This window comes from Janthinobacterium sp. HH104 (assembly GCF_001758715.1).
Lineage (GTDB): Bacteria > Pseudomonadota > Gammaproteobacteria > Burkholderiales > Burkholderiaceae_D > Janthinobacterium > Janthinobacterium aestuarii.
In genome coordinates, this window is the sequence record NZ_LRIB01000027.1 from 1 (window position 1) to 113,430 (window position 113,430).

The window sequence follows — 113,430 nt, forward strand, 5'->3', positions numbered from 1 at the left end:
AAAAACGCCGGCACCGTCCGGCGTTTTTTCGTAGGTCGGCTTAGCCCGCAGGGCGTAAGCCGACAGGCGCCGCCACGAAGATTGTCAGATTACGCTGCGCTAATCTGACCTACGCAGCTAAAACTGACATATATATAGAGGCAATCCGGGTGGCAGCGCCCCGCCACCCGTAACACCCCAAAAAACGCCGGCACCGTCCGGCGTTTTTTCGTAAGTCGGCTTAGCCCGCAGGACGTAAGCCGACAGGCGCCGCCACGAAGATGGTCAGATTACGCTGCGCTAATCTGACCTACGCAGCTAAAACTGACATATATATAGAGGCAATCCGGGTGGCAGCGCCCCGCCACCCGTAACACCCCAAAAAACGCCGGCACCGTCCGGCGTTTTTTCGTAGGTCGGCTTAGCCCGCAGGGCGTAAGCCGACAGGCGCCGCCACGAAGATTGCCAGATTACGCTGCGCTAATCTGACCTACGCAGCTAAAACCCGGCCCGGCCCGGCTCACTGTATCGACAGTTGCCGCCCACCCGTGCCTTCCTTCTTCGGCAAGTCCAGCAGCAGCACGCCATTTTCATAGCGGGCCTGCGCGCCGGCCTCGTCCACCTCGTGCGGCAGCACGAAACTGCGGTACTGCTGGCCGTACTCGCGTTCGCTGCGCACGGTCTTGCCGCCGCCGTCGCGCGTCACTCGCTCATCCTTGAGTTCGGCGCTGATGGAGACGCGGTTGCCGTCGATGGAGACTTTGATATCGTCCTTGTTGACGCCGGGAATGTCCGCCTGTACCTGATAGGCTTGTTCGGTTTCGGAAATGTCGACACGCATGCGTGCCGAACCGCCATCGCGCAAGCGCAAGGCGGGTGCGAAAAAGTCGTGCATGAATTCTTCCATGTCGCTGAACGGGTCGAAACGTGCCAGCGGGTTTTGCGGATCGCGACGGATCAGTTGATTAGCCATGATGTCCTCCTGCATGGGCTGGTTTGCACACGGCGGCCGTCCGCTTGGACGTCGCCACCTCCTGCATCTTAGGATGTCAACAACCAATCTCTTTGATCTGCCTCAATCGTGGCCAGCTTGATTTTTCCTCTACCTTCATCTGTGCGCTGCCCCGCATTGCACTACCTTGCGCCTGCGAAAAATGCCCCAAGGCTGTTATGCTAGCGCACGCTATGCTTGACCACCAGAAATCTTGCATTTCAATTAAAATTGATTTTTTCGCGACAGCCTTACACGGACATGATGAATACCAAGACCCCGATCGACTCCTTCAGCTTTCGCCGCATCCTCGCCCGCAATGTAACCTTGCCGCTGGTTATCGGGGTCGTCACGGCTCTCGTGTTCGTCGCCCTGATCGCCTACCTGCTCTCGGCCCTGCGCTCGGTCGAGCATTCCGAACGGGTGATCGGCAACGCGAATGAAGTCATGAAATTGTCGGTCGACCTGGAAACGGGCATGCGCGGCTATCTGCTGACGGGCGATGAAACTTTCCTGGCGCCGTATAAATCGGGCAAGGCCAAGATCGCCGTGGAAATGACCACCCTGCTGGACCTGGTATCCGACAGCCCCATCCAGGTGGACAGGCTGCGCCGCATCCGTGCGCTGCAAGGCCAGTGGCTCGATTACGCTGAAGGCGTGATCGCACAGCGCCGCAACAACCAGGAATTCCTTGCGCGCGTGCGCCAGGGCGAAGGCAAGCTGGAATTTGACGAAATCCGCCGCGAATTCCTCGCCTTCCTGTCCATGGAACAGCGGCTGCGCCAGGAACGGGCCGATACGGCCGAAAGCCGCACCATGCTGGCCGTGGTCGTGTTCCTCATCCTCAGCCTGGGATTGTCGGGCTTGCTCGCCTACCTGGGACGGCGCGAACTGCTGCGCCTTTCCGATATCTACAACGATGCGCTCGAGCAGCGCGGCAAGGACAACGACGTGCTGCAGGAGCAAGCGTGGCTGCGCACGGGGCAGACGGAACTGGCGGCCCACACGAGCGGCCAGTTGGGCTTGCCGCAACTGGGACGGCACGTGCTCGATTTCCTCGCCCACCGCCTCGACGTGGCCATCGCCACCCTGTACGTCGTCGACGAGGATGGCAGCCTGCGCCGCACGGCCGTGTACGGTTTCAACGAACAGGGCGTCAAGGAAAAACAGGTGTTCAAGCTGGGCGAAGGCCTGGTGGGCGAGACGGCGCGCGAAAAGCGCCTCAAGCATGTGCAGCAAGTGCCCGAGAACTACCTGACCGTGACGTCGAGCCTGGGCCGCGGCGCGCCGCTGGAACTGGTCCTGGCGCCCGTCAACAATGAAGGCGTCGTCAACGGCGTCATCGAACTGGGCTTTACGCATCCCGTCAGCGCCCGCGCCAAGGAATGGCTGAACCTGATTGCGGCGAACGTCGGCACCTCGCTGGAAGCGGCCCTGTACCGCCAGCGCCTGCAAAACGTGCTCGAAGAAACCCAGCAATTGAATGAAGAACTGGAAGTGCAGCAGGAAGAACTGCGCACGGCCAATGAAGAGCTGGGCGAACAGTCGCGCGTGCTGGAACAGTCGCAAGCCCACCTGGAAGAGCAAAAGGCGGCGCTCGAGCAGTCGAACGGGCAACTGGCCGTGCAGGCGCTGTCGCTGGACCAGAAAAATATGGCCATCGTCCAGGCGCACGCCCAGCTGGAAGCACGCGCGGAAGAATTGCAGCGGGCCAGCCGCTACAAGTCCGAATTCCTGGCGAACATGTCGCACGAGCTGCGCACGCCGCTGAACAGCTCGCTGATCCTGTCGAAACTGCTGTCGGACAACACCAGCGGCAACCTGACGCCGGAGCAAGTGACGTTTGCGCAAACCATCTATTCGGCCGGCAACGATTTACTCACCCTCATCAACGATATCCTCGACATTTCCAAGGTCGAGGCGGGCAAGCTGGAATTGACGCCGGAAAGCGTGCCTTTCGACGAACTGCTCAGCAGCATGAAAATGCTGTTTGGCGCCCAGGCCCAGCAAAAGAAACTGACACTGAGCGTCAAGGTAGCGCCGGATACGCCGCCGTCGCTCGTCAGCGACCGCCAGCGCCTTGAGCAAATCCTGAAAAACCTGCTGTCGAACGCCATCAAGTTTACCGATACGGGTACCGTGAGCTTGCACGTGAGCAGCGGCGCGGATGGCCAGGTGCGCTTCCAGGTGCAGGATTCGGGCATCGGCATTGCCGACGACCAGCAGCACAAGATTTTCGACGCCTTCCACCAGGCCGACGGCACCACCAGCCGCCGCTATGGCGGCACGGGACTGGGCCTGTCGATTTCGCGCGACCTGGCCGCCTTGCTGGGCGGCAGCATCGAGCTGGCCAGCACGCCAGGCCAGGGCAGCACGTTTACCCTGGTACTGCCGGCCGTCATGCCGGAGCGCGCCGTGGAAGCGGAGCCGGCCCCGGCCGCAGTGCCGCAAGCGCCCGCAAAAATCGCGGCCGCCGCGCCCAAGCCGGCGCCCGCCGCCAAGCCCGTGCCGCTGCCCACGTTCCAGGATGACCGCGACAGCGTGCCGGCCGCCAAGACGGGCCAGCGTTCCGTGCTGGTGATCGAGGATGAACCGTCGTTTGCCGGCATCCTGTTCGACCTCGCGCATGAAATGCAATACCGCTGCCTGGTGGCGCACGGCGCCGATGAAGGCTTGCGCCTGGCCGAAGAATTCCTGCCCGACGCCATCCTGCTCGACATGGGCTTGCCGGACCGTCCGGGTTTGCTGGTCTTGCAGCAGCTCAAGGAAAACCCGCTGACGCGCCACATTCCCGTGCACATCGTGTCTGGCAACGACCAGATCCAGGAAGCGATGCAGTTGGGCGCCATCGGCTACGCCACCAAGCCGCGCACGCGCGAGCAGCTGAAGGAAGTGTTCCGCAAGCTCGAGTCGAAATTCACGCAGCAGATGAAGCGCATCCTGCTGGTCGAGGACGACGAACGCCAGCGCGAAAGCGTGGTGCACCTGATCAGCGACGACGACGTGGAAATCACGGCCGTGGCGCTGGGCGAACAAGCGCTGGAATTGCTGAAAACGCAGATCTTCGACTGCATGATCATCGACTTGAAGCTGCCCGACATCCAGGGCAACGAATTGCTCGAACGCATGGAGCATGAAGAGCTGTGCTCGTTCCCGCCCGTCATCGTCTACACGGGCCGCAACCTGAGCCGCGAGGAAGAAGCGGACCTGATGAAGTATTCGCGCTCGATCATCATCAAGGGTGCCCGTTCGCCCGAACGCCTGCTCGACGAAGTCACCCTCTTCCTGCACAAGGTGGAATCGGAACTGTCGAGCGAGCGCCAGGGCATGCTGCAGCAGGTGCGCAGCCGCGAACGCGTGTTTGAAGGACGCAAGATCTTGCTCGTGGACGACGACGTGCGCAATATCTTTGCCCTCACCAATGCGCTGGAACAGCGAGGCGTGGTGGTGGAAATCGGCCGCAACGGCTTCGAAGCCATCAGCAAGCTCAACAGCGTGGACGATATCGACCTCGTGCTGATGGATGTCATGATGCCGGGCATGGATGGCCTGGAAGCGACCCGCCTGATCCGCGCCGATGGCCGCTACAACAAGCTGCCGATTATCGCCATCACGGCCAAGGCCATGAAGAATGACCAGGAAGAATGCCTGCAGGCGGGCGCGTCCGATTACCTGGCCAAGCCGATCGACCTTGATCGTTTGTATTCGCTGCTGCGCGTGTGGATGCCGAAGATGGAACGCATCTGATGTCCCAGCGCACCACGGACGCGCAGCTGCAGGCGCTGATGGAAGCGCTGTACCAGCGCTACAGCTATGATTTTCGCGACTATTCCCTGCCCTCGCAGCGGCGCCGCCTCAATCATGCGCTAGACCGCTTGCATTGTGCAGATGTGCCTGCCCTCCAGCAGCGCGTGCTGGACGACCCGGCCGCCTTTGGCGACCTGCTGCAGATTTTGACCGTGCCCGTCACGCAAATGTTCCGCGACCCGGCATCTTTCCGCGCCTTGCGTGAACACGTGGTGCCCGTGCTGAAAACCTACCCGTCGCCGACCATCTGGGTGGCCGGCTGCTGCACGGGGGAAGAAGCGCTGTCGCTGGCCATCGTGCTGCACGAGGAAGGCTTGCTCGAACGCAGCACGATCTACGCCACCGATATCAATCCGCAAGCGCTGGCCACGGCCGCACGCGGCGCCTATCCGCTGCACCGGCTTGAAGAATATGGCGCCAACTACCTGGCTGCGGGCGGCTTGGGCCAGCTGGCCGACTATTACATGGTCGAGCATGCCACGGCACGTTTCCAGCAGCGTCTGCTCGACAAGATCAACTTTGCCGACCACAGCCTGTCCACGGACAGCGTGTTTATTGAAACGCAATTGATTTTGTGCCGTAACGTCTTGATTTACTTTAATAAAACCTTGCAGGAACGGGCCTTGGGCCTGTTCCACGATTCGCTGTGCCACCGGGGATTCCTGGGACTGGGCAGCAAGGAAAGCACGCATTTCACGCGCTTTGCCCCCGACTTCGAGCCATTGCCGGGTCCTGAAAAGCTCTACCGCAAGCGTGCGCCGTCGCACGCCGCTTCCCACTACGCTGGACGGCACATGCCAGGAATGAAATATGATGAATGAAACAAGCACCAAACTGCTGATCGTCGACGACTTGCCGGAGAACTTGCGCGCGCTCAACGCGCTGATACGCGAGAGCGACCGCAGCGTCTATCAGGCCTCGTCCGGCGAAGAAGCGCTGGCCCTGCTGCTCGAGCACGATTTCGCGCTGGCCATCCTCGACGTGCAAATGCCGGAGATGGATGGTTTTGAGCTGGCGCAATTGATGCGCGGCACGGAAAAGACGCGCCACATCCCCATCGTCTTCGTCACGGCGGCCGGCAAGGAAATGAATTTTTCCTTCCAGGGCTATGAAAGCGGCGCTGTCGATTTCCTGCACAAGCCGCTCGACATCAATGCCGTGCAAAGCAAGGTCAACGTGTTTGTCGCCCTGCACCAGCAGCGCAGCGAGACACGGCGTCAGGTGCAGGCGCTCGAGCACAGCCGCCAGCAGCAGGAAGCGTTATTGAAGGAATTGCGCGCCACGCAGGCTGAACTGCAGCGCTCGCTGCGCCTGCGCGATGAATTCATGTCCATGGTGGCTCACGAACTGCGCACGCCGTTGAATACGCTGTTCCTGGAAACGCAGATGCGCACCGTCAACCTGGAACGGGGCAACCTGGCCGCTTTCGATCCGGACAAGCTGGGCAAGATGGTGGCGCGCGACGGGCGGCAAATCCGCAGCATGGTGCGCCTGATCGACGATATGCTCGACGTGTCGCGCATCACCAGCGGCAAGCTGTCGATCCGCCGCGAAGCCGTCGACCTGACCTGCCTCGTGCGGCGCGTGGCAGACGACCTGGGCCCGTATGCGGCCGCATCGGGCAGCGTGCTGGAAGTGATGGCCTTCGAGCCCATCCACGGTTTCTGGGACGCCTTCCGCGTCGAACAGATCGTTGTCAATCTGATCAGCAACGCCGTGCGCTACGGCCAGGGCCAGCCCGTGGAAATCAGCCTGGCGCACACGCAGAACAGCGCCGTCATCGAAGTGCGCGACCATGGCATCGGCATCAATGCGCGCGACCAGGAACGCATTTTCGACGCGTTCGAACGCGTCATGCACCAGGATCGCACGGGCGGACTGGGCCTGGGCCTGTTCATCACCAAGCAGCTGGTCGATGCGCATGGCGGCGCCATCACCCTGCAAAGCCAGCCCGGCAATGGCGCCCTGTTCAGCGTCACCCTGCCGCTGGCCGGCAGCTGAGGCCGGCATGACCAGCACCCCCGTCCCCCGCAGCCAGGCCGGCGCCAGCGGCGTCGCCTTTTTGCTGCAACTGGAACGCCGGCTGCGCCTGCTGCAAGACACGGGCGAGATTCTTTCCCTGTCGGCGCAGCTGCTGGGACAGCGCCTGGGCGCCCAGCAAGTGGCCTGCTTCGATATCGACCAGACCCTGCAGTGCCCCACCCTGCAGCATGCGTGGAGCGATGGCCTGGCACCGGGCGCCGCCAGCGAGTATTTCCTCGGCGATTACGCGGCAGGCCTGGCCGATGCCCTTGCCGCCGGCCAGGCGCTGGCCGTCAGCGATGTGGCGAGTGATCCTCGCACGGCCATGCCGGCCGCACTGGCCGCGTTCGCGCGCCTGGGCATCCGTGCCTTCCTGAACATTCCGATTGCCAAGGATGGCCAGCTGGAGGCCCTGTTCGTCGTGCACAGCAGCGCGGCGCGCCTGTGGCATGCGGAGGAGATCGAACTGGCCGTGCAAGTGTCGGAACGCGTCTGGTCGACCATTTTGCGGGCCCGGGCGGAATCGCGTTTGCGCGCCCTGACTGCCAGCATGGAAACGCAAGTGGCCGAGCGCACGCGCGAATTCGGCCGCACCTGGAACGTCAGCCCCGACTTGCTGGGCGTGCTCAACCTCGACGGCTATTTCGAACACTCGAACCCCGCCTGGCAAGCCACCCTGGGCTGGTCCAGGGAGGAAATCCGCACGACGAAATTTTTTGAACTGATCCACCCGGACGACTTGCCGCGCACCTATGCGGCCTGGGATGCTGCCAACCAGGGCCAGCCGGCACTGCGCTTCGAAAACCGCTACCGCCACAAGCTGGGCGGCTGGCACTGGCTGTCGTGGGTGGCCGTGCCCGAAGGCGAGAAGGTGTATTGCAGCGCGCGCGACATCACCGTGGAAAAGAAGCTGGAAGCGGACCTGGCCGCGCGCAACAGCGAGCGCGAGCGCCTGTGGCGCAGCGCGCAAGACCTGATGGTGGCCATCGATGCCGAAGGCTGCTTTGCCGCCGTCAACCCGGCCGCCGGCGCCATCCTGGGCTGGCTGCCCGAGGAAATGCTGGGCCGCAGCCTGTTCGACTTCGTACTGCCCGAAGATGCCGCCGCCACGCGCCAGGCGCTGGCGCAAGTGACGCAGGAGGCCCTGCCCAGCTTTGAAAACCGCTACCGGCACCGCGACGGCGGCCACCGCTGGCTGTCCTGGGTGGCGGCCATCGAAGGCGATCTGATTTTCGCCACCGGGCGCCACGTCACCTTGGAAAAGGAAGCGCAAAGCACCTTGCGTAGCATGCAGGAATCGTTGCGCCACAGCGAGATGGCCCTGCTGCAATCGCAAAAGCTCGAAGCGCTGGGCAAGCTGACGGGCGGCGTGGCCCACGATTTCAATAACGTGCTGCAGATTATCTCGGGCAATCTGCAACTGCTGCAGCTGAGCCTGGACGACGACCCGCTGGCCGCCAAGCGCATCGCCAGCGCATCGGCCGCCGTGGAACGGGGCGCCAAGCTGTCGGCCCAGCTGCTGGCCTTTGCGCGGCGCCAGCCGTTGAAACCGCTGGTGACGGACCTGGCGCAGCTGCTGCGCTCAACGGAAGAGCTGCTGCGGCGCGCCACGGGCGAAACCATCGAAACGCGCTGGCTGCTGGCCGACGACTGCTGGCGTGCCCTGGTCGACCCGCACCAGCTGGAAAACGTCATCCTCAACCTGGCCATCAATGCGCGCGACGCCATGGATGGCCAGGGCCAGCTGACCATCGAGCTGAGCAACATCGTGCTGGACAGCGATTACGCGGCCCGCCATGCGGACGTGGCGCCCGGCGACTACGTGCTGCTGGCCGTCTCGGATACGGGCGCGGGCATTCCGGCCGAGCTGCTGGACAAGATTTTCGAGCCGTTCTTCACGACAAAGAAAGAAGGCGAAGGCACGGGCCTGGGCCTTTCCATGGCCTACGGCTTCCTGCGCCAGAGCGGCGGCCACCTGACGGTGGACAGTTTGCCTGGCCATGGCAGCACCTTCCGCATCTACCTGCCGCGCTCGCTGGAAGCGGAAACGGAACTGCCGCTGCAGTTGGACGGCCCCGTGCTGGGCGGCAAGGAAACCATCCTTGTCGTGGAAGACGATGTGCAGGTGCAGACGACGGTGGTCGACATGCTGCGCGGCCTCGGTTACGTCGTGCTGCGCGCCAGCGATGGCGAAAGCGCGCTGGCCGTCATCGGCAGCGGCGTGCCCATCGACCTGCTGTTTACGGACGTGGTGATGCCAGGCAAAGTGGCCAGCACGGCGCTGGCGCGCCAGGCCCGCGTGCTGCTGCCACAGCTGGCCGTGTTGTTTACCTCGGGCTACACGCAGGACGCCATGATGCAGGGCGGCCGGCTGGAACCGGGCGTGGAGTTGTTGAGCAAACCGTACCGGCGCGAAGACCTGGCGCGGCGCATCCGCCACCTGCTGGCCAATGGCCGCCACGTGACGGCCCTGCACCAGTACCGCGCGCAGCTGGCGCCGCCGCAACCTGCCGCACCCGCACAGCCGGCGGGACGACATATTTTGTTGGTGGAAGATAATGCGGACGCGCGCGCGATGACAGGCGACCTGCTGGCCATGCTCGGCCACACGGTGCTGGCCGTGGGCACGGCCGAAGAAGCCTTGCCCCTGCTGGGCACGCCGGGACTGGAACTGCTGCTGACCGATATCAGCCTGCCGCGGATGTCGGGCGCCGAGCTGGCCGAGCTGGCGGCCCGCGAGCAGCCGCAGCTGGAAGTGGTGTTTTCCACCGGCCATGCGCCGGCCAATTCCGGCGTGCTGGACCCGCAGGCGCGCTTCCTCGTCAAACCATTTAGCGTCGAGCAGTTGCAGCAAGCCTTGCTGACACCAAACTAGTAAACGTCGAGCCGGCGCGCCTTCAGTGCGCCGGCCAGCTCTTCCAGGCCAAACGGCTTGCGCAGGAAACGGGCGCTGGCGTCCTGCATCAGGCTGGCGCCCCAGTCGTGGCCGGAAGCAAACACCACATCCAGTTGCGGCCAGTGCGCGCGCGCATGGCGCGCCAGTTCCAGGCCGGACATGGTGGGCAGGCTGATGTCCGTCACCAGCACGTCCAGGCCCGGCATGGCCAACAGCGGCATGGCCGCTTCCGCGCTGGCCACGCCGTGCACGGTGTGCCCCAGCATATTGAGCATTTCCGTCGTCATTTCACGCGCATCGTCATTGTCTTCCACCAGCAGGATGCGCCGCCCGGACGGGTCGGGTGCGCCCACGAGGCGGCGGTCGGCCAGCAAATGGCGGATGCGCCGCGCCAGGTCTTCGCGCTGGTACGGTTTGCTCAACAGCTCCACGCCCGGGTCCAGCCGCCCGCCCTGCATGATGGCGTTGTGCGTGTAGCCCGAGGTAAACAATACGGCCAGTTCCGGCAGCAGCAATCTGGCCTGCTGCGCCAGCTGCTTACTGCTGACGGGACCGGGCATGACCACGTCCGTAAACAGCAGGTCGATGGCCACGCCCGTGCCCAGCAGGGCCAGGGCCGAGGCGCCGTCATCGGCATGCAGCACGTCGTAGCCGAGGCCGCGCAGCATATCGACCACCGTGTGCTGCACGGGCGCATCGTCTTCCACGACGAGGATGGTCTCGCCACCGCCCAGCACGGGGCCCGTCAGGCTCGGTGGCGGTTCGGCCAGTTTTTCCAACGAACGGGGCAGATAAATCTTGAACGTCGTGCCGGCGCCCGGCGCGCTGTGCACCTTGATGTGGCCCGCGCTCTGGCGGATGAAGCCGTACGCCATGGACAGGCCCAGGCCCGTGCCCTCGCCTTCGCGCTTGGTGGTGAAGAAGGGCTCGAATATCTGGTCGATCACGTCGCGTTCCATGCCGTGGCCCGTGTCGGTGATGGTCAGCAGCACGTATTGCCCTTCCAGCACGTCCGCATGCTGGCTGGCGTAGGCGGCGTCGAGCGTGACGTTGCTCAGGGTAAAAGTCAGGCGCCCGCCCTTGTCCATCGCATCGCGCGCGTTGATGGCCATGTTCAGCAGCACGTTTTCCATCTGGTTCGGGTCGACCAGCGTATGCCACAGGCCGTCGCTGATGAAGGTTTCCTCGGTAATCGCCTCGCCCAGCGCGCGGCGGATCAGCTCATGCATGCGGCGCAGCAGCCGGCCCAGGTCCGTCACCAGCGGTTTCAACGGCTGGCGCCGCGCAAAGGCCAGCAGCTGCGACGACAGCTTGGCGCCCCGCTCAACGGCCGAGGCGGCAGAATCGAGGCGCCTGGCCGCTTGCGGATTGTCGGCCACCGTCAGTTTCAGCAACTGCAAATTGCCGGAAATGATCTGCAGGACGTTATTGAAATCGTGGGCCACGCCACCCGTCAGCTTGCCGATCGATTCGAGCTTTTGCGCCTGCAATAAAGCTTGCTCGCTGCGCACCAGCGCCAGCCGCGCCTCTTTTTCATCGGTGACGTCGCGGCCGATGGCATGGATCAGCTTTTGCGCCGGCACGGCCGTCCAGGAAATCCAGCGGTAGCCGCCATCGCGGCGCCGGTAGCGGTTTTCCATGCGCAAGGTGGGCGCGCCATGGGCCAGGCGCGACAAGTCCTGCAAGGCCACCATGCGGTCGTCGGGATGCACGAGGCTGATGAAGTCCATGCCCAGCGATTCGACTTCCGGGCGCTCGAGTATCTTGCTCCAGGCGGGATTGACGGCGATGATCATGCCGGACAGGTCCGCCACCAGCATGATGTCGGTCGACAGCCGCCACATGCGGTCGCGGTCGGCCGTGCGGTTGGCCATTTCCACTTCCAGCGAGGAATTCAGGTAGGCCATCTTTTCCAGCACGTTCTTCTGTTCCTGCACGTCCGTATTCGTGCCCACCCAGCGCAGCACCTTGCCCGCCTCGTCGAACAGGGGCAAGGCGCGCGCGAGGAACCAGCGGTAGGCGCCATCGCTGGCGCGGCGCATGCGGAACTCCTGTTCATAGGCGCTGGCGGTGGCGACGGCCCGGTCCCAGCTTCTCTGCGTGGTCTGCACGTCGTCTGGATGCACGCAGTGGCGGAAACCGCTGGACACGAGCGACTTCATCGATTGTCCCGTGTATTCGCACACCTGTTCGTTGACCCAGTAGGTGGCGCCGCTGCCATGCGCGAGCCAGGCCTGGTTGGGCATGGTGGACGCGAGCGAACGGAACTGCGCCTCGCTGTCGAGCAAGGCATTGCGCGCCTGCCAATGTTCGTCGATATCCTCGCACGAGCCATACCATTTCACGGCCTGGCCGCGTTCGTCCCGGCGGCAATATGCGCGCGAATGCACCCAGCGGTACTGGCCATCCTGCTGGCGCACGCGCATTTCCTGGTCGAAAGGCTGGCCGCTGCCCACCGCTTCGCTCCAGGCCGCCAAGGAATGGGGAATGTCTTCGGGGTGGATGGCTTCCAGCCAGCTGGTGCCCAGGCCGTTGCCGCCCGTCCATTCGCGCCAGCGCTGCGCGACATAGTCGAGCTTGCCGTCGATATCGGCCGTCCACAGCACTTGCGTGTTCAGTTCGATGGCGTAATGAAAGTGTTCGCGGCTGTCGTGCAGCGCCTGTTCCAGCTGGCCCCGCTCGATGACATGCGCGGCCACGCGCGCGGCCAGCGCCAGCAGTTCGATCTCCGGTTGCGTAGGGTGGCATGTCGCCTGGAAAAACAGGCCCAGCACGCCCAGGATATGCCCCTTGGCGCCAAAGACGGGGGCGACCCAGCAGGCGCGGTAGCCGTGCAGCAAGGCTTCCTTGCGTCCCGCGCTCCAGTGCACGTCGCGCGTGATGTCGCCGCAATACACGGGCGCGCCGGAAAAGGCCGCCGTGCCGAACGGGGATGGCTGGTCGCCGCCGTGGCGCAGGGCCAGGCACAGGTCTTGTGGCAAGCTGGGCGCGGACAAGCCGCAAAAGCGGTCGGACTCGTCGATCAGCACGAGGCAGGCATGTGCGCCGCCGTCGGCCAGCGCTTGCAGCGCCAGCAACAAATGCTCCAATGCATGGGCCAGGTCGGCGCCTGCCGCGATGCTGCCCAGCGCACTATGCTCGGCGTCCAGCAAGGAAAGAATGTTGTTTGCGTGCACCGTGTCGATAAGGGGAAAACTGATGCCCGGAATATACCATGGGGCAACCCTCTTGCAGGAGGAAACAGCGCATCGCTTGATCTCTACGTGCACGTGCCCCTATGCTAAAGTGTTGCTCTCTTCTCAAGCGAGTTCCAGCATGCCTACTTCCCTGCCGTCCTCCCTGATCGCCACCGCCCTGCTCGCCTGTGCCCACGGCGCCGTCGCCGCCCCCATGAGCCTGGACGACTACCTGGCCCTGAACGGCCCCCCGCCCAAGGCGCAGATCCCCTATGGCCCCGCGCCGTCGCAATACGCACAGCTGTTCCGGCCCGAAGGCAGCGGACCGTTCCCCGTCGTCGTGCTCGTGCATGGCGGCTGCTGGACGGTGGCCTTCGGCGGCATCAAGCAGATGCGCAACGTGGCCGGCGCCCTCGTCGCACAAGGGATCGCCGTGTGGAATGTCGAGTACCGGCGCGTCGACGAGCCGGGCGGCGGCTACCCGGGCACCTACGAAGACATGCACGCGGCACTCGACAGCCTGCAGCAGCACGCGCCCCAGTACCAGCTGGACGTGAACCGCATCGTCGCCATGGGCCACTCGGCCGGCGGCCAGCTGGTGCAATGGATCGCAGGCAGGGAAAAACTGCCAAAGACCAGTCCCCTGTACCGCGACAACTACCTGCCAGTGAAAAACATCGTCAGCCTGGGCGGTCTGGCCGACCTGCGCCATGAGAAAGACTTGATCAAGACCAGCTGCGAGCGCGACATCGCCCAGCTGGCAGGCCAGCCCAGCGCAACGCGCCCCGACATCTACAGCGACACCAACGCCGCCGACCTGATCCCCAACGGCAGCCGCACCGTGCTGGCCACGGGAGAACTCGACACCATCTCCCCTCCCCGCGTGGCGCACGACTATGCGGCCAAGGCCAAGCTGGCTGGCGACCATGCGGAAGTGCTGATTTTGCCTGGGGCCAGTCATTATGACGAGATTGCGGCGACGTCGAATACTTGGGGGATGATTGTACCGGTGGTGCGGGGGATGTTGGGGATGGAGAACGACAAGAATCAATAAGGTACGCGATCAATGCATGCAAATACGCAGTTTTCGAACCGGGCAATGAAGGTGAACCATGCGGGAGAGCAAGCGGCCATCAGCATTAGTACCTGTCTGACATCTACTAAGAAGAATTTAAGAAGGAAAAAATCGCCCCCTAGAAAACCCTGTTTGACCTAGGCTATAGCAAATTGCGGTGTATTATTGCTCATATATACCAAAAGTAGGCCTCAATGATTTTTGACCTGAAACCACCAATTTCGCGATCATCCACTCCAAAGTCTGTGGTGGCATACTGATGTCTGCCAACCATGCTACTTATATCTCACGGTACGTTATCCAGCATGCGAAGGAGCAGCACCAATTTGCTGAACCTATCGAGTCATTTCGAAAGCAAATAGCTTACGTACTGCTAGGTGAACCAGGATCTGGCAAGTCCACTCTGTTTGAACGAGAGGCAGCTGCTCTGGGCGATAGTGCTCGCTATACGACTGTCCGTGATTTTTTGCGCTCAGAACTTGATGATGCAGATCGACGTCGTACATTGTTCATCGACGCGATGGATGAGCAGCGCGCGGCTGACGGACAGTTGAATCAGCCGCTGGATCGTTTGATCACGAAGCTCCAACAGCTTGGGCGGCCAAATTTTCGTTTGTCTTGTCGCGCAGCCGACTGGCTTAACTTAGACACCAAGGAGCTAGAAAGCGTTTCCGGTCATGGACAGATTGTTGAGTTACAACTTCAACCTTTGAGCGAAGCAGAGATTGAGCGGCTTTTACAGAGCTGGACGCCAAATCGGCTGAGTGATCCGGTGGCATTTATTGAACAGGCACGGCAGAATGGCCTTGAATCAATGTTGGGCAATCCAATGCTGCTTGACTTGCTTGTTAGTGCGGTTTCCGGGGATGCCTGGCCAGCAAGTCGGACAGAGATTTTTCAGCTCGCTTGTCAAAGGCTGGCAGAAGAACACAACGAAAGCCATGAGCGACTTACGGAAGCAGTCAATACCGATGAGCTTTTGGATGATGCAGGCATGTTGTGCGCAATCCTATTGCTTTCGGATCGTTCAACTTACCGTACTTCGGGCAAAGATGCCAGTAGTGTTTCAACGAAAGAGTTGACAAGGCGTTTGGGGATCAGCGCTGTACGGAGCAAGCGTGCACTGAACACAACCATGTTTGTGGCTGTTGGCGCAGAGCGCTGGTACCGACATCGTTCGATCGCGGAGTATCTCGCGGCACGTGCGTTGTTGATACAGATGGAGAGTGGTTTGCCCATTACCCGGATCCTCGCCTTAATGAGTGGTGCTGTTGGCGGAATTGTTGACTCTTTGAGGGGTCTTTACGCATGGCTGGTTAGCTTTTCCCATCATCGAGAGGTATTGATTCAGTACGATGTTCTGGCCGTTGTCTATTATGGCGACGTTCGCAACTTCAACACTGAGACTAAGCGCCTCGTCTTTGAAGCAATTCATAGTGCCGCCTGTCTATTACCTGGTTTAGGACGCAGGGATTGGCAGTCCGAAGCATTTGGCGGATTAGGGACCTCTGATATGGAATCGTATCTAGTAAGCATCTTGATGCAGGATCGATTTGAAGACGCTGACGAAGTATTATTGCTGTCGGTGTTAGAAGCAATTGAACATGGCCAAACAATGCCGCGACTCCTATCGTATGTCGCGGCAGTCGCAGGTAATGCACGGCATTGGGATATCGTCCGCCAGACAGCAGTAGAAGTTCTGGTAGCAAAGTCGGATCCGCAGGGTCCTTATATGTCACCACTGCTTGCCGCTATCCGGGATGGAACGGTCGAGGATAGTGACGATGAACTGGCTGGACGGTTGCTTAACGTACTGTATCCGGCAATAATAAATACTAGAACTTTGATTTGGGAATTTCTTCTCCCACCTCGACGTAATAATTTTTTCGGCAGTTACCGCAATTTTTGGCATTTGGAATTATGGAACAAAGTGCCGAAAACTGAGGCGGTGATTTTGATCGACTCCATCTGCGAAATGATTGCGCGTGGTGCGCGCTGGGATCAGGACCACTCTTTCAACGACTTGTATTGTGGAGCAATTCTGCACGCTGCCTGCAGTCTCGGTGCGGACTTGACAGGAGACCAGTTGTATCATTGGATTGCTTCCGGACTGAATGAACACGGTTATCGTGCTTGGGAAGGATCAAAAACACAGGAGTTAAGTAAATGGCTGATTGAACACCCCGATCAGTTGAAAGCTGTGTATGAGTGCGGGCTGGTGCATTTAAACGCGCAAGCCAAGGCGTCTCAGTTTTCGAGCTGGCAGCATGTGCTGTTGAAAGGTATGCCGGTCCCTGATGGTTGGTATGCGTGGTTGCTACAAGTGGCCGCGCTGCATGTTGAAGAAGAGATTGTGCGCTTCTGTTTTGGTGCCGCCGCATGGGCTGCTGCCAATTCCCCTGACCGTTTCCCAAATGGCCTGGATCAAATATACGCATGGACACAAGAGTATGGCGGCCGTTGGCCGGCTTTCGATGATTGGTGCGAGGCTGAGACTTCTACACCTTTGGACGACTGGCGTCGTGACGCCCGTGCCCATCAAATCGAGCGTGCGAAACAAATTGCCAGTGATCAAGTTCAACGCCGTGAGGCACTAGCGCCTGCGCTCAAAATAATTCTATCTGGCGGGGTCTCGCCGGGGCTGATGCATGATATTTTGGTTGTAATGGAGCGTGGAGGATATGGAGTCGACGACGTCACGCCGGTGCTTCGCGTGCAAAGCTTCCTAGTGAGTGACAAGCTCACCGCGCAGCGCGCGATCGACTCCTTAATCGATGTACTTGGTCGCGATGAGCTACCGTCTTGGTCGGAGGTGATCGAGCTTAATGACAGCCAAAAGACATTTTTGATCCAGCCAGTCTGCCTTTATGCCGCAGATGAAAAATGGGGCTGTGAGGATAGCGTTATGGAAATCTCAAAATATCCATATGCATTGACACTTCTAGCATTCAGCTTGGTGGCTGGACGAAAGCCGAAGTGGTTCTCAGCACTGGCGAGTTCGCAGCCCGAAAAAGTCGCTGCTGTTATGAAGACGTTCTTATCTCGTATGATGCGCCGTTGCGACGATCGCATAGGCGCTGTGCAGTGGTTGGACTCCTTCCCTCCCCAGTCAATCGTACAAGCAGACGTCTTGAATTTCTTATTAGCACGGATGACGATTCCGTTTGAAAAGGACTTCCCAAAAAGCCCGATAGGTGGAGTTCTCCAGTCTGCGATCAAATACTCCAAGCAGGCAGAACTTGAGCTATGGATTCAGTCGACGCTATCCGAGGCTAAAGTCGCTCCCATCGAACAAACCGTCGCGTTGGCCGCATCGCTTGCATACTCTGACGATCGATTTGATGAGCTACTCGCCCTTGTATCAGGAGACCTGGAGCGCGCGGCCGCATGTTGTCATGTATTTGATCAGCCACTGCCAAAAATCATTTTAAGCCGGATGCCGATTTCACTGATTGGGCGGCTGGTGAGGCAATTGGGACAGCTGGTTTCACCGCGTACAGATGCGATGTTTAGCGTAAGAAAAGACGATAGCATTCGCACAGGGATTGCAGCTTTGCTGGCTGAACTGGCATCGCGCACCTCCGCGTCAGCGACACTTGAACTATTCAGATTACAGCAATATCCTGAGCTAATGCCGTGGCGCTACAAGCTCTCGGAATGCCAGATACAAAGCAAGACGCGTGTTCTAGAGGCGACGTTTGGCCTCGTGGACCCGTTAAAAGTTGCCGAAGTATTGTGCAATCGTGAGCCAGCAACTGAGCTTGATTTAGTGGCATTCGTTCTCGATCATGTGGATACTTTAATGCGCCGTATCCAATTTGCTGAAACAAACATGGTGGGAATTTTCTGGCGTGAGGATAAGACAGGAAATCGTATACCTCAGACTGAGAACGTTTGCCGAGATCGCTTCTTGCACTTGCTCAATCTAGAAATGAAACCAATGGGTATTCATATTGGAAAGGAACAGCCAACAGCACGTGATAAACGGTCCGATATGGCGATTACTCTGACTCGGCCAGGGCGTCACATGAGTGTCCCGGTGGAAGTAAAACTCGATAGTCATCCCAATGTATGGCATGCCTGGAATACACAGCTAATGGACCTGTATGCGCCCGATCCAGACTCTGGCTACCATGGCGTGTACTTGGTGATGTTTGCTGGACACAAAACTCGTTTATCGCCAACTCGTATGCGCCCGTCAAACGCAGAGGCGATGGCACAAGCTTTTTCTCAGCTGATCCCGCCTGCGTATCTTGGCCGACTTCACGGAATGGTCTTGGACTTCTCTTGGGCATAGTATAGGTTCGCAAATACTAGGTTACCTTGCCCGCGAAGAAACGTAATAGCAATACCACGATATGCTGGAAAGTATGGGATGCACCAATGCATTCACGTCAATGAGTTCGCGCCGAACGCCATTTGCTACTTATTGGAAAACAACCTTATGCAATCTTTGAGAATGTACTCGGAACCTCGGCAAGAGGGTCTCCGCACATGTACGGCGAGCCCAAGCAACGCAGCCATGGACATTTTCTCAGGCCCGCGGCTCTGGCCCGCCATTCAATAAAAACTTACTGAACACGCGCCAGATACTGGGCTAACTGGGCAAAGGTCGCCCTGAACCCCTGCGTCATCGACTCATGCCCCTCGAGAAAAGTTCGATGCTGCTCATCCGTCGCCTTGTGCGGCGTCGAGCGCAAAGTCATCGTCGTCTTGCCATTCTCTTCGCTAAGCGTCATGACATTGAACGATTCCAGCGGCCAAGTAGCGCTGACGGGGTGCTGCACGGCATTGCCCTGCTTGTCGGCAAACGACAGGATGGAAACGATGCGTTCGGGCGCTTCGATAGACTGGTAGGTGAACTTGCCCCACATCTCGTAGCCATTGTCCGCGCGCATGCCGTAGTGGAAGACTCCGCCCGGTTTGAGGTCCAGCGCCAGCACGCTCAATTCGAAACCGACGGGGCCCCACCATTGCGCCAGGCGCTCCGGCTCCACCCACGAGCGGAACACCAGTTCGCGTGGTGCGTCGAAAGTTTGCGTGATGACAAAGTCGCTGCTGTCGCGGTGCTGTCCTTCCTGCTTCTGTTCTGCGGTGGCCATGCTCTCTCCTGTGTTGGTGGAATGGCAGTTAATGTAACAGTGGCGCCGAAAATGGGAAAGGCCCGTACGCCATCTTGAGCGTAAGTCGGGTTAGCGCACAGCGCGTAAGCCGACACCATCACCAGCGGCTCAGGCCAACGATGGTGTCGGATTACGGCCCGGAGGGCCTAATCCGACCTACCCGACCTACTTTGCCTTGCCAGCAGATGCCACCTGGTCGAGGATATGCTTGGGCACGGCCGCATAGTGCTTGAATTCCATCGTGTAGGTGGCTCTGCCCTGCGTCAGCGAACGCAGCGTTGTCGAGTAACCGAACATTTCCGCCAGCGGCACGAGGGCCTTGACGATGCGTCCCGCGCCGCCGGGGACGTCGTCGACGCCCTGCACCATGCCGCGGCGAGCCGTCAGGTCGCCCATGACGTTGCCCATGAACTCTTCCGGCGTTTCCGCCTCCACCTGCATCATCGGTTCGAGCAGTACGGGATAGGCTTTGCGCATGCCATCCTTGAAGGCGATGGAACCGGCCATGCGGAAGGCGTTTTCGTTCGAATCGACGTCGTGGTAGGAGCCGAACGTCAAGGTCGCCTTCACGTCGACGACCGGATAGCCGGCCAGCACGCCCGACTTCAAGGTTTCGACGATGCCCTTGTCGACGGCGGGGATGAATTCGCGCGGCACCACGCCGCCCTTGATGGCATCGACGAACTGGTAGCCGGTGCCTGGCGGCAAAGGTTCAAGTTTGAGCACCACGTGGCCGTACTGGCCCCGCCCGCCCGATTGCTTGACGAACTTGCCCTCCACGTCTTCCACCGCACGCGTGATGGTTTCGCGGTACGCCACCTGCGGCTTGCCGACATTGGCTTCCACGCCGAATTCACGGCGCATGCGGTCGACCAGTATCTCCAGGTGCAATTCTCCCATGCCCGACATGATGGTCTGGCCCGATTCCTCGTCCGTATGCACCTTGAACGACGGGTCTTCCTGCGCCAGGCGGTTCAGGGCGATGCCCATCTTTTCCTGGTCCGGCTTGGTCTTCGGTTCGACCGCCTGCGAAATCACGGGTTCCGGGAAGATCATCTTTTCCAGCACGATGATGTGATCGAGCGCACACAAGGTGTCGCCCGTGGTGACGGCTTTCAGGCCCACGGCGGCGGCGATGTCGCCCGCATACACTTCCTTGATTTCCTTGCGCTCGTTCGCATGCATCTGCAGGATGCGCCCCAGCCGCTCGCGCGCGCTCTTGGTGGGGTTGTAGACCATGTCGCCCGAGTTCACCACACCCGAATACACTCGGAAGAAGGTCAATTGCCCCACGAACGGGTCCGTCATGATCTTAAAGGCGAGCGCGGCAAAGTGCTCGTCGTCCGTCGGATGGCGCTCCACCTCGTTGTCGTGCTCGTCATGGCCCATGATGGGCGGCACTTCCATGGGCGACGGCAGATATTCGATGACGGCATCGAGCATCGCCTGCACGCCCTTGTTTTTAAACGCGCTGCCGCACAGCATGGGCACGATTTCATTGCGAATCGTGCGCGCGCGCAAGGCTTGCTTGAGCTCGGCTTCCGTAAACGTGTCGCCATTCAGATAGCGTTCCGTCATCTCGGTGCTGGCTTCGGCCGCGTGTTCTACCATGTGCTCATGCCACTGCTGTGCCTGCGCCTGTAGCTCGGCGGGAATCTCGCCATAGCTGAACTGCACGCCCTGGCTGGCGTCGTCCCAGGTGATGGCGCGCATTTTCAACAGGTCGATCACGCCCGTGAAATGGTCTTCGGCGCCGATCGGCAACTGGATGGGCACGGCCACTCCCTTCAGGCGGTCGGCGATCTGCTTGCGCACGCGCAGGAAATCCGCGCCCACCCGGTCCATCTTGTTGATGAAGGCGATGCGTGGCACGTGGTATTTGTTGGCTTGCCGCCAGACGGTTTCCGACTGCGGCTGCACGCCGCCGACGGCGTCATACACCATCACGGCGCCGTCGAGCACGCGCATTGAGCGCTCGACCTCGATCGTGAAATCCACGTGGCCGGGCGTATCGATGATGTTGATGCGGTGTTCGGGGAAATTGCCGGCCATGCCTTTCCAGAAGGCCGTGGTGGCGGCCGAGGTAATGGTGATACCCCGTTCCTGTTCCTGCTCCATCCAGTCCATGGTGGCGGCGCCATTGTGCACTTCGCCGATCTTGTGATTGACCCCCGTATAAAACAGGATGCGCTCGGTGGTGGTGGTCTTGCCGGCGTCGATATGGGCGCTGATGCCGATGTTGCGGTAGCGCTCGATAGGTGTTTTGCGGGTCATCACAATCTCCATGGCTAGCCCCGGCACGCCTCGGTTTGCGCCGGTTTTGCAGTGTAGCAGACATCGATTTGGCCGACACGGCGGCGGGCTGTTTACCATGCACGCAACACTGGCAGGCGCACACACGTCAGGCGCACGGAGACTAATTGCGGATTCGGCTATACTTCCAGACGTTAATTTTTGAACTTTAATTCAACAAAGATTAATAAAAATCAATACGCATGGCATCCGGCCATGCAAGGCGACGCCGCCGGCATGCAGCCCAGGTGCGCACCGAACGACATGCCCTACTCAGCCTATGACTATCCAACTAAGAAAAATAATCCTCTCTTCCCTGCTGGCATCGCCGGCGCTGGCCATGGCCGGCGAACTGGAACAGCAAATGCAGCGTTGCGCCGTGCTTGGCGACGCCAGCGCCCGCCTGGGGTGCTTCGACACCCTGGCCAAGGCGGCGGAAAAAGCCACCATCGCCGCCGGAGGTGATTCCGCCACCGCGGCCGTCACCCTGGCAGCGGCAGCCGAGGCCGCCCCCATCACCCCCGTCAGCCCACCTGGCGTGGCCACGCCGGACGCCGTCAACGCGGCCATTCCCGCCGTCGCACAGACAGGCGCGGCGCCGCCGGAAGCGCCGATTTCGCGCACGCAGCAATCGTGGGAACTGAACGAGGCCTCGAAACGCGGCCTGTTCAACTTCCGCCCGCACCGCGACACCTATCTGCTGCTGGCCAATTACAGCGACGCCTCGAACGACGAGCCGTTCCAGGATTTCACGCCGGCCGGCATCAAGAGTCAGCATGTGGAACTGACGTTCCAGCTGAGCTTCAAGATGAAGCTGCTGGAAGACATCGCCGGCACGCCGCTCGACATGTGGTTCGGCTACACGCAGCAAAGTTTCTGGCAAGCGTATAACCGCAAGGCCTCGAGCCCGTTCCGCGAGACCAATTACCAGCCGGAACTGATGCTGATCATGCCGATCAACAAGAATTTCGCGGGTGTGGAATTCAATTACCTGAACTTCGGCCTCGTGCACCAGTCCAACGGTCAGACGTCGACCCTGTCGCGCAGCTGGAACCGCGTGTATGCCGAACTGGGCATGGAAAAAGACAATCTGGCCGTCACGGCCCGTGTCTGGCACCGCCTCGACAATGGCAAGACCGACAATGACAATATCGACATCACCGATTACCTGGGGCATGGCGACTTGCGCGTGAGCTACCGCAACAAGGGCCACGAGTATGCCGTGACGGCCCGCCGCAATTTCAGCAAGAAGCATGGCTCCATGCAGGCAAGCTGGGCTTTCCCTTTGAAGGCCAACCTGAAAGGCTATCTGCAGCTGTTCTCCGGCTATGGCCAGAGCTTGATCGACTACAACTATTCGCAGAAATCGATAGGCGCCGGTTTCATGGTCGACCTGTAAGCCAAGCAGTACCGCAAACAAAAATGGCGCCGACGGCGCCATTTTTTATGGAAAATATCTGGTTTATCGCGGGCTGCCACCCAGCACGCGGGCCGGCAGCATGACGATGGCGCGCAGCAATTCGAACACGCCTTCCACGCCGATGCCGATCAAGCGGAACGGCAGCAACAGCAGCCACGCCAGCGGATACAGCACGAGGGCCAGCAAGGCCAGGGGCCAGCATACGAGCAAGAGCAGCAGCCACAGCACAAATCCCAGCATCGCGTCCCCCTAGAATGAAATGTGCGGAGCAAGCCGTGCTTGCCCCGCTACCGTGAGGCCACTATATGCAAGCGCCGCCACGGCGGCAACGGCCGTGCGATGAACTGCGTGCTGGGGGGATGAACGGTGCAAAAACGGGAATGAACGGCGCCTGCGGATACCTTTATTGACCGACGCAAATCACTTTCGTGATGTATTCATGCGCATTCGGTTTCTTGCTGGTGGCCCATTTGATGGCCTGGTTGGCATCTTCGATGGTCAGGATGGAGGCCTTGTCCTTCGACTTGATGAAGGACACGCCTTCAAACACGCCTTCCTTGCTGCGCATTACCTTGGCAAACACGGGCGGCTTGGTCTCGCCATCGCTGATTTTGTTCTGTTGCACGAGGTAACGCTGATCGATCTGTTCCATGATAGTAAAGCTGTCCAGTGGGTAAAAGACGAAATATACCCTGAATGGACAAACGCCGCAGGACGAAATCGCTGCGGCGTTGCCTTTACGTTAATGACACTCAGGCGTAGACGGCGTTCTGCGTAACAGGCTGCAGGTTCACGTCATAGATCACCTGCGCGCGGATCGATGTTTCCAGCGAAGGAATCGAGCCGCCGGCGCGGTACTGGAAGCTCACTTGCAGCACGTCGCCCGCCTTCACGGCGACCGGCGTGGCCAGCGGCAAGCACATGTAGTGGTTCAGCCAGTCGATCGTGGTCGAGCGCTCGGGCACGACGGCCAGGATGTTCTTGGTAACGAAACGCAAGGCATTCAAGGTGCCGCTGCGCTCGACGACGAACTTGCCGTCGAAGCCGAAGACGCTGTCCGTCGGCTGGCTGAAGTCGATGATGCTGTACACGGAAGGCGGCGCCAGCTCCTGCACGCCAGGGTGGATGGCCGTGGTCTCCTGGAATTGCACGATGGGCGCATAAAAGCCCTCGAAATCGTATTCCTGCTGCATCGGTTGCACGGCCATGATGACGGCTTCGGGCAGGAAGATGGGCAGCGGGCCGCCAAAGCGGGCCAGGTAGCGGCGCTTGAACGATTCGATCACTTCCACCTGCTTTTCGCGCAGCATGCCCACATGGATCATTTCACAGATGACCACGTCGACGGGCTCGGGCGGCAGGTATTCGAAGGCGTCCGCGTGGACGACCTCGACTTTTTCACCGTTGGGATTGAGCGCCAGCATCTTGCGCGCTTCCTTGACCATGTCAGGATTGAACTCCACGCACCACACCTTGTCGGCGCGTGCGGCCGCAAACCACGACAGCACGCCCGTGCCGCCGCCCAGCTCCAGCACTTTCATGCCAGGCTTCACCGCGTAATCGATCGCCGACTTGAACCCGTGCATGCGGTTCTGGTCCATCAACATATTGTGGTGGTAATGGACGGGGATAAATTGCCCCAGATAACAACTCTCGATTTCTCGTTCATTCAGCATGTCTGTCCTCTTGGAGTCTGGCTCCGATGGCCGATCGGTTTTGTCATTCCAGAAAGCAGTGTTATCGCACGGGCTGCGCGAGGGGCGGCGACAAACCAGCCGGCGCCTGACGTTGATGTGATTGCCCATGCGAAAAATCTCCTGATTAATGCGACACGATCATTATCGTTAATCGGCACGGAGAACAAAGGGCTGAGCTGAGAGGCAATTCCATGCCAATTTCAGCGCTGGCATGGAAAATATTGCCAGAAGATTACTTGCGGGCTGCGCGCGCCTTCTGTGCCGCTTCGATGATGGCAACCACACCCGGCTTGTCGCCGGCCTGGGCGAACTGCGCGGCAGTCCAGCCATGGTCGCTTTTCAGGCTGCCGTCCGCACCCCAGGACAGCAGCAGCTTGACGGCGCCCTCCTGTCCCTCGCGGGCGGCAAACATCAACGGCGTGACGTTGGCGGGCGCACGCGCATCGACGACGGCGTCGCGGTCGAGCAAGATCTTCATGATCGGCAGGTCGCCCGCCGAAGCCGCATAGTGGAGCGCCGTCCAGCCGCTCTGGTTGACCTTGGCGCCCTTGGCCAGCAAGGCTTCCACGGCATCCTGCTTGTGTTTATAGGCGGCCATCATCAGCGCCGTGTTGCCGTTGGCCGAACGGGCTTCGATGTCGATGCCGGGTGCGTCTAGCAGCACCTTGAAAACCCGGTCCGCATCGTCGCGCAAGGCCAGCACGAGGGGAATGTCGCCGCGCTGCGCGTCGGGCTGGTTCGGGTTCATGCCCTCGGCCAGCATGTCGCGCACGCCGCTGGCGTTGTTGACGGACACGGCACGGAAGAAGGCGTCCGGTTCCGGTGCCGCGTGGCTGGCGCTAGCGCAGCACAGCAGCATCGCCAGCGCGAGTTTTTTCATCATGTCTGACCTTAAGAAGTTATGGCAACTGATTGAATAACTTGAAGAAATTGTCCGTCGTCTGGCGCGCCACCTGCTCCAGTGGGATGCCTTTCAGGGTCGACAGGTATTCCGCCACGTGGGCCACATAGCCCGGTTCGTTCATGCGGCCGCGGAACGGCACGGGCGCCAGGTACGGCGAATCCGTCTCGATGAGGATGCGTTCGAGCGGCACTTCCAGGGCCACGGCTTGCAAATCCTTGGCGCTCTTGAAGGTGACGATGCCGGAAAACGAAATATAGAAACCCATGTCGATGGCGGCGCGCGCCACTTCCAAGGATTCCGTAAAGCAATGCATGACGCCGGCCACGCCGCCGTCGGCCACGCCAGCGCCCTCTTCGCGCATGATGCGTATCGTGTCTTCACTGGCCGCTCTTGTGTGAATAATCAAGGGCTTGCGCGTGATTCTTGAAGCTTTGATGTGAGTTCTGAAACGCTCGCGCTGCCACTCGAGGTCGCCCGTCAAACGGAAATAATCGAGGCCCGTCTCGCCGATGGCGATGATCTTCGGGTGGTCCGCCAGGCGGACCAGATCTTCCACGGACGGTTCAGGCGTGTCTTCGTAGTCGGGATGCACGCCGACGGAGGCAAAGATATGCGGATACTGCTCGGCAAGGGCCAGCACCTGCGGAAAGTCCGGCAAGTCGACGGACACGCACAGGGCGTGCGTCACCTTGTTCTCGGCCATCTTGGCGAGGATCTCGGGCATGCGAGCGGCCAGCTCGGGGAAATTGATATGGCAATGGGAATCGATATACATAAGGCGGGATTGTACCGGAGGGAGCAAAAACTGGCAGGGGAACGGCGGCGGCGCGTCCCCTGCCGGGGCGGTTCGGAGGCTTGCAGCCGATTACATCTGCGAGGCAGGATGTTCCGCGAGCGGGACGAAGTTGCCGGTCGACTCGTCGAGCGCGTCGAGGGAACCGTTCTCGATGTCGTACACCCAGCCGTGCAGGGTCAGCCGGTGTTGCGCCATGGCCAGCGCCACCGAAGGATGGGTGCGCAGGTTATTGAGTTGCGCGACCACGTTGGCGCGCACCATGCCATCGATCCGCGACTGTTCCGTCGGATGGTCGACCGATTCGTTGATCATGCGCGCCGCATCGGCATGGTGCAGCCAGGTGCGCACGGCCGGCATGTGGTCGAGGCAGGCACAGGTGGCGATCGCCTTCATCGCGCCGCAATCGGAATGGCCGCAAATGACGATGTCGCTTACATTCAAGGCGGACACGGCAAATTCAACCGTGGCGCTCACGCCGCCCGGTTCCGGGCCATACGACGGCACGATGTTGCCCGCGTTGCGGATCACGAAAAGTTCGCCGGGCTCGCGCTGCGTCACCAGTTCCGGCACCATGCGGCTGTCCGAGCAGGAAATGAACAGGGCCTTCGGGGTTTGTCCCGTGGCCAGGGTCTTGAACAACTCGCGGCGCTCAGGAAAAACCTCTTTTTGGAAGCGTAGGAATCCAGCAATAATGTCGCGCATAATAAATAGGGATCGTTATCTGAGCCGGTATTATCGCTGAACGAGGCAGGTTCCGCCTACTGCCCCTGTGGCGGCTGCCACAGCTCCACCTTGTTGCCCTCGGGATCGATGACCCAGCCGAACTGGCCATATTCCGAATCGGGCGCCTTGTCCAGCACCGTGCAGCCTTCATCGCGCAAGGCTTGCAAAAGCGCATCGAGGTCGTCGACCCGGTAATTGATCATGAAGGAAGCCTTGCCAGGCAGGAATTGCTCGCTGTCCCTGGCCGCCACCGACCAGATGGTGGTACCCGCCGTGGGCTGGCCGTCCGCATCCGTCCAGCTAAAGGCGGCGCCGCCCCACGGCTGCACGTCCAGGCCCAGGTGGCGCTTGTACCAGGCGCGCAGCGCGGCTGGGTCTTGCGCCTGGAAAAAGATGCCGCCGATGCCAGTGACTCGTTTCATGCACGCCTCCATTGCTGTCCAGTGCCTTGACTGTAACACCAGGGGCCAAGCGTGGCAAACGACACAAAGAGAAGTTACATTAAATCAGCAACGCAAGCACTTGATTTTATTGGCAACTGGAAGCGTAATCGAGCAGCATATCTTCGAGGAACAGCTTGGGCGACAAGGGGTGCTCGGCAATCGCCCGGCGCTCGTTCGCCGCCTTGATGGCGGCCATCAGACGGCTGACGTTGATGCGTCCTGCCAGTGCTTCCAGTTCGCGCCGGTGGCGCGGGTAGTAGCGGATGGTGCCCGACAATTTGACGGAAAACACATCGTACAGCCAGCGCTGGAGCGATGCCACCAGCGGCGCCAGCGGCGCCTTCTGCAATTTGTCGGCAGCCTTCAGGGCCGCTTCCACGCCAGGGTTGGCCAAGACTTGCAGCAATTGTTCCGTTTCCTCGCGGCCGCCCGATTCGGACTGGGCCAGCGCGGCCAGCGGTGCGCCGCCCTGCTCGCGCAGCCAGCTGTCCGCATCGTTCAAGCCTTGCTGCTTGAGCCACGTCAAGGCCTGCTCGTGGCTGGGCATGGGCAGCGCAAATTTCCTGCAGCGCGACAGAATCGTCGGCAGCAAGCGGTCCAGGCTGTTCGAGGCCAGCAGGAACAAGGTGCCCGGCGGCGGCTCTTCCAGCGTCTTCAGCAAGGCGTTCGACGCGGGCGTGTTCAGCGCCTCGGCCGGGTACAGCACCACCACGCGCAAGCCCTGGCGGTGCGTGGAGATGTTCATGAAGTCGGCCAGGTTGCGGATCTGCTCGATCTTGATGTCTTTCGACGGCGTCTTGGTCTTGGCGCTTTTCTTCGCGCCTTCGCCCTCTTCGCCGTCGTCGGCCACCTCGTCTTCCAGCGCTTCCGGACGGACCCGCCGGTAATCGGGATGGTTGCCCTGGCTAAACCAGCCGCACGAGGCGCAAGCGCCGCAGGCATGGCCGTCGGCGCGCACGTCTTCGCACAGCAGCGCTTGCGCAAAATGCTCGATGAAGTCGGCCTTGCCGATGCCCTGCGCGCCATGGAACAAAATGGCGTGCGGCATGCGCGGGCGCAAGGCTTGCAATTGCTGCCAGGCGTCTTGTTGCCACGGATAGAGAGAACTGGTCATTTTATTCTTTGTAAATCAGCGTGTTACAGAGCTTTGTTCGAGCAAAATATCAAGTAATTGCGCAAGTTGCACTTGGATGTCGGCAATGCTTTGCGTGGAGTCGATGATGCGGAAGCGTTCCGGGAACTGGGCCGCGCGGCGCAGGTACTCGTTGCGCGTGGCGGCAAAGAAGTCCGATCGCTCCTGCTCGAACTTGTCGAGCGCGCGCGTGGCGTCCAGGCGGGCGCGGGCCACGGCCAGCGGCACGTCAAACAGGAAGGTCAAATCCGGCTGCAGATGCGGATGCACCCACGCTTCCAGCGCTTCCATCTTGCCCAGGTCCATGCCGCGGCCGCCGCCCTGGTAGGCGAAGCTGGCATCGCTAAAGCGGTCGGAAATGACCCACTCGCCCCGTTCCAGGGCGGGTGCGATGACTTGCGCGATGTGTTCGCGGCGGCTGGCGAACATCAGCAAGGCTTCCGTTTCCAGATGCATTTTTTCATGCAGCAGCAGTTCGCGCAGCTTTTCGCCCAGGCTGGTGCCGCCCGGTTCGCGCGACGAGACGAGGCTCACGCGCTTTTGCCGCAGGTAATCGGTGACAAAGCCGATATGCGTCGACTTGCCCGCGCCATCGATGCCTTCGAAGGTGATGAAGCGGGGTTGATAGTGTTGTGTCATGAAACTCTTAATCTTGTGATGATATTAACGCTGATACTGGTTCACGGCGCGGTTATGGTCGGGCAAGTTGGCCGAGAACTGGCTGGTGCCGTCGCCGCGGGCAACGAAATACAGCGCCTGCGTGCGGGCCGGCGCCAGCGCCGCCGTCAACGATTGCGCACCGGCCAGGGCGATCGGCGTGGGCGGCAAGCCGCCGCGCGTGTAGGTATTGTACGGGGTGTCCGCTTCCAGGTCGCGTTTGCGGATCTTGCCCTGGTAATTATCGCCCATGCCATAGATTACGGTCGGGTCCGTCTGCAGCAGCATGCCCGTCTTCAGGCGGTTGACGAACACGCCGGCGATCATGGCGCGCTCGGACTTTTGCCCCGTTTCCTTTTCCACGATGGAAGCCATGATCAGCGCTTCGTACGGGTTTTTATATGGCAAGGCCGGATCGCGCTTGTCCCACGCTTCGGACAGGCGGCCGATCATGGCCGTGTGCGCCTGCCTGAAAATCTGCATTTCGCTGGCGCCCTTGGCGAACAGATACGTGTCGGGGAAGAACAGGCCTTCCGGCAGCACATATTCGGGGCTGATCTTCGCCATCAGTTCCTTGTCGGACAGGCCCACGGTATCGTGCTTGAGTCCCGGGTGGTTGGCCATGGCCAGGCGCATCTGCTTGAACGTCCAGCCCTCGATGATGGTCAGCGACTCTTGCGCGAACTCGCCGCGCGCCAGCTGCGTGATCAAACGCTGCGGCGTCGTGCCCGGTTTCAACTCGTAGGAACCGGCCTTGATCTTCGAGGTCTTGCCTTCGATGCGCGCCAGCATGTTGAACAGGATGGGCACGATGGGCACGCCCGCGTCCGCGATCTGCTGGCCGGCCGCATGCGCGCCACTGCCCGGGCTGATCGTAAACGGGATCGCTTCGCCGTCCGTGGTGATGGGCTGCTGCGCCCAGTACACAAAAGTACCGCCGACGCCGATGGCGGCGATGACTGAACTGACTACAAGTTTTTTAAAGAAAGCCATTGTTCCGATTCTTGTGATGCGCCCGCTGGCGAGCAGCGCGCGCTTGTTATGATCGTTCATTTGTGAAGCAAGTGCGCGCAAAGCGGCGCCAACACTGGCAATCTTGCCGCTGCCGACGCAATTTGCGCGACATCACTATAATGAACCCGTAATGATAATGCTTAATCGCTGATCTAATGGAAATTATGAATAACTGGAATCAATTTTTAACCGCTCAAGGCGCCCGCCCCGTTGCCGCCGATGGCACGCCTGACGGCACCGCAAACTCCCCTGTCGCCGATTTCGGCCAGTCCCTGACAGTGGCCCAGCTGCAAGAAGGTTTTGTCGCAGCCATCACGGACCAGGGCTTGATCGGCTTGAACGGCGACGATGCAGCCAGTTTCCTGCACGGCCAGCTGACCAACGACGTGGAACACCTGAACCAGGAGCAAGTGCGCCTGGCCGGCTACTGCACGCCGAAAGGCCGCTTGCTGGCCAGTTTCCTGATGTGGCGCAACGCCACCACCATTTATCTGCAATTGCCGCGCGCCATACAGCCGGCCATTCAGAAGCGGCTGCAGATGTTCGTGCTGCGCGCCAAGGCCAAGCTGCACGATGCGTCCTTTGATGAAACGAACCAGATCGTCCTGGGCCTCGGCGGCCAAAGGGCCAGCGCGGCCCTGTCCGCCTGGTTCCCGGCGCTGCCCGCCACGCCGTTCAGCAAGGTCGAGCACGCGCTGGGCACCTTGCTGCGCGTGGCCGATGCGTTCGGCAGCGCCCGCTATGAATGGCTGACGTCGGCCGCCACGGCACAGGACGTGTGGCCGCAGCTGGCCGAAACTCTCGCCAAGGGCGGCAATGACGCCTGGCAATTGTCCGAGATCCATGCGGGCATCCCGCAGATCACGGCCGCCACGCAAGAGCAGTTCGTGCCGCAAATGGTCAACTTCGAGCTGCTGGGCGGCGTCAATTTCAAGAAAGGCTGCTACCCGGGCCAGGAAATCGTCGCGCGCAGCCAGTACTTGGGCAAGCTCAAGCGCCGCACCACCCTCGTCAGCATCGCCGATCCCTCGGTAGTGGCCGGCGGCGAACTGTTCGCCGTCAGCGACCCCGAGCAACCGTGCGGCATGGTCGTCAACGCCGCGCCGAACGGCGTGGGCGGCATCGACGCCCTCGTTGAAATGAAGCTGGGGGCGATCGAAGAAGGTTCAAGCGCCGCCGGCGCCGTGCGCTACGGCTCGGCCCAGGGCGCTGCCGTGCAATTCCTGCCCATGCCTTACGTGCTCGACGCACTCGACTTGTGAGAATGCCATGAAAGATCTGTACGTTTACTATCAGGTAAAAGAAGAGCACGCCCAGGCGCTGGAAGCCCGGGTCCGCGCCATGCAGGCGAAACTGGCGGCCGCGTCCGGCGTGGCGCCGCAGCTGAAGCGCCGTCCGGAAGCCAAGGATGGCTTGCAGACGTGGATGGAAATCTACCCTGTCGTCGGTGAAGGTTTTACGGAGCTGCTGGCCGGCGCATCCGACGAAGCGGGCTTGCTGTCGTTGACGGCTGGCGCGCGCCATACGGAAGTGTTCATGGATTTGCCTCCATGTGCCTGATCGTTTTTGCCTGGAAAGTCAATCCGCACATCCCGCTGATTGCCGCCGCCAACCGCGACGAATTCTATGAACGCGCCAGCGCCCCCGCCGGCGCCTGGCCCGAACATCCGCAAGTGTATGCGGGCCGCGACCTGCAGGCGGGCGGCAGCTGGATGGGCATCACCCAGGCCGGCGGCGGCAGCTCGCGTTTTGCCGCCATCACGAATATCCGCAGCCCGCAAGACCGCAACCCGGACGCCCCCTCGCGCGGTGCCCTGGTGGCCGACTATTTGGCCGGCAATATGTCGCCGCAAGACTACATCGCGCAAATCCGCCCCGGCAGCGGTGCCTACAACGGTTTCAATCTGGTGCTCGGTGACGCCGATACCCTGATCTGGTTTTCCAACCGCGGTGATGGCGATGCGCGCAATGGCCAGCCTTTGGAACCGGGCATCTACGGCCTGTCGAACGCTCTGCTCGACGCGCCGTGGCCGAAGGTCCTGAAGACCAAGGCCCAGTTCGCCAGCCTGCTGTGCCAGGGTGCGCCCGATGAAGCGTATTTCGACATGCTGGCCGACACCACGCGCGCGCCCGACTTCCGCTTGCCGGACACAGGCGTGCCGCTCGACCTCGAGCGCGTGCTGTCCGCCGTCTGCATCGAAACGCCGGGCTACGGCACGCGCACGTCCACCGTCGTGAAACTGTTCCCGGACTCTCCCGGCGAACTGCATGAGCTGGTGATTCAGTAGGTCCGGTAGGTCGGGGTAGGTCGGGTTAGCGCGCAAGCGCGTAACCCGACACCACCACCACACTCAACCGGCATCACGGTCCCCAACGTCGGATTACGCGCGCCTGCGGCGCGCTAATCCGACCTACGCCCGCTTCCCGACTCGCATCAAAAAACCTCTATCCATCCGCTCGCATAAAAAAGAAAGCGCTTGCGCAAGCGCTTTCTTTTGTTTACGATAGATTCAAACGCGGCGACACAGCCGTACTCAATCGCAGCACACAATAATAATAAAACCATCAGGAGACACCATGGCCACCATGGAAGATGTAGCGCGGGCGGCGGACGTATCGCTGTCGACCGTCTCGCACGTACTCAACGGCACCCGCAAGGTCAGCCCGAAAACCGTCGCCGCCGTCAACGCGGCCATGCAGCAGATCGGCTATGTGCCGAACATGCTGGCGCGCGCCCTCGCCGGTTCCTCTTCTGGCACCATCGGCGTGGCCATTTCCGCCTTCACCAATCATTACTTCAGCGAAACCGTGCGCGCCATCGAGGCGGCCTGCACGCGCCATGGCTTGATGATGCTGTTTTCCGATACGCATGACGATCCCGAGCAGGAACTCAAAGTGGTGCAGAACTTGCACCAGCGCCGGGTCGATGGCATCGTGCTGGCGCCGTCGGGCGACACGCACCACCGCACGCTCGACTATTTGACCAGCAACAAGATCGCTTCCGTGCTGGTCGACCGCATGTCGGCCCAGCCGTTCGACCAGGTGGGCGTGGAAAATATCGAGGCGACGGCCGGACTGGTCGGCCACCTGATCACCGTCCACGGCCACCGCCGCATCGGCTTCATCGCGGGCGCGCCGGGCTTGTCCACGACGGACGAGCGTATCGACGGCTACCGCCTGGCCTTGCAGCGCGCCAATATCGTTTTCGATCCAGCGCTGCTGCGCTCGGGCGACTCCAACCTCGAGCGCAGCGGCGCGGCCACGCGCGAATTGCTGGCCCTGCCCGCCGGACAGCGTCCCACGGCCATCGTTGCCGGCAATAACCTGATGACCATCGGCACCATGCACGCCTTGCGCGACGCGCACATTGCGGTACCGCAAGACGTGTCCCTGGCAGGCTTCGATGATTTCGACTGGGCCGATTACTTCAGCCCCCGTTTGACGGTGATGGCGCAGCCGCTCGAAGAGCTGGGCGCCATGGCCGTCGACCTCTTGATCGACCGCATCGCCAACCCGGGCCGCGCCAGGCACGTGCAGCGCTTGTCGCCGACCCTGCGCGTGCGCAATTCCTGCGGCTGCCCCTGACCTTTTACAGTAAATCAACATGCATCCAGCGATTTCCCTCGGTATCGATCTCGGTACTTCCGAACTGAAAACCGTGCTGATGGACAGCATGGGCACGGTATGCGGCCAGGCTTCCGTGCGCATCGATACCAGCCGCCCGCAGCCGGGCTGGTCCGAACAAGCGCCGCAAGACTGGTGGGCCGCCTGCGTCAACGCGCTGGGCCAGCTGCGCGCCGGCTGGCCGCAGGAATACGCGCGCATCGCCTGCATCGGCCTGTCGGGCCAGATGCATGGCGCCGTACTGCTCGACAGCAACGACAACGTGATCCGTCCCGCCATCCTGTGGAACGATGCGCGCGCCGAAGCCGAAGCGGCCAGTCTGGCGCGCGAATATCCCGCCTATGCGGACGTGACGGGCAGCCTGCCCATGGCAGGCCTGACGGCGCCGAAACTGCTGTGGCTGCAAACGCACGAGCCTGACGCTTTCAATGCCATCGCCTGCCTGCTGTCGCCCAAGGATTATCTGCGCCTGCAGTTGACGGGCAACAAGGTCACCGACATGTCCGACGCGGCCGGTACCCTGTGGCTGGACGAGGCCAAGCGTGCCTGGTTCGCTCCCATGCTGGCCGCCTGCGGCTTGATGCCGGAACAGATGCCGGCGCTGGCCGAAGGCGATGGGGCCACGGGCACTGTGCTGGCCGCCGTGACAGACAAGCTGGGCTTGCCTTCGGACGTGGTGGTGGCAGCCGGCGGCGGTGACAATCCTGTCTCGGCCGTGGGCATTGGCGCCGTCAATGGCGGCGACAGTTTTATATCACTGGGCACCAGCGCCGCCATCGTTTCCGTGACCGAAGCGCCTTTGGGCAACCCGGCCGGCGGCGTGCACAGCTTTTGCCACGCCCTGCCCGGCCGCTGGTATGCGATGGGCGCGATCCTGTCGGGCGCCAGCTGCCTGCGCTGGGCGACCGGCGTGCTGGGCCAGCCCGACGAGGCAGCCCTGCTGGCCCTCGTGGAAAGCGCCCTGCCGCTGGACAGCGCCATCGCGCCGTCCGCGCCCCTGTTCCTGCCGTATCTGTCGGGCGAGCGCACGCCGCACAACGACCCGCAAGTGCGCGGCGCTTTCTTGCAACTGGGCCATGACAGCACGCCGGCGCAGCTTGGCTATGCCGTGCTCGAAGGCGTGGCCTTTGCCTTGCGCGACGCCATGGCGGCCGTCACGTCGACGGGCGCCGTCGTTCCCCACTGCATGCTGGTGGGCGGCGGCGCGCGCAGCCAGTATTGGGCACAATTGCTGGCCAATGTGCTGGGCCGCGAGATGCGCACCCTGCACAACAGCGAACTGTCGGCCAGCCTGGGCGCGGCCAAGCTGGGCTTTGCCGCCATCGGCAAGCGCCAGTTGCTGGCCACCAGCTTGCCCATCAAAAACACTTTCCTGCCCGATGCCGCGCACAGCGCAGCCTTGAGCATCCGTTACGGCCGCTACCGTAGCCTGTTTCCCGCCGTGCAAGCCTTGCACCAACTCAGTGATAAGGAATAGTAATGAATCAGCTGCAACAACTAAAACAGTACAGCACCGTCGTCGCCGACACGGGCGACTTCCTGCAACTGGCGCGCTTCGCGCCGCAGGACGCGACCACCAACCCCTCGCTGATTTTAAAAGCCGTGCTGCAGCCCGATTACGCGCCATTGCTGGAAAGCACGGTCGCTGCGCACAAGAATGCGTCGCTGGACGATATCGTCGACCAGGTGCTGGTGCGCTTCGGCCTGGAGATCCTGAAAGTGGTGCCGGGCCGCGTATCGACGGAAGTCGATGCCCGTTTGAGCTTTGACCGCGACGCCACCGTGGCCCGCGGCCGCCGCCTGATTGCCCTGTATGAAGCGGCTGGCGTCAGCCGCGAGCGCGTGCTGATCAAGGTCGCCGCCACCTGGGAAGGCATCCAGGCGGCGCGCGAACTGGAAAAAGACGGCATCTTTTGCAACCTGACCCTGCTGTTCGCGTTTTGCCAGGCCGTCGCCTGCGCCGACGCGAAAGTGCGCCTGATTTCGCCATTCGTGGGCCGCATCTACGACTGGCATAAGAAATCGATGGGTGCGGCATGGGACGAAGCGGCGCGCAGCCTGTCCAACGATCCAGGTGTACAGTCGGTGACGCGCATCTTCAATTACTACAAACAACATGGCATCGCCACACAAGTGATGGGCGCCAGCTTCCGCAACGTGGGGCAGATCACGGCCCTGTCCGGCTGCGACTTGCTGACCATCAGCCCGGACTTGCTGGCGAAACTCGAAGCATCCGGCGTGCCATTCGAGCGCGCCCTGGGCGCCGACCTGGGCGCCGCGCAGCCGGCCGTCACGTATGACGAGGCGTCTTTCCGCTACGCCTTGAACGACGACGCGATGGCGACCGAAAAGCTGGCTGAAGGCATCCGCGGCTTTGCCGTCGACGCGGGCAAGCTGGACGCCATGATCGAGAAATTACGCAATCAATAAGTTTCACCCGTAGCACCGTTTGTTTTTCACAATAAAAACCCTTGGAGATCCTCATGAAAAAAGTCATTACCGCCTCCCTGTTGCTGTCCGCCGCCTGTGGCGCTTTCGCCGCTGACAAACCGCTGAAATCCATCGGCGTGAGCGTGGGCGACCTGGCCAACCCGTTTTTTGTCGCCATCGGCCGCGGCGCGGAAGAAAGCGCGAAAAAACTGGGCGGCCCTGGCGTGAAAGTCACCACGGTGTCCAGCAAGTATGACCTGAACACCCAGGTGGACCAGATTGAAAACTTTATTGCCAACAAGACCGACATCATCATCCTGAACGCCGTCGATTCCAAGGGCATCGCCCCTGCCATCAAGAAAGCGCGCAATGCGGGCGTGGTCGTGATCGCTGTCGACGTGGGCGCCGTTGGCGCTTCGGCCACCGTGATGTCCGACAACACCATGGCGGGAGACGTGTCGTGCGCCTACCTGGCCAAGCAGATCGGCGGCAAGGGCAATGTCGTGATCCTGAACGGCCCGCCGGTCACGTCCGTGATCGACCGCGTCAACGGCTGCAAGAAAACCCTGGCCGCGTTCAAGGATATCAAGATCCTGTCCGACAACCAGAACGCGGGCGGCAGCCGCGACGGCGGCATGACCGTGATGTCGAACTTGCTGACGGCCTATCCGAAGATCGACGGCGTGTTCGCCATCAACGATCCTACCGGCATCGGCGCCGAACTGGCGATCAAGCAAGCGAAGCGCACGGACGTCAAACTGATCACGGCCGTCGATGGCGCGCCCGATGGCCAGAACGCCCTGAAAAACAAGGCCGGCCTGTTTGCCGCCACCTCGGCGCAAAACCCGTACCGCATGGCCACCGACGCCGTGCAAATGGGCTACGACATCATGAATGGCCGCACGCCAAAACAAACGATGGTGCTGTTGCCGACCCCGGCCATCACCAAGGAAAACGTCGCCACCTACACGGGCTGGGTAAAGAACTGATCTGCCTGACCTGAACCACGTGTTGCCCGCCCCGGCCCCGGGCCAAGGGCGGGCAACAGTTTCAAAAGCAAGGAAGGACAGTCATGAGCGACAATATTATTTTTGAAATGCGCGGCATCGAGAAGCGCTTTGGCGCCACGCGCGCGCTACGCGGCGTGCACCTGACGGTGCGCAGCGGCGAAATCCATGCCGTGATGGGCGAAAATGGCGCTGGCAAAAGCACCCTGATGAAAATCCTCTCAGGCGTGTACACGCCGGACGCGGGCGAGATCATACTCGACGGTAAACCGATCCGCATCCGCAACCCGGGCGAGGCACGCGCGCTGGGCATCAACCTGATCTACCAGGAACTGAGCGTGGCCAAGAACATGACGGTGGCGCAGAACGTCTTCATGGGCAGCGAGCCGAAAGGACCATTCTTTACCGTCAAGGCCGGCGAAATGCGCGCGCGCACGAACGCCATCCTGGCCGACCTCGGCTCCCGTTTCGATGCCGACACCATGGTCTCGACGCTGTCGATCGCCGAGCAGCAGCAGGTGGAGATCGCCCGCGCCCTCGTGCACGAAAGCCGCATCCTGATCATGGACGAGCCCACTGCCGCCCTGTCCGACCGGGAAACAGAACAATTATTCCGCATCATCGAAGAGCAGCGCGACAAGGGCCTGGCCGTGCTGTACATCAGCCACCGCATGGCCGAGGTGGAGCGCCTGGCGCGCCGCATCACGGTGCTGCGCGACGGCGCCTATGTGGGCGAGCTGGGCAAGGATGAACTCGATCAAAAGAAAGTCGTGCAAATGATGGTGGGCCGCCCCGCCGACGACTTTTATTCGCACCAGCGGCGCACCACGCGCGGCGCCGAACGCTTGCGCGTGGAAAACGTGGGCGGAGGCAAGGTCAAGCCTGCCTCGTTCACCCTGCATGCGGGCGAAGTGACGGGTCTTGCCGGCCTCGTCGGCGCGGGCCGCACGGAACTGGCGCGCCTGATCTTTGGCGCCGACAAGAAGCAAACGGGGCAAGTGTGGCTCGACGGCCAGGAAGTGCACATCCACCGGCCGCTGGCAGCCATCCGCCACGGCATCGGCTACCTGCCCGAAGACCGCAAGAGCCTGGGCCTGTTCATGCAATTGTCGGCCATGGAAAACATGTCGATGAATATCCTGTCCAAGCATGCGACGGCGGGCGTCGTCAACCGTGGCGCCCTGACCCAGCTCACGCGCGAGGCGATAGCCAACCTCAACGTGAAAGTGTCGGGACCGGACGGCATCGTCGGCGGCCTGTCCGGCGGCAACCAGCAGAAAGTCTTGCTGGCGCGCTGGCTGGCCATCGCACCGAAAGTGCTGATCCTCGACGAACCGACGCGGGGCGTGGACGTGGGCGCGAAGAGCGAAATCTACAAGATCATCCACCAGCTGGCGGACGCGGGCACGGCCGTGCTGTGCATTTCCAGCGAACTGGCCGAGCTGGTCGGCATCTGCGACCGCGTGATGGTGATGTGCGAAGGACGCATGACGGGCGAAGTGACGGGCGACGATATCACGCAGGAAAACATCCTTGCTTATGCCACCCATCTGGAAGCGGCATAAGAACGCACAACAAAACCTACTGCGCGTCGCGGGTCGCGGTTTCCGATGCTCACTGTGCATTCGCACAGTTCCGCTTCTCAACCACAACTCGCTTCCGCTCGCTACGGTTTTGTTAGGCGTTCCAAGAATAGTATTAGCATAATCATTCAGGAGATAAACCATGACAACGAGTACCACCAGCGGCGCTGCGCGCGCCGGCGAACCCTTCAATGCCTCAAACCTGATGCGCCGCCTGGGCATGCTGCCCGTGCTGGTGGTGCTGTACCTGGCCATGTATGGCCTGACCGTGTATTTCTCGGCCGACGGCACGTCGACGTTCATGACCAGCAATAACACCATGAACATCTTCCGCCAGGTGTCGATCAACATCGTGCTGGCATCCGGCATGACTTTCGTCATTCTGACCAGTGGCATCGATCTGTCCGTCGGTTCCGTGCTGGCCGTCTCGGCCGTGGCGGGCATGCTGATGTCGCTGTCGGCCCAGTTCGCCGGCTTTTCGATTCCCACCTTCCTCATCGTCGGCCTGCTGCTGGGCGCGCTGAACGGCGTGCTGGTCGCTCTCGTCGGCCTGAACCCCTTCGTGGTGACTTTGGGCACCATGACGGCCCTGCGCGGCGCCGCCTACCTGCTGGCCGACGGCACCAGCGTGCTGAACACGGAAATCCCTAGCTTTGAATGGATGGGCAACGGCAGCTTCCTGGCCGTGCCCTGGCTGATCTGGCTGGCCGCGGCCGTGGTGCTGCTGACCTGGTTCATCCTGCGCAAAACGACACTGGGCCTGCATATCTACGCTGTCGGCGGAAATATCCAGGCGGCACGTTTGACCGGCATCAAGGTTGGCCTCGTCCTGATGTTTGTCTACACGATCAGCGGCCTGTTCGCCGGCCTGGGCGGCGCCATGTCGGCCAGCCGTCTGTATGCGGCCAACGGCAACTGGGGCACGGGCTATGAGCTTGACGCCATCGCGGCCGTCGTGCTCGGCGGCACCAGCCTGATGGGCGGCGTGGGCTCCGTCTGGGGCACCGTCATCGGCGCCCTGATCATCGGCGTGATGAACAATGGCTTGACGATTTTGGGACTGTCGTCGTTCTGGCAGTATGTGGCCAAAGGTGTCGTGATCGTGCTGGCGGTGATCCTTGACAAATGGCGCCAGTCGCACGCGCAAAATTAAAATCCGGGGTCAGACCCTCAACACCGCTAACGCAAAGCTCTGCGCCAACGTTATCGGGGGTCTGACCCCAGCACTTAAAACTGCAAGCGCATCTCCACATGCGCAATCCCCGCCTCTTCAAACTGTTCCCCCTGCTGCACGAAACCGTGGCGCGCATAGAATGGCGCGGCCACGGTTTGCGCGTTCAAGACCACCGCCGCATCGCCGCGTTCGCGAGCCTTCTGCATCAGCAAAGTCAAAATGGCACCGCCCACGCCCGTGCCGCGGCCCGGCTGGCGCACGGCCATGCGGCCGATGTGGCCGTCTGGCAATAGCCGGCCCGTGCCGATGGCGGCACCAAAGTCGTCATAGGCAACGGCATGCAGGCAGACGGCATCCATGTCGTCGAGTTCGATCTCGGCCGGCACTTTCTGTTCATCGACGAAGACTTCAAAACGGATGGCGGTAGCGTCAGGGCCCAGGGTGGCCCAGTCGCCGAGGCGGATGGTGTGCTTGGTCATGGGTGTACGGTAATAAGAAACAGGCCGCCATTGTCGCACGGCCTGCCACACCTTGGCAGCCGGTGCGGCTCAAGCGTTCGATTTCAGGTAACGTCCAGGTGTTTCACCGAGTACCTTGCGAAACATGACGACAAAATTGCTCGCGTTCTCGTAGCCCAGGCCCTCTGCGACATGCTGGACCGTGGCGCCCCTGGCCATCCATTGCAAGGCGAGCAGGATATGCAGTTGCCTGCGCCAGCGTCCGAAACTCATGCCGCTTTCCCGGGCCACGAGGCGTGACAGCGTGCGCGCACTGATGCCCATCCGCTGCGCCCACGATTCGATGTTGCCGGGATCGGACGGACGCGCCATGATCCACTCTACCAGTTTGCGTAGCCGCTTGTCTGTCGTCAGGGGAAGATGAACCTGGCCGGGCTGCGCCAGCGCCATTTCGTCGAGAAGCAGTGTCATCAGTCGTGACGCCATGCCGCCCTCTTCATAGCGCATCGGCAATGCCGCTGAACGGATCACCAATTCACGCAGCAGCGGCGTGGTCGACAAGGTGCAGCATTCCCGCGGCAAGGCGTCGTCCACCGCAGGGTCGACATACACGACATAACAATCGACCGTGCCGGCCCCATCCATTCGATGTTGTGTGCCGCCGGGGACCCAAATGGCGCTTCCAGGCGGCACCAGCCAGAAGCCGCCGTCCACCTCGCAGGTGAGCACACCGCGCATCCAGAGCAGGAATTGGCCTTTTCGATGCTGATGAAAATCCCTCTCCTTGCGGCTATCCATCTCGCGGCCAACGGCGCCAAGCGTGACAACAGGCCTTGGCACGCAGTCGGGATCTTCCCAGTCGCTGGACGAGTCGTCGCTGAAAACAGGCATCGGGCACCTTTCAAGGGTCAGAATCAGTGGCAAGAATTCAATATAACATGGCCTGTTGGCTCATTGTGACCAACACGTGGCGCGCCTAAGATGGGCGCTGACATCACAACCACGAAAGCTGTCATATGGAACAAACGAAGAAAATCCTGATCTGCGGCGGCGGCATCGCCGGCCCTGCGTGTGCCTGGTGGCTGACCAGGTACGGCTACTCCGTGGTGCTCGTCGAAAAGGCCGGCGCGCTCAGGGTCGGCGGGCAGAACGTCGATGTGAAGGACGCCGCGCAGCAGGTCATCAAGCGCATGGGTTTGACGGAACAGGTCGAGGCACGCGACACGCTGGAATGCGGACAGAAGTGGCTCGACGCGGCCGGCAAGGTGGTGGCTGTTTTTCCCAAAGGTAGTATCGGTGGACTGACCTGCGATTTCGAAATCCTGCGCGGCGATTTCGCCCGTATCTTGTTCGATGCGACCCGCGGCACTTGCGAATACCGTTTTGGCACGTCCGTCAGCGGCGTTGAAGAGATTGAAAATGGTGTGCGGGCAACCTTTGCCAATGGCACGGCAGAGGACTTCGCGCTGGTGATCTGCGCCGACGGCGTGAGCTCGCCGACCAGAGACCTGGCGCTGGCCGCTGAAACGCGCATGCGTTACCTCGGCGCCTACATGGCGTTTTTCAACATTCCCCGGCGGCCGGAAGACGACTTCTGGGCCTGCTCCGTCAACGGCATAGGCGGTACGATGATCAACCTCAGGCCAGGTGGCTTGACGGACACTACCGTGCTGATGACCTTTCCAGCCGCTGAGCCTGGTGTGCGGAGTCCGACGGCGCCATCGCCACGCGAGATGCTGCGCACGGCGCTGGCAGGCCGGGGCAAGGTGGCCGATCGTATCATCGCCGAGCTGGATACCGTCCAGGACTTCTACTTCGGACCGATGAGCCAGGTGCAAGCATCGACCTGGTCAAAAGGCCGGCTGGTCTTGCTGGGCGATGCGGCGCACTGCCCGACGCCATTCACGGGCAAGGGCACGGCGCTGGCGCTGGTGGGAGCCTACGTGCTGGCAGGGGAAATCAAGAGGTGCGCGACCCACACCGAGGCTTTCGAGGCATACGAACGCATCCTTCGCCCGTATGCCGAGCGTACACAGCAGGAGCTCAGCCCTCGTCTCATCCGGCTCATGCACGTGCGGACGCGGTTCGGCATAGCCATCGCGCATCTGCTGCAACGGTGCGTCGGCAGCGCCCTGATCCAGTCGCTGTTGCAAGCGAACGCCAAGACCAGGGCGCGCAGGATCGACGAGGATTTCACGCTGCCGATCTATTGAAAGCATTGCTGTGCTACCGGGCGCAGCCGGGCAAGGAACTGGCGGCGCGCTCGGTCATTTCAAAACAGCCCGCTTACAACTTCACCAGCTGCTTGCCGAAGTTGCGCCCTTTTAAGAGGCCGATGAACGCTTCCGGCGCGCTGGCCAGGCCATCGGCCACGGATTCGCGGAATTTCAGCTTGCCCGTCGCCACCAGGCTGCCCAGTTCCGCCAGTCCCTGCGGCCAGAATTCCGGCTGCTCCGAGACGATGAAGCCGCGCACGGTCAGGCGGTTGGTGAGGATCAGGCGCGCATTGTCGAGCGGCGTCGGTTCGCCGTTGTAGCCGGCGATCCAGCCGCACACGGCCACGCGGCCAAACGCATTGGTACGCGCCAGCGCCGCATCGAAGATCGCGCCGCCCACGTTTTCAAAGATGGCGTCGATGCCGTCGGGCGTCGCCGCCGCCAAATCGGCCTCCAGATTGCCCGCCTTGTAGTCGACGCAGGCATCGAAACCCAGTTCCTCGACAACATAGCGGCATTTCTCCGCCCCGCCCGCGATGCCGACGACACGGCAACCTTTCAATTTCGCCAGCTGGCCCACGACGCTGCCCACGGCGCCGCTGGCGGCCGACACGACCACCGTTTCGCCCGCCTTCGGCGCCATGATCTGGTTCAAGCCATACCAGGCCGTCATGCCCGGCATGCCGACGGAACCGAGGTAAGCCGAAGCAGGAATGTGTGTCGTGTCGACCTTGCGCAGCATCGTGCCGTCCGATACAGCCACTTCCGTCCAGCCCAGGGTACCCACGACCATGTCGCCCACGACGAACTTCGGATGCTTCGACTCAAGCACGACGCCCACCGTGCCGCCGATCATCGTTTCATCGAGCGCCTGCGGTGCCGCATAGCTTTTATTGGCACTCATGCGCCCGCGCATATAAGGGTCGAGCGACAGGTACTGGTTACGCACCAGCAACTGGCCATCCGTGATGGCGGGAATCTCTTTCGTTTCCAGGCGAAAATGTGCCGGCTGGACTTCCTCATTGGAGGCGGGGCGCGAGGCGAGGACGATGCGTTGGTAGGTGGTCATGGTGCTCCTTGACGATAGAGAAGATCAGCGGAAGGCTGGGGTCAGACCCGCCGGGTCTGACCCCGGGTGTCTGTTGCGTAACGACTAAATCTCGTAATCCATACATTGCCGCGCTTCCCGCACCGCCCCAAAGAACGGCTTGATTTTCACGTGCTCGGGATGGTTCTGGTAAGCATCGAGCGCTTCGCGGCTGGCGAATTCGCTGTACAGGACGATGTCGTAGGTCGCTTCCAGGCCCGGCTGGGCCACGGCCGCTTCGAATTTCAGGATGCCGGGCACCAGGCCGGAACAGGAATCGAGCAGAGCTTTCAGTTTCAATGCGTTCGTGGCGCGGTCGGCGCCTTCGGCGTGGTCTTTGAGTTTCCAGAAAACGATGTGCTTGATCATGGTGGCAGGCTGCTTGTTTATTAATGAAGCATTACTGTAACCGCTATCGGCGCGCCTTGCAGGAACCGGGCGCGCAATGCAAACGGGCGGCTCTGGAAGCCGCCCGCTGACTGGGTTCACGCAAACATCACAGCACTTCGAACAGCCCGGCCGCGCCCTGCCCGCCGCCGATGCACATGGTCACCACCACGTATTTGACGCCGCGGCGCTTGCCTTCGATCAAGGCGTGGCCCGTCAGGCGGGCGCCCGACACGCCGTACGGATGGCCGACGGCAATCGCGCCGCCGTTGACGTTCAGGCGGTCCATGGGGATGCCCAGGGTATCGGCGCAATACAGCACTTGCACGGCAAACGCTTCGTTGAGTTCCCACAGGCCGATGTCGGCGACAGTCAAGCCCGCCTTTTTCAGCAGTTTCGGAATCGCGTAGACGGGGCCGATGCCCATTTCATCGGGTTCGCAACCGGCCACGGCAAAGCCGCGGAAGATGCCCAGCGGCTGCAAGCCTTTCGCTTCGGCCACTTTCGCATTCATGACGATGGCCATGGACGCGCCATCGGAAAACTGGCTGGCATTGCCGGCGCTGATGACGCCACCAGGAATGGCGGGGCGGATCTTCGCCACGCCGTCGTAGGTCGTGTCGGCACGGATCCCTTCGTCGGCGGCAATCGTCACTTCGCGCGACACGAGCATGCCGCTGGCCTTGTCGGCCACGCCCATGATGGTGGTCATCGGCACGATTTCCGCGTCGAACAGGCCGGCGGCCTGGGCGCTTGCTGCGCGCTGCTGGCTTTGCGCGCCGTAGGCATCCTGGCGCTCGCGCGAAATCTGGTAACGCTTGGCCACGGTTTCGGCCGTCTGCAGCATGGGCCAGTACAGTTCCGGCTTGTGCTGCTGTAGCCAGACTTCGCGGTACATATGCGTATTCATTTCGTTTTGCACGCAGGAAATCGACTCCACGCCGCCCGCCGCATAGATATCGCCTTCACCGGCGATGATGCGCTGCGCCGCCAGGGCGATGGCCTGCAAGCCCGACGAGCAGAAACGGTTGACGGTCATGCCGGCCGTCGTCACGGGACAGCCGCCGCGCAAGGCCACCTGGCGCGCAATATTGCCGCCCGTCGCGCCTTCGGGAAAGGCGCAGCCGACCAGCACGTCTTCCACTTCCTCCGCCTCGATGCGCGCGCGCTCGACGGCGGCCGCCAGCACGTGGCCGCCCAGGGTGGCGCCATGCGTCATGTTGAACGCGCCCTTCCAGGACTTGGCCAGGCCCGTGCGGGCGGTCGATACGATGACGGCTTCATTCATGCTGTGTCTCCTTGTGGGCATATTATTGGGTGGGGTATCTGCGGAATGAGAATAGCACATTTAAGTACGGTCGTTCGCAAAGTTCTGCCGGACTTCGATTTGTAAGCTTGGTGTAAGTTTCAAGCAAGCATGACGTAAGGTTCGGAGAACACACTCGCCTCCAGCTGTTGCAAGAATGGTCAAAAAGACCGCGGCACCAGTTCACTATAAAACATAGGGAGACAAACCATGGCATCACCATCCGGCTCGGCCGACGTACGGAAAACTTCGACCAAGGGAACGCCGATTACGCCCGAGGAACGCAAGGTCATCTTTGCGTCCTCGCTCGGCACCGTTTTTGAATGGTACGATTTTTATCTGTACGGTTCGCTCGCTTCCATCATCGCCAAGCAATTCTTCATCGGCGACCCCACCACCACCTTCATCTTCGCGCTGCTGGCCTTCGCCGCCGGCTTCATCGTGCGTCCATTCGGCGCGCTGGTCTTCGGCCGCCTGGGCGACATGATCGGCCGCAAGTACACCTTCCTGATCACCATTCTGATCATGGGCGGCTCCACCTTCATCGTCGGCTTGCTGCCGGGCCATGCGTCCATCGGCATCGCCGCACCGATCATCCTCGTCATCCTGCGCATCCTGCAAGGCCTGGCGCTGGGCGGCGAATATGGCGGCGCAGCCACCTATGTGGCCGAGCACGCGCCTGAAGGCAAGCGCGGCGCGTTCACGGCGTGGATACAAACGACGGCCACCCTGGGCTTCTTCCTGTCGCTGATGGTCATCCTGGGTACCCGCCTGGCGACCGGCGAGAAGGATTTCGAAGCGTGGGGCTGGCGCATTCCCTTCCTCGTCTCCGTCATCCTGCTCGGTATTTCCGTGTGGATCCGCCTGGCCATGAATGAATCGCCGGCGTTTTCCAAGATGAAGGCCGAGGGCAAGACCTCGAAAGCCCCGCTGACGGAAGCGTTCGGCCAGTGGAAAAACCTGAAGATCGTCATCCTGGCCCTGATCGGCCTGACCGCCGGCCAGGCAGTCGTCTGGTACACGGGCCAGTTCTACGCCCTGTTCTTCATGATCCAGACCCTGAAAGTGGACCTGGCAACGGCCAACGTGCTCGTCGCCATCGCCCTGCTGCTGGCCACGCCGTTCTTCCTGTTCTTCGGCAGCCTGTCCGACCGCATCGGCCGCAAGTACATCATCCTCGGCGGCTGCCTGATCGCCGCGGCGACCTACTTCCCGATCTTCAACGGCCTGACCCACTTCGCCAACCCGCAGCTGGAAGCGGCTCTGAAGAACTCGCCAGTGGTGGTCGTGGCCGATCCCGCTTCCTGCCACTTCCAGTTCAACATGACGGGCACGAAGAAATTCCCATCGTCGTGCGACATCGCCACCGGCTTCCTGTCGAACAGCTCGGTGAACTACACGAAGGAAGACGCACCGGCCGGCAGCATCGCCAAGGTACGCATCGGTACGAAGGAATTCACGTCGTTTAACGCCGTCATGACGCCGGACGGCCTGAACTTCGATGCGGACAGCAAGGCCAAAGAAGTGGCGCTGAAGAAAGAACTGGGCGCCGGCATCAAGGAAGCGGGCTACCCTGCGAAAGCCGACCCGGACCAGATCAACAAGCCGATGGTCGTCTTGCTGCTGTTCATCCTGGTGCTGTACGTGACCATGGTGTACGGCCCGATCGCCGCCATGCTGGTGGAAATGTTCCCGACGCGTATCCGTTACACCTCGATGTCCCTGCCCTACCATATCGGTAACGGCTGGTTCGGCGGCTTGCTGCCGACCACAGCCTTCGCGCTGGTGGCTTTCAAGGGCGATATCTATTACGGCCTGTGGTATCCGATCGTCGTCGCCCTGGCGACTGTCGTGATCGGCACCCTGTTCGTCAAGGAAACGAAGGACAACAATATCTACGCCGACGACTGATACGGCGCAAGCCCCGGCCGCAAGGCCGGGGTCCGCAAAGCAAAACGCCGCTGACTGGTCAGCGGCGTTTTTTTATACGGCGGCAAGCTTATTTGTCGCTCTTGCCCTTTTTCAGCTGGTCGCGCTGCTGCACATATTCCTGGTAACTGGTCTGGTTGCGCTTGCGGCAGGCATTGCGGTCGTCGAAATTATTGAGGCTATTGCAGTACTCGCCGATCTTGTCCCGGTTCGCGTCATACAGTACTTCGCAGCCGGTCATCGCCAGCAAGAAGGGAACGATCAGATATTTCATTGCTACTCTCATGGATAAGAACGGGATTGCGCCAAAAAACACCAGATTGCCCGCTGGATAAGCAAGCAGCTTTATCTTAACGCGATCCCGGCGGAAAGTACAAGCGCTCGGTATTACTAAATGGAAAGGATTCCCGGCGCAACGAGCTGACCGGCGCTGGCATCCTCGTTCAACAGCGGATTTCCAGCGGCGAACGCCGCCAGGTGCTCGAGCAGCACGCGCACGCGGGCCGGCAGATAGCGCCGCTGCGTCCACACGGCGTACACGTGACGCGGCTGCGGCATCCAGTCGGGCAGGACGCGCACGAGGCTGCCACTGGCCACTTCGTCGCGGCATTGCAGAAGCGGACACAGCAGGATACCAATGCCCGCGTCGGCCATCTCCACGGCCAGGCGCATTTCATTGACGCGCAGGCGCGCCTGCGGTTCGATCACCATTTCGGCGCCGTCGCCGGGCCGGCGCAAGCGCCAGCTGCGCAGCGGCTCGGCCACGATCAGCTCGTGCTTTTCCAGTTCCTGCAAGTCGCGCGGCACGCCGGCGCGCGCCAGGTAGGCTGGCGCGGCCACCATCACCAGCGAAGCGCTGCCCAGCCGGCGCTGCATCAGCGAGGAATCGTCGAGCGCGCCAACGCGGATGGCCAGGTCGGCGCCGCTGCCCACCAGGTCTTGCAGCAGGTTCGACAGCTCCAGTTCCAGGCGGATGTCCGGGTACTTCTGCATGAAGCTGACCCAGGCCGGCGTCAGCAAGCCGCTGGCGAAGTTGACGGGCGCCAGCACGCGGATGCTGCCCGAGACGGCCGACAGGCTGGCGTCGAGCTGCTGCGTCGCCTGCCGCAAGGCGTGTACCAAGGGACGGCATTGCTCATAGTATTGCCAGCCTTCCGCCGTCGGCTGCAGGCGGCGCGCGCTGCGGTTGAGCAAGCGGTAGCCGAGCTGGCTTTCCAGCTTTTGCAGCCGGCGCGTGACGGTAGCGGCGGGCAAGTCTTCCTTGACGGCCGCCGCATGCAGGCTGCCCGCCTCGACAATGGAGACAAACAGGGCTAAATCATCAAGCATGATTCGTCGAGCATGATTGCATTTTCGGAATTTGAAATTAAAAATATGGCTCTAGTATAGATTGCTGCAAGTTGTTACGCTGCCATATCTTCACACTTTGAAAGTGCTCCATGTCCGAAGCCCTGCGTTTGCGCTGCGTATTTGCCTTCCTGATGTCGCTGCTCATGACCCTGCTGATGAGCGCCTGGGTCACCTGGCTCAATATCGGCCTGCAGGCCGATTTCCTGCCCCGCTGGCGCCATGCCTTCTTTGCCGCCTGGCCAGTGGCCTTCTGCGCCGTGATGCTGTTCGCGCCCCGCGTGCAGCTGATGAGCCGCAACATCGTGGCCCGGCTCGCCAGCAGCGCTTGACCGGCAGTCGTCCGCCGGCAGTACCACTCGGTCACTCCCGCCCACGGCCGCCCTGATCCGGGCTATGCTATGACCGTCTTCTTTACCGCGGAGTGCCCATGCTCGATCACGTTTCCCTCACCGTCAGCGACCTGGAACGCGCCGAGCGCTTCTATGACGCCGTCTTTGCCGCGCTCGACGTGCCCAAGGTGGGCAGCGACCATGCCAACGCCTGGATAGGCTATGGCGAGCGCAGCGACGCGCAGCATCCTGAGCGCAGCTACTTTTCCGTGCGACTGGGCCCGCAGCCCGACGACGCGCCGCGCCGCCATTGCTGCTTCAAGGCTTCCTCGCGCGCGGCCGTGGAAGCGTTCTGGCGGGCGGGGCTGGCGCACGGCGGCATCGACCTGGGCGCACCGGGCCTGCGCCACTATCACGCCAGTTATTACGCGGCCTTTTTGTTCGATCCGGACGGCAACCGCATCGAAGCCGTCTGCCATCGCGCCGACGCCAGCTGACAGGACGGGAAATCCGGCTCTGTTCGGCATTTCCACTTCGGGACGATTTGCCTATAATGGCTGGCACGCCATACCGGTCCGTGAACAAAGAAGGAGATTCATGCATCATCTATTCGTCGGCCGCCCCGCGCGCACCATGCTCTTCTCCAGCGCCGGCTTGCTGCTGGCTGGCTGTTTTTCCGGCTGCTCCCTGTTGCCATCCACGCCAGTCACGCCAGGTATTCCCGCCACCGCGGCCCTGCCCGACGCCAGCATCGCCTATACCCTGAGCGGCCAGAACGGCTTGCCCGTGGTCTTCCAGTCGGCCATGGGCGACGGCAAGGATGTGTGGGCCAAGGTCGTGCCCGAAGTGGCCAAGCAGCACCGCGTGCTCGTCTACGACCGCCCCGGCTACGGCGACAGCCAGAAAACCACCACGCCGCGCGATCCCTGCACCATCGCCGCCCAGCAGCGGGCCCTGCTGACGCAAGCGGGCCTGAAGCCGCCGTATGTGCTCGTCGGCCATGGCTTGGGCGGGCTGTACCAGTATGTGTATGCCAGGCTGTATCCGCAGGACGTGGCCGGCCTCGTCCTGCTCGACCCCACGCACCCCCAGCAATGGAACCGCCTGCAGGCGGACGCGTCCACTTACGCCATGCTCGTCAAAACGCGGCGTAAACTCATGTTCAACAGTACGGAATCGGCCGAATTCGATGCCCAGACGCAGTGTTTGCAACACGTCGACATGAGCAGCCCGCTGCGCGTGCCCGCCATGCTGCTGGTGCGCGACAAGTTCGGCATCGAGGAAATGGGCTCGTTTGAAAACGTGGTGCGGGCCCAGGAAAAGGATTGGCAGCGCCTGTCCGGCGCGCCAGCCATCGAGCGCATCACGGGCGCCGGCTATTACATCCAGAAAGACAACCCCGTCATCGTCAACGAGGCGGTCAAGATGGTGGCGAAGAAGAAGTAGTGGTGTCGGATTACGCGGCGATTGAACCCCTTGTCGACGCGTAGGTCGGATTAGCGTGGCGAAGCCACGCGTAATCCGACAACACCGTGGCCGTTTAGCTATTGAAACCCTTGCCCTCGCCCGCCAGCTTCACCAGCAGCGGCGCCGGCGTCCACGCTTCGCCGTGGCGGCCATTGGCATAGCCGGCAATCGTGTCGAGCACGTTCGGCAAGCCGACCGTGTCCGCGTAGAACATCGGGCCGCCGCGGAACAGCGGGAAGCCGTAACCCGTCAAATACACCATGTCGATGTCCGAGGCACGCAAGGCGATGCCCTCTTCCAGGATGCGCGCGCCTTCATTGACGAGCGCATACACGAGCCGTTCGACGATTTCCTGGTCGCTGATCTTGCGCCGCGCCACGCCGATGTCGGCGGAGTGCTGGATGATCATGGCGTTGACCTGCTCCGACGGATACGCCTTGCGGTCGCCCGGCTTGTAATCGTACCAGCCGGCGCCCGTCTTCTGGCCAAACCGCCCCAGTTCGCACAGCAAATCGGCCGTCTTCGAATACGTGACGTCCGGCTTTTCCACGTAGCGGCGCTTGCGGATGGCCCAGCCGATATCGTTGCCGGCCAGGTCGCCCATGCGGAACGGTCCCATGGCGAAGCCGAATTTCTCGACCGCCTTGTCGACCTGTTCCGGCAGGCAGCCTTCTTCCAGCAGGAAACCGGCTTGGCGGCTGTATTGCTCGATCATGCGGTTGCCGATAAAGCCGTCGCATACGCCCGAGACGACACCTGTCTTCTTCAGTTTTTTCGACAGTGCCAGCGCCGTGGCCAGCACGTCCTTGCCCGTTTCCTTGCCACGGACGATTTCCAGCAGCTTCATGACGTTCGCCGGGCTGAAGAAATGCGTGCCAATCACGTCCTGCGGACGTTTAGTGAACGCGGCGATCTTGTCCAGGTCCAAAGTGGACGTGTTCGAGGCGAGGATGGCGCCCGGCTTCATGACGGCGTCGAGCTGTTTGAACACGCTTTCCTTGACGCCCAGCTCTTCGAAGACGGCTTCGATGACGATATCGGCTTGCGCGATGTCCGCATAGGCCAAGGTGCCGGAAACGAGCGCGATGCGCTGCTCGGCCTTCTCTTGCGTCAGCTTGCCCTTCTTCACCGTGTTCTCGTAATTCTTGCGGATCGTGGCCAGGCCCTTGTCCAGCGCTTCCTGTTTGGTTTCCAGCAGCATCACGGGGATGCCCGCGTTGGCGAAGTTCATGGCGATGCCGCCGCCCATGGTGCCGGCGCCGACAATGGCCGCGCTGGCGATCGCGCGCACTGGCGTGTCGGACGGCACGTCGGGCACCTTGCTGGCGACACGCTCGGCAAAGAAGGCGTGGCGCAGGGCTTTCGACTCGGGCGACTGCACCAGCTGCATGAACAGTTCGCGCTCGTACTTCAAGCCGTCGTCGAATTTCATCGTCACGGCGGCCGCCACGGCATCGACGCATTTGAGCGGTGCGGGGAACGGACCGGACATGGCTTTGACGGTATTGCGCGAAAACTGCAAGAAAGCTTCGTGGTTCGGGTAGTCGACCTTGCGCTCGCGCACTTTCGGCAGCGGACGCACGTCGGCCACTTTCGTGGCGAAGGCCACGGCGGCGGCCAGCAAATCGGCGCCAGGCGCGATGACTTCGTCGAACAGGGCCGTGCCGGCCAGTTTTTCGGACGCGGCGGGCGTGCCCGAGACGATCATGTTCAGGGCCATTTCCAGGCCTAGCACTCGCGGCAGGCGCTGCGTGCCGCCCGCGCCCGGCAAGATGCCGAGTTTGACTTCCGGCAAGGCCATCTGCGCGCCCGGTGCGGCCACGCGGTAGTTGCAACCGAGCGCCAGCTCCAGGCCGCCACCCATGCAGACGCTGTGGATAGCCGCCACGACCGGCTTGGTCGATTGTTCAACGACGTTGATCAGGGTGTGCAGGGTCGGTTCCGTGAGCGCCTTGGGCGAATTGAATTCCTTGATATCGGCGCCGCCCGAAAAGGCCTTGCCGGCGCCCGTGATGACGATGGCTTTGACGGCCTCGTCGGCCAGCGCCTGGCGGATGCCAGCCACGGCGGCCGTGCGCGTCGCCAGACCCAGGCCATTGACGGGCGGGTTGGCCAGGGTAATGACGGCAACGGCGCCGTTTACTTGATATTCAGCACTCATGTCTCTTCCTTATTGATTTTTGCTCAGCGATGAGGTGGTTGCAAGGGATGAAGCTTCACTATACCGCATAAAAGAACGCTCGTATTATTTTTGTCGTGGCGCGCCCGGCGCCAGCATGCTACGCCATGGTACAACATCGTTTGCGGAAAGATTCTGCTGCAAGCGGCAAGCTCTTGTAGAAGCTATCACTTGGATATTCATTTAAATAATAAAACCACAACAATAATAACAACGTTTTATTATGTAAAAGAATGGGTTTGTTATATGCCGACATGGGGCAATTACGACAGTTTTTACATTATTTATTCCCGCCCCTTGTTTTTCGCCAGACGCTGGGGAATAATAAAATTGTTGATTCAAATCAATACTCTACAATTTATCTACTAAAGGCAAACCGTAGGGCGAACACTGGCGGCCGTTGATCGCGCACATTCTCACCGATTATCACCAGATGCCGGAAATGCAATAACATCGCCGCCTTAATCCCTGCCTTAAACCGATAGCGGAAAAATAATAACAGCAGCCTTATCGTTCCCATTCCTCTTCTCACCCCGAAGGAAATACTATGGACGCAGCCAGCCATGTCAGCCACTCGCAGGATCTGGACTTACAAGCGATAAATACTGCATTGAACCGTGTCCAGGCCGTCATCGAATTCGAGCTTGACGGCACCATCCTGCATGCGAATGACAATTTCCTGCGCGTCGTCGGCTATACCCTGGCCGAAGTGCAAGGCAAGCACCACGCCATCTTCTGCGACCCCGAGTATGTCAAAACGGATGAATACAGCAACTTCTGGGCCAAGCTGGGACGCGGCGAATTCGACCAGGGCGAATACAAGCGCCGCGCCAGGGATGGGCGCGAGGTGTGGATCAATGCTTCCTACAATCCCATCCTCGACGCGGACGGCAAGCCGTATAAAGTCATCAAGTTCGCTACCGACATCACGGCCCTGAAAAAGCGCAATGTCGAATACGAAGGCAAGGTCAGCGCCATCGGCAAGGCGCAGGCCGTGATCGAATTCGACATGCAGGGCAATGTGCTGGACGCGAACGACAATTTCCTCGCCGTCATGGACTACGACTTGAGCGATATCCAGGGCGAGCACCACCGCATGTTCTGCGAACCCGAGTATGCCAGCAGCACCGAGTACAAGAAATTCTGGCAAAAGCTCAACCGCGGAGAATTCGACGCGGGCCGCTACAAGCGGCTGGGCAACCATGGCAAGGTGGTGTGGATACAGGCCACCTACAACCCCATCCTGGACCTGAACGGCAAGCCGTATAAAGTGGTCAAGTTCGCCATCGACATCACGGACCAGGTGAACCTGGAAAACAGCATCCAGGCCAAGGCCGCCAACGACAGCCGCAAGGTCAATGCCCTGCTCGACTCGGTGGCGCGCGCGGCGCAAGGCGACCTGACCTGCAATATCGTGCCCGAAGGCAGCGAACCGATCGACCTTCTGGCCGGCGGCATCAGCAAGATGATCGTCGACTTGCGCGGCGTGATCGGCAACGTGGTGTCGGCGGCCAACGGCTTTGCCGACGCGTCGAACGCCATCGCCGAACGGGCCACGGGCGTCGCCGTGGGCACGCAGGCGCTGGGCGCCACGGTGGAAGAAATGAACGCCTCCATCGACGGCCTGACGTTTTCCATCAACTCCATCGCGGAAAACACTTCGAATGCCGATTCCCTGGCGAAAGCCACGCAGCAGGAAGCGGAAGCGGGCGCGCGCGCCGTCGCCAAGTCGATCGAAGCGATGGACTTGATCAACCGCTCCTCGGAAGACATCGGCGAAATCGTCAAGGTCATCAGCGAGATCGCCAACCAGACCAACATGCTGGCCTTCAACGCGGCCATCGAGGCGGCGCGCGCGGGCGAGCACGGCCTGGGCTTTTCCGTCGTCGCCGACGAGGTGCGCAAGCTGGCCGAGCGCTCGTCGCAGGCGACCAAGGAAATTTCCAAGCTGATCAACGAATCCGTCAAGCGCGTGTCGACAGGCAGCGAGATTTCACGCCAGGCCAGCGACGCCTTCGACAAGATCGTCTCGGGCGTGGCGAAGACCACCCTGGCCATTTCCGACATCTCGAAGGCAGCCAACGAGCAGCTGCTGACGGCGCGCGAAGTGTCCACGGCCATCCAGTACATTGCCGAGGAAACGGAAAAGTCGGCCGCCAACTGCGACAGCATCGCCCGCTCGACCGATGGCTTGAACGAGCGCGCAGGCAGCCTGAACCAGACTGTCTCCGGCTTCGTGGTGTAGGCGATGAGCCACGCGGCCACCTTGACGCCCGAGGTGCTGACGACCCTGATCGCGCTGGTACGCCAGCACACGGGCATCGCCATGACGGCGCGCAAGAGCGTCTTGCTGGAACGGCGTTTGCAGCCACGGCTGCAGGCGCTGTCCCTGCACAGCTACCAGGCTTACCTTGAGCGCGTGGCCAGCGACCGCGACGAGGTGGCCCATTTCATCGACCTGGTGACCACCAACGACACTCTGTTCTTCCGCACGCCGCAGGTCTGGGATTACTTCCGCGACCGCTACCTGCCCGCCTGGGCGCGCGCGCATCCGGACGGCTGCCTGGCCATCTGGTCGGCGGCGGCGGCCAGCGGCGAGGAACTGTATTCGATCGCCATGCTGTGCGAGCAATTCAAGCTGCAAGTGCCGTCTTTCCGCTACCAGATCCTGGCCAGCGACATTTCGCAGCAGATCCTGGGCGCGGCGCGGGCGGGCCAGTACAGCGGGCGCTCCGTCGAGCGCATCCGCTTGTCGCACCCGGACTTGCTGCGCAAATATTTCACGCCAGCACCGTATGGCGTCCAGGTCAACGAGGAATTGCGGCAACACGTCAGCTTTGCCCAGCATAACCTGCTCGAAGCGCTGCGCCCGGCGCGGCAGTTCGACCTGGTGTTCCTGCGCAATGTGCTCATCTATTTCGATGCCGAGCACCAGGAAACCGTGCTGCGCCAGGCGCGCGTGAGTCTCAAGGATGAAGGCCGGCTGATCCTGGGCGAATCGGAAACCATCACCCGACTCGGCACCGGCTACCAATTCGAGTTTCCCATGATTTATAAGGCGGGTACCGCATGAGCATCATCATCGATCATCGCCTGCCGCTGCACCATGTCGGCATGGGCCAACTGAGCGTGGGCACGCACGGCGAGCAGCTGCAAGCCTTGCTCGGCTCCTGCATCGGCATCGGCTTCATCTGGAAGAATGGCCCATGCTGCGGCCTGGCCCATTGTCTGTTGCCGGAAGCGCCCGGCGCCGATAGCGCCCTTGGCGCGCGCTATGTGAGCCAGGCCGTGCCTTCGCTGCTGCGCCTGATGGGCGTGCGCCAGGCCGATTACCCCGATATCGACGTGGTGCTGGCGGGCGGCGCCAGCATGTTTGGTCCGCGCAACGGGCGGCTGCAGATAGGCAGGCAAAACGCGGAAGCGGCGCAAAAATACCTGGACCAGTGCGGCTTGCACGTCAGCTTTTGCGCGCTGGGCGGCCGCCACGGGCGCCAGTTGCTGATCGATTGCGCCCGGCACAGCTACGCCGTCACCGATGTGGTGGCGCAACCTGAATTGATTCCACGCAAGGAAGGCGCATATGGATATGCATGAAGCGACGGGCTTGCAAGCGCAGGGCACAAGCGACACGGCCACCGAACTGTTCGGCTCCTTCCACCTGGGCGGTGATGAATTCGCCCTGCCCGCCAGCTGCATCCGCGAAGTGGTGAACTATCCCGCGAAAGTCACTGCCCTGCCCCTGTCGCCCGCGTATTTGGAAGGCATGTTCACCTTGCGCGGCAGCGTCATCCCGGTGGTCAACCTGGGCCGCTTGTTCCGCGCCGATGCGCCGCGCGCCGTGGCCACGGACAAGATCGCCATTCTGGACTTCCAGCAAGTGCTGATCGGCATCGTCTTCCAGGATACGGGAGAAATCCTGCGCGTGCCCGCCAGCGCCCGCAGCACCCTGCAATATGCGGCCGGCGACAGCCACGCCGTCATCGCCGGCACGATCCTGCTCGATGGCGGCGCGCGCCTGCTGCAGGTGCTCGACCCGCACGCCCTGCTGCGCATTGAAAACGTGCCCCATGTGCTGGCCCTGCAGGCAACGGGCGCCAAGCTGAGCACGGCCCGCTACCACGCGCAAAGCGAACGCCGCCAGTGCGTCAGCTTCCATGCGGCAGGCGCCACGTTTGCCTTCGAAATGCTGGCCATCCAGGAAATCATCCGCGTGCCGGAACTACACAGCTCCCTGCTGAACAGCGAGCTGTGCCTGGGGCGCATGCATTTCCGCGGCAGCCAGGTGGCCGTCGTCGACTTCGGCGCCCTGCTGCAGGCGCCCGCATCCGGCACGGCGTCCACGCTGGACCAACGCGTCATCGTCGTGCGCCTCGAGGATACGACCGTGGGCTTCCTCGTCGACTCCGTCGACAGCATCGTGCATTTCTTTGGCGACGAAGTGCTGCCGATTCCCCTGCTGAGCAAGGCGCGCGCCGCCATGTTCGCCGGCTGCATCACGAAAGAGGGGCTGGGCGACATCATTTTCCTCGACCACAAGGGCATCCTGTCGCAGGCGGAAATTATCGAGATGCGCGACGGCCATGCGCGCCTGTATCCGGCCGAGACGGAAACGGCGGCCGCCACGCACAAGGCGCAGCGCCGTGTCTACATCACGTTTACGGTGGAAACCCGCTTCGCCGTGGAAATCGGGCAAGTGCGCGAAATCATTGATTTCAGCGGCGCCATCACGACGCCGCCGGGCATGCCGGCCTGCATGCGGGGCATGCTGAACTTGCGCCAGCAAATGATCAGCATCATCGACCTGCGCCAGCTGTACACGATGCCGGCCTTGCCGGACGCCAGCGCCGGCAAGATATTGATCGTGGAACGGGGCGCCGAGCGCTACGGTTTCCTCGTCGACCACGTCGACAACATCATGACCATCTCCGACAGCCAGCGCTTTGCGGCGCCGCAAATCATCCGCACGGGAGAACATGAGGACTTGCGCAGCGAAATGGATGAGATGATCGATATCGGCACGGACGCGCAGCGCCAGACCCTGTCCGTCTTCCAGTGCGACCATCTGCTGGAAAAGCTGGGGGCCGCGCTGCCGCAGGCGGCCTAGCTTGCTTACATCCCCGGCAGCCGGTGCCCATTGAACTGCTCGCGCAGCTTGTTCTTCTGGATCTTGCCCGTCGCGCCCATGGGCAAGGCGTCGATGAACAGCACGTCGTCCGGCGTCCACCACTTGGCGATCTTGCCTTCAAAAAATTGCAGCAGCGCTTCGCGCGTGACCGTCATGCCGGGGCGCAGCACCACGACAAGCACGGGGCGCTCGTCCCATTTCGGGTGGAATACGCCGATGCAGGCCGCCTGCAGCACGGCCGGATGCGCCATGGCCAGGTTTTCCAGGTCGATGGTGCCGATCCACTCGCCGCCCGACTTGATCACATCCTTGCTGCGGTCCGTGATCTGCATGTAGCCGTCGGTGTCGATGGTGGCCACGTCGCCCGTGGGGAACCAGCCATCCTGCAGCACGTCGCCGCCCTCGTTCTTGTAATACGACGAGATGATCCACGGGCCTTTCACCAGCAGATGGCCATACGCCACGCCATCCCACGGCAATTCCTTGCCATCGTCGTCGACGATCTTCATGTCCACGCCGTAGATCGCATGGCCCTGCTTTTGCAGGATCTTGCGCTGCTCGTCCTTCGGCAAGTCCAGGTGCTTGGTCTGCAAGCCGCCCGCCGTGCCCAGCGGCGACATTTCCGTCATGCCCCAGGCGTGGATGACTTCCACGTCGAACTTGTCGATCAGGGTATCCATCATGGCTGGCGGACACGCCGCGCCGCCGATCACAGTGCGGCGGAAGGTGGAAAATTGCAGATTATTCTGCAAGGCATGGTTGAGCAGGCCCAGCCAGACTGTAGGCACGCCGGCCGAGAACGTCACTTTTTCCGCCTCGAACAGTTCGTACAGCGACTTGCCGTCCAGTGCCGCGCCGGGAAACACCATGCGCGCGCCGGACAGGGGCACGGAATACGGCAAGCCCCAGGCATTCACGTGGAACATGGGCACGACGGGCAGCACGGTGTCCGAAGCGCGCACGTTCAGGGCGCTGGGCATGGCCGACGCGTACGCGTGCAGCACGGTCGAGCGGTGCGAATACAGGGCGCCCTTGGGATTGCCCGTCGTGCCCGAGGTGTAGCACAGAGTGGCGGCCGAATTCTCGTCGAACAAGGGCCAGGTGTAGTCGTCGGAATGCGTGGCGATCAAGTCTTCATAGCACAGCAGATCGGGGATCGTGCTGGTGGCGGGCATGCGTTCGCGGTCGCACATCAGCACGAAGTGACGGACGAAGGTGCAGTCGGCGGCGATCTTTTCCACCACGGGCAAAAAGGTCAAATCAAACAGCAAGACCTGGTCTTCCGCATGATTCGAGATATAGGCGATCTGGTCGGGAAACAGGCGCGGATTGATCGTGTGCAGCACGGCACCCGAGCCGGACACGGCATAGTACGCTTCCAGGTGGCGGTAGCCATTCCAGGCCAGGGTGGCGACCCGGTCGCCCATGCCGACACCGAGGCCATGCAAGGCGTTCGCCAGCCGGCGCGCGCGCTGGTGGCAATCGCGGTAGGTGTAGCGGTGCATATCGCCTTCCACCCGCCGCGAAATGATTTCGCTGCCCCCATAATGACGCGCTGCAAACTCGATAATGCTGGAAATCAGCAGGGGCTGATTCATCATCTGGCCCATCACTGGACTCAAGGGGAATGCCGACATCGTGTCTCCTGGGTTGGATACTTGCTTATTGTTGGAATTTAAAGACTTTCCCTAGTTTCGTACGGTCGTGCGGAAATCGTCAACGCATTTCGATATTGCGATGCAGCATGGAATTTTCGGTTCCGTTTTTTGCCGTGCGGATACCCACTACGACGCCCGCCACGCGCCTTGGCGCTGTGCGGTAAAATCGCATTCCAGGCTGGCGCACCGTGCCGCCACCTCTTATTTGACTGGAATTGCCATCACCGCTCATACCTTACCACTGGATAACGCCTTTGCGGCCTTGCCGCCCGCGTTCTATACGCGCTTGATGCCCACGCCCCTGCCCGCCCCGTATTTCGTAGCCGCCAGCGCGCCAGCCGCGGCCCTCATCGGCCTCGATGCGGCGCGCCTGGCCGAACCCGACTATGTGGCGCTGCTGAGCGGCAATGCCGTGGCCGAGCGTTCGATGCCCCTGTCGGCCGTGTATTCGGGCCACCAGTTCGGCGTCTGGGCCGGCCAGCTCGGCGATGGCCGCGCCATCTTGCTCGGCGATATCGCCACGGCTGATGGCCAGATGGAACTGCAGCTGAAAGGCGCCGGCGCCACGCCGTATTCGCGCATGGGCGATGGCCGTGCCGTGCTGCGCTCGTCCATCCGCGAATTCCTGTGCTCGGAAGCCATGGCGGCGCTGGGCATTCCCACGTCGCGCGCGCTGTCCATCATGGGTTCGCAGCAAGGCATCATGCGCGAAACAGTCGAGACTGCCGCCGTCGTCACGCGCATGGCGCCCACTTTCGTGCGCTTCGGCTCGTTCGAACACTGGTTTTACCGCAAGCAGCCGGACGAGCTGAAAATCCTGGCCGATTACGTCATCGACAGCTTCTACCCCGACTTGCGCGCCGCATCAAATCCATATCAAGCCTTGCTGGCCGAAGTATGCGTGCGCACGGCGCACATGATTGCACAGTGGCAAGCCGTGGGTTTCATGCATGGCGTCATGAATACGGACAATATGTCGATCCTGGGCCTGACCCTCGATTACGGCCCCTTCGGCTTCATGGAAGCGTTTGACGCCGAGCACATCTGCAACCATACGGACCAGCAAGGCCGCTATTCCTACGCCAACCAGCCGCAGGTCGGGCACTGGAACTGCTATGCGCTGGGCCAGGCGCTGCTGCCGTTGATCGGCGAAGTGGCATTGGCGCAGGCGGCGCTGGACAGCTACCAGCCCGCTTTTGCGGAGAAGATGAATGCCTTGCTGCGTGCCAAGCTGGGCCTGCGCACAGTGCAAGACGAAGACACGGTGCTGTTCGACAGCATGTTTGCGCTGATGCAAGCCAATCACGTGGATTTCACCAACTTCTTCCGTGCCCTGGCGACACTGCAGGTGGCCGCGCCCGAGCACGACACCGTGCTGCGCGACATGTTCATCGACCGCCCCGCCTTCGATACGTGGGCGGCACAATACCGCGCGCGCCTGCGGCAGGAGCACAGCGTCGATGCCGAGCGGCAAGCGGCGATGAACCAGGTCAACCCGAAATACGTGCTGCGCAACTACCTGGCGCAAGTGGCCATCGAAAAAGCCCAGCAGCAGGACTACACGGAAGTGGCGACATTGCTGGAAGTTTTGCAAAAGCCATTTGACGAACAGCCCGAACACCAGCACTATGCGGCCCTGCCGCCCGACTGGGCCAGCCACCTTGAAGTCAGTTGCTCATCCTGAGGAGTCATTATGACCACGAATAAAGTCAAGAAAACCGACGCTGAATGGCGCGCCATGCTCGATTCGATGCAATACGAAGTCACGCGCCACGCGGCCACGGAACGGGCCTTCACGGGCAAGTTCTGGGACCACCATGAACATGGCGTCTACACCTGCGTCTGCTGCAACACCCCCCTGTTTGCCTCGGACACCAAGTTCGACTCGGGCTGCGGCTGGCCCAGCTATTTCCAGGCACTCGATCCGGCCAACGTGACGGAAATCGTCGACCGCAGCCATGGCATGGTGCGCACGGAAATCGTCTGCGCCGTCTGCGACGCCCACCTGGGCCACGTCTTCCCGGACGGCCCGCCGCCAACCGGCTTGCGCTATTGCATCAATTCGGCATCGCTGCGCTTCGATCCGCAACCGTGAGACACTGGAATGGCGGGCGGGCATCTTGCTCCTAAGCCATTCCTAAGATGAATGTAACAAGACCCGTGTAAAGTCTCGCCATGAAATTTCTATTCGACCTATTCCCCCTGATCGCCTTCTTCGCCGCCTTCAAACTGGGCGGCATGTATGAAGCGGCCACGCACGATTTCGTGCAGCAATATTTGTCCGGCTTCGTGTCAGGCGGCTTGATCAAGGCCGACCAGGCGCCGTGGATACTTGCCACCCTCGTCGGCATCATCGCCACCGCCTGCCAGGTCAGCTATCTGCTGCTGCGCGGACGCAAGGTGGACGGCATGCTGTGGCTGTCGCTGTTCATCTTTGTCGTGTTCGGTGGCGCCAGCATTTACCTGCATGACGATTTCTTCCTGAAATGGAAGCCGACCCTGATCTACTGGCTGTCCGGCCTGGCCCTCTTGATCGCCCACGTGGGTTTCAAGAAAAACCTGATCCGCAAGACCATGGAAGCGCAAGTGCAATTGCCCGAAGTTGTGTGGAACCAGCTGCTGGCCGCATGGATCATCTTCTTTGGCGCCATCGGCGCACTGAACCTGTTCGTGGCTTTCGTGCTGTACAAGGGTGACATGGCCGCCTGGGTCAGCTTCAAGGCGTTTGGCGCGACGGGCATCTTCTTTGCCTTTATCGTGGCGCAAACCCTGTTCCTGGCAAAACATATCAAGGAAGACGCATGATGAACTCCACCACCGAAAACACCGCGCCGGAAACGCGCATGCAGCGCATTCGTACCCGCCTGGAAACGGCACTTTCCCCTCTGGAATGTGTGCTGGAAGATGACTCGGCGCGCCACCGGGGCCATGCGGGCGCCGCCTCGGGCGGAGGCCATTACAATCTACGCATAATTTCTAGTCAATTTGAGGGGCTCAGGCTCGTCATGCGCCATCGACTGGTGTATGATTCCGTGCACGATATGATGCATAATGAGATACATGCATTGGCGATTGTGGCCCTGGCGCCGTCCGAAGTAGTGTAAGGACGGCGTTTTTGGCGTACCGGGGCAACTTGGTATGCCGTTTGCCGCAAGCGCCATGCACGCGTTTTCTTCCCATGCGTTTTTTACGAAACTTTCCCTAACAGGATTTAATAATGACTTTTAAGCCAGCCCGCTTGCTGATCGCACTACTCGCCGTTGTCGCGGTACCTGTTTTTGCGCAAAATGTTGCCGTTGTTAATGGCAAGCCTATCCCATCGTCGCGCGTTGATGCAGTCGTCAAGCAAGTCGTCGCCCAAGGCCAGCAACCGGATTCGCCGCAACTGCGCGAAATGATCAAGAAAGACTTGATCGGCCGTGAAGTGCTGATGCAAGAAGCGGAAAACAAAGGTTTCGGTAAAGATGCAGCAGTCAAGCAGCAAATCGAGAACGCACGCCAGGCCATCGTCATCAACGCCCTGGTCGGCGACTACCTGAAAAAGAACCCGGTCAACGACGCTGAAATCAAGGCCGAGTACGACAAGTTCGTGGCCCAGACCGGCGACAAGGAATACCACGTGCGCCACATCCTGGTCGGCACCGAAGCGGAAGCGAAAGACATCATCGCCAAGCTGAAAGGCGGCGCCAAGTTCGAAGATCTGGCCAAGCAATCGAAAGATACCGGTTCGGCCGACAACGGCGGCGACCTGGACTGGGCAGCCCCATCGTCGTTCCCGAAAGTATTCTCGGACGCCTTCGTGAAACTGCAAAAAGGCCAGGTCACCGACACCCCGGTGCAAACGCCTAACGGTTTCCACGTGATCAAGCTGGACGACACCCGCGCGGCAAAACTGCCGACACTGGAAGAAGTCAAGCCACAGATCGCCGAAGCGCTGCAGCAAAAGAAACTGCAAGCGTATCAGGAAGAAATGATCAAAAAAGCGAAAGTTCAGTAAGAACTGACCTCCCCGGCGCCCTTTTCGGCGCCGGTCGTGTATTCTGCGCCTGAATGCGCACTGCGCGACAGCCGCGCGTATCGATTTTTAGTATATTTATTAGGAATGAACATGATTTTGAAGCCAGCCCGTTTGATCTTAGCCCTGGTCGCCGTTGTAGCGATCCCTGCGTTCGCGCAAAACGTCGCCACCGTGAATGGCAAGGCCATCCCGTCGTCGCGCGTTGACCAGGTCGTCAAGCAAGTCGTCGCCCAAGGCAAGCAAGCGGATTCTCCGCAATTGCGCGAAGCCATCAAAAAAGACCTGATCGGCCGTGAAGTGCTGATCCAGGAAGCCGACAAGCAAGGCTACGGCACGCGTCCGGAAGTCAAGTCGCAGATCGACAATGCCCGTCAAAGCATCATCATCAACGCCCTGCTGGCCGACTACGTCAAGAAGAACCCTGTCAAGGACGCTGAAATCAAGGCCGAGTACGACAAGTTCAAGGCACAAGCGGGCGACAAGGAATACCATGCACGCCACATCCTGGTGGCCACCGAAGCGGAAGCGAAAGACATCATCGCCAAGCTGAAAGGCGGCGCCAAGTTCGAAGAACTGGCGAAAGTATCGAAAGACGGTTCCGCAGCGAATGGCGGCGACCTGGACTGGGCTAGCCCAGCTTCGTACGTGAAGCCATTCTCCGACGCCATGGTTGCTTTGAAACCAGGCCAGGTCACGCAAACGCCAGTGCAATCGCAATTCGGTTTCCACGTGATCAAGCTGGAAGAAACCCGTCCGACGAAGCTGCCGGCACTGGAAGAAGTCAAGGGTCAAGTGGCCGAGTCGCTGCAACAGAAGAAACTCGCCGCTTACCGCGATGAGCTGATGAAGAAAGCAAAAATCCAGTAATATCGGATGAAGATGAAAAGGCGCTCCACGGAGCGCTTTTTTTACGTCTGAACATGGGAAAACAGCATGGACTTGCACGTCGAATTAAAAATCGCACTCGAAGCTGCTGCCGAACCGGGCCGTGCGGCGCCCATGCAGGCGTATATGCGCGACCAGTTCGTTTTCCTGGGCGTGGCAGCGCCGCAGCGGCGACTGGCCGCCAGGGACTTGCTGGCGGGTCTGAAGGGCATCGATGCCGCGACCTTGCTCGAGCACGCGCAGCTGCTGTGGCAACAGCCGCAGCGCGAATACCAGCACGTGGCGCTCGACATGCTGGCCCTGCACTGGCGCCAGCTGAACATCGGGCACCTCCCCGCCCTGCTGGCGTTGGCGCGCCAGCGGGCCTGGTGGGACAGCGTCGACGGCATGGCGGGTATCGTCGGCGAGGTGCTGCAGGCGGAGCACCAGCGCGGCGGCGACGGCCATGCGCACATGGATGACGCGCTGCTTCATGAAGACTTCTGGCTGCGCCGCATCGCCATGCTGCACCAGCTGGGCTGGCGCGCCGACACAGGTGCCGGCTGGCTATTCGGCGCGGCGCTGGCGCTGGCCCATGAAGACGAGTTTTTCATCCGCAAGGCCATCGGCTGGGCCCTGCGCGATTACGCGCGCCACGCGCCCGAAGCCGTGACGGCGTTTGCCAACGCGCACCGCCAGCAACTATCGCCGCTCAGCTACCGCGAAGCGTTGAAGCACCAGCCACGGTGAACGCCTGCCCGCCGCAGCTTTACAACTGCTTGTGCATGCGCGCGAGCGGCAGCTTGATGTCATCGGGCAAGTCGAGGTGAAACTCTTCCGTCACGGCAAAGCCGCTGGCCAAATACAGCGGCACGCCGGGCAAGGTGGCGGCCAGTTCCAGGGCGGTAAAACCGGCGGCCAGCGCCTGGCGTTCGCAATGGCGCATCAGCATGCTGCCCAGGCCCTGGCGGGCGGCGCCTGGATCGACAAAGAAGGCGCGGATGCGGCCCGGCTGGCTGGCCGGATCGAGCAGCGGATCCGGCCCGCTCTTGGCGCGGTCGGCGCCATACAGGGTGGCGCGCTGGCTCCAGCCGCCGCAAGCCAGCATGGCGCCATCGCGTTCGATCACGAAATACGTCCGGTCCGCCACGAGCTGCGTATCGACGCCGAACACGTGGCGCGTCACGGCCTCGGCCTGTTCCTGCGTATAAAACCCCGCGCTCAGCGCCACGCCGGAACGGGCGATCAGCGCATTCATTGCCGGCACATCGGCCGGCAGCGCCACGCGCAAGCGCGTCAACGCGCCAAAGCTGAACCAGGCACGGTTGATGCGTCCCTGCTCTACCTCATACGTCGCCACAAGTTCCTGTGCCGACACGCCATCGTCCGTATCGCCATGGACGATTTCATGGTCGATCACCAGCTTGCCGCAGGCTATACGATTGAGCAACTGCGCCCGCGGCCGGCTTGCCGCGAAACGGGCCGTGAAACGGGGGCCGATCTGCGCGCCGCCCTGCGCCAGCAAGGTATCGGGGTGCTGGAATTGCTGCGCATCATCTGCGTAGATGGCCAGCAAGGCCGGCACGTCGTGCGCGTTGTAGGCGTCCAGTTGCGCCTGGACCACCGCCGTTGGCGAAATGAGTGTATCGTTGGCAAGCGCCATGCGTGTACCTGTTGTGGAGTGGGTGGAAAGTTGCAAAGGGTAACATTGTCACCTCTTTCGCGACGCAGTTTACTGCGATAATAACAAGATTCGTCGCAAGAAACATATTCAGGCGTCACCAATCAATCGCAAATCGCAGCAGGAGTAAATATCATGAAATGGGAAGGCAATCGCGAAAGCGACAATGTGGAAGATCGCCGTGGCGAAGATGGCGGCGGAGGCGGCGGTGGCGGCTTTGGTTTTGGCGGGCGCTCGATCGGCATCGGCACCATCGTCATCGCCCTCGTCGGCTCGTATGTACTGGGCGTCAATCCCTTGACCTTGCTCAATCTGCTCAGCGGCGGTGGCGGCCAGGTCAGCACCCAGCAAAGCCAGGCGCCGGCGCGCCAGCCGCCCGAATCGGACGAGATGGCCCGCTTCGTGAAAACCGTGCTGGCCGATACGGAAGACACGTGGGGCGCCCTGTTCAAGGCCGAGGGCGGCAGCTATGTGAAACCCAAGCTGGTGCTGTTCTCGGGCAGTATCCCGACGGCCTGCGGCACGGGCCAGAGCGCCAGCGGGCCCTTCTACTGCCCCGGCGACCAGAAAGTCTATCTGGACCTCGATTTCTTCAGCCTGATGCAGCAGCGCTTCAAGGTCTCGGGCGAATTCGCCGAAGCGTACGTGATCGCGCATGAAGTGGGCCACCACGTGCAAAACCTGATGGGCCTGTCGGAAAAGGTCGACAATGCGCGCCGCACGCAATCGGAGCGCCAGGCCAACGCCATGTCCGTGCGCCTGGAGTTGCAGGCCGACTGCTTTGCCGGTGTATGGGCGTATCACGCGAACAAGGACCGCAAGATCCTGGAACAGGGCGACGTCGAAGCGGCCCTCAAAGCGGCCACGGCCATCGGCGACGACGCGCTGCAGCGCCAGGCGCAAGGCCATGTCGTGCCGGACTCATTTACACACGGCACCTCGGAGCAGCGCGTACGCTGGTTTACCAAGGGCATCGAGAGCGGCCAGATTGCCCAGTGCAATACCTTCGAGGCACGCCAGTTGTAAATGATTCACGAGGACCCACGCATGCCGCCCTGCCGGCCGGCATGCGTCTATCAGGGCAAGCTGACGTCGTAGCGCTTGCCCAGTCTTTTCAGCTCGCCCGTCTCAATCAGGTTATTCAGTTCCTGGTCGAACTGCACACGCAGCTTGTCGAAAGTGGGCGAACGGGGGAAGGCAAAATAGCCGTTTTGCAGTTCGATGATTCTGGGCAGGGGTTTCACCTGGCGTCCATAGCCGAGGCGGGCGATGACGGGATCGGTATTGCGACGGTTGCTGACGAACACGTCGACGTGATTGTGCACCAGCATCTTCAAGCCATTTTCCACGTTGTTGGCCACGCTGACCTGCAAGCCGGGCCGCACGCGCTCCCATTCCGCGCCATAGGCCCAGCCATTGAGCAGCACCACCCTGCGGTTCTTCAGCACCGCGTAGTCGCCGTCCCAGCTGAAGCTGGCGTTCTGGCGCGTATAAAAAACCATCTGGTCCTGGTAAAACGGCTTGTCGGAAAAGGCCATGCTGGCAATGCGCTCGGGCGTCTTGTAGGGACCGATCAAGATATCGGCCTGGCCCTGCACCAGCATGGCTTGCGCGCGCGCCCACGGCACCATGCGAAAACGCACGGTGTTACCCGTGCGTGCCGCCATCAGGCGCAGCAGTTCCGCGCCCAGTCCGCCATACTCGCCACCCTCCTGGTATTCGAACACGCGTTCGAACTGCGCGCCCACGGCCAGCAGCTCGCGTGCCTGCAGGGGCGCGGCAAATGCCGGCCACAGCAGCGCCAAGGCCAGCAGGCGCCGCCCTGCTTTTTTCATCAGCCGACGATGCGCAAGGAGTAATCGGTGGCCCGCACATCCTTGGTCAGGCTGCCGATCGAGATGCGGTCCACGCCCGTTTCGGCAATGGCGCGCACGGTGTCGAAATTGATGCCGCCCGACGCTTCGAGCAAGGCGCGGCCACCGGTCAAGGCCACGGCTTCGCGCATCATGTCGTTGCTGAAGTTATCGAGCAAGACGGAGACAGCGCCCGCATCGAGCGCTTCGCGCAATTGCGCCAGGGTTTCCACCTCGATTTGCACGGGCACGCCCGCGTCGAGATTGCGCGCGTTTTCCAGGGCCTGGCTGACGCCGCCCGCGGCCGCGATATGGTTTTCCTTGATCAGGATGCCGTCGTACAGGGCCAGGCGCTGGTTCTTGCCGCCACCGACGCGCACCGCATACTTTTGCGCCAGGCGCAGGCCTGGCAAGGTCTTGCGCGTGTCGAGAATGGACGCTTTGGTGCCGGCGATCACGTCGACATACTGGCGCGTGGCCGTGGCCACGGCGGACAGCAGTTGCAGGAAATTGAGGGCGCTGCGCTCGGCCGTGAGCAAGGCGCGCGCCGGCGCTTCAATCGTGCAGACAACGCTGTCGGCCGTCATCATGTCGCCTTCGGCGTAATGCCAGGCAATGTCGATGCTGCGATCCAGGCTTTTCATGATGCCTTCGAACCACGGCGCGCCGCACAGCACGGCCGCTTCGCGCACGATCACACGGGCAGTGACGATGTGGTCGGGCGGCACCAGCTCGCCCGTCAGGTCGCACTGGCCCACGTCTTCCAGCAAAGCAGCCAGCAAATTGCCTTCGAACGCGCGCGCCAGGGCCGGATCGAAAGGGGCGAAAGAATTAACGAGGGTACTCATGCTGGACCGATTCCTTGGAACAATGTGGTTTCTTTTGCCAGGTCCGCGCCCGGCTTGAGGCCCGCCTTCTTGGCGGTGGCGAAGTCGAGCATGCGGTTGATCGAGCGCACGGCAAGCTGGCCGACGGCAGGATCGACGTGGATTTCGTTGTGCATATTTTCCAGCGTCTGCGCCAGGTTCAGCAAGCCGTTCATGGCCATCCACGGGCAGTGCGCGCAGCTCTTGCAGGTGGCGCTGTTGCCGGCCGTGGGCGCTTCGATGAAACGTTTTCCTGGCGCGGCCGCGCGCATCTTGTGCAGGATGCCGTTGTCGGTGGCGACAATAAAAGTGTCCGTGTCCATGGTTTGCGCTGCCGCAATCATTTGCGACGTGGAACCCACCATGTCGGCCAGCGCCACCACGTTCGCGGGCGACTCCGGGTGCACGAGCACCTTGGCTTGCGGATACTCTTCCTTGAGCAGATCGAGTTCGATGCCCTTGAATTCGTCATGCACGAGGCAGCTACCCTGCCATAGCAGCATGTCGGCGCCCGTTTGCTTCTGGATGTAGGAACCCAGGTGCTTGTCAGGTGCCCAAAGGATTTTCTTGCCCTGCGCATGCAGGTGGGCCACGATGTCGAGGCCGATGGACGAGGTCACCATCCAGTCCGCGCGCGCTTTGACGGCCGCGCTGGTGTTGGCGTACACCACCACCGTGCGGTCCGGATGGGCGTCGCAGAAGGCCGTGAATTCATCGACCGGGCAACCGAGGTCGAGCGAACAGGTCGCGTCGAGGTCGGGCATCAAGACGGTTTTCTCGGGACTGAGAATCTTTGCCGTTTCACCCATGAAACGCACGCCGGCCACGACGAGGGTCTTGGCCGGATGGTCGCGCCCGAAGCGGGCCATTTCCAGGGAATCGGAGACGCAGCCGCCCGTGGCTTCGGCCAGGTCTTGCAGGTCGGCATCAACGTAGTAGTGGGCAACGAGCACGGCTTCGCGCTCGATCAGCAGGCGCTTGATGCGCGTGATCAGTTCGGCTTTCTCGGCCGGGGACGGCGTCGCTGGCGTGCGTGCCCAGGCGTGGGCAGTGCAGCTGGCTCCGTCTTGTGGATGTTCGTACTCGACGGATTTGATGGCTAAAGTTTGCATGGCTGTGTCAAACAAAAACGGGATAGACCGGCACGATTGCAATAAAGCAGTTGCGCCGGAACGAATGGACCGCGGCGCGTCGGTGTGGTGCTGGCGGATGACGTTGTAATGTCGGATTACGCTGCGCTAATCCGACCTACGCGACCTACGCGACCAACTCACCCTGACGTAGGTCGGATTAGCGCACAGCGCGTAATCCGACACAACGTTACCCTAAAAATTAATCAATACCCTGGCTCTTGAGGTAATCCTCGTAATTGCCACGGTAATCGACCACTTCATCTTCCTTGATCTCGATGATGCGGTTGGCCAGCGAAGAAACGAATTCGCGGTCATGCGACACGAAGATCAGGGTACCCGCGTATTTTTCCAGCGCGATGTTCAGGGATTCGATCGATTCCATGTCCATGTGGTTGGTCGGCTCATCGAGCATCAGCACGTTGTGGCGGCCCAGCATCAGCTTGCCGTACATCATGCGGCCTTTTTCACCGCCGGACAGCACCTTGACGGCCTTCTTGACATCGTCGCCGCCGAACAGCAAGCGGCCCAGGATGGAACGCACGGCCTGGTCGTCGTCGCCCTCTTTCGTCCACTGGCCGATCCAGTCGGTCAGGTTCGTGTCCTTGGCGAAATCTTCCGTCGGGTCTTGCGGCATGTAGCCGACGTTGGCGTTTTCCGCCCACTTCACGCGGCCTTGGTCAGGCTGCAGGCCGGCGATGTCGCCCGCGATGCAGCGCAGCATGGTGGTCTTGCCGGCGCCGTTGGCACCGATGATGGCGATGCGTTCGCCCGCTTCGACCATGATGGAAAAGTTCTTGAACAGCTGGCGGTCGAAGCCTTTCGAGATGTTCTCGACTTCCACGGCCAGGCGGTGCAATTTCTTTTCGCCGTCGAAACGCACGAACGGATAGGCGCGCGACGATGGCTTGATGTCGTCGACCTTGATCTTTTCGATCTGCTTGGCGCGCGACGTGGCCTGGCGGGCCTTCGACTTGTTCGCGGCGAAGCGGCGCACGAATTCCTGCAGCTCGGCAACCTTGTCTTTCGCTTTCGCGTTGTTGGCCAGTTGCTGGTTGCGCGCCTGGGTCGAGGCGAACATGTATTCGTCGTAGTTGCCTGGATAAATCTTCAGGGTGCCGTAGTCCATGTCGGCCACGTGGGTGCACACCTGGTTCAGGAAGTGGCGATCATGGGAAATGATGATCATGGTGGAGTTGCGCTCGTTGAGCACGTCTTCCAGCCAGCGAATCGTGTTGATGTCCAGGTTATTCGTCGGCTCGTCGAGCAGCAGGATGTCCGGGTTCGAGAACAGCGCCTGCGCCAGCAGCACGCGCAGCTTCCAGCCTGGCGACACATTGCTCATCGGGCCTTGATGCAGGTCGATGGCGACACCGGCGCCCAGCAGCAGTTCGCCGGCGCGCGATTCGGCCGTGTAGCCGTCGTATTCGGACACTTTTCCTTCCAGTTCGGCCGCCTGCATGTAGTCGTCGTCCGTCGCTTCCGGGTTCGCGTAGATCGCGTCGCGCTGCTGGATGGCGGCCCACATTTCCGTGTGGCCCATCATGACGACGTCGAGGACGCGCATGTCTTCAAACGCGAACTGATCCTGGCGCAGCTTGCCCAGGCGTTCGTTGGTATCGAGCATGACGTTGCCGCCCGACGGGTCCAGGTCGCCGCCCAGGATCTTCATGAACGTCGACTTGCCGCAGCCGTTCGCGCCGATCAAACCATAGCGGTTGCCGTCGCCGAACTTGACGGAGATATTCTCAAACAATGGCTTGGCGCCAAACTGCATCGTAATATTTGCTGTAGATAGCATGTGATATTGGGTCTTTATTCAGTTAAAACAGCTAGTTAAATACTTTTCTCCCATTATACAGCACCCACCCTCATCACTCTATAGTGGTCCGCCGAGGGCGCCCCGAGTGCATGCGGAGAAATAATGGCAAGAAAATATGATTGCCGTATTTCCATTTAGCAGATACGCTGCGTGCCATCCATTTTCCACCCTCCACCTAGCAGGCTTCACTTGAAAAAAATCACCATCGCCGCGGCCGTGGCCGCCGCTGCCCTCGCTGTCAGCGCCTACGCTTCGCCCTACTATGCCTTGCACCAGATCAAGAGTGCGCTGGCCGAACGCAATGCCGAAGCCCTGGCCGAACACGTGGACTTTCCCGCCCTGCGCGCCAGCGTCAAGACACAGCTGGAGGTCAGCATGGCGCGCAGCATCGCGGCGACCGCCGGCAGCGACAACCCGCTGGCCGCACTGGGCCAGTCGATCGCCAGCGCCATGCTGGGCAAGATGGTCGACACCATGGTCTCGCCAGCAGGCGTCGTCGCGCTGGTCAACAAGAGCGCCGTCAGCCCGCAAGCAAGCGACACGACAGACACACCTGCCGATGGCGCGCAGAAAAAGGCCGAGTATTCGGCAGGCTATGCCGGCGTGAACACCTTCGTCGTGCGCGCGAAAGACGGTAATGTACAGGAAGGCGCGCTGGTCCTGCAGCGCCATGGCGTGTGGGGCTGGAAACTGAGTTCGATCGAGATCGCGTCGGCGATGACTGCACGTTAACCGGGAAATTTCATGCTGAAACACACGGCTTTATCGCTGGCAATCGCCCTTGCCAGCGCCGCGCCATTCGCCCACGCCCTCGATGGCACAACCGGGAGCAGCCACTCGGTTGCCGCGCGCATGCAGGCGGAAACGTCGAAGGCCGCCGATCCCGATGCGCCCGCGCCGCTGCCCGTGCCCAGCGACATCTCGCTGGCCGAACTGGAACGCCGCCTGGCATTGGGCCAGGCGCAGGCCGCTGAAAAACACTATAGCAGCGCGCTCGATCCGGCCGCGCTGACCGGCCTGGCGCGACAGATGGGGTGCCAGGATATCGTCGGCATACAGCCGTTCGGCTTCCCGCTGGACCAAACGCAGCCCGCCATCCTCAGCGGCGCGCACCTGCTGGCCCGCTGCCCTGACCGGGCCTACGTGACGATTACGGCAATGTCGATGGCAGGCAAGACGGGCAAGCGCGCCCGCATGGCGGCGCAATCGTTCAATCAGACGGTGGATGGCAGGCCCGCGCGGCGCCTGTATTACAAGGCGCCCAACGGCCGCCAGAAGGAAACGCTGACCATCGTCGATGGCAGCTATGCGTATGCACTCGAATACTGGTCGCTCGATGACAGCCAGCAAAGCGGCATGGTCGGCAAGCGCCGCATGGACACATTGACGTTGCCACAACAAGTCGGGCGTGAATAGATAAAATACTGTATATTCATACAGTCATCCACTATTGCCCTGCCCAGCATGCCCGCACACCCGCACATCGCATTACCCTACACTATCTGCGTCAGCGCCACGATCGACGCGGAAGTCGAGCAAACCATCCTCGAGGGCTTGAACGCCTACAACGATGCGATCACGGGATACCAGGACAGACAGGCATTGAGCGTGGTCGTGCGCGACCGCGACAGCCAGCGGGTGCTGGGCGGCGCCATGGGCCGGACCTCGCTGGGCCTGCTGTTTCTCGATTTGTTTTATTTACCCGTTGCCATGCGGGGCTCGGGCCTGGGCAGCCAGATACTGGCGCAGTTCGAAGAGGAAGGACGCCGGCGCGGCTGTACCTCGGCGGTGCTTTACACCATCAGTTTCCAGGCACCCGAATTTTACGAGCGCCGAGGCTGGCGCCGCTTCGGCAACATTGCCTGCAGTCCCGAAGGGACGAGCCGGGTATTCATGAGCAAGACCTTGTAGGCTCTAAATGACAATGGCCGGCGGCAAACCTGCCGCCAGCCATTGTCAAGCACTCAAGTACTGTCAACAAGCTCTGCTTACATGCCCAGCGACTTGAGCAGGTCGGCGTTGTCGTCGTCTTCCGGTTCCGCCGCAGGCGCCGGGGCGGCGTTCCGTTCGCGGTTCGCGAATTCGCCATCCATCAGCGAGTCGGCATCGACTTCGCGCGAATCGAAATCGTGCAACTTGATGAACTCGGTACGGTCGATCGCCAGTTCCAGATAGAAAATATTGTTCTTTTCCGTGTAGAAAGTGACGCGGCGCATTTCCGGGCGGTCCAGCGGCGTGTCGACGCTGAGCATCACCTGCTTGTTCAGCACCAGCATCTTCGGCTGGCTCTGGGTGATGTTCGTTTGCAGCTCGCGCCGTACCTTGCCCGTGAAGTCGCCGACAATCTGGTTCATCAGCTCGCCCATGATGTTCGACACCTCGTCCGACGTGTAGAAGCTGGCCAGCTCCGACTTCGGCATCCCCATGTGCAACATGTAGCGCTCGTAGATTTCCATCGCCGTATCGGCGGCAAAATTGAGCACGACCAGGCCCGTGAAACCGCCATCGAACATCACGAAGCAGCCGATGTCCGGCTTCAGGCCCGTCTTGGTGATGCGCTGCACCATGCCTGAGTAATTGACCTTGCTTTGCGTTGCAACGTTGAGCACCCGCACCACCGAGTTGCACAAACTCATCAACAAATCTTCTGTACCGTACACAACATCCTTTTCTGCATCCATGAGCAACCTCTCCTACTATTTTAAAGATGACAGCACTGTTCCCTGTCCGCCGCGAGCCGAAACACGACCGTTTCGCTCAGCAAGCGGACGACTTCACCTTTGCATGCCTGACCTTGCTTGGCAGTGCGCGCCGCGTTGCCGCCGGCCCGAACCGCCCTCTTAACTTTTTCTGTATAGAAATAAGTATTAGATGCGCAGAATACCCAGATGTAACATTTCCGTCCAGCCATACCTGCATTTACTTGACGATCTGTGCGGAAATACCATACCTGGCCAAGGCGCGCGCATCAGCGCAGGAAAAAGTGACTAGAAATCAAGGGCGCGCAAGACCACGCCGCTGACCAGCAAATCGCGGCTCAGGTAGGCGAAGGCGCGCTGGCCGATGCGCAGGCGATGGGTGTCGAAAATGGCCAACAAGTCGCCGCCCTGTCCCTGATCCAGGCTGCGCAATGCCGTGACAGTGATACGGCAAGTCTTTTCCACCCCGAAGACGGACAAATGGAAGCGGATGGCGTCACCCGCCTGCTCGAGCGCGATGCTTTCGCGCAGAATTTCATAGGGCATGGGCAGACCTCCCGTTCATGTGGCAAACGTGGAGGCCGGATCGGCATGCCGTGGCAGGTCGATGATGAAGACGCAGCCATGACCAAGGACGCTTTCCACGCTCAACACGCCGTCATTCGCCTCCACGCTGCGCCGGACAATCGACAGGCTTAATCCCGGGCCGCTATTGTTCGCGCCGCCTTGCGTAAATGGCAGAAACATGTCATCCGCCGCCTCTGGCGACAGGCCGGCGCCGTTGTCCTCCACCTCGATCTTGAGCCGCTCGCCGCTGGCATACGCGCGCAGAACCACGGTGCCATTCCGCGCGCCGAACATGAAGGCATTCTGCAGCAGGTTCCCCACGGCGGAGAGCAGCAAATCCTTGTCCGCATTGAGCCGCAGCAAGGGGGCGACCTCTTCCACGACCAGGGTGCAGCGTAGCAAGTCCGCTTCCAGGCGAGCCGAATAGCTCAGTTCACTAATGAAGTTGTTCAAGAAAAAAAACGAACGTTGCAAGGTCAGGCCCGCCTCGACCCGCACGTCCGCCAGGGAACGGTCAATCAGGGTGCGCAAACCCACCAGACTGCGGTCGAGCACGGCGCCAGTCGCGCCCGACAGACCCATGCCACCGTGCTTGAGCGCGGCGACGGCGAGGCTGGCCGTTCCCAGGTGATTGCGCAGTTCATGGCCCAGGTAGCCGATGCGCTGGCTCAGTGCCAATGCCTGTTCGTCAGCGATCAGCACATCGCGCCGCTGGATAAATTCGGACACGGCTTCGGCGATGCCGTTGTCGAGGCAACGGTTCAGCGTCCTGAATTCCTCGACGGAGAATTGCTCCTCCATGACCACGGCAAGGTCGCTGACAGCCTGGCACAGGTCGCCGTAGTCGTGTACGACCTGGCTGACGGAATAGCCGAGCGCCAGCAATTGCCCGCCGTGCGTCGCGGCACTGTGGGCCAGTTCCGATGTGCCTTTCGCACTGCCATCGGCGGGGCCGGAAATGGCCAGGCTTTGCGCTATCTTGCCTGCTTCTTCCGCCCTCAGGGTACGGATCAGCTGATCGAGAAAGATGGGAACGCCATGTTGCAACTGACGCTCGCTCGGCAAGCGCAAGGGCCTCTTGGCGACTTTTTCACGGCAACGGCGCTCAAGCTCGGCGCGATTATCCGCTAGGAATAAATGCATCATGCTGTTTCCTGCTATCTATAATGACTGACAAGCAACCAAGACTACCGGTAGCACACGCAAGCCACCGTCTGTTACCGAACATAGTTGTTTACCCGCATATCGTTGCGCACAGGACGCATCCGGCATCCCCATATGCTATTGTCATCGGACACATCACCAGGCAGGAGCCATGCATGAGCAACATCGTTACCAGCGTCTCGTTCCGCTACATCGATCCGCGCCACAAGGAACCGGGCCCGAGCAGGGAATTCATCAATCAAAACATCCTGCTGCCGCCAGGCGCCCATCTGCCGCGCATGGGCGAAGCGATCGAACTCATGCACTGGGACTTGAACCGCGACATGAAATCCGGCGTGTATTCGGTCCTGTTCGTCCACACGCGCATAGCTTTGTTTGATGGCAACGACAAGCCTTCCGGCTGGCATACCACGATCACCGTGGGACCGCAGTCCGATGAAATCGACGAGCGCTTCCTCACCGCCCCCTCCTGACAACCGTGCGGCCCTTGTTGCGATCAGGTCCGGCCACCTAAAATAATGCTTTATATTAAACATGATCGTGACGGCAACCGGTGGCGCTGCCGCGCGCAATGCAAGGAAGTCAATGAGCACACTGTTAGAGCAGGCAACACAAGAAATGACGACGGCCATCCACGCCTGGTTCGATGAGCGCCTGCAGCGCACGGACCTGGAAGACGCTGTGAACCGGACCACCTTGCAGATGGGTGTCTTCAATGATTTATTACTCGACTACAAACCGGGCCGCACCACTGCCGATGAAATCGACCTGGGCTTCGGCGACGACGTGCGTCCCCGGACGCCGGCGCGCCTTGATGATGCGCAAGTGCGTGACTTGATCGCGCCACAGTTGGTGGCGCTGGTGCAAGCCCGCCTGGCGCCGCTGGTGGACACGCCGATGATCGACTACCGCTTCACCTTGCGCGGAAAGTTCCAGACGGCGCAGGGCAAGCTGCACCTGACCTTGCTGGAACACGTCAACGACGGCAAGCGCCAGGCCTTGCTGAAAAACATACATGCGTATATCGAACAAAAGCTCACGCATGGCAGCAGGCCGACGAAAAAGCTGGAAACCTTCTTCCTGACGCGCCACCTGCTCGATCCCCAGCTGTTTCCGCAGCCCGATATCGCCTGGACGATCGCGCAATTCGAACGCATCGAGCAGCTGAACAAGTCACGCCCGCAGGCACTGACCGAACATCGCGGCGATATCATCCGGGCCGTGTCGGCGTGGGCGGAAAAACAGTTCCTGCCGCGATTTTATGATGTGCAGAAATCAAGCTACCGCAGCGCGGAGTACACCTTGAAAGCGGACACGGCGCCCGATGCGCAAGCGCTGCCAGCGATCGACCTGCTGCTGTATGGCGCTGTGATGATCTTGCGTCACGAACCGAGCTATGCCAAATCGACCGGCCTCACATTCCTGGAAATCGCGCGCGAGCTGGGCAGCGAACGGGCCGTGCGCATGCTCAAGGAAGGCAGCGGCACCTTCCCCGATGCCGACATCCACGTAAAAAATACGCTGCTGGAATGCCGCGCCAACGATGTGTTTGCCACGATCAACATCACCATCACGCAGGAAGAAGAAGGCGCGTATGCGCAGGCGCTGGCCTTCATCACGCATTTGCTGCAAGCCGGTTTCCCGAAAAGCTACCAGATCAAGCTCAAATCCAAGGCCAAGGCCTATTTGCCGATCAAGGGACTGGCGAAATCCGACACGCACCGCTTCTTTGCCAACGCCCTCGCCCATGCGTCCCTGCAACCGCAGCTGGAAGCGTATGCGCGCGCGGCCATCGAGCAATTCGAATTCTATGCCGACACGGAAGGCGAAAAGAATTGCATGCCTGGCAGTTACGCCGTGTTTGGGCTGGGCTTGCTCGATGCCCGCTATTTCCCGCTCGTGCAGCACTACATGGCCAACGTCGACGAGGAACACCAGTCCGTGCAGGACCAGTTCACGGCGGCCTTTGCCGAGCAACACGGCGTCACGCGCGACTCCGCTCCGGTGCTGGCGGCGTGCCTGCGCGTATGCACGGATAACGCAAAGGTCAAGATCCAGGCGGAACTGGAGGAGATGGAAAAATTGGAGCTGTTCTGCCAGCAACTGCAAGGGCTGGACGGCTATCTGGTGGAACACATGCTGTATCCCGTCTGGGGCAAGCTGGAAAAACTGGCTGCCCTGGCGCGCAAGGCGGAAGGACGGCGCAAGGAGCTGCTGCTGTCCTTGCTTGAAGCGGCCAGCAAGGGGGACGCCTAAGGTGTGCAACGTTATGACTTTCACCATCTATAATGCGCGCGCCAGAGTTGCTACGGAGCATCTTTTGGCTCCTGACATTGAATCGTGGAGAAAATACATGCACAAGCAATTCCCTGCCGCCAGACTGCTGGCTGCCACCTTCGCCGCCGCGCTGATGCAGCCCGCCATGGCCGCCGACGCCGCAGAGCTGGCGCCGCTCGAAGTGACCAACCTGTACATCAAGACCATCATCAACCAGGATGAAGCCAGCGTCGCCAAGCTCAACGCCTACCTGCGCCCTACCCGTCTGGCGGGTCAGCAAAGCGCCGAGTATGCGTCGTACAGCGCCCTGAAGGAAGCAGACGCCCAGTTTCCAACGCAAACGGGCAAGCTGATCGCGGACCTATTCCCCGCCGACATGCGCGCGGCCCTGACGCCGACCGCTGAACTGCTGGCCGCGAACGTCATCGCTGCCAAGAATGGCGCCGCCTGCCAGGCCACCAAGGCGGACCCTGTGACGGTGGAAAACGGCATGCAGACGGCCGCCGTCAGCTTCGAATGCCAGGTCGTCAAGGTCCCGGTGGCATGGGCAACCGCCGCCCAGCAACTGGCGAAGAGCGGCTGCAAGGTCGAGCAATGCAAGGCCGGCCTGGAAAAGATCGCCGCGACCTACACGAGCTCGCCGAAGCAGACGTGGCGCGCCGTGTTTGCCGTCAGCCGCGAAAAGAACTCGGAAGCGTGGCGCAACGATTTCGCGCGCGAAACCTTCGATGAAATCTGGGAATACCTGTAATCCTTTACGGAGCTCTAAACTGCCGATGGACAAGCCCAAACTGACCCCAGTCGCCCAGCCAGCAGGCCTGGCCTTGCTCCACATGCTCGCCCCCGAGCATGTGGAGGTCACGCTGGGCGCGCAAGTGCTGGCGCAAGATTTAACTGCGCTGCACGGCAAGCAATTGCTGGCGCTGCTGCGCCGGCTGCGCGCCGCTCAATCCAACCAGCAGCACTATGCGGGCGCCAGCGTCGAGCAGGCCGAACAACTGTTCGGCGCCGCCATCGCCGCCGTCAAGGCCGAGCTGGCCATGCGTCCGCACATCCCCAACAAGCAGGAAGCCAAGGCCTTGCGCCAGGCGGCGGCAAAAAAGCGTTAATCGAGGCGCAAGCCGGACGTTCCGTGCGCGCTTGCACGCCAGCCCCCTTCTATAATCGGCAACTCTTGTTTCCGCTATTGAAAGACGTCCATGCTCACACGATTTTCCCGCCACGTATTTTGCTGCGCCATGCTGGCCTTATCCAACCTGGCGGCCGCGCAGGCGGCCAGCCTCCCGCCCATCGGCCCCATCGACGCGCGTGCCGTCTGGCAGGAACGCTCGCTGTCGGCTTGCCGCAGCGAACAATCGCCCACGACGCCCGACGTCTGCCTGCTGCGCACCATGCAGCGCAGCGGCGCGCGTCCGCAAGCCATCGCCGCGGCCAGGATGCTGGTCAAGGCAAACAAGGCGGGCTTCATCTCGGCCTGGCGTCCGCTGGGCAAGGCGGCTCTGGCCACCGTCACCTATCCGTTTCGCGCCAACACGAATGAAGGCACCTTGCTGATCGGCAGCGATGGCGCGGCCATCGACGTCGACGAAGGTTCCGTGCGCGAGGAAGACCGCGCCACACCGGCCTGGCGCGCGTTTGCCGCCGCCCATCCGGACTCCGTCCCGTTTGCGCCCGCCGATTTCGTCGGCAGCACGGCCACCGACGATGGCGGCCAGCGCCTGCTGTTTTCCACGCCCCTGATGACCTGCCATGCCTGCGCCGAGGATGGCGCGCTGCTGATTGCCTACACGCTCGACAAGGCCGGCATCGTGCGCGAGCGGCAACTCTTGACGATCAAGTAATGCTGCATCAAAGATAAGATAGAATCGCCCGATGGCATGTCCATACGAGTACATGCCATCGATCCAACTCTTATCACAGGAAAACATGCGCCGCCCCTGCCTTGCACTGCACCTCACCGCCGCCCTGCTGCTGTCCAGCCCCTTCCATCTCGCCACTGCCGCGCCCGCCGTTACCGCGGCCTCCAGCGCGGCCACGCCGCTCATCATCGGTGAAAGTTTCAACATCGATTCGCAGGCGCTGCAGGAAAAGCGCCACATCAATGTGTACATGGCGCGAGCCTGGGATACCGCGCCCGATGCACCGCTGCCCGTGCTGTACATGCCGGACGGTGGCGTTGCGGAAGATTTCCTGCACGTGGCCGGCTTGCTGCAAGTGTCGGTAGCGAATGGCACGATGCGCCCCTTCATGCTGGTCGGCATGCAAAACACGCAGCGCCGGCGCGACTTGACGGGGCCGACGAACAGCGCCGAAGACCGCAAGATCGCCCCCGTGGTGGGCGGCGCGTCCGCCTACCGGGCCTTCATCCGCGATGAACTGATGCCGGAAATTGCGCGCCGCTACCGCACGACGGGCGAAACGGCCATCGTCGGCGAATCGCTGGCGGGCCTGTTCGTGGTGGAAACGTATCTGCTGGAACCGCAGCTGTTCGACCATTACCTGGCATTCGACCCCAGCCTGTGGTGGAATCGCGGCGCCCTGCCGCGCCAGGCGGCAGCCTTGCTGGCCAAGGGCAAGCCAGGCAAGCGCAGCCTGTACCTGGCGTCGAGCAGCGAGTCAGGCATCGCCATCGAAGTGCAGCGCCTGGCCGACGTGCTGGAGAAACAGGCGCCGTCCGGCTTGCAATGGCATGTGGAAAAAATGCCGGAAGAAACCCATGGCACGATCTATCACCCGGCAGCCCTGAAGGCTTTCCGCGCCGTGTTCAAACCGCAATAAGCAGCCGGGCAGCAAGACATGGACAAACTGTAATCTGGCGCAAGGGGCCAGCACGGGACCTGGCAGGTAAAATCGGCGGCCCTTCTTTCCCCGCCAGATTACCGATACCCATGAGTTTTCTTCAACTATTTATTCTTTCCATCGTCCAGGGCTTCGCCGAGCTGCTGCCCGTGTCCAGCTCCGCCCACGTCATCATGGCGGAAAAGCTGATGGGGCTGGACCCGACATCGCCGGAACTGACCATGCTGCTGGTGATGCTGCACACAGGCACCATGTTCGCCGTCATCGTGTATTTCTGGGCATCCTGGCGCGCCACGTATTTCAGTTCGGCCAGCGCTTTCCGCAGCAACGTCCTGCTGCTCGCAGCGTCCACGGCCCTGACGGGCATCGTCGGTTTCGGCTTGCTGAAGGGCATTACGCACGTCATGAGCAAGGATGCGCCCGGCTTTGAAATCGAACACCTGTTCGGCAATGCGAAACTGATGGCCGCCGCGCTGGCCGCCGCCGGCGTGCTGATCATTGTGTCCTCACGCCAGCAAGCGCGCCAGCATGGCACCTTGTCCATCGGCAAGGCGATGGTGATCGGCGCCGTGCAAGGCCTGTGCCTGCCCTTCCGGGGATTTTCCCGCTCGGGCGCCACCATTTCCGCCGGTATCGCCATGGGCGTGCCGCAGCGCCGCGCCGAGGAATTCAGCTTCGCCCTGGCCGTCGTACTGACGCCGGCCGTGCTGGCCAAGGAAGGCTGGCGCTTCTACCAGGCCGTGACAAATGGCAGCCTGGACCATGTGGAACACGGCAACAGCCTGCTGCATCTGCTCGGCCCCAGCCTGCTGGGCATGCTGCTGTCGTTCCTGGCCGGCTTGCTGGCCCTGCGCTGGCTGTCGCGCTGGCTGGAACAAGGACGCTGGCATTTCTTTGGCGCGTATTGCCTGCTGGCCTCCTTGGTGGTGCTGTACGTAGGGTAAAATCGCCGGGTTTGCAATTTTCAACCATCCATCCCAGCCAGGTTCTACTGAAAGCCAACGATGAATTTCGCCGCCACCGCCGCCCTCTCGCTTGCCATGTCCACCGATGCCTTCGCGGCCGCCGTGGGCAAGGGCGCCGCCCTGCACAAGCCGCAATGGCGCGAGGCGCTGCGCACGGGCCTGATCTTTGGCGTCATCGAAGCCATCACGCCCATCATCGGCTGGGCCCTGGGCAGCGTGGCAGCGCCCTACGTGGAAGCGTGGGACCACTGGATCGCCTTCAGCCTGCTGGGCATCATCGGCTTGCTGATGATACGCAATGCCTTGAGCGATAGCGACGAAGAGGAAGCGCCGGCCCAGTCGCACTCGTTCTGGGTACTGGCCATCACCGGTCTGGCGACCAGCATCGACGCCATGGTCGTGGGCGCGGGCCTGGCCTTGCTGGGCGCGAATATTGTCGTCACAGCCGCCGCCATCGGCTTTTCCACCTTCGTCATGGTGACCCTGGGCGTGATGCTGGGCCGCGTGCTGGGCACGGTGGCGGGCCGGCGCGCCGAACTGATGGGCGGCCTCGTGCTGATCGTCATCGGCTGCGTGATCCTGTACGAGCATATCGGCCATCCGGCCTGAGGTCCGGACAACCGATGCGCGCGGCCCCGGCGGCGCGCTTTGTGCTACATTCAATGCTCTGCATTCCTGTCTCACAAGGTGACCATTATGGAAACTATTGAGCTGCTTTTTGCCTCGCTGGTGCGCGAAACGGCCGAATCGATACGCGACCACCACGTTCCTTTTGCCATCAAACACGACGAGCGCGCCTATTTCGAGTGGATGGATGGACACCCGATCAATGGCTATATCCAGGAAGCGTATCGGGAGATCGAGGAAACCGCCCAACAGATCCGAGCCATTCGCGCGGGGTGAGGACGCTTGCCGCAAGCTACTGCGCGGGACGCCTTGCGGCTGGCGATGCTCACCGCACTTCAGTGCGGTTGCGCTTCTCAGCCACACATCCCCTCCGCTCGCTACGCTTGCGGCAAGCATCGATACGTTCGTTAAAGCTTTTCTGTAAACGTATTGATTCAGATCAAACACTCAACCATTCCAATCAAATGGATAGTCCAAAGCCATGACAATCAGGTCTGGAGGCGGGAGACATGGATCAGGGACAAAAACACCAGATCAGGGGCTATGAATTTCATGTCGCGGGGGCGCTGGAAAAGGATGGGCGCTACCGGGGCATGATTTTGATCAGCAAGCGCGGCGATACGCAGCAGGTATATGCCAAGCCCGTATTGATAGAAACGGCGAGCAGTTTCAAGTCCGTGCATGCGGCCTTGATCGAGGCCTCGGCGTATGCGCAGGAACTCATCTATAACGGCGCCATCAAGGCCTTGCTGCCGGCCGACGGCCAGCTAGCCGGAAAACAGGCGCCGCAGCCGCCGGATTTCGTCGGCAATTGACGCAGGCAAGCCCGTCCGGTTATTCGGGACGATGCGTATAATGACGCGCTTTCCCGGATGAAAACTCAACACCATGGAATTTGTGAATTTACCGCTGGTCTTCCTCGTCGGCTGCGCGCTGATCGCCTTGCTGGCCAAGAAAAACGGCTACTCGTGGTATCTGTTTTTCTTCGCGATTGCCGTGCCCGCTCCCCTGCTACTGCTGGCCTTGCCCCATGTGCTGGGCGTCGAGACCGCATCGCTGACCTCCGTACGCCTGGGCGCCGCCCTGCTGCTGCCGCTCGCCGGCCTGGTGTTGGCCCTGCGGGGCAAGCGCTAAGGCCGGTTCAGCGTGCCGGCACGCCATCGGCCAGGCGCCAGCCGATCGACAAGGCCAGTTGCTGCGCTTCTTTTTCATTGCTGCAATCGTCATAGTCGCAGGTGTCCGCATAGGCGCCGCACGCCTGGTTCTGGCTAACATACGAGCCGACCCAGCGGCCATCGCGGCGCTGGCTGGCCGTGGCGCTGATAATAAAACCTTTGTGGATGGTGGGATTTTCAAAAGACATAATTCCTCCGATACAAGAATAACGTCAGGAACCTGACTGGCCTCCACTGTGCGCCGCCTGTCGCAAGCAGTCTGTACGTTTGACCACACACAGAAAGCACGCACGCGCCTGCCTCTCGGCGCCCGGCAATCGGGTATGATTTCAGCATGTGTGGACGACTCGATCAAAATGGTACGGCGCCCGAGCTGGCGTCATCGTTCGGCTGGACCGACGCGGTATTCGACAGCGAGGCCGAGCCGCACCTGAACGTGTCGCCCGGCACTTACCGGCCCGTGCTGCATATCCAGGATGGCGTGCACAGGGTCGACGACGTCTTCTGGGGCTACCGCCCCGCCTGGGCCGCGCAAGCCGTGCCCGCGCCCGGCAAGAAAAAAATCCCCATCGCCATCAACGCCCGCCTGGAAAAACTTGCCGGGTCCTACTGGAAGCCCCTGCTGCGCGCGGGACGCGGCATCGTCTGCGTGCATGGCTGGTATGAATGGACGGGAGAAAAAGGCAGCAAGCAGCCGTGGCACATCCACCGCAAGGACCGCGCGCCCCTGTTCCTGCTGGCGCTGGCCCAGTTCGGCCCGTACAAGCACAGCCGCGAAGAAGCGGGTTTCGTGCTGGTGACGGCCGACAGCCTCGGCGGCATGGTCGACATCCACGACCGCCGGCCCGTGGCCGTCAGCCTGGAAGACGCGCACCGCTGGCTCGACCCCGCCTTGACACCGGAGCAAGCGCTGCACCTGGCGCGCACCTGCATGCTCGACGTGGAACTGTTCGAATGGCATGCCGTCGATAATCCGCTCGTGCCGTCGGCCAAACCCAAACCGCCACCACCGGCCGCGACGCAAGGCGCGTTTGACTGGGGCGACTAACTCAGGCGGGCAACCGCGCCAGCCGGCGCCACAGCGTTTCCATCGGCCCCTGGCGAAAGTGCCACAGCCAGTAACGGCTCAGCAGCACCTGCCCCGTCATGATCACTACCGCCAGGCCCAGCATCTCGGCCGGACGCAGGCTTGCCCCCCAGCCCAGGCCCGGCCCCTGCAGCAGCCACGTGCCGATCAGCGATTGCAGCAGATAATTGCTGAGCGCCATGCGTCCCACGGGCGCCAGCCATACCGCTAGCCAGCGCAGCATGAAAGGACCGGCCAGCATCAGCGCCGCCACATAGCCGGCCGCCAGCACGGGGCCGCCGGCGAACAGGCCCACTTCGAACAGGGCCGTGTCGAACACGGTTTGATACGGATCGGCCACCTGCCACGCGACGGCGCTCGCGGCCAGCAGGTTGAACGGCAAGCCCACACCCAGTCCCACGGCGCGCACGCGGCGCCACAGCAGCTGGTGGCGCTGCGGCTGCGTCAGCCAGCCCAGGCGCGCGGACAGGATGCCCAGCAGGAACAGCACGATGATGTGCGGCAGCATGACGATGGCGTACAGCAGGGAAACGAGGAAATCGTTGGCGCGCAGTCTGGCCACGGCCAGCACATTGCCCTGCGTGTAGATGGCGTAACGCTCCGCAAAACCTTGCAGGTCGCGCGCAATGTCCGGCGCACCGCCCTGCTGGCCCACGGGAATGAGCAAGCACATGAACAGCAGAAAACCGGCGGCCACCAGCCAGGCGCGGTTGCGTATGCGGCTCAGTTTGGCCGCTGCCAGCGGCAGGATCAGCATGCCGGCCACCGCATACGAAGTCAGCACGTCGCCGCTCCAGATAAGGAAACCATGCAGCAGGCCAAACACGAGCAGCCAGCGCAAACGGCGCCGATAGGCCGCTTGCGCCTGCTCCCAGCTGCCCAGCTGGCGCTTCAGGGAACGTGTCTGCAGGGCAAAGCCGGCGCCGAACAAAAATGCGAAGATGGGATAGAACTTGAATTGCGCCAGCGCCGCCACGCCGAAAATGACGAGCTGGTCGAGTACAGGTGGCTGGGTCGGCAAGGTGCCATAGCGCAAGGACAAGGTGCCCCAGGCAAAGCCCCAGATATTCACCAGCAGGATGCCAAACACGGCGATGCCGCGCAGCACGTCGAGCTGCAGCAACCTGCCGGGCTTGGCGGACATGGAGCTCAAGGCGTTCAGGGGCGCGCCAGGGTCGGGTAGTCGGTCACTTGCAGGCTGAAGCCGGACGCATCCGATTGCAGGCGCGCGTGGCCGCCGAACGGCAAAGTGACCCGGCGGCGGATATGGCCGAACTCGAGCCCCGTCAGCACGGGCACGGGCAGGCGTTCGCGCACGTAGGCCAGCATGGCGTCGAAATCGTAGCCGTTATCCATCGGACTCAATTTATAGGCGGAAAAATCACCGAGCACCACGGCTTGCTGGCGGCCAATCACGCCCGCATGCAGCAATTGCAACAGCATGCGTTCGACCCGGTACGGGTGTTCGTTAACGTCTTCCAGGAACAAAATGCCGCCATCGATCTCGGGGAAATACGGCGTGCCGAGCAAGTGGACCAGCATGGCCAGGTTACCGCCCCACAGCTTGCCTTGCAGCGCGACCTGCGGATTGCCCGCCGCCGTGCCCGTGACCGTGTGCGTAGGGCCGGCCAGGCACGACCACAGTTGATCGAGCGTAAACTGCTCGGGCTCGTCACGAATGAAATCGTCGCAGATCATGGGGCCGGCAAAGCTGGCGCGGCCCGTTTTCGCCATCAAGCCCATGTGGAAGGCCGTGAAGTCGCTGTAGCCGACAAACAGTTTGCCGCTGTCGGCCATGGCAGTAAAGTCGATCTCGGGCAGGATGCGGCTGATGCCATAGCTGCCGCGCAAGGCGATCACCACTTGCACGTCCGGGTCGGCGGCGGCCGCGTTCAGCTGCGCCAGACGGCCCGCATCCGTGCCGCCGAAGCGCTGGAATGTGTGGTCGGGGTCGTAGTAATTGTGGACGGTGGCGCCTTGCGCCTGCAAGCGGGCGATGCCGCGTTCCAAAGCCGCCGCGTCGGGCGCATAACCGCCCGGCGCAACGATGGCGATGCCAATCTCAGGTGTCTTCAAAATGCCCGTGCCTTCAAAAAAATGGTGGCGCGCCTAGGCTGGCTGGGAGCGCATCTGGGGCGCCATCTTACCTTGCAGATGCACATCGATCAAGGCAAGCAGGCGCTCGATCAGCTGGGGCGGCATGTCGTGCCCCATGCCTTCGATCACCTCGAGCCGGGCGCCCGGGATCAGCGCCGCCGTATCGATGCCGCAGGCGACGGGGATCAAGGGGTCGGCCGCGCCATGGATCACCAGCGCCGGACAGCTGATACTCGGCAACAAGTCCGTGCGCTCGCCCGAGGCGGCGATGGCCACCATTTGCCGCGCCACGCCTTCGGGGCAGCTGCCGCGCTGCAGCGCCGCTTCGATGCGCTGGTACAGCAGCTTTTCCGACACGGGATAGGCGGGGCTGCCGATGACGCGCACGGTGGCCGCCATGTGCGCCATCAGTTCTGCGCGGCTGGCATTGCGTTTCGGACGTTGCAACAAGGCGTTGCGCGCAGCCCGCGTGGGGCCGGGCAAGCCGCGCCGGCCGCTGCTCGACATGATGGACGTCAGGCTGAGCACCTGCAGCGGCGCGCGCGCCGCCATCACTTGCGCGATCATGCCGCCCATCGACACGCCGATCACGTGCGCTTGCGCAATGCGCAGGGCCGCCAGCAAACCGAGCGCGTCGTCCGCCATGTCATTCAAGGTATAGGAAGTTTTGAGGGGCCAGCCCAGCAAGTTTTTCACGTAGGCGAGCGGCAGATACGGTTTGCCCGCCAGCGCCATCTTGCTCGACAGGCCGCTGTCGCGGTTGTCGAAACGTAGCACGTGAAAACCTTGCTCGACGATGCCTTCGACGAAGTCCGCCGGCCAGGCAATCAGTTGCATGCCCAGGCCCATGACCAGCAGCACGCACGGATCGTTGGGGTCGCCGTGGCTTTCATAAGCTATGTTGAGGCCGTTCGCCATGATGGTTGCCATGATTGCCTCTCTTACAGGAACCAGCACGCAGGCACGATCGCTGCGGCCTTGCAACCAGCATACCACTATTGTGCTTCAGACATGAGACCGGCACGCGGCACTCACACTGAAGTGTTGCTCTGCTTGCACATGACAGAACCTACTGCGCGTCGCGACTTGCGGCCTGCGATGCTCACCGTACCTAAAGTACGGTTGCGCTTCTCGACCACAATTCGCTTCCGCTCGCTACGGTTCTGTCACGTGCTGATACTCATCAACTTGCAAAAAACATTATTTTTCCTTGGGCAGGCTGTCAGCCAAGTCCACCCACGCTTGCGGCTGCGGTTTGCCGCGCTCGCGCACGCCGAAGAAGGAGACCACTTGCGTGCCTTCCTTGTCGAAGAATTCGACGGAAGTCACGCCGCCGCGCTTGACGACCCAGCCGCTGCGCAGGGCCGTGTCGCGGATGTGCAGGTTGAAGTCCGGGTCCAGCACATTGAAGAAGCCGCCGGCGGCCATGGTTTTTTCGATCTTGCCGCTGTAGATCTGCGTCAAGCCTTCATTGCCTAGGAACACCATGATGGCGACTTTGTCCTTGGCCGCGTTTTCCAGCAGGGTGCGCAGCGCTTCCGGCGTCACGCGCTCGACCACGCCGGCCGGCGCCAGGCGCAACGCCTGTTCGCGCGACAGATGGAATTCGCGCATGATTTGCGCAAACTGGTGCACGTCCGTCATGTCTTTCCAGGCCAGCTGGAATTCCTTGACGTCGATCTCTGCGTCCGGCTTTTCAGCGGCCTTGGGCGCCACGGCCAGCACGTTCAAATCCGCGCTTTGCTGTGGCATGCGGAACGTCGCCACCAGCTTGTCGTAGACGGCCACGCCAGGCTCGTTGCGCAGGTAGACCTTGTGCACGGCCGTGCCGTTGGCGTCAAAAAATTGCAGGCTGCGCGTCGGCTTGCCATCGCGTCCCGCCTGCTCCACGGCAAATGCGTATTTCCAGTTTTCAAAGTGGAAACGCAGGTCGATCTGGCCGCCCAGGTAGCCGCCGGCGATATTGCGCTGGCGCGCTTCCGTTTCCGGGTCTTGCTTGGCGTCGGCCTGTTCCGACTTGTCGCCCGCCTGCTTGAACTTGCTGGCGACGCCCGTCGTTTCAATGACGCCGTTTTCATTGCGCGTGATCGCTTGCACGGTGCCCAGGTCCAGGGCGGCGCGCATGATTTCGCGCGGCTGGTTGCCATCGGCCTGCAGGCGCGTGACGCCCTTGCCGATATTGGTTGCCAGCAATTGTGCTTCGGACACACCCAGCGCGCGGGCCGCGTCGCGGATCTGCAGCTTCGGCTGTTCCGTGCGCAAGGTGGACCAGCGTTCCGCCAAAGTGGCTGGGGCCGCGGTTGCGTTTGCGATCAGCAGGCTGCCTAGCAGGGATAGAACGAGTTTGGATAACTTCATAGAGAGACCATTCAATCAAACATGGAAAAACAGAGGGGCAAGCACCCCTCCCCGGTAAAAAATTTAGAAGTTTAGGCTCAGGCTGGCCGCCACATTGCGGCCCGGCTTGGCGTAGCGCTCGATCTCGGCACGGCTGGCGGCCGTGGTGCCGGCGGACAGGCTGCGCGAAGCCGCGTAATCCCAGTACTTGCGATCCGTCAAGTTGTACACGCCGACGACGATCTTGGCGTTCTTGTGCACGTTCCAGTAAGTCGACAAGTCGAAGATGGTGTACGACGGCACCTTGAAGCGCGGCGCGGTCGTACCCATCAGCAAGTCGTTCGGCGCCTGCTTCTCGCCGGCATGCAGCGCCGTCAGTTCCAGGCCGAACAGCATGTTGGTGTGGTCGTAACCGAAGGTCAGCGCCGTCTTGGCTGGCGCCACCGAGGCCAGGCCGCCGCTCTCGCCCGTCCGGGTATTGAAGGAGCGGCCCTTGGCCACGCCCGTGGCCAAGTCGACGCGATAGCCCTGCATGGCGGGTGCCCAGGCGCCCAGCTCCGCGCGCAGGGTCAGCTCCCCGCCCCAGGTACGGGCATCGCCGATGTTTTCCGGGCGGAACAAACCCTGCACGATGGTGGGATAGTTCACGGGATCGTCTTCCTGCATCACGTACTCGATCATGTTCTTGTATTCCGTCTGGTAGACGGACGCGTGCATGCTCAAGCCCTTGACGATGTCGCCCTTCAAACCCAGTTCATAGGCCTGGCTGGTTTCCTTGCGCAAATTCGCATTGCCCAGCACGGCATAGCCCCTCCCCCTGCCCGTGTAGCTGAAGGAATCGTAGGTACCGGTGCGCTCGGCCGCCGTCGGCAGGCGCGTGCCGCGCGTGAAGGTGGCATACGCGTTCATTTGCGGCAACACTTCCACGGACAGGCTCAGGCTCGGCGTGAAATACGTGTCGCTTTCCTTGCGCACTTCCCTGGCCGCGTTCGGCACGGCGATCACATAGTTTTGCAGGTTTTTCGGCTCGTTCTTGCGGTAGTCGGCACGCAAGCCCGGCGTCAGCACGGCTTTCTTGCCGGCCAGATTGAAACTGAGATCGTCGCGCACGTACAGGGCCAGCTTGGTCGTGTCCATGTCGGCCATGCGGTTCTTGTTGGTGATCTGATGCTGGCCGGTGGCAACGATGACACGGTCTTCGCGCCACGGGCGGCGCGTTTTCAACTGCTCAAGCTGCACACCGTACAGCAGCGCGTTGTCCGCATTGAGCTGCTTGAACGCTTCCGACGTCAGGCCGATGCTGTCGTTCTTGAAGCTGGTGTCGATGGTACGCTGTGCCGGGCTGCCGAAGGTGTAGAGGCCTTGCGTCTTGTCATCGGTTTTCGCATTCTGCAGATACACTTTCGACGTCAGGCGGTCGAACAGGGCGAAATCCTTGAGCACCACGTCGTGGCCCAGGCTGACGCGCGTGCGCTTGGTGGTGGAATCCTGCTGCACGCCCGTCGGATAATACGTGCTGACCTTGTTGCGCAGATCGCGCTTGTTCTTGCGCTCGAACATGTCGACCGTCAAGTCCAGCTTCTGTTCGCCCGGCAAAGTCCACACCAGCTTGGACAACAAGGCGTTCGAATGCCAGTCGTCGGGGTTGACGGTAGCGCTGCCGCGGCTGTCAAGCTGCTCGCCATCGCGGTGCACATACACGGCCAGGCCTTGCAGGCTGGCGCCGAGCTTGGCGGCGCCCGTCAGGGTGTGCGCATTGCTGCGGTCGGCCGTCGCACGGCCGTATTTATAGGCCACGTAATGGTCTTGCCCTTCACCCAGATAATCCTCGGGCGACTTGGTGACAAAGGCCACACCGCCGCCCAGGCCAGGGCTGGCGCCGCTGACGGCCGTCGTGCCCGAATCGATGCGTACTTCGCGGAAGGTTTCAGGATCGAAATAATCACGGCCTGTGCCGAAGGCGTTGAGGGTATTGCCATCAGGCTTAGGCGCCGCGTCCGGCAAGGAAATGCCATCGACGTCCAGGCTGACCCGATTGCCTTCCAGGCCGCGGATGTTATAGCCAGTGTTGCCCGAACCATCCCACACGCTGCCGCTGCCCGAAGCCGCTGCCGGCGCGCTGATCAATGGCAAATAACGCACGATGCCGCCCATGTCCGTCACGCCACGGCGCTCCAGGTCGTCGTTGCTAATAACCGTCTTGGTGCCGGCGCGGCGCTCGTAATCCTGCTTGGCATTGACGACAATTTCAGGGAAAACCGGCAGCTTGGCCGGTTCCTGGGCGGCCGTGCCCGCGTTGATGGCGGCATTTTGCGCAACGGCAGGCAGCATCGGCGCTGCAAACAGGCCCAGCAAGGTGGCGCGCAGCACCAGGTTGTGGCGGCGGGCAGGCTGATGGGCTGAAGATACGACGGGTGCAGCGGTGCGCTGCGGAAGCACAGTAGTCATGATGGTCCGGTCTAAGAGTAAAGGCTGGCTCTTGAACCCGGATCGATAACGATGCGCAAGGGAAGTTTGCTGGCGAAAACAATACTGTAACACGAATCATTCTCATTTGAGAATGACAATTGGTCTAGACAGATGTTATTTCGCAACAATTATAAAAATGCCAGCCTGGAGGGCTGGCATGGCTGGCATCTTGGGCTGATGTCAGGCTGGCGGATGGGCCAGCTTGCGCGCCTCGGCCTGCGCGCGGCGGCGCTCGGCAAAGAAACGCTTGAGAAAAGCGCCGCACTCATCGGCCAGCACGCCGCCGACGATGGCCGTCTGGTGGTTCAGCGCCGGCTGCTCGAACAGGTTCAGCACGGAACCGCAGGCGCCCGTCTTCGGGTCGCCCGCGCCATACACCACGCGGGCCAGACGCGCATGCAGCATGGCGCCCGAACACATCACGCACGGCTCCAGGGTCACGTACAGCTCGCAGCCGGGCAAGCGATAATTGCCGAGCTTTTCGGCAGCGGCACGCAAAGCCATCACTTCCGCGTGCGCGGTCGGATCGTGGCGGCCGATGGGCTGGTTGTAGCCGACGGCGATGACTTCGCCATCCTTCACGACAACGGCGCCGACGGGCACTTCACCGAGGTCCCACGCGTGCTGGGCCTGCTCCAGGGCCAGCTGCATGTAGCGCGCGTCCTGCGCGCTAGCGTGCATTTCAGTCATCGGTGACTTCTGCCCAGCAATTCGGCGTTTCATGCAGCACCAGCTTATGCAGGTGCAAGCCCGTGCCGAAATGGTCGGTAAATGCGGCCTTCAAAATGTCGAAGGCGATGCGCGCCAGGTTTTCCACGGTCGGGATGCGGTCGATGACGACGGTTTTATGGTCGGGCAGGCTGGCCAGGAAGTCGCGCACGGCCGTGTCTTTTTCGTAGACGAGGAAGGCGTGGTCCCAGACGTCGACCAGGTGCTGCTTGGCCAGGGTTTTTACGTCGGAAAAGTCCATGATCATGCCATTGTCGGAATTGCCTTCCGCTTCGATGACCTTGCCGACCAGGGTGATTTCCACCGTGTAGCGGTGGCCGTGCAGGTTGCGGCACTGGCTTTTGTGGTCGGGAATGCGGTGGCCCGCGTCGAATTCGAGCTTGCGTGTGATAGTCAGCATATGTGTTGTTAAGGTATTTGCAGGAGTTTATGGGTTTGCAGGCTCAGCTTCCACTTCGGGTTGCTTTTGCACGTTTCGATGGCCAGCTTCATGTTGTGCGCGGCCAGGGGGCCATCCATCGCCTGCACGAAGAAGTTCTCGAAATCCAGTTGTTCGTAGGCGGCCAGGTCTTGCTGGAACTGGGGAATGACCACCTTGATTTCATTGCCTTTGTGGACGACCAGTGTCGAACCCATCTTCGGGCTGACGCAGATCCAGTCCACGCCGGCCGGCACGGGCAAGGTACCGTTGGTTTCGATGGCGATGGTAAAGCCGACCGCGTGCATGGCGTCGATCAGGGCCGTATCCAGCTGCAGCAGCGGCTCGCCGCCCGTAAACACCACGTATTTGCTCGGTGCGTAGCTGGCCGGCCACAGGCTGTCGATCAGCGCGGCGAGTTCCTGCGGCGTCTTGAATTTGCCGCCCAGTTCGCCGTCGGTGCCGACGAAATCCGTGTCGCAGAACTGGCACACGGCCGTGGCGCGGTCGCTTTCGCGGCCCGTCCACAGGTTGCAGCCGGAAAAGCGGCAAAACACGGCCGGACGGCCCGCGTGCGCACCTTCGCCCTGCAGGGTGTAAAAAATCTCTTTGATGCTATAAGTCACTGTATTTCCTAAGAGCTGGCTGGCGTCCTCGCGCAGGGCGTACGCAGCGATGCCGGCGCATACCGCCGGAACCGCAAAAGCCGATTGACAACACTCTATTATATGCCGCCACGACACTTCCCGTGCAAATGCCGTGCCCGTCACCTGGCCGTGCGGCGCCAAAGGACCAGAAAGCCACGGCGAAAGGCATAACTGCGCGGCTTTTGCGTTTAGACAATATAAATAGCCCACAGTTAATATATTTTCTGTAATAAGATTGCCTTCTGGAAAACATTTAGGGAGCGAGAAATGATGCAACGCTGGCTACGCCTGCCGTACCGTCTGAGCATTCTGGCCTGTCTGGCGGCCAGCGCACTCGCCACCCTGCACGCCGGATACGCGGCCGGGCCAAAGCTGCCGGCCGGTGCGCCCTCCCCCTTGATGGCGGCCTGCGCCGTCCTGCTCGGTGCGCTGACGCTGCTGCTGTGGCGCCAGCACCGCCTGGCGCTGCGCCTGCAGGCGCTGGAACAGCTGCGCGAGGACGGCGAGCAGGCGCGCCTGACCAGCGGGCAACAGCAGGCGCGCGAGCAGGAACGCCTGCGCATCGGGCGCGACATCCACGACGACCTGGGCCAGCATCTGCTGACCCTGAAGATCGACCTGTCCATGCTGCAGACCAGCACGCATGAGGCGGCGCCCCAGCTGGCGCAACAGCTGGCCGTGATCGCGCGCAATGTCGACCTGACCATCGCGGCGCTGCGCTGCGTCATCCATGACCTGCGCCCGCCTGCCCTCGACGCGGGCCTGCAAGCGGCATGCGATGAACTGCTGGCCGACTTTACGCGTACCACCGGCCTCGGCTGCGGCTGCGACTACCAGCTCGACGCCGCCGCCGGCCGCGCGCATGGCGCCTTGCTGTATCACGTGGTGCAGGAAGCGCTGGCGAACATTGCCCGCCATGCGCACGCCACGCATGTCCAGCTGTGTCTGCAGCAAACAGGCGCCACCGTGGCTTGCCGCATCAGCGACGATGGCATCGGACTGTCGGGCTCACCGCCGCGCCTCGGTTGCGGCCTGTCCGGCATGCATGAGCGCGTGGCCGCCGCCGGCGGCAGCCTGCACATCGACAGCCGCAGCGGCGCCGGCACCACCTTGCGCGTGTCGCTGCCCCTGCCGGTCTGCCACGACGAAGCAATGGTCCATCACTGAAAATATTGCTCAATATCAACACCGTCACTACCCCACGCTGCATCATGGCCAACGAGCCAGCCCCATTCACGCCCGAGAAGGATGCTTTCATGCCGGATAGCCACGCACATGCCAGCCCATCGCCATATGGTGAAGCCCAGGGTTTCGCCGTCAAGATGATGGAATTGCTGGTCGTGCCCACCTTTGTACTCGATGTGCATGGCAAGGTGATGATCTGGAACCGCGCCTGCGAGCAGTTGACGGGCGTGCCGGCAAGCGAAGTGCTGGGCGCGAGCGAACCGGGCCGCTGCTTTTACAACGACGAGCGCCCCACGCTGGCCGACCTGCTGCTGGCCAGGCGCGGCGGCGACATGCGCGCCCTGCATACCCAGCAGCAATACCGCAGCAGCACGGGCAGCAATCTGTGCGCGGAAAACTGGTGCGACATGCCGCGCACGGGACGGCGGCGCTACCTGGCCGTCGATGCCAGCCCCATCTACGGCAATCACGGCGAACTGATCGCCGTCGTCGAAACCCTGCGCGACATGACGGATGAAAAGCGCGCACACGTGGAACTGGAACGCCTGGCCACGCGCGACGGCTTGACGGGGCTGGCCAACCGGCGCTGCTTCGACGACACCATCCTGGCCGAGTGGCAGCGCGCCCAGCGGCAGGGCCAGCCGTTGTCGCTGCTGATGGTTGACGTCGACAATTTCAAGGAATACAACGACAGCCACGGCCACCAGGGCGGCGACCTGTGCCTGCGCAAGGTCGCCGGCGCCGTCGCCAGCGAAATGCGCGCCAACGACCTGGTGGCGCGCTACGGCGGCGAAGAGTTTGCCGTCATCCTGCCAAACCAGTCCCTCAAGGGCGCGGCCATCGTGGCTGAACGCATCCGCCATCGCGTGGAGCGGCTGCAACTGCCTCGCAAGCGTCCGGACGGCGCCTGCGTCACCGTCAGCATCGGCGCCGCCACGGCCCTGCCCGGTCCCGGCACGGAGCTGGGGCAGCTGATCCATACGGCCGACTGCGCCCTGTACCGCGCCAAGCACCTGGGCCGCAACCGCATCAGCCTGCCGGAAACGACGCTGACGTAAGCAACAAGTACCAGCATCAGGAAACACGACCAAATTTGGTGTATATTTGGTCCTGTCACAATTTTTCGCATCCGGAGCCGCCATGAACCTCAAGGAACGCATCAAGCCGATTTCCTACCTCAAGGCCAATACGACGGAGATCGTCAACGGCTTTGACGCTGGCCAGGACGAGCCCATCATCATCACGCAAAATGGCGAAGCGAAAATGGTCGTGCTGTCCATGCACGCGTATCAGGAAGGCAAGCGGCAAGCGCAGCAGATGCAGGAACAGCATGCGTTCATGAAACTGATCGCCATGGGCAACCAGGACATCGCGCGCGGCGACGTCGTGTCCGAAGAAGATTTCCTGGCCAGCCTCGACCAGGCTTGAGATGACGCGCATCGTCGTGCTGAAAAGCGCGCAAGCCGATTTCAATGAGCTGCGCAGCGATTTCAAGGCGCACCACACTGCCGCCGCACATGCGCAGTTCACCTGCGCTTTCCGGCAATTATTCTCTGATCTGAAAACCTTTCCCGACAGCGGCACGCCCGTCGAAGCCGCTCGCGAAGTCGGCATGGATGTGCGGCAACGCCTGTGCGAAGAGATTCGCGTCGTCTACCATCATGACCGTACGCACGACATCGTATACATCCGCATGTTCCTGCCGACCCGGCGCGACTTTCTGACCCACCTCACCAAGCGCATCCTGCGGCCCGACTTTTAAAGCCCCTATGCACGGCGGCACGAATATTCTATGCTGCGGCGTTGCACTTTCCACATTTCCAAAAAAGAAGGAGCCCCCGTGTCAAGAATCATGCCTGCTTTATTGCCCGCTTTCGCCCTGGCCCTGTCGGCCATGGCCTCGTCGAACCTGGACGCAGCACCCGTCAAACCGGCCGCCGCCCACAGCGCCGCTGCCAGCAAAGCCGATTTGCTGCCGTTCAAGGCGACGGAAAAGACCCTGCCCAATGGCTTGAAGATCATCATCGTGCCGACCGGTTTCCCGAACCTCGTCTCCCTGCAGATACCCGTGCAGACAGGCTCGCGCAATGAAGTCGAGCCAGGCAAATCCGGCTTTGCCCACTTCTTCGAGCACATGATGTTCCGCGGCACCAAGGCCTATCCGCCCGAAAAATACCAGGAAGTGATCACGCGCGCCGGCGCACGCCAGAACGCGTATACGAGCGACGACCTGACCAATTACCACACGACGTTTGCCAAGCAGGACCTGGAAACCGTGCTGAAGGTGGAAGCGGACCGCTTCCAGCACCTCGACTATGCGGAAGACGCGTTCAAGACGGAATCGCGGGCCGTGCTGGGCGAATACAACAAGAACAGCGCCAATCCCGTCTCGAAACTGTTTGAAGTGATGCGCGACAGCGCCTACACGACGCATACCTACAAGCACACGACGATGGGTTTTATCCAGGATATCGAAGACATGCCGAACCAGTACGCGTATTCGAAGATCTTCTTCGACCGCTGGTACCGTCCCGAGCGCACCACCATCATCATCGCCGGCGACGTGGAACCCCAGCAAGCCATCGCGCTGGTGGAAAAATACTGGAGCGGCTGGCAGCGCGGCAAGCAGCAGGCGGCCGTGCCCGTCGAGCCCGCCCCGCGCGGCCCCGTCTACAAGCACGTGGCCTGGCCCACGCCGACCCTGCCATGGGTAGCCGTCGGCTTCCACGCGCCCGCGTTTTCCGTGAAGGACAAGGATCAGGCCGCACTGGCAACGTTGCTGTCGCTGTCGTTCGGCCGCACCTCGCCGCTGTATAAACGCCTCGTGCAAAACGAGCAAAAGGTCGACCAGCTGTTCGAGATGACGCCGGACCGGGTCGATCCGACCCTGGCCGTGCTGGGCGCGCGCGTGAAAAACATCGATGACGCCGTCTACGTGCGCGACGCCATCCTGTCTACCGTGGCGCGGCTGCGCGACACGCCAGTGAGCGAAAAAGACCTGGCGGACGCCAAGTCGGCGGAAAAATACGGTTTGATACGCTCGCTCGACAACACGGAGCAGATCGCCGGCACCCTGGCTTCCTTCGTGCATTTCGACCGCTCGTATGCCACCATCAACCAGTACTACCGCCTGATCGATACGCTCACACCGGCCGACCTGCAGGCAGCCGCGCGCAAATACCTGACGGACGAGGGCCTGGTGGTCACCACCCTGTCGCATCAGCCGATGGCCGCCGCCATCGCCACCACGCCGAAGCTGGCCAGCCTGCTGCCGGCCGCCTCGAACGCGAAGTTCGACGTGCTGGTGCAAAAGTCCGCGCTGCCGCAAATCCGCTACAAGCTGCTGTTTATGGCCGGTTCCGCGCAGGACCCGCAAGGCAAGGAAGGCCTGGCCGCGCTGACGGCCGCCATGGTGGCGTCCGGTGGCTCGTCCGAGCGCAAGATCGACGAAGTCAACCAGGCCCTGTTCCCGCTGGCCGGCAGTTTCAGCCAGCAGACGGACAAGGAAATGACGACGTTTACCGGCTCCATCCACAAGGATAACTGGACGCAGTTCAACGCCATCGCCCTGCCGCTGCTGCTGTCGCCCGGTTTCCGCGAAGACGACTTCCGCCGCTTGAAGGATGCGCAAAGGAACGCGCTGCTGCTGGACCTGAAGGACAATAACGAAGAGGAATTCGCCAAGGAACGCCTGCAAACGAATGTGTATGCGGGCACGCCGTACGGCCATCCGGTGCTGGGCACGGTCGCCGGCATCGACGCGATCACCCTCGACGACGTCAAACAGTTCTGGAAGAGCGCGTATGCGCAAGGCGCCGTCAAGGTGGGCATTTCCGGCGACGTCTCCGAGGCCATGACGGCGTCACTGACGCAGGCGCTGGCAAGCTTGCCGGCCGGCCCAGGCTTGCCTGCCACCGTCAAACCCGCGGGTCGCAAGGCGAATGGCCTGGAAGTGGAAATCATCGAGAAAAACACGCGCGCGACGGCCATTTCCTTCGGCCTGCCTTTGGAGGTGACGCGCACGCACCCTGACTTCCCCGCCCTGTGGCTGGCGAAGACATGGCTGGGCGAACACCGCGCCTCGAATTCCTATCTGTACCAGCGCATCCGTGAAATCCGCGGCATGAACTATGGCGATTACGCGTACATTGAAGCCTTCCCGCGCGGCATGTTCCAGTTCTTCCCGAACCCGAACCTGGGCCGCAAGGCACAGCTATTCGAAATCTGGATCCGCCCCGTGGCGCCGGACAACGCTCACTTCGCCCTGCGCGTGGCCCTGACGGAATTGGGCAAGCTGATCGACAACGGCCTGACGCAGGACGATTTCGCCACCACGCGCGACTACCTGATGAAGAACGTCTTCGTCATGACGTCGACGCAAGACCAGCAACTGGGCTATGCGCTCGATTCGCAATGGTATGGCACGCCCGAGTTCACCAAGTTGATGCGTGATGGCTTGTCGAAACTGACGCTGGCGGACGTCAACCGCGCCATCAAGCAACATTTGTCGGCAAAGAACCTGTCCGTGGTGATCGTCGCCAAGGATGCGGCCGGCCTGAAGGAAAAGCTCGTCAGCGACGCGTTTTCTCCCATCAAGTACGACGGCAACAAGCCGCAAGCGCTGCTCGATGAAGACAAGGTCATCGGCGCGATGAAGCTGGACATCAAGCCGGCAGCCGTCACCGTGACGCCAGCGGCGCAGGCGTTCGCGAAGTAAGGGCTGGTGCCGGATCACCCCATCTGACGAAGCATGTCGGATGGGGTGCATCGGGGATGGCCAGACTTGAACACATCAAAGACCTGCGGTGAAGGATGTGGAATGCCACGCTGTCACATTGATCATATCGTCATCACGGCGCCAACGCTGGGAGCGGGTGCGGAGCTGGTGCGGCTGGCGCTGGGGGTAGAACTTCAGGCTGGCGGAGCGCATACCCGCATGGGGACGCATAACCTTCTGCTAAGGCTAGGCGATGCTGTCTACCTGGAAGTGATCGCACCCGACCCCGAGGCGCCGCTACCGTCCCGGCCCCGCTGGTTCGCGCTTGACACCCTGGCCGCCGATGCGGCGCCGGCCCTCTCCACCTGGATAGCCCGAACCGCCGATATCGAGGCCAGCGTTGCGGTGTGTTCGGAGCCGCTTGGCAATATCGAAGCCATGAGCCGGGGTGCCCTGAATTGGTTGATCACCATTCCCGGCGATGGCGCATTGCCCTTGCATGGCATCGCCCCGGCACTCATCGAGTGGCAAGCGGAGGCGCACCCTGCGGCCAAACTGCAGGATCAGGGGCTATCCCTCATCAAGCTCGAACTGTTTCATCCCGAACCGGAACGCATTGCCCGCCTGCTGCTATCGCTGGGTCTTGAAGGCCAGCTTGTTGTGCACGCGTCGACAGCGGAGCGCGGAGCCGGCCTGGTCGCCCACATAAATACGCCGCAGGGGCTGCGCCGACTGTAAGCGCGGCGGGCGATCAACCTCCTCCGCGCTGCCAACTCACTCGAACGGATTGGCCACCGACGTCACCTCGGGCGGCGGCAGCTGGTCGGGCAGTTCCTGCTTTTCCAGCTGCGCCACCACGTCGGCCAGCAGTTTTTGCAGCTGTTTGGCCAGGGCCAGGCCCGGCTTGTCCAGGGTCAGGTCGATGTCGCCGCTGATGCTGATGCGGTCGATCCGGTTTTCGATGGTCAGGCTGCCGATTTCCAGCACATCGCTTTCATTGGCATACGGGACGAATTTCTTTGCGCACATGGGATTTCCTTTTTGACAGTCTTATTTTTTGGACTTGCTCTTCACCTTGGGCAAACTCAGCATGCGCAGCTTTTGCTGGCGCGTCAGCGACGGTAACAGATCGATGCCTATCCTGTCTTCCAGTTGCGCAATGCTCAGCACTTCATACGTCTTGGTATCGACGTTTTCAATGAAGTAGGCGGCGCCGGCGCGCTGGCGCGGGCTGTACACGGCCTTGTACAGATGGCTGGGCACGATCACCCGGCCCACCTTGCGCAAGTTGCCGCCAATAAAAGCCGGCCCCGTGATCACGTACAGGTCGCCTTCTTTTTTCGCCATCTTGCGCACGGCGCCTTCGATGCCGGCCCACACATAGCGGTTGTTGCGCGAATCTTGCGGCACCATGTTGGCCAGGGTAAAGCTGTCGCGCTGGCTCTGGCGGTCCGGCATGTCGCCGTTGGGCGCCATGTGGCCACGGTCGAAGCCGCTGCGCGCATAGTCGGCCAACTCCGCGCGCTGGGCGGCGGGCAGCTTGCGTTCGGCGTGGAAGGAGTTTTCGCGCGACAAGTCCTGCGCCGCTTCCAGATTGTTCGCCGTCAAGTGCTCGGCCGACCACAGCGGCGTGCGCGTGATACCCGAGTGCATTACGCCAAACACGTTGTAGCACAGCTCCTTGGTCGCCACGTCCAGCTTGGGGTTGGTGATTTCCGGCTTGCGGCCATCGACGTAATGGGCGGGACAGGCATCGGCATGCGCCAGGTTCGCGGCAAAGGCGGAAGCCAGCAAGCCGCACGCCAGGGTCAGCCTGGCGATCGATCGTTGAATCATATTTCCCTAAGTGAAATCTTTGCAGGCCAGCATTCTAGCGGACGGCGGCCGTCACTACAAACCTGCACAAACCTGTCGTGCGCACCTGTGCGCGACGTGCAGATGGGCGTACGGTCGGCTCTGCGCAGAGCTGGCGCAAATAAAGGCCAACAGGCCCCGCACAGCCATTCATATCTGCTAAGATTGCCTGGATTCGTTCGCATCGACCATTCAAGATTTGGAGAGCATATGATCAAAAAAACCCTGCTGCTGATCGTTGTCGTCGTCGCCGCCATCCTCGGCTATGCCACCACCAAGCCTGACACCTTCAGTGTCCAGCGCGAAATCACCATCAAGGCCCCGCCCGAAAAAATCGCCGCCCTGATCACGGACTTCCATTACTGGGCCGCCTGGTCGCCTTGGGAAAAGCTCGATCCCGCCATGCGCCGCACGTTTACGGGGCCGGCCAATGGCCTGGGCGCGCAATATGCGTGGCAAGGCAATGACAAGGTGGGCGCCGGCCGCATGGAAATCACGGAAGCGGCCCAGCCCGAACGCACCGTCATCAAGCTGGACTTCCTCAAGCCCTTCGAAAGCCACAACACCACCACATTTACCATGACGCCCGAGGGCGACAGCACCAAGGTGAACTGGACCATGACGGGCCCCAGCCCTTACGTCAGCAAGGTCATGACAGTCTTCGTCAGCATGGATCGGATGATCGGCAAGGATTTTGAAAAAGGCTTGAACAACCTGAAGGCGGCCGCGGAACGCTAAGCCCGCTCGCAGCACATGGAAACAGGGCCCGCGTGGCCCTGTTTTATTTGGCGCCGGCCCCTTGCGGGCCGGACTGATCAGAACTGCTCGATCCAGGCCGCCAGGTGGTCTGGCGTAAGCGCCGGTTCAGCCTGCACTACCTTGCCCTGCAAGCCCAGTTCCGTCTTACTCAACTGCAGGGACCAGCCGCGCCGCGCCAGCCACAGCAAGCTGGCCAGCCAGAACGCGTGAATGGCTGAAACGGGCGTGGTGGTCGGCGTTTCCAGAAATTCCGTCAGCAGCCGTCCATCGAGGAACAGCGCCGTGCCGCCCTGGTTTTGCAGCGCCGCGCCAAACACGGGCAGCAGCATGTCGATCGCCTGCTCCACGCCACGCCCCGGATGTTCGCGCTCGAGCGTGTCGAGCTGCTGGCGTACGGCGGCGGCAAAGGCCGTGCCGCGGAACGCTTCCGAGCTGACCAGGTCGGCATAATCCATCAGCAGCCAGTCCGGCTCGGGCGGCGTGACGCCAGCCGTCAAGGCCGCCGACAAATACGCTTCCACGGGCAGTTGCTGTTCCGGACCGGCCAGGCTGGCGCACAGGGCGTACAGGGTGCCGATGCGGTTGGCGACGGCTTGCCGCTGGCGCACCATCAGCTTTTCGCGCAACAACTGGGCGTGTTCATTGCGCAAGCGTGCCAGTTCCAGCGCCTGTTTCAGTTCCATGCGCAGGGCCGCGATATCCCACGGCTTCTGGATGTAGCGGTGGATCTGCCCCTGGTTGACGGCTTCCACCGTGTGCTCGAGTTCGGAATATGCGGTGGTGAGAATACGCACGATGTGCGGATGGCGGTCCCAGGCGTACGACAGCAATTCGTTGCCGTAGGCGCCGGGCATGCGCTGGTCGGAGACCAGCACGGCGATGCGGTCGGCCTGCTCGTCGAGGATGCGCTTGCCCTCCTCGACCGAGGTAGCCGTCAGCACGTCGGCCAGCGGCGCGATGGCGCGCTGGAAGTATTTGAGGGCGTTGGCCTCGTCATCGACATAGAGTATCGTCGGCAAGCCTTGCGCCGGCTCACGCTGAGCCGGTAAACGCAGATTGGCGTCAATCATGCTCGTTCCTTATATGTACTGGAAAATTCAGGGTTACCGTGGTGGAGGTGCCAAACTCGGTGGCGATATCGAGGTTGCCGCCGAACGACTGCATCATGCGGTGGCAAAACACCATGCCCCAGCCCTTGCCTTCACCGCCGCCGGCACTGACGGGGTCGATCAACAGCTGTTCCACAATCTCGGGGGCGATGCCGGCGCCATTGTCGCGCACCGTGATGCGGCCGGCATCGATGCGGATGCCGATCGCAGGCCGGGCTTGCTCGCCTGCCGAACGCAAGGCATTCGCCAGCACGGACGATAATATCAGCGCGACGCAATTGGGCGACTCGGCTATGGAAAAATCTTCGCCTACTTCGACCGTGATGGCGGCGCGCTGGGCCGCGCTCAAAGGATAGCTGTCGAGCAAGGCGTCCAGCAACTGGCGCGCGCTGCCGGCGCGGCGTCCGCCCTGCATGCCAGGTCCGGCGCTGGCCAGGCGCACCGTGTCGACAAAACTGGCCAGAACGGACAAACAATAGCGCGCATTGTCGTGCATCAAGGCGGCCGCTTCGCCGATCTCGGCCTGCGGCGCGGCGTCCGCCTGCGCGCGCCGCGCGATGCCGCGCGCAAAATTGGCAATGGCCGCCAGCGGCGTATTCAATTCATGTGCGAGGAAAGCCAGCGATTCCTCCATCGCCACCAGGCCCTGGCGGCGCGCGGCCCGTTCGCGGCCCGTCTGCACGGCCAGCTGCAGCGCCGTTTGCATGGCGGCCAGGTCGAGCGGCTTTTCCAGCAAACGGAACAAGGTGCCGCCATTGATCAGCTCGAGCAGCACGTCCTTGTCCGCATAGGCCGTCACCAGCATGCAGACGATGTGCGGATAGCGCTGCGCCACTTCCTGCAGCAGCTCGCTACCCAGGCGGTCCGGCATCCGGTAATCGGTGACGAGCACGTCGATCTGGCCGGCCTCGTCTTCCAGCAAGGCCAGCGCCGCATCGACGCTCTGCGCCGTCAATACGCGGTAACGGGGACCGACGGCGCGCTCGAAATACTTGCAGGCGAGCGCTTCATCGTCCACGTACAGCACGCTGGCGCGGCTATCGCTGTCCATGCTAGCGGCCCTCCCAATCGGAGCGCTGCAAGTCGAAATTCATGCTGGCCCATTTGCCCAGCTCGCTTTCGGCGCTCAATGTTCCGCCGTGGCGCTCGATCACGCCATAGCTGATGCTCAGGCCCAAGCCCAGTCCCTGCCCCACTTCGCGCGTGGTAAAGAACGGCTCGAACACACGCGCCAGGTTTTCCGGGGCGATGCCGGGACCGTTGTCGCGCACGCTGATGCGCAGGCGCTTGTCATCCCAATGGGCAGTGATGCGGATCTCGAACGGCGGCGCATTGCCCTTGCGCATGGACAGCACGGCATTGCCCAGCAAGTTGATCAGCACGCCCACGATGGCCGCCTCGTCGCCGCGCACCAGGGTGTCGACCGGCAAGTCGTGGCTGATGCTGACATTCTTCGTTTCATGACCCACCAGGCGGATGGCCGCGTCGAGCGCGCTGCGGAACTGGAAGTGTCCCGTTTCCAGCTGGTTGCCGCTCTTGCGGTAGGCAAAGGTCTTCAAGTCGGACACGATGTGCTGCACGCGCAGCATGCCCTGCTTGGCGTCGGCCAGACATTCGCTGACCAGCGCGCTTTGCTTGGCGACCGGGTCTTCGATGGCCACTTCGATGGCCATCATGCAGAAATTCACGGGGTTATTGACTTCATGCAGCATGCCGGCGGCCAGGGTGCCGATGGCGGCCATTTTCTCTTGCTGCAGCATCTGCCCCTTGATATCGGCCAGGCTTTTGTTGGTTTCTTCCAGCTGCGTGTTCTTTTGCGCCACTTCCGCCTTCAACTGGAACAGCATGAAGCGGGCGCGCTCGTTGAAATAGGTAAAGACGGCGCTGATGCTGGCCGACATGATGAGGAACAGACAGTTGACGACAAACGTGCCCGGCAAGTCGAAGCCGCCCGCATGCCAGGCGCAGGCGCCCACGTACAGCAGGCAGGAGATGGCGCCGAAGACCATGTTTTGCCACAGGCCGAAAGCGAGCACGATGCCCGACGAATAGATGGCCAGGGTCATGCCCACGTAATAGATCGAGGTGGCGCCTTCCGTGATGGCGATCATCCAGGCGATCATGATTTGCGGCAGGATCAGCCAGACAAACGTCAGCCCCTGGATGCGGTCTTGCGCCCAGCGCGTGCGCATGGCCAGCACGACGCAAAAGATCAGCACGGAGACGACGATGCGCGCGCTGGTAAACGCCGACTGCTTGTCCGGATACAGGGCCGAATCGAGGCCCATGCCCAGCAGGATCAGCACGATGCCCGTGTACGCCCCGCCGCGGCTGAATTCCAGGCGGAAGTCGCGCAAAACGGCCGTGTAGCCGGCGTGCAGGCCTGGGGTATCCATCAAGGAATGCTCACTTCCGCGAACACATTCACGCCCGTCGCGTCGACATAGATCAGCGGATCCGTCGCGTGCTCGGGCAGCAGGGCCGACAGGCCCGCTTCATTGCGATAGATCAAATGCCACTCGAGCAAATGCTCCATGCCGAACTTGCCCGGGTTATTCGCATGCACATTGGTGACGAGCAAACGTCCGCCCGGCCCCACGCGCGAGGCAAAGTGCATCAGCAGGCGCGCGCACACCTTGTCGGACAGGTAGTCGAACAGGCCGGCACAATACACGGCGTCAAAACTGCCGGGCAAGCCCGTGATGCCCGAGCCATGGCGGCGCTTGAGCAGGTTATGCACGGAATCGTGCACATAATCGATCTCGACCACTCTCCCCGTGCGCTGCATGATGGTAGTCAGGCGCGCGCGCGTCCAGTCCAGGGTCTCGCTGCTGAAGTCGACCAGCTCGAAGGCAAGCCACTGCGCATCGGGGCACGTCTCGAGAAAACGCTGCACCTCGATGGCCGGGCCGCAGCCCACGTTGAGCACCTTGTACACACGCCCCGCGGCACGCGCCGCGGCCGCCTTTTCTGCCAAAAATTCCGTCAGGATATCGATACGGTTGCGGTGCGCGGTGGCCACGGCCGCCTGCAAGAAAGCCGCATTGACGATCTGAAAATACGTGCTCGGACCTTGGCGCGGATCGTCGAGCAGCTGGTTGACCATCTGGTAGTCGCCCGCATAGCCGAGCGGCTTGGTAAACGTGCGGAAGACGAACGGCGCGCGCAGGATCAGGGGGTGCAGCGCCGCCTGGGCAAATGCGCGGTGGGCCGGCGCCCGCTCTTCCTCGACGAGCGAGGCTTCTACCTCGAGCTGGCGCAAGTAAAGCTGGGTCTGCTCCATCAGCGGCAAGGCCAGCTCATCGAAGATATCGGGGCGCAGCCGGCCGTTTTCCTTGGGCAGCGAGTCGGACAAGTCGACCTGTTCGACCCAGCGCGCCACTTCCGACAAAAAGGCGCGCATTTCGTTGACGACGATCTGGTAGTCGCGGCGGATGCGGAAGCGCTCGCCCCAGCCGGCGACAAAGGCGCTGGACTCTTTCAATACGGCGCCCTTGACGACGACCACGTCGCTCAATTCGCGCCACTCGTCGATCAGGGTCACGGAAACGATGGCGGTCAGGCCCGTGTTGACGCTGCTGATGACGACGGCCTTGCCGACGTAGGCGTTTTTCGCCCCCATCCTCACCGTCACGTCATTGAGCACCTCGCTGACCTGCACAATCGAGTATGGATTGTAGATTTCCATGACCAGCGAATTGCGCTGCAAGTTGAAAATCGTGCCGCGCACCGCCTCACCCTGGGTGTTGCGGAAACTGACGACTGGATCGATCTGCGATTGTGAATACACGATTGAGCATTATCAAGTTGCCCGGTTTCCGGCGCACCACACTGGTGACACCAGATTCCAGGCTGGGTTAAGGCACGGCACACCGGTCGTTTGCCGCCGGCTCCGCCATCGCAATGGCGGTATTGCGGCGTCGCGCGACGCCGTGCCGGAGCGCCTCAAAGCGCATCTGTTCGCTCTCTGATCGAGTGTACTATGGATGTAGCAGAACGGGCAATTGTTCCCTCAGGAACGACTGTCCGTGGCGCTGGCGCGCAACGCCGGCGCTCATCCTGCGACGAACAAGGCCAGCGCATGACGTAACAGTTGCGGCGTTTGCCCGGTCCAGCGCTTGAACGAGCGGCGGAAGTTGGTGGCATCATGAAAGCCGAGGTAGGCGGCCACGGCGTCGTTGTCGTAGCCATGTGCCTGGAACAGATAAATCGCCTTGTGCGCGCGCACCTGGTCCAGCTCGGCCTGAAAATGCGTGCCATGGCGCGCCAGATGGCGCTTCAGGGTGGCGGGACTGACGCCAAACTCCTGCGCCGTGCGCTCCAGGGTTGGCGCGCAGCGGATATTGGCCAGCAGATAATCGTACAGCGCACCGAGCAGGCTCGCTGCCGGTACTGGCGCCAGGGCCGCCGCGCGCAAGGCTAGCGCGGCCGCCGTGGCATTGCCGCGCGGCCAGGGTTTGTCGAGCAAGCTGGAATCGATGAGCATGGCGTCGACCTGGCAATCGAAACGCAGGGACTGCCCCAGGTGCACTTCGTGCTGCTCGACGTGACGGGGCCGCGCGCGGTTGAAGCAGAAGCGCCACGGCAAGGACTCTCCGGCCAGCCAGCGGCACATGGCCGCCAGCGCCGTCATGTGCATTTCCACGAGAAAAGGCAGCTGGCTCGGCGCGCCGAACGCGTCGACCCAGTACAGCACATGCATGTCGCCCGCTTCGCGCAAGCGCGGCTGCAGCAGCGGACACAGCAAGGTATGAAAGTCGCACAGGATGGTCAAGGCCTGGCGCAGGTTCTGCGCCTGCAGCAAGGCATGGCTGGCGGCGCCGTAATGGCCGGGCAGCATTTGCTGGCCCAGCATGAAACTCGTGTCGGCACTGTCCAGTCCGCGCGCCACATTGGCCAGCAATTGCAGGTATTGCGCGGCGCTGACCTGGCTTTCCGCGGACGGCAGCGCGCCGCCATCGAGGCCCGTGCCCTTGAGCAGCGGCACCACGGACAACTCGCGGCTGCGCGCATAGTCGAGCACCAGCGCCGGCTGGTGATGGGCTGCGATGCTGGGGTCGCTTTGCTGGTTCAGCGGCATCAGGCAGGCGCGGCGGTGCCGGCCCGGGGACCGGTGCTCCGGCCCGGCGTTTCCACGGCACGGCTCAGCTCGGCCAGCACCACTTCCGGCACGCCATCGGTGAGCGAGCAGGCATGGCGCAGGCTCAAGCGGATTTCACGGTTGTCGTTGGCGTGGTGGCGCATCTGCCCCACCATGGCGCACAGGTGGCGCGCCTTCACGGCTCCATCCTCGCGCGACACGCCCGGCATCAGCACGGCGAAGCGGTCACCCGCATAGCGGCACAGCAAATCGTCATTGCGCAGGTTCAGCAGCAGCATGTGGCCCACGGCTTGCAGCACGCGGTCGCCTTCGCGGTGGCCGTATTCGCGGTTAATCAGGTGAAAACTATCGATATCGAGCAAGACCAGCGCGCAATCGAGGCCGGGCCGGCGCTCCTGTTCCAGGCGCATCTGCGTGCGCAGGTAGCTGGCGTCGGCCAGCTGCGTGATGCGGTCGAAGGCGCGATGGTCGCGGAACAGGCGCTCGCGCTTTTGCAGGTGCTCGTTCAGGCGGAACTGTTCCTGACGCCAGTAATACATGCCGATCGTTACCAGCAGCATGCCAAACGGAATCAAGCCTTCGAGCCAGTTATCCCACACGGCACTCTTGTCGACGGCGAAGAATTCGTCGAGGCAATCAGCCCAGGAGCCCAGCATGATGGCGCACAGGCCGCCGGCGATCAGGCTCGTCACCAGCCCGCGCGGCCGGCTGCTGAGGGTAAACAAAAACCAGATGCCCGCCATGACGGCCGTGCCGCCTTCGCAGACAATATCCATCCACTTCCAGATGGCAATCGGTTTAGGGTGCCCTAACGTGGCGTACAGGAACAAGAACAGGGGCAAGGCCAGTGCGGCGGCAATCAGGCTGTTACGGTGCAATGGCAGCATGTGGGAAAACCTTTAAAAGTGGTGCTGTCGCCACGATAGCGCCCGCCCATGACGGCACGATGACATGCCCCGCGCCCGTGCGGCAGGTGCAAACGGCTCAGCATTACCATGGCCTCCCATGCAAATCCGGCTAGCCATTGCCCATGCGCCCTGCCGTGGCAGGTCATTTCAGCTCACCACGGTCCATTTCCAGCCGGAAAGAGTTCACGGGCCGTTGTTTTCAGGGTGGCAAGCCCTTGTCTGTCACGCAACCGTCATATTTGCTGCCTAGAATCCGCCCGGTTCCTTCCCCTAACCGAGCTCTTCATGAAAACCATGCACACTTCCTTACCCTCCCCGCTGCGCCTGACGGCCCTGGCCCTCGGCATCATGGCCGTCTTCAGCGGTCAAAGCCATGCGCAAGTGCAAGATGCAGACGGCCAGCCGGCCGCCACCGTGGTCGTCAGCGGCCAGCGCGCCAGCCTGCGCAACGCCATCGCGGCACAAGAGAAAGCCGACAACATCATCAGCGTCATCAGCAGCGACGATATCGGCGGCTTGCCCGATAAAAACGCGGCCGAAGCACTGGCCCGCTTGCCGGGCGTGTCCGTGCAGCGCGACCAGGGCGAAGGCCGCTACATCACGGTGCGCGGCCTGGGTCCGGACTTGAATGCCGTCACCATCAACGGCGCCCTCGTGCCGTCGCCGGAAGCGGGCCGCCGCGCCGTGGCGCTCGACATCCTGCCTGCCGGCCTGATCCGCACCTTGGAAGTCTCGAAGACTTTGCTGCCGGAAATGGACGCCAACTCGCTGGGCGCCACGGTCGAAGTGAAATCGCTGTCCGCCTTCGACTTGCCGGGCAAGCTGCTGTCGGCCAACGTGGGCGCCAGCTACGATGAAAAGACGGGCAAGACCAGCCCCAGCGGCGGCGCCCTGTGGGCCCAGCGCTTCCTCGACGGCAAGTTGGGCGTGGCAGCCGGCCTGAGCGCGGAAAAGCGCTCGTTCGGCTCCGATGACGTGGAAACGGGCGGCGCCTGGAGCAAGGGGAAATTGTCCAGCCTGGAGTTGCGCGACTACCTGCCCGTGCGCAAGCGCGGCGCCCTGGCCGTCAACCTCGACTACCGCCCCGAAGCGGGCAACAGCTGGTTCTTGCGCTCGTTCGTCAGCGAATTTTCCGACAATGAAGTGCGCGACCGCCTGACCATCAGCAATATCGCGGGCGGCAGCCTGGCCGAAGACCAGACGGCCAGCGCGCGCGCCGAGCGCCGCATCCGCCAGCGCAAATACACGCAGCAAGTGCGCTCGCTCGTGCTGGGCACGCAACAGAAATCAGGCGACTGGACCCTGGACGTGAAAGGCGGCATGAGCCGCGCCACGGAAGACACGCCGGAATCCTTGAACGATGGCCGTTTCCGCGGCATCAGCAATTTCGCCGGCATCAGCTTTACGGATACGCAGGAGCCGAAACTGAGCGGCCCCGCCTCGCTGTACGACCCGGCCAGCTACGCACTCAACGCCATCACCCTGCAAAAGCGCTACTCGAAGGACAATGAACACCACGCACGCATCGACCTGGCGCGCAAGTTCGACATCGCCACGCTGAAGTTCGGCGCCAAAGTCAGCCGCCGCGAAAAGACCAATGACACGGATCAATGGGCGTATAACAGCAGCAAGGCCACCAGCGGCAACTATTGGGGCGCCGGTTCCACGTCGATGAGCAATTTCGTGCAGGGCCACAATCTCGACTACGACCTGGGCAACATCGGCGTGGCGCTGGACCCGGCCCTGATACGCGCCCGCGTCGCGGGACTGGACCGCGCCAAGGCGCGCCTTTCCACGGAATCGATCATCAACGACTACCGCATGCATGAAGACATCAACGCCATGTATGTGCAAAACAGCTACGACTTCGACGCCTGGCACATCCTCGGCGGCGTGCGTGCCGAACGTACCAGCTTTGAAGCGGCCGGCTCGCAAGTGGACAGCGCCGGCGTGGCAACGCCCTTGACGCGCGAGCGTTCGTACACCAACTGGCTGCCCAACCTGCAAACCCGTTATGACGTCGATCAAAAGACCAGCGTGCGGGCTGCCTGGACGCAAGCCGTCGTACGCGCCAACTTCAGCCAGCTGGCGCCGGGCATCAGCCTGGCCAGCAACACGGAAGCCGTAATCGGCAACCCGGACCTGAAACCGCTGAAGGCGAACAACCTGGATCTCGGCATCGAGAGGGTGCTGGGCAACGATGGCGTGATGTCGGCCTACGGCTTCTACAAGGACATCAAGAATTTTACGTACACGACGAACCTGGCCGGCACGGGCCAATGGGCGGGCTACACGACGGCCACGTCGTATGCGAATGGCGACGCGGCCAAAGTGAAAGGCATCGAACTGGCCTACATGCAGCCGCTGCGCATGCTGCCAGCGCCATTCAATAAATTCCTCGTCGGCGTGAACGGTACCCTGAGCACCTCAAGCGCGCAAATCGGCCGTTTCGACAAGGCAACGAACAAGCAGCTCAACCGCGACATCCGCCTGCCGGGCCAGTCGAACCAGGTGATGAACTTGATGCTGGGCTATGAAACAGGCCCGGTCAGCGCCCGCCTGGCCCTCAACTACAAGTCGCCGTATCTGCTGGAAATGGGCAACGACATCCTCGACCAAAGCCAGGACCATATCGTCGCCAGCCAGAAGCAGCTTGATTTTTCGCTGTCGTACCAGATCAACAAGCAGTTCCAGGTACTGTTCGAAGCGGCGAACCTGAACAACGAGAAATACTATGTCTACCAGGGCACGAAGCAATACAACGTGCAGAACGAACAATACGGCCGCACTTTCAAAGTGAGCCTGAAAGCCAGCGCCTTCTGATGATGATTTCAACTAACATGAAAAAAAACGTACTCTGCGGCGCCTTGCTGGCCGCCTTCTGCGCCACCGGTGCCGTCTTCGCCGCCCCCGCCAACACTTTGCCTTCCTTCACGCAAGAGGCCGAGGAACTGGCGCGCCTGCCTGGCGGCGGCTGGCTGACCCTGGACAAGCACGGTTTGCGCCTGTTCAACGCCAGCGGCCAGGAGCAGGACCGTATCGCCGTGCGCGCCAAGCAGCTCGACACGCGCAGCGACGGCAATAAAGTGCTGGCCGTCTTCCTGGAAGCGGATACGCAGCGCCCGCTGCCCGTGTCCGCCGATGTGCAGGCCGGCAAGCTCAATCGCCTGGCGCCGTTTCCCGTGCCCACGTTTTCCGTGGAAGCATCGTGCCTCTACCGCGACGCCCAGCAGCTCGATCATCTGTTCTTGATCGGCAAGGATGGCCAAGCGGAACAGTGGGTGATGCAGGGCGAGCAGCGCAGCTTGGTACGTAAACTGGCTTTGCCGCCGCACGCCAAGCATTGCCGCGCCGACGACGGCGCCCGGCGCCTGCTGGTCAGCGAGTCCAACATGGGCGTATGGGCGTATGACGCCGATTCGGAAGGCATGGGCAAGCGCGAAGTCGTGGCCCTGCGCAAGCCGTATGGCCAGCTGGACGGCGGCGCAGGCGCCCTGGCCGTGTTGCCGGGCGGCGTTGCCGTGCTCGATGGCAAGGCGGACAAGCTGCACCTGTATTCCCATCAGGCGGGCAAGTGGACGGCCCAGCTGCCGCAAGCTGTAGCCTTGAACGTGCGCAAGGGCGACAGCCAGCTGGCGCTCGATGGAAATTCCTTGATGTTGCGCGGCAAAAACGGTTGGCAAGCGCGGCCCTTGAAATGGGCTGGCCAAGCGGAAACATCGCCTGCGGTGGCCATCATCGCCCCGCAAGCCCAGACGGAACCGATGGCGCGCCAGGGCGACGCGGCCGATGATCCGGCCATCTGGCTGTCCAGCAACCCTGCCAACGCACGCATCCTGGGCACCAACAAGAAACAAGGGCTGCTCGTCTACGACCTGCAAGGCAAGCAGACGCAGCTGCTGGAAGTGGGCCGCCTGAATAACGTCGATGTGCGGCAAAACATCAGCCTTGGCGGCGGCAAGGTCGACCTGGCCGTCGCCACCCAGCGCGACGACAACAGCATGATGCTGTTCACAATCAATGCCGATGGCGTCGTGGCGGAAGCGGGCC

Annotated in this window: 105 protein-coding genes (1 of these 105 only partly in view); 57 read left to right on the plus strand and 48 right to left on the minus strand. The window is 61.8% G+C overall.

Annotation, left to right across the window (positions count from 1 at the left end; genetic code table 11):
• Positions 1 to 499: 499 nt before the first annotated feature.
• Positions 500 to 952: an Hsp20/alpha crystallin family protein gene (locus JAB6_RS09140; RefSeq protein ID WP_034748582.1), complete on the minus strand. Its 453-nt coding sequence runs from the start codon at positions 950 to 952 to the stop codon at positions 500 to 502.
• Positions 953 to 1,234: 282 nt separating this feature from the next.
• Here JAB6_RS09140 and JAB6_RS09145 point away from each other — a divergent pair, with 282 nt between their 5' ends.
• The 4 genes from JAB6_RS09145 to JAB6_RS09160 are packed head-to-tail and all read left to right on the plus strand — an operon-like array spanning position 1,235 to position 9,674.
• The gene (locus tag JAB6_RS09145) at positions 1,235 to 4,717 is read left to right on the plus strand and encodes a response regulator (RefSeq protein ID WP_070302779.1); all 3,483 of its coding nucleotides are present in this window, start codon (positions 1,235 to 1,237) and stop codon (positions 4,715 to 4,717) included.
• The gene (locus JAB6_RS09150) at positions 4,717 to 5,598 is read left to right on the plus strand and encodes a protein-glutamate O-methyltransferase CheR (RefSeq protein WP_070302444.1); all 882 of its coding nucleotides are present in this window, start codon (positions 4,717 to 4,719) and stop codon (positions 5,596 to 5,598) included. Before JAB6_RS09145 ends, JAB6_RS09150 begins: the two co-directional genes overlap by 1 nt.
• Positions 5,588 to 6,778, plus strand: coding sequence for a hybrid sensor histidine kinase/response regulator (locus tag JAB6_RS09155; RefSeq protein ID WP_070302446.1), 1,191 nt, complete (start codon positions 5,588 to 5,590; stop codon positions 6,776 to 6,778). Before JAB6_RS09150 ends, JAB6_RS09155 begins: the two co-directional genes overlap by 11 nt.
• A gap of 7 nt (positions 6,779 to 6,785) precedes the next feature.
• Positions 6,786 to 9,674, plus strand: coding sequence for a PAS domain-containing protein (locus JAB6_RS09160; RefSeq protein WP_070302448.1), 2,889 nt, complete (start codon positions 6,786 to 6,788; stop codon positions 9,672 to 9,674).
• Here the strand turns inward: JAB6_RS09160 and JAB6_RS09165 are convergent.
• Complete coding sequence (locus tag JAB6_RS09165; RefSeq protein WP_254671529.1) at positions 9,671 to 12,871, minus strand: PAS domain-containing protein; 3,201 nt, start codon at positions 12,869 to 12,871, stop codon at positions 9,671 to 9,673. The genes JAB6_RS09160 and JAB6_RS09165 overlap by 4 nt on opposite strands.
• A 139-nt stretch (positions 12,872 to 13,010) precedes the next feature.
• Here JAB6_RS09165 and JAB6_RS09170 point away from each other — a divergent pair, with 139 nt between their 5' ends.
• A complete protein-coding gene (locus JAB6_RS09170) occupies positions 13,011 to 13,925 on the plus strand; it encodes an alpha/beta hydrolase (protein ID WP_070302452.1) in 915 nt (304 codons plus the stop codon).
• Between the two features lie 280 nt (positions 13,926 to 14,205).
• The gene (locus JAB6_RS09175) at positions 14,206 to 18,243 is read left to right on the plus strand and encodes an NACHT domain-containing NTPase (RefSeq protein WP_139143330.1); all 4,038 of its coding nucleotides are present in this window, start codon (positions 14,206 to 14,208) and stop codon (positions 18,241 to 18,243) included.
• A 274-nt stretch (positions 18,244 to 18,517) separates the two neighbouring features.
• On the opposite strand, the gene JAB6_RS09185 is transcribed toward JAB6_RS09175, so the two are convergent.
• A complete protein-coding gene (locus JAB6_RS09185; RefSeq protein WP_070302459.1) occupies positions 18,518 to 19,048 on the minus strand; it encodes an SRPBCC domain-containing protein in 531 nt (176 codons plus the stop codon).
• Positions 19,049 to 19,234: 186 nt separating this feature from the next.
• Positions 19,235 to 21,343: an elongation factor G gene (gene fusA / locus JAB6_RS09190; RefSeq protein WP_070302461.1), complete on the minus strand. Its 2,109-nt coding sequence runs from the start codon at positions 21,341 to 21,343 to the stop codon at positions 19,235 to 19,237.
• 298 nt (positions 21,344 to 21,641) lie between these two features.
• On the opposite strand from fusA, the gene JAB6_RS09195 reads away from it, so the two are divergent.
• Positions 21,642 to 22,760: a phospholipase A gene (locus JAB6_RS09195; RefSeq protein ID WP_070302464.1), complete on the plus strand. Its 1,119-nt coding sequence runs from the start codon at positions 21,642 to 21,644 to the stop codon at positions 22,758 to 22,760.
• Between the two features lie 63 nt (positions 22,761 to 22,823).
• Here JAB6_RS09195 and JAB6_RS09200 read toward each other — a convergent pair whose 3' ends face one another.
• The 10 genes from JAB6_RS09200 to mltG form a co-directional block, all read right to left on the minus strand.
• Positions 22,824 to 23,021 (minus strand): hypothetical protein, encoded by a 198-nt coding sequence (locus tag JAB6_RS09200; RefSeq protein ID WP_034756168.1) that lies wholly within the window; start codon positions 23,019 to 23,021, stop codon positions 22,824 to 22,826.
• A 163-nt stretch (positions 23,022 to 23,184) separates the two neighbouring features.
• Entirely contained in the window at positions 23,185 to 23,433 is a 249-nt protein-coding gene (locus tag JAB6_RS09205) for a hypothetical protein (RefSeq protein ID WP_034756165.1), read from the minus strand.
• A 100-nt stretch (positions 23,434 to 23,533) separates the two neighbouring features.
• Positions 23,534 to 24,457, minus strand: a complete 924-nt coding sequence (locus JAB6_RS09210) for a methyltransferase domain-containing protein (protein WP_034756162.1) — start codon at positions 24,455 to 24,457, stop codon at positions 23,534 to 23,536.
• Between the two features lie 253 nt (positions 24,458 to 24,710).
• Positions 24,711 to 25,361, minus strand: coding sequence for an ankyrin repeat domain-containing protein (locus tag JAB6_RS09215; RefSeq protein ID WP_083292623.1), 651 nt, complete (start codon positions 25,359 to 25,361; stop codon positions 24,711 to 24,713).
• Between the two features lie 16 nt (positions 25,362 to 25,377).
• Positions 25,378 to 26,157 (minus strand): TatD family hydrolase, encoded by a 780-nt coding sequence (locus tag JAB6_RS09220; protein WP_034756159.1) that lies wholly within the window; start codon positions 26,155 to 26,157, stop codon positions 25,378 to 25,380.
• A gap of 90 nt (positions 26,158 to 26,247) precedes the next feature.
• Positions 26,248 to 26,880, minus strand: coding sequence for a carbonic anhydrase (locus tag JAB6_RS09225; RefSeq protein WP_070302466.1), 633 nt, complete (start codon positions 26,878 to 26,880; stop codon positions 26,248 to 26,250).
• Between the two features lie 56 nt (positions 26,881 to 26,936).
• A complete protein-coding gene (locus JAB6_RS09230; RefSeq protein ID WP_070302468.1) occupies positions 26,937 to 27,323 on the minus strand; it encodes a VOC family protein in 387 nt (128 codons plus the stop codon).
• Between the two features lie 106 nt (positions 27,324 to 27,429).
• Positions 27,430 to 28,458 (minus strand): DNA polymerase III subunit delta', encoded by a 1,029-nt coding sequence (locus JAB6_RS09235; protein ID WP_070302470.1) that lies wholly within the window; start codon positions 28,456 to 28,458, stop codon positions 27,430 to 27,432.
• Positions 28,459 to 28,473: 15 nt separating this feature from the next.
• Positions 28,474 to 29,115 (minus strand): dTMP kinase, encoded by a 642-nt coding sequence (gene tmk / locus JAB6_RS09240; RefSeq protein ID WP_070302472.1) that lies wholly within the window; start codon positions 29,113 to 29,115, stop codon positions 28,474 to 28,476.
• 24 nt (positions 29,116 to 29,139) lie between these two features.
• The gene (gene mltG, locus JAB6_RS09245; RefSeq protein WP_034756592.1) at positions 29,140 to 30,126 is read right to left on the minus strand and encodes an endolytic transglycosylase MltG; all 987 of its coding nucleotides are present in this window, start codon (positions 30,124 to 30,126) and stop codon (positions 29,140 to 29,142) included.
• A 176-nt stretch (positions 30,127 to 30,302) separates the two neighbouring features.
• Between mltG and JAB6_RS09250 the strand changes: the two genes are divergently transcribed.
• The 9 genes from JAB6_RS09250 (at position 30,303) to JAB6_RS09290 (ending at position 39,944) form a co-directional block, all read left to right on the plus strand.
• Positions 30,303 to 31,409: a folate-binding protein YgfZ gene (locus JAB6_RS09250; protein ID WP_083292624.1), complete on the plus strand. Its 1,107-nt coding sequence runs from the start codon at positions 30,303 to 30,305 to the stop codon at positions 31,407 to 31,409.
• A 7-nt stretch (positions 31,410 to 31,416) separates the two neighbouring features.
• Positions 31,417 to 31,707, plus strand: coding sequence for a DUF4936 family protein (locus JAB6_RS09255; RefSeq protein WP_070302473.1), 291 nt, complete (start codon positions 31,417 to 31,419; stop codon positions 31,705 to 31,707).
• A complete protein-coding gene (locus tag JAB6_RS09260; RefSeq protein WP_034756140.1) occupies positions 31,698 to 32,435 on the plus strand; it encodes an NRDE family protein in 738 nt (245 codons plus the stop codon). Before JAB6_RS09255 ends, JAB6_RS09260 begins: the two co-directional genes overlap by 10 nt.
• A gap of 289 nt (positions 32,436 to 32,724) precedes the next feature.
• Positions 32,725 to 33,732, plus strand: a complete 1,008-nt coding sequence (locus tag JAB6_RS09265; protein ID WP_070302475.1) for a LacI family DNA-binding transcriptional regulator — start codon at positions 32,725 to 32,727, stop codon at positions 33,730 to 33,732.
• A 19-nt stretch (positions 33,733 to 33,751) separates the two neighbouring features.
• Positions 33,752 to 35,248, plus strand: a complete 1,497-nt coding sequence (gene xylB / locus JAB6_RS09270) for a xylulokinase (protein WP_070302476.1) — start codon at positions 33,752 to 33,754, stop codon at positions 35,246 to 35,248.
• A 2-nt stretch (positions 35,249 to 35,250) separates the two neighbouring features.
• Positions 35,251 to 36,201: a transaldolase gene (gene tal, locus JAB6_RS09275; protein WP_070302478.1), complete on the plus strand. Its 951-nt coding sequence runs from the start codon at positions 35,251 to 35,253 to the stop codon at positions 36,199 to 36,201.
• A 53-nt stretch (positions 36,202 to 36,254) separates the two neighbouring features.
• Positions 36,255 to 37,190: an ABC transporter substrate-binding protein gene (locus JAB6_RS09280; RefSeq protein WP_161781521.1), complete on the plus strand. Its 936-nt coding sequence runs from the start codon at positions 36,255 to 36,257 to the stop codon at positions 37,188 to 37,190.
• Between the two features lie 83 nt (positions 37,191 to 37,273).
• On the plus strand, positions 37,274 to 38,773 hold the full coding sequence (locus JAB6_RS09285) for a sugar ABC transporter ATP-binding protein (RefSeq protein ID WP_070302480.1): 1,500 nt from the start codon (positions 37,274 to 37,276) through the stop codon (positions 38,771 to 38,773).
• A 160-nt stretch (positions 38,774 to 38,933) separates the two neighbouring features.
• Complete coding sequence (locus JAB6_RS09290; protein WP_034756126.1) at positions 38,934 to 39,944, plus strand: hypothetical protein; 1,011 nt, start codon at positions 38,934 to 38,936, stop codon at positions 39,942 to 39,944.
• A 74-nt stretch (positions 39,945 to 40,018) separates the two neighbouring features.
• Here the strand turns inward: JAB6_RS09290 and JAB6_RS09295 are convergent, their stop codons facing one another.
• Both JAB6_RS09295 and JAB6_RS09300 read right to left on the minus strand, forming a co-directional pair.
• Positions 40,019 to 40,444 (minus strand): GNAT family N-acetyltransferase, encoded by a 426-nt coding sequence (locus JAB6_RS09295; protein ID WP_070302481.1) that lies wholly within the window; start codon positions 40,442 to 40,444, stop codon positions 40,019 to 40,021.
• Positions 40,445 to 40,513: 69 nt separating this feature from the next.
• Complete coding sequence (locus JAB6_RS09300; protein ID WP_070302483.1) at positions 40,514 to 41,314, minus strand: helix-turn-helix domain-containing protein; 801 nt, start codon at positions 41,312 to 41,314, stop codon at positions 40,514 to 40,516.
• A 125-nt stretch (positions 41,315 to 41,439) separates the two neighbouring features.
• On the opposite strand from JAB6_RS09300, the gene JAB6_RS09305 reads away from it, so the two are divergent.
• Positions 41,440 to 42,636, plus strand: coding sequence for an FAD-dependent monooxygenase (locus tag JAB6_RS09305; RefSeq protein WP_070302485.1), 1,197 nt, complete (start codon positions 41,440 to 41,442; stop codon positions 42,634 to 42,636).
• A 73-nt stretch (positions 42,637 to 42,709) separates the two neighbouring features.
• On the opposite strand, the gene JAB6_RS09310 is transcribed toward JAB6_RS09305, so the two are convergent.
• The 3 genes from JAB6_RS09310 to JAB6_RS09320 all read right to left on the minus strand — a co-directional run bounded on the left by JAB6_RS09310 (position 42,710) and on the right by JAB6_RS09320 (position 45,401).
• Complete coding sequence (locus JAB6_RS09310) at positions 42,710 to 43,708, minus strand: NADP-dependent oxidoreductase (RefSeq protein WP_070302487.1); 999 nt, start codon at positions 43,706 to 43,708, stop codon at positions 42,710 to 42,712.
• Positions 43,709 to 43,792: 84 nt separating this feature from the next.
• Positions 43,793 to 44,095 carry a Dabb family protein gene (locus JAB6_RS09315; protein ID WP_070302488.1) on the minus strand — a complete coding sequence of 101 codons (303 nt, stop codon included), beginning with the start codon at positions 44,093 to 44,095 and terminating at the stop codon, positions 43,793 to 43,795.
• 127 nt (positions 44,096 to 44,222) lie between these two features.
• Positions 44,223 to 45,401 carry an acetyl-CoA C-acyltransferase gene (locus tag JAB6_RS09320; RefSeq protein WP_070302490.1) on the minus strand — a complete coding sequence of 393 codons (1,179 nt, stop codon included), beginning with the start codon at positions 45,399 to 45,401 and terminating at the stop codon, positions 44,223 to 44,225.
• 228 nt (positions 45,402 to 45,629) lie between these two features.
• On the opposite strand from JAB6_RS09320, the gene JAB6_RS09325 reads away from it, so the two are divergent.
• Positions 45,630 to 47,330 (plus strand): MFS transporter, encoded by a 1,701-nt coding sequence (locus tag JAB6_RS09325; protein ID WP_070302492.1) that lies wholly within the window; start codon positions 45,630 to 45,632, stop codon positions 47,328 to 47,330.
• Between the two features lie 88 nt (positions 47,331 to 47,418).
• On the opposite strand, the gene JAB6_RS09330 is transcribed toward JAB6_RS09325, so the two are convergent.
• On the minus strand, positions 47,419 to 47,622 hold the full coding sequence (locus JAB6_RS09330) for a hypothetical protein (protein ID WP_070302494.1): 204 nt from the start codon (positions 47,620 to 47,622) through the stop codon (positions 47,419 to 47,421).
• A gap of 116 nt (positions 47,623 to 47,738) precedes the next feature.
• Positions 47,739 to 48,677 (minus strand): LysR family transcriptional regulator, encoded by a 939-nt coding sequence (locus JAB6_RS09335; protein ID WP_070302496.1) that lies wholly within the window; start codon positions 48,675 to 48,677, stop codon positions 47,739 to 47,741.
• Between the two features lie 110 nt (positions 48,678 to 48,787).
• On the opposite strand from JAB6_RS09335, the gene JAB6_RS09340 reads away from it, so the two are divergent.
• From JAB6_RS09340 to JAB6_RS09350, 3 genes are all read left to right on the plus strand, one after another.
• Complete coding sequence (locus JAB6_RS09340) at positions 48,788 to 49,027, plus strand: DUF2798 domain-containing protein (protein ID WP_070302497.1); 240 nt, start codon at positions 48,788 to 48,790, stop codon at positions 49,025 to 49,027.
• A 98-nt stretch (positions 49,028 to 49,125) separates the two neighbouring features.
• Positions 49,126 to 49,524 (plus strand): VOC family protein, encoded by a 399-nt coding sequence (locus JAB6_RS09345; protein ID WP_070302499.1) that lies wholly within the window; start codon positions 49,126 to 49,128, stop codon positions 49,522 to 49,524.
• A 100-nt stretch (positions 49,525 to 49,624) separates the two neighbouring features.
• The gene (locus JAB6_RS09350) at positions 49,625 to 50,473 is read left to right on the plus strand and encodes an alpha/beta fold hydrolase (protein WP_070302500.1); all 849 of its coding nucleotides are present in this window, start codon (positions 49,625 to 49,627) and stop codon (positions 50,471 to 50,473) included.
• Positions 50,474 to 50,567: 94 nt separating this feature from the next.
• On the opposite strand, the gene JAB6_RS09355 is transcribed toward JAB6_RS09350, so the two are convergent.
• Positions 50,568 to 52,655: a 3-hydroxyacyl-CoA dehydrogenase NAD-binding domain-containing protein gene (locus tag JAB6_RS09355; protein WP_070302502.1), complete on the minus strand. Its 2,088-nt coding sequence runs from the start codon at positions 52,653 to 52,655 to the stop codon at positions 50,568 to 50,570.
• Positions 52,656 to 53,220: 565 nt separating this feature from the next.
• On the opposite strand from JAB6_RS09355, the gene JAB6_RS09360 reads away from it, so the two are divergent.
• From JAB6_RS09360 to JAB6_RS09375, 4 genes are read left to right on the plus strand one after another with little or no spacing between them, the layout of a single operon-like run.
• The gene (locus tag JAB6_RS09360) at positions 53,221 to 54,918 is read left to right on the plus strand and encodes a PAS domain-containing methyl-accepting chemotaxis protein (RefSeq protein WP_034756094.1); all 1,698 of its coding nucleotides are present in this window, start codon (positions 53,221 to 53,223) and stop codon (positions 54,916 to 54,918) included.
• A 3-nt stretch (positions 54,919 to 54,921) separates the two neighbouring features.
• On the plus strand, positions 54,922 to 55,746 hold the full coding sequence (locus JAB6_RS09365; RefSeq protein WP_070302507.1) for a protein-glutamate O-methyltransferase CheR: 825 nt from the start codon (positions 54,922 to 54,924) through the stop codon (positions 55,744 to 55,746).
• Positions 55,743 to 56,267, plus strand: coding sequence for a chemotaxis protein CheD (locus tag JAB6_RS09370; protein WP_051991744.1), 525 nt, complete (start codon positions 55,743 to 55,745; stop codon positions 56,265 to 56,267). The genes JAB6_RS09365 and JAB6_RS09370 overlap by 4 nt, the downstream gene beginning before the upstream one ends.
• A complete protein-coding gene (locus tag JAB6_RS09375; protein WP_254671530.1) occupies positions 56,254 to 57,777 on the plus strand; it encodes a chemotaxis protein CheW in 1,524 nt (507 codons plus the stop codon). Before JAB6_RS09370 ends, JAB6_RS09375 begins: the two co-directional genes overlap by 14 nt.
• A 5-nt stretch (positions 57,778 to 57,782) precedes the next feature.
• Here the strand turns inward: JAB6_RS09375 and JAB6_RS09380 are convergent, their stop codons facing one another.
• Positions 57,783 to 59,435, minus strand: a complete 1,653-nt coding sequence (locus tag JAB6_RS09380) for a 3-(methylthio)propionyl-CoA ligase (protein ID WP_070302509.1) — start codon at positions 59,433 to 59,435, stop codon at positions 57,783 to 57,785.
• 226 nt (positions 59,436 to 59,661) lie between these two features.
• Here JAB6_RS09380 and JAB6_RS09385 point away from each other — a divergent pair, with 226 nt between their 5' ends.
• The 7 genes from JAB6_RS09385 (at position 59,662) to JAB6_RS09415 (ending at position 65,088) form a co-directional block, all read left to right on the plus strand.
• Positions 59,662 to 61,140, plus strand: a complete 1,479-nt coding sequence (locus JAB6_RS09385; RefSeq protein WP_175444520.1) for a YdiU family protein — start codon at positions 59,662 to 59,664, stop codon at positions 61,138 to 61,140.
• Between the two features lie 9 nt (positions 61,141 to 61,149).
• Positions 61,150 to 61,551, plus strand: a complete 402-nt coding sequence (gene msrB, locus JAB6_RS09390) for a peptide-methionine (R)-S-oxide reductase MsrB (RefSeq protein ID WP_034756083.1) — start codon at positions 61,150 to 61,152, stop codon at positions 61,549 to 61,551.
• 80 nt (positions 61,552 to 61,631) lie between these two features.
• Positions 61,632 to 62,261, plus strand: a complete 630-nt coding sequence (locus tag JAB6_RS09395; protein WP_070302511.1) for a septation protein A — start codon at positions 61,632 to 61,634, stop codon at positions 62,259 to 62,261.
• Positions 62,258 to 62,560, plus strand: a complete 303-nt coding sequence (locus JAB6_RS09400) for a BolA family transcriptional regulator (protein WP_235194306.1) — start codon at positions 62,258 to 62,260, stop codon at positions 62,558 to 62,560. The genes JAB6_RS09395 and JAB6_RS09400 overlap by 4 nt, the downstream gene beginning before the upstream one ends.
• Positions 62,561 to 62,673: 113 nt before the next feature.
• Positions 62,674 to 63,453 carry a peptidyl-prolyl cis-trans isomerase gene (locus JAB6_RS09405; protein WP_034756076.1) on the plus strand — a complete coding sequence of 260 codons (780 nt, stop codon included), beginning with the start codon at positions 62,674 to 62,676 and terminating at the stop codon, positions 63,451 to 63,453.
• Positions 63,454 to 63,564: 111 nt separating this feature from the next.
• Positions 63,565 to 64,341 carry a peptidylprolyl isomerase gene (locus tag JAB6_RS09410; RefSeq protein WP_034756072.1) on the plus strand — a complete coding sequence of 259 codons (777 nt, stop codon included), beginning with the start codon at positions 63,565 to 63,567 and terminating at the stop codon, positions 64,339 to 64,341.
• A gap of 66 nt (positions 64,342 to 64,407) precedes the next feature.
• Positions 64,408 to 65,088 (plus strand): DNA alkylation repair protein, encoded by a 681-nt coding sequence (locus JAB6_RS09415; RefSeq protein ID WP_070302513.1) that lies wholly within the window; start codon positions 64,408 to 64,410, stop codon positions 65,086 to 65,088.
• Between the two features lie 19 nt (positions 65,089 to 65,107).
• Here JAB6_RS09415 and JAB6_RS29690 read toward each other — a convergent pair whose 3' ends face one another.
• Positions 65,108 to 66,001 (minus strand): GNAT family N-acetyltransferase, encoded by an 894-nt coding sequence (locus JAB6_RS29690; RefSeq protein WP_083292625.1) that lies wholly within the window; start codon positions 65,999 to 66,001, stop codon positions 65,108 to 65,110.
• A gap of 153 nt (positions 66,002 to 66,154) precedes the next feature.
• On the opposite strand from JAB6_RS29690, the gene JAB6_RS09425 reads away from it, so the two are divergent.
• Positions 66,155 to 67,045 (plus strand): neutral zinc metallopeptidase, encoded by an 891-nt coding sequence (locus JAB6_RS09425; protein WP_070302515.1) that lies wholly within the window; start codon positions 66,155 to 66,157, stop codon positions 67,043 to 67,045.
• Between the two features lie 50 nt (positions 67,046 to 67,095).
• Here JAB6_RS09425 and JAB6_RS09430 read toward each other — a convergent pair whose 3' ends face one another.
• The 4 genes from JAB6_RS09430 to JAB6_RS09445 form a co-directional block, all read right to left on the minus strand.
• Entirely contained in the window at positions 67,096 to 67,854 is a 759-nt protein-coding gene (locus JAB6_RS09430; RefSeq protein ID WP_070302517.1) for an ABC transporter substrate-binding protein, read from the minus strand.
• The gene (gene nadC / locus JAB6_RS09435; RefSeq protein WP_070302518.1) at positions 67,854 to 68,720 is read right to left on the minus strand and encodes a carboxylating nicotinate-nucleotide diphosphorylase; all 867 of its coding nucleotides are present in this window, start codon (positions 68,718 to 68,720) and stop codon (positions 67,854 to 67,856) included. The genes JAB6_RS09430 and nadC overlap by 1 nt, the downstream gene beginning before the upstream one ends.
• Positions 68,717 to 69,850: a quinolinate synthase NadA gene (nadA, locus tag JAB6_RS09440; RefSeq protein WP_070302520.1), complete on the minus strand. Its 1,134-nt coding sequence runs from the start codon at positions 69,848 to 69,850 to the stop codon at positions 68,717 to 68,719. The genes nadC and nadA overlap by 4 nt, the downstream gene beginning before the upstream one ends.
• Before the next feature lie 220 nt (positions 69,851 to 70,070).
• Positions 70,071 to 71,669: an ABC-F family ATPase gene (locus tag JAB6_RS09445; RefSeq protein ID WP_034756044.1), complete on the minus strand. Its 1,599-nt coding sequence runs from the start codon at positions 71,667 to 71,669 to the stop codon at positions 70,071 to 70,073.
• A 210-nt stretch (positions 71,670 to 71,879) separates the two neighbouring features.
• On the opposite strand from JAB6_RS09445, the gene JAB6_RS09450 reads away from it, so the two are divergent.
• The 3 genes from JAB6_RS09450 to JAB6_RS09460 are packed head-to-tail and all read left to right on the plus strand — an operon-like array spanning position 71,880 to position 73,601.
• Positions 71,880 to 72,422, plus strand: a complete 543-nt coding sequence (locus JAB6_RS09450) for a DUF2939 domain-containing protein (RefSeq protein ID WP_070302522.1) — start codon at positions 71,880 to 71,882, stop codon at positions 72,420 to 72,422.
• 12 nt (positions 72,423 to 72,434) lie between these two features.
• Complete coding sequence (locus JAB6_RS09455) at positions 72,435 to 73,106, plus strand: hypothetical protein (protein ID WP_070302525.1); 672 nt, start codon at positions 72,435 to 72,437, stop codon at positions 73,104 to 73,106.
• A 48-nt stretch (positions 73,107 to 73,154) separates the two neighbouring features.
• Positions 73,155 to 73,601: a GNAT family N-acetyltransferase gene (locus JAB6_RS09460; RefSeq protein WP_070302527.1), complete on the plus strand. Its 447-nt coding sequence runs from the start codon at positions 73,155 to 73,157 to the stop codon at positions 73,599 to 73,601.
• Positions 73,602 to 73,678: 77 nt separating this feature from the next.
• Here the strand turns inward: JAB6_RS09460 and JAB6_RS09465 are convergent, their stop codons facing one another.
• The 3 genes from JAB6_RS09465 to JAB6_RS09475 all read right to left on the minus strand — a co-directional run bounded on the left by JAB6_RS09465 (position 73,679) and on the right by JAB6_RS09475 (position 76,102).
• Entirely contained in the window at positions 73,679 to 74,371 is a 693-nt protein-coding gene (locus tag JAB6_RS09465; protein WP_034756036.1) for a DUF3334 family protein, read from the minus strand.
• 306 nt (positions 74,372 to 74,677) lie between these two features.
• The gene (locus tag JAB6_RS09470; protein ID WP_070302528.1) at positions 74,678 to 74,935 is read right to left on the minus strand and encodes a DUF1488 family protein; all 258 of its coding nucleotides are present in this window, start codon (positions 74,933 to 74,935) and stop codon (positions 74,678 to 74,680) included.
• Between the two features lie 15 nt (positions 74,936 to 74,950).
• Positions 74,951 to 76,102 (minus strand): sensor histidine kinase KdpD, encoded by a 1,152-nt coding sequence (locus JAB6_RS09475; RefSeq protein WP_175444521.1) that lies wholly within the window; start codon positions 76,100 to 76,102, stop codon positions 74,951 to 74,953.
• 173 nt (positions 76,103 to 76,275) lie between these two features.
• Here JAB6_RS09475 and JAB6_RS09480 point away from each other — a divergent pair, with 173 nt between their 5' ends.
• The 11 genes from JAB6_RS09480 to JAB6_RS09530 all read left to right on the plus strand — a co-directional run bounded on the left by JAB6_RS09480 (position 76,276) and on the right by JAB6_RS09530 (position 83,922).
• The gene (locus JAB6_RS09480; RefSeq protein ID WP_070302530.1) at positions 76,276 to 76,593 is read left to right on the plus strand and encodes a hypothetical protein; all 318 of its coding nucleotides are present in this window, start codon (positions 76,276 to 76,278) and stop codon (positions 76,591 to 76,593) included.
• Positions 76,594 to 76,705: 112 nt separating this feature from the next.
• A complete protein-coding gene (locus tag JAB6_RS09485) occupies positions 76,706 to 78,376 on the plus strand; it encodes a DUF6138 family protein (protein ID WP_058048152.1) in 1,671 nt (556 codons plus the stop codon).
• Between the two features lie 97 nt (positions 78,377 to 78,473).
• Positions 78,474 to 79,148, plus strand: a complete 675-nt coding sequence (locus tag JAB6_RS09490) for a hypothetical protein (RefSeq protein WP_070302531.1) — start codon at positions 78,474 to 78,476, stop codon at positions 79,146 to 79,148.
• Between the two features lie 25 nt (positions 79,149 to 79,173).
• A complete protein-coding gene (locus JAB6_RS09495; RefSeq protein WP_070302533.1) occupies positions 79,174 to 79,506 on the plus strand; it encodes a hypothetical protein in 333 nt (110 codons plus the stop codon).
• Positions 79,507 to 79,635: 129 nt separating this feature from the next.
• The gene (locus tag JAB6_RS09500) at positions 79,636 to 80,238 is read left to right on the plus strand and encodes a hypothetical protein (RefSeq protein WP_070302534.1); all 603 of its coding nucleotides are present in this window, start codon (positions 79,636 to 79,638) and stop codon (positions 80,236 to 80,238) included.
• An 85-nt stretch (positions 80,239 to 80,323) separates the two neighbouring features.
• Positions 80,324 to 81,175 carry an alpha/beta hydrolase gene (locus tag JAB6_RS09505; protein ID WP_139143331.1) on the plus strand — a complete coding sequence of 284 codons (852 nt, stop codon included), beginning with the start codon at positions 80,324 to 80,326 and terminating at the stop codon, positions 81,173 to 81,175.
• Positions 81,176 to 81,285: 110 nt separating this feature from the next.
• On the plus strand, positions 81,286 to 82,140 hold the full coding sequence (locus tag JAB6_RS09510; RefSeq protein ID WP_070302535.1) for an undecaprenyl-diphosphate phosphatase: 855 nt from the start codon (positions 81,286 to 81,288) through the stop codon (positions 82,138 to 82,140).
• Positions 82,141 to 82,200: 60 nt separating this feature from the next.
• Positions 82,201 to 82,770: a manganese efflux pump MntP gene (mntP, locus tag JAB6_RS09515; protein ID WP_070302536.1), complete on the plus strand. Its 570-nt coding sequence runs from the start codon at positions 82,201 to 82,203 to the stop codon at positions 82,768 to 82,770.
• A gap of 87 nt (positions 82,771 to 82,857) precedes the next feature.
• On the plus strand, positions 82,858 to 83,064 hold the full coding sequence (locus JAB6_RS09520) for a hypothetical protein (protein WP_034756014.1): 207 nt from the start codon (positions 82,858 to 82,860) through the stop codon (positions 83,062 to 83,064).
• A 233-nt stretch (positions 83,065 to 83,297) separates the two neighbouring features.
• Positions 83,298 to 83,603: a hypothetical protein gene (locus tag JAB6_RS09525; RefSeq protein WP_034756011.1), complete on the plus strand. Its 306-nt coding sequence runs from the start codon at positions 83,298 to 83,300 to the stop codon at positions 83,601 to 83,603.
• Between the two features lie 73 nt (positions 83,604 to 83,676).
• Positions 83,677 to 83,922 carry a hypothetical protein gene (locus JAB6_RS09530; RefSeq protein WP_034756010.1) on the plus strand — a complete coding sequence of 82 codons (246 nt, stop codon included), beginning with the start codon at positions 83,677 to 83,679 and terminating at the stop codon, positions 83,920 to 83,922.
• A 7-nt stretch (positions 83,923 to 83,929) separates the two neighbouring features.
• Here JAB6_RS09530 and JAB6_RS09535 read toward each other — a convergent pair whose 3' ends face one another.
• Positions 83,930 to 84,151 carry a hypothetical protein gene (locus JAB6_RS09535; protein ID WP_034756009.1) on the minus strand — a complete coding sequence of 74 codons (222 nt, stop codon included), beginning with the start codon at positions 84,149 to 84,151 and terminating at the stop codon, positions 83,930 to 83,932.
• A 146-nt stretch (positions 84,152 to 84,297) separates the two neighbouring features.
• Between JAB6_RS09535 and JAB6_RS09540 the strand changes: the two genes are divergently transcribed.
• Positions 84,298 to 85,011 carry an SOS response-associated peptidase gene (locus tag JAB6_RS09540; RefSeq protein ID WP_070302537.1) on the plus strand — a complete coding sequence of 238 codons (714 nt, stop codon included), beginning with the start codon at positions 84,298 to 84,300 and terminating at the stop codon, positions 85,009 to 85,011.
• 1 nt (position 85,012) lies between these two features.
• Here the strand turns inward: JAB6_RS09540 and JAB6_RS09545 are convergent, their stop codons facing one another.
• The 8 genes from JAB6_RS09545 to queE all read right to left on the minus strand — a co-directional run bounded on the left by JAB6_RS09545 (position 85,013) and on the right by queE (position 93,726).
• A complete protein-coding gene (locus tag JAB6_RS09545; protein WP_083292628.1) occupies positions 85,013 to 86,194 on the minus strand; it encodes a DUF418 domain-containing protein in 1,182 nt (393 codons plus the stop codon).
• Positions 86,195 to 86,208: 14 nt separating this feature from the next.
• Positions 86,209 to 87,126, minus strand: a complete 918-nt coding sequence (gene ldcA, locus JAB6_RS09550; protein WP_070302539.1) for a muramoyltetrapeptide carboxypeptidase — start codon at positions 87,124 to 87,126, stop codon at positions 86,209 to 86,211.
• A 33-nt stretch (positions 87,127 to 87,159) separates the two neighbouring features.
• Positions 87,160 to 88,077: an alpha/beta fold hydrolase gene (locus JAB6_RS09555; protein WP_070302541.1), complete on the minus strand. Its 918-nt coding sequence runs from the start codon at positions 88,075 to 88,077 to the stop codon at positions 87,160 to 87,162.
• Positions 88,078 to 88,347: 270 nt separating this feature from the next.
• Positions 88,348 to 89,505 (minus strand): hemin-degrading factor, encoded by a 1,158-nt coding sequence (locus JAB6_RS09560; protein WP_070302543.1) that lies wholly within the window; start codon positions 89,503 to 89,505, stop codon positions 88,348 to 88,350.
• Between the two features lie 63 nt (positions 89,506 to 89,568).
• On the minus strand, positions 89,569 to 91,932 hold the full coding sequence (locus JAB6_RS09565; protein WP_070302544.1) for a TonB-dependent hemoglobin/transferrin/lactoferrin family receptor: 2,364 nt from the start codon (positions 91,930 to 91,932) through the stop codon (positions 89,569 to 89,571).
• Positions 91,933 to 92,133: 201 nt separating this feature from the next.
• A complete protein-coding gene (tadA, locus tag JAB6_RS09570) occupies positions 92,134 to 92,643 on the minus strand; it encodes a tRNA adenosine(34) deaminase TadA (RefSeq protein ID WP_070302546.1) in 510 nt (169 codons plus the stop codon).
• A complete protein-coding gene (gene queD, locus JAB6_RS09575; protein WP_034755997.1) occupies positions 92,636 to 93,082 on the minus strand; it encodes a 6-carboxytetrahydropterin synthase QueD in 447 nt (148 codons plus the stop codon). The genes tadA and queD overlap by 8 nt, the downstream gene beginning before the upstream one ends.
• A gap of 8 nt (positions 93,083 to 93,090) precedes the next feature.
• The gene (gene queE / locus JAB6_RS09580; RefSeq protein ID WP_034785949.1) at positions 93,091 to 93,726 is read right to left on the minus strand and encodes a 7-carboxy-7-deazaguanine synthase; all 636 of its coding nucleotides are present in this window, start codon (positions 93,724 to 93,726) and stop codon (positions 93,091 to 93,093) included.
• 288 nt (positions 93,727 to 94,014) lie between these two features.
• On the opposite strand from queE, the gene JAB6_RS09585 reads away from it, so the two are divergent.
• The 6 genes from JAB6_RS09585 to JAB6_RS09610 all read left to right on the plus strand — a co-directional run bounded on the left by JAB6_RS09585 (position 94,015) and on the right by JAB6_RS09610 (position 100,387).
• Complete coding sequence (locus JAB6_RS09585; RefSeq protein ID WP_083292629.1) at positions 94,015 to 94,914, plus strand: sensor histidine kinase; 900 nt, start codon at positions 94,015 to 94,017, stop codon at positions 94,912 to 94,914.
• A gap of 89 nt (positions 94,915 to 95,003) precedes the next feature.
• Complete coding sequence (locus tag JAB6_RS09590; protein WP_070302788.1) at positions 95,004 to 95,990, plus strand: diguanylate cyclase; 987 nt, start codon at positions 95,004 to 95,006, stop codon at positions 95,988 to 95,990.
• Positions 95,991 to 96,072: 82 nt separating this feature from the next.
• Positions 96,073 to 96,360, plus strand: coding sequence for a type II toxin-antitoxin system Phd/YefM family antitoxin (locus JAB6_RS09595; RefSeq protein ID WP_070302789.1), 288 nt, complete (start codon positions 96,073 to 96,075; stop codon positions 96,358 to 96,360).
• A 1-nt stretch (position 96,361) separates the two neighbouring features.
• A complete protein-coding gene (locus JAB6_RS09600; protein ID WP_070302548.1) occupies positions 96,362 to 96,694 on the plus strand; it encodes a type II toxin-antitoxin system RelE/ParE family toxin in 333 nt (110 codons plus the stop codon).
• Positions 96,695 to 96,784: 90 nt separating this feature from the next.
• The gene (locus tag JAB6_RS09605; protein WP_070302549.1) at positions 96,785 to 99,649 is read left to right on the plus strand and encodes a pitrilysin family protein; all 2,865 of its coding nucleotides are present in this window, start codon (positions 96,785 to 96,787) and stop codon (positions 99,647 to 99,649) included.
• A 102-nt stretch (positions 99,650 to 99,751) separates the two neighbouring features.
• On the plus strand, positions 99,752 to 100,387 hold the full coding sequence (locus JAB6_RS09610; RefSeq protein WP_070302551.1) for a VOC family protein: 636 nt from the start codon (positions 99,752 to 99,754) through the stop codon (positions 100,385 to 100,387).
• 36 nt (positions 100,388 to 100,423) lie between these two features.
• Here the strand turns inward: JAB6_RS09610 and JAB6_RS09615 are convergent, their stop codons facing one another.
• On the minus strand, positions 100,424 to 100,678 hold the full coding sequence (locus JAB6_RS09615; protein ID WP_070218411.1) for a hypothetical protein: 255 nt from the start codon (positions 100,676 to 100,678) through the stop codon (positions 100,424 to 100,426).
• Positions 100,679 to 100,699: 21 nt separating this feature from the next.
• On the minus strand, positions 100,700 to 101,485 hold the full coding sequence (locus JAB6_RS09620; protein WP_034755976.1) for a DNA/RNA non-specific endonuclease: 786 nt from the start codon (positions 101,483 to 101,485) through the stop codon (positions 100,700 to 100,702).
• A gap of 228 nt (positions 101,486 to 101,713) precedes the next feature.
• Between JAB6_RS09620 and JAB6_RS09625 the strand changes: the two genes are divergently transcribed.
• Positions 101,714 to 102,241, plus strand: a complete 528-nt coding sequence (locus JAB6_RS09625) for an SRPBCC family protein (RefSeq protein WP_070302552.1) — start codon at positions 101,714 to 101,716, stop codon at positions 102,239 to 102,241.
• Between the two features lie 77 nt (positions 102,242 to 102,318).
• Here JAB6_RS09625 and JAB6_RS09630 read toward each other — a convergent pair whose 3' ends face one another.
• The 6 genes from JAB6_RS09630 to JAB6_RS09655 all read right to left on the minus strand — a co-directional run bounded on the left by JAB6_RS09630 (position 102,319) and on the right by JAB6_RS09655 (position 109,359).
• Positions 102,319 to 103,332 (minus strand): response regulator, encoded by a 1,014-nt coding sequence (locus JAB6_RS09630; protein WP_051991733.1) that lies wholly within the window; start codon positions 103,330 to 103,332, stop codon positions 102,319 to 102,321.
• Positions 103,325 to 104,422 (minus strand): hybrid sensor histidine kinase/response regulator, encoded by a 1,098-nt coding sequence (locus tag JAB6_RS09635; protein ID WP_070302554.1) that lies wholly within the window; start codon positions 104,420 to 104,422, stop codon positions 103,325 to 103,327. The genes JAB6_RS09630 and JAB6_RS09635 overlap by 8 nt, the downstream gene beginning before the upstream one ends.
• Position 104,423: 1 nt before the next feature.
• Positions 104,424 to 105,767 (minus strand): sensor histidine kinase, encoded by a 1,344-nt coding sequence (locus JAB6_RS09640; protein ID WP_034755965.1) that lies wholly within the window; start codon positions 105,765 to 105,767, stop codon positions 104,424 to 104,426.
• Positions 105,767 to 107,161, minus strand: coding sequence for a class I SAM-dependent methyltransferase (locus JAB6_RS09645; protein ID WP_034755962.1), 1,395 nt, complete (start codon positions 107,159 to 107,161; stop codon positions 105,767 to 105,769). Before JAB6_RS09645 ends, JAB6_RS09640 begins: the two co-directional genes overlap by 1 nt.
• A gap of 264 nt (positions 107,162 to 107,425) precedes the next feature.
• The gene (locus JAB6_RS09650; RefSeq protein WP_070302559.1) at positions 107,426 to 108,451 is read right to left on the minus strand and encodes an AraC family transcriptional regulator; all 1,026 of its coding nucleotides are present in this window, start codon (positions 108,449 to 108,451) and stop codon (positions 107,426 to 107,428) included.
• Positions 108,451 to 109,359 carry a GGDEF domain-containing protein gene (locus tag JAB6_RS09655; RefSeq protein WP_070302561.1) on the minus strand — a complete coding sequence of 303 codons (909 nt, stop codon included), beginning with the start codon at positions 109,357 to 109,359 and terminating at the stop codon, positions 108,451 to 108,453. The genes JAB6_RS09650 and JAB6_RS09655 overlap by 1 nt, the downstream gene beginning before the upstream one ends.
• A 315-nt stretch (positions 109,360 to 109,674) precedes the next feature.
• Between JAB6_RS09655 and JAB6_RS09660 the strand changes: the two genes are divergently transcribed.
• Together JAB6_RS09660 and JAB6_RS09665 are read left to right on the plus strand one after the other, a co-directional pair.
• Positions 109,675 to 112,203, plus strand: a complete 2,529-nt coding sequence (locus JAB6_RS09660; protein WP_070302563.1) for a TonB-dependent receptor — start codon at positions 109,675 to 109,677, stop codon at positions 112,201 to 112,203.
• A 17-nt stretch (positions 112,204 to 112,220) separates the two neighbouring features.
• On the plus strand, positions 112,221 to 113,430 hold the 5' portion of the coding sequence (locus JAB6_RS09665; RefSeq protein ID WP_083292632.1) for a phytase. The gene runs 659 nt beyond the window's last position; only the first 1,210 of its 1,869 coding nucleotides appear in the window; its start codon is at positions 112,221 to 112,223; the stop codon falls past the right edge of the window.

Bases quoted from the DNA above. Each gene is read 5' to 3' on its own strand.
- queD (WP_034755997.1), bottom strand. From the start codon at position 93,082: ATGCTGACTATCACACGCAAGCTCGAATTCGACGCGGGCCACCGCATT.
- JAB6_RS09140 (WP_034748582.1), bottom strand. From the start codon at position 952: ATGGCTAATCAACTGATCCGTCGCGATCCGCAAAACCCGCTGGCACGT.
- JAB6_RS09160 (WP_070302448.1), top strand. From the start codon at position 6,786: ATGACCAGCACCCCCGTCCCCCGCAGCCAGGCCGGCGCCAGCGGCGTC.
- nadA (WP_070302520.1), bottom strand. From the start codon at position 69,850: ATGCAAACTTTAGCCATCAAATCCGTCGAGTACGAACATCCACAAGAC.
- JAB6_RS09290 (WP_034756126.1), top strand. From the start codon at position 38,934: ATGACAACGAGTACCACCAGCGGCGCTGCGCGCGCCGGCGAACCCTTC.
- JAB6_RS09410 (WP_034756072.1), top strand. From the start codon at position 63,565: ATGATTTTGAAGCCAGCCCGTTTGATCTTAGCCCTGGTCGCCGTTGTA.
- JAB6_RS09400 (WP_235194306.1), top strand. From the start codon at position 62,258: ATGATGAACTCCACCACCGAAAACACCGCGCCGGAAACGCGCATGCAG.
- JAB6_RS09510 (WP_070302535.1), top strand. From the start codon at position 81,286: ATGAGTTTTCTTCAACTATTTATTCTTTCCATCGTCCAGGGCTTCGCC.
- JAB6_RS09375 (WP_254671530.1), top strand. From the start codon at position 56,254: ATGGATATGCATGAAGCGACGGGCTTGCAAGCGCAGGGCACAAGCGAC.
- JAB6_RS09565 (WP_070302544.1), bottom strand. From the start codon at position 91,932: ATGACTACTGTGCTTCCGCAGCGCACCGCTGCACCCGTCGTATCTTCA.
- JAB6_RS09330 (WP_070302494.1), bottom strand. From the start codon at position 47,622: ATGAAATATCTGATCGTTCCCTTCTTGCTGGCGATGACCGGCTGCGAA.
- JAB6_RS09640 (WP_034755965.1), bottom strand. From the start codon at position 105,767: ATGGATACCCCAGGCCTGCACGCCGGCTACACGGCCGTTTTGCGCGAC.
- JAB6_RS09630 (WP_051991733.1), bottom strand. From the start codon at position 103,332: ATGATTGACGCCAATCTGCGTTTACCGGCTCAGCGTGAGCCGGCGCAA.
- JAB6_RS09655 (WP_070302561.1), bottom strand. From the start codon at position 109,359: ATGCTGCCATTGCACCGTAACAGCCTGATTGCCGCCGCACTGGCCTTG.
- JAB6_RS09280 (WP_161781521.1), top strand. From the start codon at position 36,255: ATGAAAAAAGTCATTACCGCCTCCCTGTTGCTGTCCGCCGCCTGTGGC.
- JAB6_RS09545 (WP_083292628.1), bottom strand. From the start codon at position 86,194: ATGTCCGCCAAGCCCGGCAGGTTGCTGCAGCTCGACGTGCTGCGCGGC.
- JAB6_RS09295 (WP_070302481.1), bottom strand. From the start codon at position 40,444: ATGACCAAGCACACCATCCGCCTCGGCGACTGGGCCACCCTGGGCCCT.
- JAB6_RS09350 (WP_070302500.1), top strand. From the start codon at position 49,625: ATGCATCATCTATTCGTCGGCCGCCCCGCGCGCACCATGCTCTTCTCC.
- JAB6_RS09555 (WP_070302541.1), bottom strand. From the start codon at position 88,077: ATGGCAACCATCATGGCGAACGGCCTCAACATAGCTTATGAAAGCCAC.
- JAB6_RS09475 (WP_175444521.1), bottom strand. From the start codon at position 76,102: ATGATGCATTTATTCCTAGCGGATAATCGCGCCGAGCTTGAGCGCCGT.
- JAB6_RS09200 (WP_034756168.1), bottom strand. From the start codon at position 23,021: ATGCTGGGATTTGTGCTGTGGCTGCTGCTCTTGCTCGTATGCTGGCCC.
- JAB6_RS09415 (WP_070302513.1), top strand. From the start codon at position 64,408: ATGGACTTGCACGTCGAATTAAAAATCGCACTCGAAGCTGCTGCCGAA.
- tadA (WP_070302546.1), bottom strand. From the start codon at position 92,643: ATGACTGAAATGCACGCTAGCGCGCAGGACGCGCGCTACATGCAGCTG.
- JAB6_RS09185 (WP_070302459.1), bottom strand. From the start codon at position 19,048: ATGGCCACCGCAGAACAGAAGCAGGAAGGACAGCACCGCGACAGCAGC.
- JAB6_RS09605 (WP_070302549.1), top strand. From the start codon at position 96,785: ATGCCTGCTTTATTGCCCGCTTTCGCCCTGGCCCTGTCGGCCATGGCC.
- JAB6_RS09340 (WP_070302497.1), top strand. From the start codon at position 48,788: ATGTCCGAAGCCCTGCGTTTGCGCTGCGTATTTGCCTTCCTGATGTCG.
- JAB6_RS29690 (WP_083292625.1), bottom strand. From the start codon at position 66,001: ATGGCGCTTGCCAACGATACACTCATTTCGCCAACGGCGGTGGTCCAG.
- JAB6_RS09620 (WP_034755976.1), bottom strand. From the start codon at position 101,485: ATGATTCAACGATCGATCGCCAGGCTGACCCTGGCGTGCGGCTTGCTG.
- JAB6_RS09250 (WP_083292624.1), top strand. From the start codon at position 30,303: ATGGAAATTATGAATAACTGGAATCAATTTTTAACCGCTCAAGGCGCC.
- JAB6_RS09505 (WP_139143331.1), top strand. From the start codon at position 80,324: ATGCGCCGCCCCTGCCTTGCACTGCACCTCACCGCCGCCCTGCTGCTG.
- JAB6_RS09495 (WP_070302533.1), top strand. From the start codon at position 79,174: ATGGACAAGCCCAAACTGACCCCAGTCGCCCAGCCAGCAGGCCTGGCC.
- JAB6_RS09525 (WP_034756011.1), top strand. From the start codon at position 83,298: ATGGATCAGGGACAAAAACACCAGATCAGGGGCTATGAATTTCATGTC.
- JAB6_RS09625 (WP_070302552.1), top strand. From the start codon at position 101,714: ATGATCAAAAAAACCCTGCTGCTGATCGTTGTCGTCGTCGCCGCCATC.
- JAB6_RS09235 (WP_070302470.1), bottom strand. From the start codon at position 28,458: ATGACCAGTTCTCTCTATCCGTGGCAACAAGACGCCTGGCAGCAATTG.
- JAB6_RS09175 (WP_139143330.1), top strand. From the start codon at position 14,206: ATGTCTGCCAACCATGCTACTTATATCTCACGGTACGTTATCCAGCAT.
- JAB6_RS09305 (WP_070302485.1), top strand. From the start codon at position 41,440: ATGGAACAAACGAAGAAAATCCTGATCTGCGGCGGCGGCATCGCCGGC.
- JAB6_RS09430 (WP_070302517.1), bottom strand. From the start codon at position 67,854: ATGAAAAAAGCAGGGCGGCGCCTGCTGGCCTTGGCGCTGCTGTGGCCG.
- tal (WP_070302478.1), top strand. From the start codon at position 35,251: ATGAATCAGCTGCAACAACTAAAACAGTACAGCACCGTCGTCGCCGAC.
- nadC (WP_070302518.1), bottom strand. From the start codon at position 68,720: ATGAGTACCCTCGTTAATTCTTTCGCCCCTTTCGATCCGGCCCTGGCG.
- JAB6_RS09460 (WP_070302527.1), top strand. From the start codon at position 73,155: ATGCCCGCACACCCGCACATCGCATTACCCTACACTATCTGCGTCAGC.
- msrB (WP_034756083.1), top strand. From the start codon at position 61,150: ATGACCACGAATAAAGTCAAGAAAACCGACGCTGAATGGCGCGCCATG.
- JAB6_RS09260 (WP_034756140.1), top strand. From the start codon at position 31,698: ATGTGCCTGATCGTTTTTGCCTGGAAAGTCAATCCGCACATCCCGCTG.
- JAB6_RS09355 (WP_070302502.1), bottom strand. From the start codon at position 52,655: ATGAGTGCTGAATATCAAGTAAACGGCGCCGTTGCCGTCATTACCCTG.
- JAB6_RS09315 (WP_070302488.1), bottom strand. From the start codon at position 44,095: ATGATCAAGCACATCGTTTTCTGGAAACTCAAAGACCACGCCGAAGGC.
- JAB6_RS09600 (WP_070302548.1), top strand. From the start codon at position 96,362: ATGACGCGCATCGTCGTGCTGAAAAGCGCGCAAGCCGATTTCAATGAG.
- JAB6_RS09320 (WP_070302490.1), bottom strand. From the start codon at position 45,401: ATGAATGAAGCCGTCATCGTATCGACCGCCCGCACGGGCCTGGCCAAG.
- JAB6_RS09365 (WP_070302507.1), top strand. From the start codon at position 54,922: ATGAGCCACGCGGCCACCTTGACGCCCGAGGTGCTGACGACCCTGATC.
- JAB6_RS09170 (WP_070302452.1), top strand. From the start codon at position 13,011: ATGCCTACTTCCCTGCCGTCCTCCCTGATCGCCACCGCCCTGCTCGCC.
- JAB6_RS09360 (WP_034756094.1), top strand. From the start codon at position 53,221: ATGGACGCAGCCAGCCATGTCAGCCACTCGCAGGATCTGGACTTACAA.
- tmk (WP_070302472.1), bottom strand. From the start codon at position 29,115: ATGACACAACACTATCAACCCCGCTTCATCACCTTCGAAGGCATCGAT.
- JAB6_RS09195 (WP_070302464.1), top strand. From the start codon at position 21,642: ATGACTATCCAACTAAGAAAAATAATCCTCTCTTCCCTGCTGGCATCG.
- JAB6_RS09595 (WP_070302789.1), top strand. From the start codon at position 96,073: ATGAACCTCAAGGAACGCATCAAGCCGATTTCCTACCTCAAGGCCAAT.
- JAB6_RS09325 (WP_070302492.1), top strand. From the start codon at position 45,630: ATGGCATCACCATCCGGCTCGGCCGACGTACGGAAAACTTCGACCAAG.
- JAB6_RS09480 (WP_070302530.1), top strand. From the start codon at position 76,276: ATGAGCAACATCGTTACCAGCGTCTCGTTCCGCTACATCGATCCGCGC.
- JAB6_RS09615 (WP_070218411.1), bottom strand. From the start codon at position 100,678: ATGTGCGCAAAGAAATTCGTCCCGTATGCCAATGAAAGCGATGTGCTG.
- JAB6_RS09585 (WP_083292629.1), top strand. From the start codon at position 94,015: ATGATGCAACGCTGGCTACGCCTGCCGTACCGTCTGAGCATTCTGGCC.
- JAB6_RS09470 (WP_070302528.1), bottom strand. From the start codon at position 74,935: ATGCCCTATGAAATTCTGCGCGAAAGCATCGCGCTCGAGCAGGCGGGT.
- JAB6_RS09635 (WP_070302554.1), bottom strand. From the start codon at position 104,422: ATGGACAGCGATAGCCGCGCCAGCGTGCTGTACGTGGACGATGAAGCG.
- JAB6_RS09205 (WP_034756165.1), bottom strand. From the start codon at position 23,433: ATGGAACAGATCGATCAGCGTTACCTCGTGCAACAGAACAAAATCAGC.
- JAB6_RS09265 (WP_070302475.1), top strand. From the start codon at position 32,725: ATGGCCACCATGGAAGATGTAGCGCGGGCGGCGGACGTATCGCTGTCG.
- JAB6_RS09540 (WP_070302537.1), top strand. From the start codon at position 84,298: ATGTGTGGACGACTCGATCAAAATGGTACGGCGCCCGAGCTGGCGTCA.
- JAB6_RS09395 (WP_070302511.1), top strand. From the start codon at position 61,632: ATGAAATTTCTATTCGACCTATTCCCCCTGATCGCCTTCTTCGCCGCC.
- JAB6_RS09155 (WP_070302446.1), top strand. From the start codon at position 5,588: ATGATGAATGAAACAAGCACCAAACTGCTGATCGTCGACGACTTGCCG.
- JAB6_RS09520 (WP_034756014.1), top strand. From the start codon at position 82,858: ATGGAAACTATTGAGCTGCTTTTTGCCTCGCTGGTGCGCGAAACGGCC.
- JAB6_RS09590 (WP_070302788.1), top strand. From the start codon at position 95,004: ATGCCGGATAGCCACGCACATGCCAGCCCATCGCCATATGGTGAAGCC.
- JAB6_RS09500 (WP_070302534.1), top strand. From the start codon at position 79,636: ATGCTGGCCTTATCCAACCTGGCGGCCGCGCAGGCGGCCAGCCTCCCG.
- fusA (WP_070302461.1), bottom strand. From the start codon at position 21,343: ATGACCCGCAAAACACCTATCGAGCGCTACCGCAACATCGGCATCAGC.
- JAB6_RS09310 (WP_070302487.1), bottom strand. From the start codon at position 43,708: ATGACCACCTACCAACGCATCGTCCTCGCCTCGCGCCCCGCCTCCAAT.
- JAB6_RS09370 (WP_051991744.1), top strand. From the start codon at position 55,743: ATGAGCATCATCATCGATCATCGCCTGCCGCTGCACCATGTCGGCATG.
- JAB6_RS09285 (WP_070302480.1), top strand. From the start codon at position 37,274: ATGAGCGACAATATTATTTTTGAAATGCGCGGCATCGAGAAGCGCTTT.
- mltG (WP_034756592.1), bottom strand. From the start codon at position 30,126: ATGGCTTTCTTTAAAAAACTTGTAGTCAGTTCAGTCATCGCCGCCATC.
- xylB (WP_070302476.1), top strand. From the start codon at position 33,752: ATGCATCCAGCGATTTCCCTCGGTATCGATCTCGGTACTTCCGAACTG.
- JAB6_RS09255 (WP_070302473.1), top strand. From the start codon at position 31,417: ATGAAAGATCTGTACGTTTACTATCAGGTAAAAGAAGAGCACGCCCAG.
- JAB6_RS09535 (WP_034756009.1), bottom strand. From the start codon at position 84,151: ATGTCTTTTGAAAATCCCACCATCCACAAAGGTTTTATTATCAGCGCC.
- mntP (WP_070302536.1), top strand. From the start codon at position 82,201: ATGAATTTCGCCGCCACCGCCGCCCTCTCGCTTGCCATGTCCACCGAT.
- JAB6_RS09230 (WP_070302468.1), bottom strand. From the start codon at position 27,323: ATGAAACGAGTCACTGGCATCGGCGGCATCTTTTTCCAGGCGCAAGAC.
- JAB6_RS09220 (WP_034756159.1), bottom strand. From the start codon at position 26,157: ATGTATATCGATTCCCATTGCCATATCAATTTCCCCGAGCTGGCCGCT.
- JAB6_RS09405 (WP_034756076.1), top strand. From the start codon at position 62,674: ATGACTTTTAAGCCAGCCCGCTTGCTGATCGCACTACTCGCCGTTGTC.
- JAB6_RS09150 (WP_070302444.1), top strand. From the start codon at position 4,717: ATGTCCCAGCGCACCACGGACGCGCAGCTGCAGGCGCTGATGGAAGCG.
- JAB6_RS09145 (WP_070302779.1), top strand. From the start codon at position 1,235: ATGAATACCAAGACCCCGATCGACTCCTTCAGCTTTCGCCGCATCCTC.
- JAB6_RS09215 (WP_083292623.1), bottom strand. From the start codon at position 25,361: ATGATGAAAAAACTCGCGCTGGCGATGCTGCTGTGCTGCGCTAGCGCC.
- JAB6_RS09530 (WP_034756010.1), top strand. From the start codon at position 83,677: ATGGAATTTGTGAATTTACCGCTGGTCTTCCTCGTCGGCTGCGCGCTG.
- JAB6_RS09380 (WP_070302509.1), bottom strand. From the start codon at position 59,435: ATGTCGGCATTCCCCTTGAGTCCAGTGATGGGCCAGATGATGAATCAG.
- JAB6_RS09660 (WP_070302563.1), top strand. From the start codon at position 109,675: ATGCACACTTCCTTACCCTCCCCGCTGCGCCTGACGGCCCTGGCCCTC.
- JAB6_RS09210 (WP_034756162.1), bottom strand. From the start codon at position 24,457: ATGCTGAATGAACGAGAAATCGAGAGTTGTTATCTGGGGCAATTTATC.
- JAB6_RS09650 (WP_070302559.1), bottom strand. From the start codon at position 108,451: ATGCCGCTGAACCAGCAAAGCGACCCCAGCATCGCAGCCCATCACCAG.
- JAB6_RS09485 (WP_058048152.1), top strand. From the start codon at position 76,706: ATGAGCACACTGTTAGAGCAGGCAACACAAGAAATGACGACGGCCATC.
- JAB6_RS09445 (WP_034756044.1), bottom strand. From the start codon at position 71,669: ATGCTATCTACAGCAAATATTACGATGCAGTTTGGCGCCAAGCCATTG.
- JAB6_RS09335 (WP_070302496.1), bottom strand. From the start codon at position 48,677: ATGCTTGATGATTTAGCCCTGTTTGTCTCCATTGTCGAGGCGGGCAGC.
- JAB6_RS09465 (WP_034756036.1), bottom strand. From the start codon at position 74,371: ATGGATGCAGAAAAGGATGTTGTGTACGGTACAGAAGATTTGTTGATG.
- JAB6_RS09225 (WP_070302466.1), bottom strand. From the start codon at position 26,880: ATGCGCGACATTATTGCTGGATTCCTACGCTTCCAAAAAGAGGTTTTT.
- JAB6_RS09490 (WP_070302531.1), top strand. From the start codon at position 78,474: ATGCACAAGCAATTCCCTGCCGCCAGACTGCTGGCTGCCACCTTCGCC.
- JAB6_RS09425 (WP_070302515.1), top strand. From the start codon at position 66,155: ATGAAATGGGAAGGCAATCGCGAAAGCGACAATGTGGAAGATCGCCGT.
- JAB6_RS09455 (WP_070302525.1), top strand. From the start codon at position 72,435: ATGCTGAAACACACGGCTTTATCGCTGGCAATCGCCCTTGCCAGCGCC.
- JAB6_RS09560 (WP_070302543.1), bottom strand. From the start codon at position 89,505: ATGAAGTTATCCAAACTCGTTCTATCCCTGCTAGGCAGCCTGCTGATC.
- JAB6_RS09300 (WP_070302483.1), bottom strand. From the start codon at position 41,314: ATGCCTGTTTTCAGCGACGACTCGTCCAGCGACTGGGAAGATCCCGAC.
- JAB6_RS09610 (WP_070302551.1), top strand. From the start codon at position 99,752: ATGCCACGCTGTCACATTGATCATATCGTCATCACGGCGCCAACGCTG.
- JAB6_RS09345 (WP_070302499.1), top strand. From the start codon at position 49,126: ATGCTCGATCACGTTTCCCTCACCGTCAGCGACCTGGAACGCGCCGAG.